At 46.0% G+C, this 115343-nt stretch carries 115 protein-coding genes and 9 tRNA genes (1 of these 124 running past the window's edge); 50 read left to right on the top strand and 74 right to left on the bottom strand.

Translation table 11 applies throughout. The features are described 5' to 3' along the window. Positions 1-551, bottom strand: the 5' portion of a protein-coding gene (hemA, locus tag OW491_RS00620; RefSeq protein ID WP_075173697.1) for a glutamyl-tRNA reductase. Its footprint begins 715 nt before the window's first position; 551 of the gene's 1266 nt are visible here — the first part of the coding sequence; its start codon is at positions 549-551; its stop codon lies beyond the left edge, outside the window. 330 nt (positions 552-881) lie between these two features. Between hemA and OW491_RS00615 the strand changes: the two genes are divergently transcribed. From OW491_RS00615 to ychF, 6 genes are all read left to right on the top strand, one after another. Further along, positions 882-2585: a tetratricopeptide repeat protein gene (locus tag OW491_RS00615; protein WP_215150915.1), complete on the top strand. Its 1704-nt coding sequence runs from the start codon at positions 882-884 to the stop codon at positions 2583-2585. Further along, positions 2582-3178, top strand: a complete 597-nt coding sequence (gene lolB / locus OW491_RS00610; RefSeq protein WP_354669554.1) for a lipoprotein insertase outer membrane protein LolB — start codon at positions 2582-2584, stop codon at positions 3176-3178. The genes OW491_RS00615 and lolB overlap by 4 nt, the downstream gene beginning before the upstream one ends. 225 nt (positions 3179-3403) lie before the next feature. After that, positions 3404-4345 (top strand): ribose-phosphate pyrophosphokinase, encoded by a 942-nt coding sequence (locus tag OW491_RS00605; RefSeq protein ID WP_075173694.1) that lies wholly within the window; start codon positions 3404-3406, stop codon positions 4343-4345. A gap of 130 nt (positions 4346-4475) precedes the next feature. Beyond that, the gene (locus OW491_RS00600) at positions 4476-5072 is read left to right on the top strand and encodes a 50S ribosomal protein L25/general stress protein Ctc (protein WP_075173693.1); all 597 of its coding nucleotides are present in this window, start codon (positions 4476-4478) and stop codon (positions 5070-5072) included. A gap of 25 nt (positions 5073-5097) precedes the next feature. Further along, complete coding sequence (gene pth / locus OW491_RS00595) at positions 5098-5685, top strand: aminoacyl-tRNA hydrolase (RefSeq protein WP_075173692.1); 588 nt, start codon at positions 5098-5100, stop codon at positions 5683-5685. A 13-nt stretch (positions 5686-5698) separates the two neighbouring features. Beyond that, the gene (gene ychF / locus OW491_RS00590; RefSeq protein ID WP_290034359.1) at positions 5699-6790 is read left to right on the top strand and encodes a redox-regulated ATPase YchF; all 1092 of its coding nucleotides are present in this window, start codon (positions 5699-5701) and stop codon (positions 6788-6790) included. 89 nt (positions 6791-6879) lie between these two features. On the opposite strand, the gene OW491_RS00585 is transcribed toward ychF, so the two are convergent. Further along, positions 6880-7449, bottom strand: coding sequence for a manganese efflux pump MntP family protein (locus OW491_RS00585; RefSeq protein ID WP_290034358.1), 570 nt, complete (start codon positions 7447-7449; stop codon positions 6880-6882). 359 nt (positions 7450-7808) lie between these two features. On the opposite strand from OW491_RS00585, the gene OW491_RS00580 reads away from it, so the two are divergent. From OW491_RS00580 to OW491_RS00560, 5 genes are all read left to right on the top strand, one after another. Further along, a tRNA-Met gene (locus tag OW491_RS00580) sits at positions 7809-7885 on the top strand. A 12-nt stretch (positions 7886-7897) separates the two neighbouring features. After that, positions 7898-7972 (top strand) — tRNA-Gln (locus OW491_RS00575). A gap of 28 nt (positions 7973-8000) precedes the next feature. Continuing rightward, positions 8001-8077 (top strand) — tRNA-Met (locus OW491_RS00570). Between the two features lie 29 nt (positions 8078-8106). Next, positions 8107-8181 (top strand) — tRNA-Gln (locus tag OW491_RS00565). A 184-nt stretch (positions 8182-8365) separates the two neighbouring features. Next, positions 8366-10483 carry an EAL domain-containing protein gene (locus OW491_RS00560; protein ID WP_290034357.1) on the top strand — a complete coding sequence of 706 codons (2118 nt, stop codon included), beginning with the start codon at positions 8366-8368 and terminating at the stop codon, positions 10481-10483. Positions 10484-10574: 91 nt separating this feature from the next. On the opposite strand, the gene serB is transcribed toward OW491_RS00560, so the two are convergent. The 7 genes from serB to queA form a co-directional block, all read right to left on the bottom strand. Continuing rightward, the gene (gene serB, locus OW491_RS00555; protein ID WP_290034356.1) at positions 10575-11792 is read right to left on the bottom strand and encodes a phosphoserine phosphatase SerB; all 1218 of its coding nucleotides are present in this window, start codon (positions 11790-11792) and stop codon (positions 10575-10577) included. A gap of 95 nt (positions 11793-11887) precedes the next feature. Next, positions 11888-14470, bottom strand: a complete 2583-nt coding sequence (gene rnr / locus OW491_RS00550; RefSeq protein WP_290034355.1) for a ribonuclease R — start codon at positions 14468-14470, stop codon at positions 11888-11890. An 87-nt stretch (positions 14471-14557) separates the two neighbouring features. Continuing rightward, positions 14558-15484 carry a protein translocase subunit SecF gene (secF, locus tag OW491_RS00545; RefSeq protein ID WP_075173686.1) on the bottom strand — a complete coding sequence of 309 codons (927 nt, stop codon included), beginning with the start codon at positions 15482-15484 and terminating at the stop codon, positions 14558-14560. Between the two features lie 11 nt (positions 15485-15495). Continuing rightward, positions 15496-17349, bottom strand: coding sequence for a protein translocase subunit SecD (secD, locus tag OW491_RS00540; RefSeq protein WP_075173685.1), 1854 nt, complete (start codon positions 17347-17349; stop codon positions 15496-15498). 61 nt (positions 17350-17410) lie between these two features. Then, positions 17411-17743 carry a preprotein translocase subunit YajC gene (yajC, locus tag OW491_RS00535; protein WP_075173684.1) on the bottom strand — a complete coding sequence of 111 codons (333 nt, stop codon included), beginning with the start codon at positions 17741-17743 and terminating at the stop codon, positions 17411-17413. Between the two features lie 28 nt (positions 17744-17771). Continuing rightward, complete coding sequence (gene tgt, locus OW491_RS00530) at positions 17772-18893, bottom strand: tRNA guanosine(34) transglycosylase Tgt (protein ID WP_075179889.1); 1122 nt, start codon at positions 18891-18893, stop codon at positions 17772-17774. Positions 18894-18907: 14 nt separating this feature from the next. Continuing rightward, complete coding sequence (gene queA / locus OW491_RS00525; protein ID WP_290034354.1) at positions 18908-19954, bottom strand: tRNA preQ1(34) S-adenosylmethionine ribosyltransferase-isomerase QueA; 1047 nt, start codon at positions 19952-19954, stop codon at positions 18908-18910. Positions 19955-20079: 125 nt separating this feature from the next. Here queA and OW491_RS00520 point away from each other — a divergent pair. The 3 genes from OW491_RS00520 (at position 20080) to OW491_RS00510 (ending at position 21514) form a co-directional block, all read left to right on the top strand. Further along, positions 20080-20166, top strand: a tRNA-Leu gene (locus tag OW491_RS00520). Positions 20167-20498: 332 nt separating this feature from the next. Beyond that, the gene (locus OW491_RS00515; protein WP_290034353.1) at positions 20499-20936 is read left to right on the top strand and encodes a hypothetical protein; all 438 of its coding nucleotides are present in this window, start codon (positions 20499-20501) and stop codon (positions 20934-20936) included. A gap of 14 nt (positions 20937-20950) precedes the next feature. Continuing rightward, positions 20951-21514: a rhodanese-like domain-containing protein gene (locus OW491_RS00510; RefSeq protein ID WP_290034352.1), complete on the top strand. Its 564-nt coding sequence runs from the start codon at positions 20951-20953 to the stop codon at positions 21512-21514. Between the two features lie 318 nt (positions 21515-21832). On the opposite strand, the gene OW491_RS00505 is transcribed toward OW491_RS00510, so the two are convergent. The 8 genes from OW491_RS00505 to OW491_RS00470 all read right to left on the bottom strand — a co-directional run bounded on the left by OW491_RS00505 (position 21833) and on the right by OW491_RS00470 (position 26971). Further along, a complete protein-coding gene (locus OW491_RS00505) occupies positions 21833-23554 on the bottom strand; it encodes a bifunctional protein-serine/threonine kinase/phosphatase (protein WP_290034351.1) in 1722 nt (573 codons plus the stop codon). Between the two features lie 137 nt (positions 23555-23691). Continuing rightward, positions 23692-24504, bottom strand: a complete 813-nt coding sequence (locus OW491_RS00500) for a formate/nitrite transporter family protein (RefSeq protein WP_075173678.1) — start codon at positions 24502-24504, stop codon at positions 23692-23694. 443 nt (positions 24505-24947) lie between these two features. Continuing rightward, positions 24948-25388 carry a cyanase gene (gene cynS, locus OW491_RS00495; protein ID WP_075179766.1) on the bottom strand — a complete coding sequence of 147 codons (441 nt, stop codon included), beginning with the start codon at positions 25386-25388 and terminating at the stop codon, positions 24948-24950. Between the two features lie 192 nt (positions 25389-25580). Continuing rightward, positions 25581-25655 (bottom strand) — tRNA-Lys (locus OW491_RS00490). Positions 25656-25684: 29 nt separating this feature from the next. Beyond that, a tRNA-Lys gene (locus OW491_RS00485) sits at positions 25685-25759 on the bottom strand. Between the two features lie 19 nt (positions 25760-25778). Further along, positions 25779-25854, bottom strand: a tRNA-Asn gene (locus OW491_RS00480). Between the two features lie 17 nt (positions 25855-25871). Beyond that, positions 25872-25959, bottom strand: a tRNA-Ser gene (locus tag OW491_RS00475). A 118-nt stretch (positions 25960-26077) separates the two neighbouring features. Next, positions 26078-26971 (bottom strand): LysR family transcriptional regulator, encoded by an 894-nt coding sequence (locus tag OW491_RS00470; protein ID WP_075179765.1) that lies wholly within the window; start codon positions 26969-26971, stop codon positions 26078-26080. Positions 26972-27133: 162 nt separating this feature from the next. Here OW491_RS00470 and OW491_RS00465 point away from each other — a divergent pair, with 162 nt between their 5' ends. Further along, positions 27134-27907, top strand: a complete 774-nt coding sequence (locus OW491_RS00465; RefSeq protein WP_075173675.1) for a ferredoxin--NADP reductase — start codon at positions 27134-27136, stop codon at positions 27905-27907. A gap of 62 nt (positions 27908-27969) precedes the next feature. Here the strand turns inward: OW491_RS00465 and OW491_RS00460 are convergent, their stop codons facing one another. From OW491_RS00460 to OW491_RS00430, 7 genes are all read right to left on the bottom strand, one after another. Next, entirely contained in the window at positions 27970-28848 is an 879-nt protein-coding gene (locus tag OW491_RS00460) for a CopD family protein (RefSeq protein WP_290034350.1), read from the bottom strand. 27 nt (positions 28849-28875) lie between these two features. Then, positions 28876-29223 (bottom strand): copper resistance CopC family protein, encoded by a 348-nt coding sequence (locus tag OW491_RS00455; protein WP_290034349.1) that lies wholly within the window; start codon positions 29221-29223, stop codon positions 28876-28878. 122 nt (positions 29224-29345) lie between these two features. Continuing rightward, a complete protein-coding gene (locus tag OW491_RS00450) occupies positions 29346-30746 on the bottom strand; it encodes a heavy metal sensor histidine kinase (protein ID WP_290034348.1) in 1401 nt (466 codons plus the stop codon). 1 nt (position 30747) lies between these two features. Next, the gene (locus tag OW491_RS00445) at positions 30748-31431 is read right to left on the bottom strand and encodes a heavy metal response regulator transcription factor (RefSeq protein WP_075179760.1); all 684 of its coding nucleotides are present in this window, start codon (positions 31429-31431) and stop codon (positions 30748-30750) included. A gap of 43 nt (positions 31432-31474) precedes the next feature. Next, complete coding sequence (locus OW491_RS00440; protein ID WP_178969350.1) at positions 31475-31828, bottom strand: cupredoxin domain-containing protein; 354 nt, start codon at positions 31826-31828, stop codon at positions 31475-31477. Between the two features lie 11 nt (positions 31829-31839). Further along, complete coding sequence (locus OW491_RS00435) at positions 31840-34110, bottom strand: heavy metal translocating P-type ATPase (RefSeq protein ID WP_290034347.1); 2271 nt, start codon at positions 34108-34110, stop codon at positions 31840-31842. Then, positions 34107-34592: a MerR family transcriptional regulator gene (locus OW491_RS00430; RefSeq protein ID WP_246813362.1), complete on the bottom strand. Its 486-nt coding sequence runs from the start codon at positions 34590-34592 to the stop codon at positions 34107-34109. The genes OW491_RS00435 and OW491_RS00430 overlap by 4 nt, the downstream gene beginning before the upstream one ends. 205 nt (positions 34593-34797) lie before the next feature. Between OW491_RS00430 and OW491_RS00425 the strand changes: the two genes are divergently transcribed. Together OW491_RS00425 and OW491_RS00420 are read left to right on the top strand one after the other, a co-directional pair. Further along, positions 34798-36573 carry a copper resistance system multicopper oxidase gene (locus tag OW491_RS00425; protein WP_290034346.1) on the top strand — a complete coding sequence of 592 codons (1776 nt, stop codon included), beginning with the start codon at positions 34798-34800 and terminating at the stop codon, positions 36571-36573. A 13-nt stretch (positions 36574-36586) separates the two neighbouring features. Continuing rightward, positions 36587-37330 carry a copper resistance protein B gene (locus OW491_RS00420; RefSeq protein ID WP_290034345.1) on the top strand — a complete coding sequence of 248 codons (744 nt, stop codon included), beginning with the start codon at positions 36587-36589 and terminating at the stop codon, positions 37328-37330. Between the two features lie 79 nt (positions 37331-37409). Here OW491_RS00420 and OW491_RS00415 read toward each other — a convergent pair whose 3' ends face one another. The 5 genes from OW491_RS00415 to OW491_RS00395 all read right to left on the bottom strand — a co-directional run bounded on the left by OW491_RS00415 (position 37410) and on the right by OW491_RS00395 (position 43609). Next, on the bottom strand, positions 37410-38012 hold the full coding sequence (locus OW491_RS00415) for a MarC family protein (RefSeq protein ID WP_075173667.1): 603 nt from the start codon (positions 38010-38012) through the stop codon (positions 37410-37412). A 195-nt stretch (positions 38013-38207) separates the two neighbouring features. Further along, complete coding sequence (locus OW491_RS00410) at positions 38208-38648, bottom strand: pseudoazurin (protein WP_075173666.1); 441 nt, start codon at positions 38646-38648, stop codon at positions 38208-38210. A gap of 248 nt (positions 38649-38896) precedes the next feature. Next, positions 38897-40582, bottom strand: coding sequence for an electron transfer flavoprotein-ubiquinone oxidoreductase (locus OW491_RS00405; RefSeq protein ID WP_290034344.1), 1686 nt, complete (start codon positions 40580-40582; stop codon positions 38897-38899). A gap of 10 nt (positions 40583-40592) precedes the next feature. Beyond that, a complete protein-coding gene (locus OW491_RS00400; protein ID WP_290034343.1) occupies positions 40593-42356 on the bottom strand; it encodes an acyl-CoA dehydrogenase in 1764 nt (587 codons plus the stop codon). A 152-nt stretch (positions 42357-42508) separates the two neighbouring features. Further along, positions 42509-43609, bottom strand: a complete 1101-nt coding sequence (locus OW491_RS00395; RefSeq protein WP_246283268.1) for an AraC family transcriptional regulator — start codon at positions 43607-43609, stop codon at positions 42509-42511. Between the two features lie 264 nt (positions 43610-43873). On the opposite strand from OW491_RS00395, the gene OW491_RS00390 reads away from it, so the two are divergent. From OW491_RS00390 to OW491_RS00380, 3 genes are all read left to right on the top strand, one after another. Beyond that, positions 43874-45835, top strand: a complete 1962-nt coding sequence (locus tag OW491_RS00390; RefSeq protein ID WP_083610109.1) for a DUF1302 domain-containing protein — start codon at positions 43874-43876, stop codon at positions 45833-45835. 23 nt (positions 45836-45858) lie between these two features. Next, complete coding sequence (locus OW491_RS00385; protein ID WP_215151374.1) at positions 45859-47205, top strand: DUF1329 domain-containing protein; 1347 nt, start codon at positions 45859-45861, stop codon at positions 47203-47205. A gap of 130 nt (positions 47206-47335) precedes the next feature. After that, the gene (locus OW491_RS00380; protein ID WP_075173663.1) at positions 47336-47776 is read left to right on the top strand and encodes a YqaA family protein; all 441 of its coding nucleotides are present in this window, start codon (positions 47336-47338) and stop codon (positions 47774-47776) included. Between the two features lie 3 nt (positions 47777-47779). Here the strand turns inward: OW491_RS00380 and OW491_RS00375 are convergent, their stop codons facing one another. The 9 genes from OW491_RS00375 to OW491_RS00335 all read right to left on the bottom strand — a co-directional run bounded on the left by OW491_RS00375 (position 47780) and on the right by OW491_RS00335 (position 58509). Next, positions 47780-48634: a PA4780 family RIO1-like protein kinase gene (locus OW491_RS00375; protein WP_290034342.1), complete on the bottom strand. Its 855-nt coding sequence runs from the start codon at positions 48632-48634 to the stop codon at positions 47780-47782. Positions 48635-48840: 206 nt separating this feature from the next. Continuing rightward, entirely contained in the window at positions 48841-50415 is a 1575-nt protein-coding gene (locus OW491_RS00370) for an aldehyde dehydrogenase (NADP(+)) (protein WP_290034341.1), read from the bottom strand. A gap of 149 nt (positions 50416-50564) precedes the next feature. Continuing rightward, positions 50565-51323 carry a FadR/GntR family transcriptional regulator gene (locus tag OW491_RS00365; protein ID WP_075173660.1) on the bottom strand — a complete coding sequence of 253 codons (759 nt, stop codon included), beginning with the start codon at positions 51321-51323 and terminating at the stop codon, positions 50565-50567. Positions 51324-51376: 53 nt separating this feature from the next. Continuing rightward, a complete protein-coding gene (locus tag OW491_RS00360) occupies positions 51377-52702 on the bottom strand; it encodes an enolase C-terminal domain-like protein (protein WP_290034340.1) in 1326 nt (441 codons plus the stop codon). A gap of 27 nt (positions 52703-52729) precedes the next feature. Next, positions 52730-53641 carry a 5-dehydro-4-deoxyglucarate dehydratase gene (gene kdgD, locus OW491_RS00355; protein ID WP_215151369.1) on the bottom strand — a complete coding sequence of 304 codons (912 nt, stop codon included), beginning with the start codon at positions 53639-53641 and terminating at the stop codon, positions 52730-52732. Positions 53642-53801: 160 nt separating this feature from the next. Beyond that, positions 53802-55382 (bottom strand): galactarate dehydratase, encoded by a 1581-nt coding sequence (gene garD / locus OW491_RS00350; RefSeq protein WP_290034338.1) that lies wholly within the window; start codon positions 55380-55382, stop codon positions 53802-53804. Between the two features lie 25 nt (positions 55383-55407). Beyond that, complete coding sequence (locus OW491_RS00345; RefSeq protein WP_075173656.1) at positions 55408-56907, bottom strand: tripartite tricarboxylate transporter permease; 1500 nt, start codon at positions 56905-56907, stop codon at positions 55408-55410. A gap of 21 nt (positions 56908-56928) precedes the next feature. Beyond that, the gene (locus tag OW491_RS00340; RefSeq protein WP_175574760.1) at positions 56929-57372 is read right to left on the bottom strand and encodes a tripartite tricarboxylate transporter TctB family protein; all 444 of its coding nucleotides are present in this window, start codon (positions 57370-57372) and stop codon (positions 56929-56931) included. A gap of 90 nt (positions 57373-57462) precedes the next feature. Further along, the gene (locus tag OW491_RS00335) at positions 57463-58509 is read right to left on the bottom strand and encodes an ABC transporter substrate-binding protein (protein ID WP_075173654.1); all 1047 of its coding nucleotides are present in this window, start codon (positions 58507-58509) and stop codon (positions 57463-57465) included. A gap of 277 nt (positions 58510-58786) precedes the next feature. On the opposite strand from OW491_RS00335, the gene OW491_RS00330 reads away from it, so the two are divergent. Both OW491_RS00330 and OW491_RS00325 read left to right on the top strand, forming a co-directional pair. Then, positions 58787-60034: an ATP-binding protein gene (locus OW491_RS00330; RefSeq protein ID WP_075179751.1), complete on the top strand. Its 1248-nt coding sequence runs from the start codon at positions 58787-58789 to the stop codon at positions 60032-60034. Beyond that, a complete protein-coding gene (locus tag OW491_RS00325; RefSeq protein ID WP_075173652.1) occupies positions 60027-60566 on the top strand; it encodes a response regulator transcription factor in 540 nt (179 codons plus the stop codon). Before OW491_RS00330 ends, OW491_RS00325 begins: the two co-directional genes overlap by 8 nt. A 14-nt stretch (positions 60567-60580) precedes the next feature. Here OW491_RS00325 and OW491_RS00320 read toward each other — a convergent pair whose 3' ends face one another. Beyond that, the gene (locus OW491_RS00320; protein WP_290034336.1) at positions 60581-61249 is read right to left on the bottom strand and encodes an energy-coupling factor ABC transporter permease; all 669 of its coding nucleotides are present in this window, start codon (positions 61247-61249) and stop codon (positions 60581-60583) included. A gap of 102 nt (positions 61250-61351) precedes the next feature. Beyond that, a complete protein-coding gene (locus tag OW491_RS00315; RefSeq protein ID WP_075173648.1) occupies positions 61352-61837 on the bottom strand; it encodes an Lrp/AsnC family transcriptional regulator in 486 nt (161 codons plus the stop codon). 336 nt (positions 61838-62173) lie between these two features. On the opposite strand from OW491_RS00315, the gene leuA reads away from it, so the two are divergent. The 4 genes from leuA to OW491_RS00295 all read left to right on the top strand — a co-directional run bounded on the left by leuA (position 62174) and on the right by OW491_RS00295 (position 66740). After that, positions 62174-63838: a 2-isopropylmalate synthase gene (gene leuA / locus OW491_RS00310; protein WP_290034335.1), complete on the top strand. Its 1665-nt coding sequence runs from the start codon at positions 62174-62176 to the stop codon at positions 63836-63838. Between the two features lie 253 nt (positions 63839-64091). After that, positions 64092-64592 carry a MarR family transcriptional regulator gene (locus OW491_RS00305; protein ID WP_290034334.1) on the top strand — a complete coding sequence of 167 codons (501 nt, stop codon included), beginning with the start codon at positions 64092-64094 and terminating at the stop codon, positions 64590-64592. Then, the gene (locus tag OW491_RS00300) at positions 64589-65653 is read left to right on the top strand and encodes an HlyD family secretion protein (protein WP_290034332.1); all 1065 of its coding nucleotides are present in this window, start codon (positions 64589-64591) and stop codon (positions 65651-65653) included. Before OW491_RS00305 ends, OW491_RS00300 begins: the two co-directional genes overlap by 4 nt. Further along, entirely contained in the window at positions 65643-66740 is a 1098-nt protein-coding gene (locus OW491_RS00295; protein ID WP_290034331.1) for a DUF2955 domain-containing protein, read from the top strand. Before OW491_RS00300 ends, OW491_RS00295 begins: the two co-directional genes overlap by 11 nt. Here the strand turns inward: OW491_RS00295 and OW491_RS00290 are convergent. From OW491_RS00290 to OW491_RS00270, 5 genes are read right to left on the bottom strand one after another with little or no spacing between them, the layout of a single operon-like run. Next, the gene (locus OW491_RS00290) at positions 66737-67321 is read right to left on the bottom strand and encodes a rhomboid family intramembrane serine protease (RefSeq protein WP_290034330.1); all 585 of its coding nucleotides are present in this window, start codon (positions 67319-67321) and stop codon (positions 66737-66739) included. The two genes, OW491_RS00295 and OW491_RS00290, sit on opposite strands and share 4 nt — an antisense overlap. Positions 67322-67351: 30 nt before the next feature. Beyond that, entirely contained in the window at positions 67352-68215 is an 864-nt protein-coding gene (locus OW491_RS00285) for a zinc-dependent peptidase (RefSeq protein WP_290034329.1), read from the bottom strand. Positions 68216-68230: 15 nt separating this feature from the next. Next, entirely contained in the window at positions 68231-68683 is a 453-nt protein-coding gene (gene rimI / locus OW491_RS00280; protein ID WP_290034328.1) for a ribosomal protein S18-alanine N-acetyltransferase, read from the bottom strand. Beyond that, positions 68683-69636, bottom strand: a complete 954-nt coding sequence (locus OW491_RS00275) for a hypothetical protein (protein WP_290034327.1) — start codon at positions 69634-69636, stop codon at positions 68683-68685. The genes rimI and OW491_RS00275 overlap by 1 nt, the downstream gene beginning before the upstream one ends. Before the next feature lie 49 nt (positions 69637-69685). After that, positions 69686-71236, bottom strand: a complete 1551-nt coding sequence (locus tag OW491_RS00270; protein WP_075173642.1) for a 2-isopropylmalate synthase — start codon at positions 71234-71236, stop codon at positions 69686-69688. Positions 71237-71442: 206 nt separating this feature from the next. Between OW491_RS00270 and OW491_RS00265 the strand changes: the two genes are divergently transcribed. From OW491_RS00265 to arsH, 6 genes are all read left to right on the top strand, one after another. Continuing rightward, a complete protein-coding gene (locus OW491_RS00265; protein WP_290034326.1) occupies positions 71443-72597 on the top strand; it encodes a PatB family C-S lyase in 1155 nt (384 codons plus the stop codon). A gap of 115 nt (positions 72598-72712) precedes the next feature. After that, positions 72713-73657 (top strand): ZIP family metal transporter, encoded by a 945-nt coding sequence (locus OW491_RS00260; RefSeq protein WP_075173640.1) that lies wholly within the window; start codon positions 72713-72715, stop codon positions 73655-73657. A gap of 139 nt (positions 73658-73796) precedes the next feature. Further along, positions 73797-74171: a metalloregulator ArsR/SmtB family transcription factor gene (locus tag OW491_RS00255; RefSeq protein WP_178969370.1), complete on the top strand. Its 375-nt coding sequence runs from the start codon at positions 73797-73799 to the stop codon at positions 74169-74171. A gap of 60 nt (positions 74172-74231) precedes the next feature. Then, on the top strand, positions 74232-75515 hold the full coding sequence (locus OW491_RS00250; protein WP_075173639.1) for an arsenic transporter: 1284 nt from the start codon (positions 74232-74234) through the stop codon (positions 75513-75515). A gap of 27 nt (positions 75516-75542) precedes the next feature. Beyond that, complete coding sequence (arsC, locus tag OW491_RS00245) at positions 75543-75968, top strand: glutaredoxin-dependent arsenate reductase (RefSeq protein WP_075173638.1); 426 nt, start codon at positions 75543-75545, stop codon at positions 75966-75968. Continuing rightward, positions 75968-76690 carry an arsenical resistance protein ArsH gene (gene arsH / locus OW491_RS00240; RefSeq protein ID WP_178969372.1) on the top strand — a complete coding sequence of 241 codons (723 nt, stop codon included), beginning with the start codon at positions 75968-75970 and terminating at the stop codon, positions 76688-76690. The genes arsC and arsH overlap by 1 nt, the downstream gene beginning before the upstream one ends. Positions 76691-76721: 31 nt before the next feature. Here arsH and OW491_RS00235 read toward each other — a convergent pair whose 3' ends face one another. Further along, the gene (locus OW491_RS00235; RefSeq protein ID WP_290034322.1) at positions 76722-77360 is read right to left on the bottom strand and encodes a pyridoxamine 5'-phosphate oxidase family protein; all 639 of its coding nucleotides are present in this window, start codon (positions 77358-77360) and stop codon (positions 76722-76724) included. Positions 77361-77588: 228 nt separating this feature from the next. On the opposite strand from OW491_RS00235, the gene OW491_RS00230 reads away from it, so the two are divergent. Together OW491_RS00230 and OW491_RS00225 are read left to right on the top strand one after the other, a co-directional pair. Further along, a complete protein-coding gene (locus OW491_RS00230) occupies positions 77589-77783 on the top strand; it encodes a hypothetical protein (RefSeq protein WP_290034321.1) in 195 nt (64 codons plus the stop codon). A 4-nt stretch (positions 77784-77787) separates the two neighbouring features. Further along, complete coding sequence (locus OW491_RS00225) at positions 77788-79314, top strand: PLP-dependent aminotransferase family protein (protein WP_290034319.1); 1527 nt, start codon at positions 77788-77790, stop codon at positions 79312-79314. Between the two features lie 67 nt (positions 79315-79381). Here the strand turns inward: OW491_RS00225 and OW491_RS00220 are convergent, their stop codons facing one another. Both OW491_RS00220 and OW491_RS00215 read right to left on the bottom strand, forming a co-directional pair. After that, the gene (locus OW491_RS00220; RefSeq protein WP_075179739.1) at positions 79382-79792 is read right to left on the bottom strand and encodes an STY0301 family protein; all 411 of its coding nucleotides are present in this window, start codon (positions 79790-79792) and stop codon (positions 79382-79384) included. Then, positions 79785-80183: a BPSL0067 family protein gene (locus OW491_RS00215; RefSeq protein WP_075173633.1), complete on the bottom strand. Its 399-nt coding sequence runs from the start codon at positions 80181-80183 to the stop codon at positions 79785-79787. The genes OW491_RS00220 and OW491_RS00215 overlap by 8 nt, the downstream gene beginning before the upstream one ends. Positions 80184-80590: 407 nt before the next feature. Between OW491_RS00215 and OW491_RS00210 the strand changes: the two genes are divergently transcribed. Continuing rightward, on the top strand, positions 80591-81055 hold the full coding sequence (locus tag OW491_RS00210) for a pyridoxamine 5'-phosphate oxidase family protein (protein ID WP_290034318.1): 465 nt from the start codon (positions 80591-80593) through the stop codon (positions 81053-81055). 67 nt (positions 81056-81122) lie between these two features. Here the strand turns inward: OW491_RS00210 and OW491_RS00205 are convergent, their stop codons facing one another. Continuing rightward, positions 81123-81701: a histidine phosphatase family protein gene (locus OW491_RS00205; protein ID WP_290034317.1), complete on the bottom strand. Its 579-nt coding sequence runs from the start codon at positions 81699-81701 to the stop codon at positions 81123-81125. 135 nt (positions 81702-81836) lie between these two features. Here OW491_RS00205 and OW491_RS00200 point away from each other — a divergent pair, with 135 nt between their 5' ends. Continuing rightward, the gene (locus OW491_RS00200; protein WP_290034316.1) at positions 81837-82499 is read left to right on the top strand and encodes a cupin domain-containing protein; all 663 of its coding nucleotides are present in this window, start codon (positions 81837-81839) and stop codon (positions 82497-82499) included. Positions 82500-82649: 150 nt separating this feature from the next. Here OW491_RS00200 and OW491_RS00195 read toward each other — a convergent pair whose 3' ends face one another. From OW491_RS00195 to OW491_RS00155, 9 genes are all read right to left on the bottom strand, one after another. Continuing rightward, complete coding sequence (locus OW491_RS00195) at positions 82650-83015, bottom strand: VOC family protein (protein ID WP_290034315.1); 366 nt, start codon at positions 83013-83015, stop codon at positions 82650-82652. A 104-nt stretch (positions 83016-83119) separates the two neighbouring features. Further along, entirely contained in the window at positions 83120-83545 is a 426-nt protein-coding gene (locus tag OW491_RS00190) for a hypothetical protein (protein ID WP_290034314.1), read from the bottom strand. 4 nt (positions 83546-83549) lie between these two features. Beyond that, positions 83550-84512, bottom strand: a complete 963-nt coding sequence (locus OW491_RS00185; RefSeq protein WP_290034313.1) for a PIN domain-containing protein — start codon at positions 84510-84512, stop codon at positions 83550-83552. A 113-nt stretch (positions 84513-84625) separates the two neighbouring features. Beyond that, the gene (locus OW491_RS00180; RefSeq protein WP_290034312.1) at positions 84626-84877 is read right to left on the bottom strand and encodes a DUF1272 domain-containing protein; all 252 of its coding nucleotides are present in this window, start codon (positions 84875-84877) and stop codon (positions 84626-84628) included. A 46-nt stretch (positions 84878-84923) separates the two neighbouring features. Then, positions 84924-85580 carry a hypothetical protein gene (locus OW491_RS00175; protein WP_290034311.1) on the bottom strand — a complete coding sequence of 219 codons (657 nt, stop codon included), beginning with the start codon at positions 85578-85580 and terminating at the stop codon, positions 84924-84926. A gap of 206 nt (positions 85581-85786) precedes the next feature. Next, the gene (locus OW491_RS00170) at positions 85787-86146 is read right to left on the bottom strand and encodes a DUF4262 domain-containing protein (RefSeq protein WP_290034309.1); all 360 of its coding nucleotides are present in this window, start codon (positions 86144-86146) and stop codon (positions 85787-85789) included. Between the two features lie 75 nt (positions 86147-86221). Continuing rightward, the gene (locus OW491_RS00165; protein ID WP_290034308.1) at positions 86222-86887 is read right to left on the bottom strand and encodes a hypothetical protein; all 666 of its coding nucleotides are present in this window, start codon (positions 86885-86887) and stop codon (positions 86222-86224) included. A gap of 69 nt (positions 86888-86956) precedes the next feature. Beyond that, on the bottom strand, positions 86957-87481 hold the full coding sequence (locus tag OW491_RS00160) for a hypothetical protein (RefSeq protein WP_290034307.1): 525 nt from the start codon (positions 87479-87481) through the stop codon (positions 86957-86959). 613 nt (positions 87482-88094) lie between these two features. Further along, entirely contained in the window at positions 88095-88586 is a 492-nt protein-coding gene (locus OW491_RS00155; protein WP_290034306.1) for a hypothetical protein, read from the bottom strand. Positions 88587-89121: 535 nt separating this feature from the next. Between OW491_RS00155 and OW491_RS00150 the strand changes: the two genes are divergently transcribed. The 3 genes from OW491_RS00150 to OW491_RS00140 all read left to right on the top strand — a co-directional run bounded on the left by OW491_RS00150 (position 89122) and on the right by OW491_RS00140 (position 90370). Next, positions 89122-89634: a hypothetical protein gene (locus tag OW491_RS00150; RefSeq protein WP_290034305.1), complete on the top strand. Its 513-nt coding sequence runs from the start codon at positions 89122-89124 to the stop codon at positions 89632-89634. A gap of 227 nt (positions 89635-89861) precedes the next feature. Continuing rightward, the gene (locus OW491_RS00145; RefSeq protein ID WP_075173622.1) at positions 89862-90113 is read left to right on the top strand and encodes a type II toxin-antitoxin system prevent-host-death family antitoxin; all 252 of its coding nucleotides are present in this window, start codon (positions 89862-89864) and stop codon (positions 90111-90113) included. After that, positions 90110-90370 (top strand): Txe/YoeB family addiction module toxin, encoded by a 261-nt coding sequence (locus OW491_RS00140; protein WP_075173621.1) that lies wholly within the window; start codon positions 90110-90112, stop codon positions 90368-90370. Before OW491_RS00145 ends, OW491_RS00140 begins: the two co-directional genes overlap by 4 nt. Positions 90371-90560: 190 nt before the next feature. Here the strand turns inward: OW491_RS00140 and OW491_RS00135 are convergent, their stop codons facing one another. Next, entirely contained in the window at positions 90561-90875 is a 315-nt protein-coding gene (locus OW491_RS00135) for a type II toxin-antitoxin system RelE/ParE family toxin (protein ID WP_290034304.1), read from the bottom strand. After that, on the bottom strand, positions 90863-91120 hold the full coding sequence (locus OW491_RS00130; protein ID WP_075179730.1) for a type II toxin-antitoxin system Phd/YefM family antitoxin: 258 nt from the start codon (positions 91118-91120) through the stop codon (positions 90863-90865). Before OW491_RS00130 ends, OW491_RS00135 begins: the two co-directional genes overlap by 13 nt. 139 nt (positions 91121-91259) lie before the next feature. Here OW491_RS00130 and OW491_RS00125 point away from each other — a divergent pair, with 139 nt between their 5' ends. Beyond that, positions 91260-91373 (top strand): hypothetical protein, encoded by a 114-nt coding sequence (locus OW491_RS00125; RefSeq protein ID WP_290034457.1) that lies wholly within the window; start codon positions 91260-91262, stop codon positions 91371-91373. A 42-nt stretch (positions 91374-91415) separates the two neighbouring features. On the opposite strand, the gene OW491_RS00120 is transcribed toward OW491_RS00125, so the two are convergent. From OW491_RS00120 to efp, 4 genes are all read right to left on the bottom strand, one after another. After that, entirely contained in the window at positions 91416-91748 is a 333-nt protein-coding gene (locus OW491_RS00120; RefSeq protein WP_290034456.1) for a YnfA family protein, read from the bottom strand. A gap of 76 nt (positions 91749-91824) precedes the next feature. After that, positions 91825-92379 carry a hypothetical protein gene (locus OW491_RS00115; protein WP_290034303.1) on the bottom strand — a complete coding sequence of 185 codons (555 nt, stop codon included), beginning with the start codon at positions 92377-92379 and terminating at the stop codon, positions 91825-91827. A gap of 287 nt (positions 92380-92666) precedes the next feature. Next, positions 92667-93635 (bottom strand): EF-P lysine aminoacylase EpmA, encoded by a 969-nt coding sequence (gene epmA, locus OW491_RS00110; protein WP_290034302.1) that lies wholly within the window; start codon positions 93633-93635, stop codon positions 92667-92669. 99 nt (positions 93636-93734) lie between these two features. Next, positions 93735-94298, bottom strand: a complete 564-nt coding sequence (efp, locus tag OW491_RS00105) for an elongation factor P (protein ID WP_075173619.1) — start codon at positions 94296-94298, stop codon at positions 93735-93737. A gap of 141 nt (positions 94299-94439) precedes the next feature. Here efp and epmB point away from each other — a divergent pair, with 141 nt between their 5' ends. Together epmB and OW491_RS00095 are read left to right on the top strand one after the other, a co-directional pair. Beyond that, positions 94440-95444 carry an EF-P beta-lysylation protein EpmB gene (epmB, locus tag OW491_RS00100; protein WP_290034301.1) on the top strand — a complete coding sequence of 335 codons (1005 nt, stop codon included), beginning with the start codon at positions 94440-94442 and terminating at the stop codon, positions 95442-95444. 162 nt (positions 95445-95606) lie between these two features. Continuing rightward, a complete protein-coding gene (locus tag OW491_RS00095; protein WP_075173617.1) occupies positions 95607-96122 on the top strand; it encodes a hypothetical protein in 516 nt (171 codons plus the stop codon). 84 nt (positions 96123-96206) lie between these two features. On the opposite strand, the gene OW491_RS00090 is transcribed toward OW491_RS00095, so the two are convergent. Continuing rightward, positions 96207-96536 carry a DUF1820 family protein gene (locus tag OW491_RS00090; protein ID WP_075173616.1) on the bottom strand — a complete coding sequence of 110 codons (330 nt, stop codon included), beginning with the start codon at positions 96534-96536 and terminating at the stop codon, positions 96207-96209. Between the two features lie 207 nt (positions 96537-96743). Here OW491_RS00090 and miaB point away from each other — a divergent pair, with 207 nt between their 5' ends. The 5 genes from miaB to lnt are packed head-to-tail and all read left to right on the top strand — an operon-like array spanning position 96744 to position 101970. Continuing rightward, positions 96744-98093, top strand: coding sequence for a tRNA (N6-isopentenyl adenosine(37)-C2)-methylthiotransferase MiaB (gene miaB, locus OW491_RS00085; protein ID WP_075173615.1), 1350 nt, complete (start codon positions 96744-96746; stop codon positions 98091-98093). 22 nt (positions 98094-98115) lie between these two features. After that, entirely contained in the window at positions 98116-99123 is a 1008-nt protein-coding gene (locus OW491_RS00080; protein ID WP_075173614.1) for a PhoH family protein, read from the top strand. Further along, the gene (gene ybeY / locus OW491_RS00075; RefSeq protein ID WP_075173613.1) at positions 99120-99578 is read left to right on the top strand and encodes an rRNA maturation RNase YbeY; all 459 of its coding nucleotides are present in this window, start codon (positions 99120-99122) and stop codon (positions 99576-99578) included. The genes OW491_RS00080 and ybeY overlap by 4 nt, the downstream gene beginning before the upstream one ends. A gap of 9 nt (positions 99579-99587) precedes the next feature. After that, positions 99588-100421, top strand: a complete 834-nt coding sequence (locus tag OW491_RS00070; protein WP_075173612.1) for a transporter associated domain-containing protein — start codon at positions 99588-99590, stop codon at positions 100419-100421. Between the two features lie 58 nt (positions 100422-100479). After that, positions 100480-101970 (top strand): apolipoprotein N-acyltransferase, encoded by a 1491-nt coding sequence (lnt, locus tag OW491_RS00065; RefSeq protein ID WP_290034300.1) that lies wholly within the window; start codon positions 100480-100482, stop codon positions 101968-101970. A 41-nt stretch (positions 101971-102011) separates the two neighbouring features. Here lnt and OW491_RS00060 read toward each other — a convergent pair whose 3' ends face one another. Both OW491_RS00060 and OW491_RS00055 read right to left on the bottom strand, forming a co-directional pair. Next, positions 102012-102986, bottom strand: coding sequence for a D-2-hydroxyacid dehydrogenase family protein (locus tag OW491_RS00060; RefSeq protein WP_290034299.1), 975 nt, complete (start codon positions 102984-102986; stop codon positions 102012-102014). Between the two features lie 128 nt (positions 102987-103114). Then, complete coding sequence (locus tag OW491_RS00055) at positions 103115-103666, bottom strand: uridine kinase (protein WP_290034298.1); 552 nt, start codon at positions 103664-103666, stop codon at positions 103115-103117. 160 nt (positions 103667-103826) lie between these two features. On the opposite strand from OW491_RS00055, the gene OW491_RS00050 reads away from it, so the two are divergent. Genes OW491_RS00050 through OW491_RS00040 form a run of 3 tightly spaced genes read left to right on the top strand, consistent with a single transcriptional unit; the run spans position 103827 to position 106208 of the window. After that, positions 103827-104657 (top strand): arylamine N-acetyltransferase, encoded by an 831-nt coding sequence (locus tag OW491_RS00050; protein WP_290034297.1) that lies wholly within the window; start codon positions 103827-103829, stop codon positions 104655-104657. After that, positions 104654-105646 (top strand): DMT family transporter, encoded by a 993-nt coding sequence (locus OW491_RS00045; RefSeq protein ID WP_075179721.1) that lies wholly within the window; start codon positions 104654-104656, stop codon positions 105644-105646. Before OW491_RS00050 ends, OW491_RS00045 begins: the two co-directional genes overlap by 4 nt. Continuing rightward, positions 105621-106208: a Crp/Fnr family transcriptional regulator gene (locus OW491_RS00040; protein ID WP_290034296.1), complete on the top strand. Its 588-nt coding sequence runs from the start codon at positions 105621-105623 to the stop codon at positions 106206-106208. The genes OW491_RS00045 and OW491_RS00040 overlap by 26 nt, the downstream gene beginning before the upstream one ends. Before the next feature lie 24 nt (positions 106209-106232). On the opposite strand, the gene OW491_RS00035 is transcribed toward OW491_RS00040, so the two are convergent. From OW491_RS00035 to carA, 7 genes are all read right to left on the bottom strand, one after another. After that, the gene (locus tag OW491_RS00035) at positions 106233-106478 is read right to left on the bottom strand and encodes a TIGR03643 family protein (protein ID WP_290034295.1); all 246 of its coding nucleotides are present in this window, start codon (positions 106476-106478) and stop codon (positions 106233-106235) included. Positions 106479-106572: 94 nt separating this feature from the next. Beyond that, positions 106573-107844: an aminotransferase class I/II-fold pyridoxal phosphate-dependent enzyme gene (locus tag OW491_RS00030; RefSeq protein ID WP_290034294.1), complete on the bottom strand. Its 1272-nt coding sequence runs from the start codon at positions 107842-107844 to the stop codon at positions 106573-106575. 207 nt (positions 107845-108051) lie between these two features. Further along, a complete protein-coding gene (locus OW491_RS00025) occupies positions 108052-108729 on the bottom strand; it encodes a DUF1826 domain-containing protein (RefSeq protein WP_290034293.1) in 678 nt (225 codons plus the stop codon). Beyond that, the gene (gene zigA / locus OW491_RS00020) at positions 108726-109931 is read right to left on the bottom strand and encodes a zinc metallochaperone GTPase ZigA (RefSeq protein WP_290034292.1); all 1206 of its coding nucleotides are present in this window, start codon (positions 109929-109931) and stop codon (positions 108726-108728) included. The genes OW491_RS00025 and zigA overlap by 4 nt, the downstream gene beginning before the upstream one ends. Positions 109932-110201: 270 nt before the next feature. Continuing rightward, positions 110202-110678, bottom strand: a complete 477-nt coding sequence (gene greA / locus OW491_RS00015) for a transcription elongation factor GreA (protein ID WP_075173602.1) — start codon at positions 110676-110678, stop codon at positions 110202-110204. Between the two features lie 11 nt (positions 110679-110689). Further along, the gene (carB, locus tag OW491_RS00010) at positions 110690-113896 is read right to left on the bottom strand and encodes a carbamoyl-phosphate synthase large subunit (protein ID WP_290034291.1); all 3207 of its coding nucleotides are present in this window, start codon (positions 113894-113896) and stop codon (positions 110690-110692) included. Between the two features lie 51 nt (positions 113897-113947). Beyond that, on the bottom strand, positions 113948-115084 hold the full coding sequence (gene carA / locus OW491_RS00005; RefSeq protein ID WP_075179717.1) for a glutamine-hydrolyzing carbamoyl-phosphate synthase small subunit: 1137 nt from the start codon (positions 115082-115084) through the stop codon (positions 113948-113950). Positions 115085-115343: the final 259 nt, after the last annotated feature.

Below are 115343 nucleotides of genomic sequence, written 5' to 3'. Positions count from 1 at the left end.
AGAGCGCGACTATCACCTAAATCCGAAAATATATGCTGCGCCAAACTCACCGCAGCATAAGCGACAGACACCGGGTTTTCGCCAATAGCGGTGTCGGTACGCACTTTTTTGGCCACGGAAAAGGTCTGCTGAAACAGCCGGCCAAGCTCAGAACCTAAAAAGCCACTTTCTTGCGATAGCGTATAAGCGGACTTAAGCTGGCCTAAAATCTGAGGCTCGCCCAATACTAACGAATCTAACCCACTGGCAACGCGCATCATATGTCGAGCGGCTTCGTCATCCCAATGTGCATAAACACACTGTTCCAAATCATTATCCGATACGCCGTGATAATTACCTAACCACTGTAGTATAGCCTGTATGCCTTTTTCATCGGTCGAGCAGTAAAGTTCAGTGCGGTTACACGTGGACAAAATTGCTACTTCTTTTACGCGTGCGCTGGCACGCGCCTGCGACAACGCCTCAGCTAACTGCTCAGGGCTGAACGCTACACGCTCCCTGACATCAACAGAGGCGGTTTTATGATTGATACCAAGCGCAAGAAGAGACATGTAAAATAATTAGGACTACATAGCTTAGGATAACGAGCGCGTCATCATACACCTGTTTGCGGTAAAACTTAAAACTACACCTTGCTATTTTAGTACTGAAAGCGCATTAAATACGCGACAAACGTAATGATATTGGTCTATATCAAGGATCAGGGAACCTTTATTGCGCCGCAGTGACAAATTAACCATGTATCACCCGGTGACAAGGGCTATTCAATTACTCTATAGTCAAAACTGTAGTCAAAACAATTGCCATAGCGTGCCATACTGCATGGCTGCGCTGGTTAGTGGCCTGATTCGAACCTAATTACTCTGGATCAACAATTCACTGTGCTTAAACATGCTTTTATTTTAGTTACTCTTGCTGCCGGCGTTTTATCAGGCTGCAGCATAACACCTAGCCACCCACCGAGTTCTCTTGAGTACGCCCCTGTGCCATCCACATACCAGCGTGGCGAACTGAACGGCGAAACATTGTTTGATTTACTGGTTGCCGAATTGGCGGGCCATGAACAAGCGTATGACTTATCTTTTCAAAAATATCTTAAGCAGGCTGAGTTAACCGGCGATCCGGCTATCATCCGCCGTGCCACGCGCATCGCTCAATTTAATAAAGACACGCAAGGGCTAGAAAAAGCATCAAAGATTTGGGCTAAATACGAGCCAAACTCATCGGAACCCGACGAGCTGTTAGCGGGCCTATTTATGCACCAAGGCCGCTTCGAAGAAGCCGTTCCCTACATCAACAATGCATTGAGTAATAACGGCCGCCAAGTACTGTTGTTGATGAGCGCTCAAGCACGGAATTTATCGCCAGCCCAAGCCAAAGCATTAATTGAGCCGTTACAACAGCAACTGGCCAGTAATGCGCAACAGGCTGATATATGGCTGACGTTGGGTATTTTACAGCGCCAAGCGCTACTCAAAAGCGATGCTTTAACGAGCTTCACTCAGGCACTAAGCATCAATCCTGATGCCTATGAGGCGAGCATTCAAAAAGCGGATCTACTAAGAGAAACGGGTAAAACAACCTCTGCTTTAGCTATTTTGAACGGATTGCTCAAAAAGCAGCCCGATAATAAGCAAATCAAGCTGTTAAAAGTACAAACCTTGTACAAAGCGGAGCGCCCGGCAAACGCCTTAGCACTCAGCGAAACGCTAATGGCTGATCACCCTGACGATGAACAACTCCAGCTTTATTTAGCACTGCTTGCTCTAGACTTTAATCGTCTTGATGATAGCGAAACCATGCTCCGTGAGATCATCAAACAAAGCACTAATACGGCCCCCTACTTTTATCTGGGCTTAATTGCTGAACAGCAAAACCGCAACGAGGCTGCCATCCGTAACTATTTGCGGGTAGATGAAGGCAAAAACGTTATCCAAGCTTACACCCGCGCCGTCGGCTTAATGGAAAATATTGATAACCAAGAGCGCGTGAGTGAAGCGATTGTGCAAGGTATTGAACAACAACCTTCCATTGCTCCTATATTAATCAATCTTCACGCAGACTGGCTGCGCAAGCACGGCCTCAATGCCGAAGCAATTGATAAACTGAACCAAGGGGTTGAGCTATATCCCGATAACCTGGACTTACGCTACATGCGCGCCATGATGCTCCCTGAAGAAGATTTCCCAATCGCCGAACAGGACTTCCGCATTATTTTGGAACAAGACCCTGACAATGCAATGGCGCTGAATGCGTTAGGCTATACGTTGTCGCTTTACACTCAGCGCTACCAGGAAGCGTATGAGCTACTATCTCGAGCTATTCAGCTAAAGCCCAATGACCCAGCGGTTATCGACTCCATGGGGTGGGTTCTTTATAAGCTCAACCGTTTAGATGAAGCCGAAAGCTATCTCAGCAAAGCCTACCAATCCTTTTCTGATGCTGAAGTGGGCAGCCATTTAGTTATTGTCCTTGCCGCTCAACAAAAAACACAACAAGCTCGCGCACTACTGACTGAGCTCGAGAAAAAATTTCCTAATAGCCCGCACCTTAGCGACGCTCAAAATGCACTGAAAGGTATATGATGAAACCTGTTGTATCACTTATTGTTCTCACTCTTTTTCTAACAGGCTGTAGCCTCGCTCCTAATAAACCTAACATGAGTAACGCGGTTAGCTGGGAAGTATACCAAGAACAAGCATTAGCACTGGAAAACTACTTATTAACCGGAAAAGTCGGTATCAGATCAGCTGAAGACTCTAACTCTGCGACGCTAACATGGGCGCAAAATAGCCAGGAATTCGACATCCGCCTCAAAGGTCCATTAGGCCAAGGCGCTGCGGCTATTAGCGGTGATCAGTACTACGCTACCTTAGAAATACCCAACGAGCCGCCTTTACAAGCCGCAACCCCAGAAGAGTTACTCGATTTACGGCTGGGTTGGGCTCTACCAGTACGTGAAGCACAATATTGGATCAAAGGCATTCCTGCTCCAGGAAGCACCTATGACGCGACTTTTGATGACAATAAACTCGCCACATTGCAGCAACAAGGCTGGGATATCACTTACGATCGTTACCTAGAACAAGCCAACCAAACTCTTCCAGGCAAAGTGGTATTTACCCGTGGCGAACTCATAATCACTATTATTGTCCGTTCATGGCAAAAATCTGGTTAAAAAACGACCAGACTGCTAAATTATAGGTTGACCCAAACAGCGCTTTTTAAGAGAATAGCGCCCTCATTTTTCAGGGAGAAAACCTGAGGATATAGGGGTGTTGCTATGCAATACGATAGTGGATTGTAATTTACGCGGTAAATTCGGCCCAAACCCCTGCCAAATGTTAACTAAGAACTCCCAACCATGAACTCCAATACCGAACAGTCCAAGAAGGTAGTCTCCATGTCTAAAATGATGGTATTCACCGGGAATGCAAACCCCGAACTGGGCCTTAAAGTCGTAGAACGACTCGACATCCCAATGGGTAAAGCTCACGTAGCCCGTTTTAGCGATGGTGAAGTTAGCGTAGAGATCCAAGAAAACGTTCGTGGTAAAGACGTTTTTATTATCCAGTCAACGTGCGCACCCACCAATGACAACCTGATGGAAATGATTGTGCTAGCCGATGCGCTTCGCCGCGCTTCAGCCACACGTATCACAGCCGTTGTGCCTTACTTTGGTTACGCTCGTCAAGATCGTCGCCCGCGCTCTGCTCGTGTTGCTATCAGTGCAAAAGTGGTTGCTGACATGATGTCAGCTGTTGGCATCGACCGTGTATTGACTGTTGATTTACATGCCGACCAAATCCAGGGCTTCTTCTCTGTCCCTGTAGATAACGTTTACGGCTCACCTGTATTACTTGACGACATTATTGATCAGCAATACGAAAACCCAATGGTTGTTTCTCCAGACGTGGGTGGTGTTGTACGTGCTCGAGCAGTAGCGAAGCAATTGGACTGCGATCTCGCTATCATCGACAAACGTCGTGAACGTGCTAACGAATCACAAGTCATGAACATCATCGGTGACGTCGAAGGCCGTACTTGCATATTGGTAGACGACATGTGTGACACCGCTGGCACATTGTGCAAAGCGGCTAAAGCACTCAAAGCAAACGGCGCCGCTCGCGTTGTTGCTTATGCTACACACGCCGTACTCTCTGGCCCGGCTATCGAAAACATCACCAACTCACAGTTAGATGAGTTAGTGGTTACTGATACAATCCCATTGTCTAAAGAAGCACAAGCATGCGCTAACATTCGCCAATTAACGCTGGCCCCAATGTTGGCTGAAGCGGTACGCCGTGTATGCAACGAAGAATCTATCAGCGCGATGTTCCGTTAAACGAACATCCGCTTAAAGATGCCCACATGGGCACATGCGGTTAACCACCATACAGTGGAAAACCATTTAAAAATCGCTGTAAATCGCTCTGGTCGCGGAGTCTTACAGTTTGTAATTTATAGGTATTCAAATGTCTAACTTTGTATTAAATGCTATCTCTCGTGAAGATCAGGGGAAAGGTGCGAGCCGCCGCCTGCGTCGCGAAGGTCTGGTTCCTGCCGTTGTTTACGGTGGCACAGCAGATGAAGCACCTGTTGCTATTTCTTTGGTTAACAAAGATCTAATCAAGCAACTTGACGATCAAACTTTCTTCTCTTCTATCCTTACTGTTGCTCTGGATGGCAAAGAGACTCAAGTGATCATCAAAGATCTACAACGTCACCCTGCTAAGCCAGCTATCTTACATGCTGACTTCCAGCGTATTGCTGCAGATCAAAAGATCAAAATCAACGTTCCAATCAGCTTCATCAACTTTGAAAAATCTGCAGCTTCTAAAAATGCGGCTAAATTCGCTGTTGAAGCTAACGTAGTAGAAATCCTTTGCTTGCCAAAAGATCTACCAGAAGTTGTAACTGTTGATCTGTCTAACGTAGCTCCAACTCAAATCCTTCACTTGTCAGACATCTCTCTGCCAGAAGGCGTTGAAATCGCTACTCTGCGTCGTGGTGAAGACTATGACCAAGGTATCGGCTACGTTTACTCTCCACGTGGTGCTAAAGCGAGCTAATTCGCCTTAGGACTATATACCCAGCATGAAAGACTCTATTCAGCTTATTGTCGGACTCGGCAACCCCGGTTCCCAATACGAGCAGACCCGTCATAATGCTGGGGCTGAGTTTGTCGAGCAGCTAGCTGCTCGACAACTCACTTCCCTCCAAACGGACAAGAAGTTTTTTGGCCGCTACGGAAAAGCCCAATTGGGCAATCAAACCGTACACTTATTGATCCCCACTACGTTTATGAACCTCAGTGGACAATCAGTAGCTGCGGTAGCTAACTTTTATAAAATTCCCCCCGAAAGTATTCTTGTTGCACATGACGAGCTTGACCTACCTCCGGGTATCGCTCGCTTCAAGCAAGGCGGTGGTCATGGCGGGCACAACGGTTTACGCGATATTATTAGCCGTTTAGGGAATAACAAGAATTTTTACCGGCTACGCATTGGCATTGGACACCCAGGCCAAGCAAAAGATGTTGCCGGGTTCGTTTTGACAAAAGCTCCCGTCTCAGAACGTTCCAAATCGCAAGCGGCGATCGATGAATCTCTTTTTCATCTCCCCGAAGCGATTAGCGGAAACTGGGCTCAGGCAATGAATAAACTGCACAGCTTTAAAGGCTAATTAAGGTATAACTATGGGTTTTAAATGTGGCATCGTCGGCCTACCAAACGTAGGTAAATCAACGCTTTTTAATGCATTAACAAAAGCAGGCATTGATGCCGAGAACTTCCCGTTCTGTACCATTGAACCAAACTCAGGCATCGTCCCCATGCCTGATAGCCGCTTGGACGCTCTAGCTGAGATTGTCAGTCCTGAACGCGTTGTACCAACGACTATGGAGTTTGTGGATATTGCAGGTCTGGTCGCAGGCGCTTCTAAGGGTGAAGGTCTTGGTAACAAGTTCCTAGCTAATATCCGCGAAACCGATGCCATTGCGCATGTTGTCCGCTGCTTTGAAGACGACAACGTAATCCATGTGGCCAACCGCATTGATCCAATCAACGATATTGAAACGATCAACCTCGAACTTGCCTTAGCTGATTTGGATTCTGTAGAGAAGCAGATCCTGCGCCTGCAAAAACAAGCAAAAGGTGGCGATAAAGATGCCGTGCGTTCCAAAGAACTACTAGAGCGCATTAAGCCGCATTTAGAAGAAGGCAAAGCCGCACGTTCAATGGCACTTACTGATGACGAGCTAAAGGTTGTTAAAACCTTCCACCTACTCACCATCAAGCCAACAATGTACATCGCTAACGTAGATGAAGACGGCTTTGAAGATAACGCTCACCTTGAGACAGTTCGCAAATTAGCAGCTGAAGAAGGCGCCGAAGTTGTTGCGATCTGCAACAAGCTAGAAGCAGAAATAGCCGAGCTAGATGAAGAAGAGAAGCAAGAGTTCTTGCAAGATTTAGGCATGGAAGAACCCGGCTTAGACCGTGTTATCCGCGCTGGTTATGAACTGCTAGGCTTACAAACCTACTTTACGGCTGGCGTCAAAGAAGTTCGCGCTTGGACTGTACAAATCGGTGCGACAGCGCCAAAAGCAGCCGCTGTTATCCACACAGACTTCGAGAAAGGCTTTATCCGTGCAGAAGTCATCGCTTACGACGACTTTATTGCGTTTAAAGGCGAGCAAGGTGCAAAGGATGCCGGTAAATGGCGTCTAGAAGGTAAAGAATACATCGTGAAAGACGGTGATGTGGTCCACTTCCGTTTTAACGTCTAACCACGTATAAATTCTAGAACTATGAAATGGGCGCTACCTATCAATTAGGTAGCGCCCATTTTTTATGTAGTTTCTGTGCCTGTGAAAATTCAGGCAGCGAATACATGTTCGTATACAATAGCAGCGCCAATTAGTATCAACACAACACCGCCTACCACTTCTGCTCGCCGCCCTATCGCCCTACCCAGCAAGCGACCAGCCATAACACCAACCGTCACCATAATACAGGTGGCAGAGCCAATCATAATGGCTGCCAGTACAATATTCACATCAACAAAAGCCAGACCCATCCCCACAGCAAGCGCATCAATGCTTGTAGCTACAGCAGCTAGAGCCAATAACATAAAGCTATGTGATTCTGATGCCTTATCCTGCTCACTAGAATCTATTTTCATACCCTCATAGATCATATGAAGCCCAAGCCCTAGCAGCAGAAAAAAAGCGACCCAATGATCCCAAGCTTCAACATATTGTAGCGCTGCATAGCCAACCAGCCAGCCTATTAGCGGGGTTAGCCCTTCAACACAACCAAAAATTACTCCCGTACGCAAAGCATCACGCAAACGGGGCTTTTGCAGAGTAGCGCCTTTGCCAAGCGCCGCTGCAAAAGCATCTGCCGACATAGCCAAAGAAAGAAAAAAAAGTGAGATGAGGTTCATAACTTTACTACCGGCTAGGCTGAGTCCACGACAAACCTGTACGCCTAACCGTACTTACAGATTCATCGTTGGTCTCACCAACCTAAACAGGCGACCGCACCATGGCCATGCAAGCCAAGAATGTTGATACGGACACTTCTACCACAATGCAGAAGCAGGTTACTCCCCAAAGAGGGCACCTATGCTAACGACTCAACGCCAAAAAGTATAGACATTGACACGACACAAGAGGCTCCAGCACAGCAGATATACCCGTAATTTTTTAAGACAGCTTTTCTAGGAAAATCAGACACTTTTTTACCGCATTACTGTTGACAGACTTCAAAAAAAAGCGAATAATGCGCGCCTCAAATGGACAAGGCAATGTAGCTCAGTTGGTTAGAGCAACGCATTCATAATGCGTGGGTCGCAGGTTCAAATCCCGCCATTGCCACCATTTGAAGATTTTAGGGGTATAGCCAAGCGGTAAGGCAACGGGTTTTGATCCCGTCATGCGCAGGTTCGAATCCTGCTACCCCTGCCATCTTTATCATCAAGATGGTCTAAAATCTGGCAATGTAGCTCAGCTGGTTAGAGCAACGCATTCATAATGCGTGGGTCGCAGGTTCGAGTCCCGCCATTGCCACCATTTGCATCGCAAGTATGCAATTACAATATAGGGGTATAGCCAAGCGGTAAGGCAACGGGTTTTGATCCCGTCATGCGCAGGTTCGAATCCTGCTACCCCTGCCATCTCTTCATTGCTTTAACACCTTCCTCAATATTTATTACTTTTCTGCACAATTTTATTGCTTCTATTCAGTTACATTTTTATATAATTTCCTTCTTTATCCACTATTTATGCGCCTGACACATGAATTTAAACAAGATACACTTGTCTGAGTTCATTAATGGATTTGGGATAGGATATCATCACATGAAAGAGGCAACGACTACGTCTGATGCACTGCTGCAGCGCTTGTCAAATCAGCGTCAACAGCGCTTGCGCAAAAACGTACAGCTGCTCTTTTTAGGTTTACGTCCAGAAGAGATGGACCCCATCATTTCGCTGCTCCGTGGCGCACGCCTTGCCCCACGTGGCCGCCAAATATTGACACAAAATGATTTTTTAGAGGCCTTGTCTGAGCGCTCTTGGGATTTATTGATTTGCACTCCTGACCGCGAAGACTTTACCGCCAAACAGGCTATTCAGAACCTCAAACGGTTAGACAAAGACATTCCCGTCATTCAATTGGTTACGCACCCCGACAGCCGTCTATTACTCCAAGGCTTAAAGTCCAATATGCAGGCGGTGGTACCTCTCGACGAAAAAGAGTTACTGTTAATCACCATCCGTCGAGAACTAGAACACCTAGAGAACCGACGCCGTATGCGACAAGCGGAGGCTCTGTTAAACGAAGCCGAAAAGCGTTGCCGGCTGCTCATGGAGCGCTCTACACTTGCCATCGCTTATTTCGATGCCTCTCAGTTGCTATTAGCCAACAACAGCTTTGCTCAAATTTTTGGCTACGAGGACCCCGAAAAGCTTAAAGGCAAGCCTATCGACTTTTTCGTAGTTCACGAAGACCGTGAAGAACTCTTTGAACAGGTCAAAACCTTTACGGAAGGACGCCTAAAAGAGCTTATTTTCCAACTGACTGCGCGGCGAGCGGACGAATCAAACTTTAACGCTCATATAGAACTTCAAGAGACCCGTTTAAATCACCAAAATTGCGTACAAGTGACAGTACGGGCTGAGTCACTACCAGAAACGAGCAAAAGCTTTGCTGAACACGACCCCATTACAGGGTTATTCAACACCGAATTTATTCTACGCAGACTCGATGAAACGCTACAGGCAGCCTTAGATGGCGGCCATGATTGCAATCTAATGTATATTCAGGTCGATAAGTTCCAAAAAGTACGATCAGAGTTTGGAACTGACGCTTGCAATCATCTTGCACGCGACATCGCCGATACGCTCAAACAAGAGCTAAACCCCGTTCATATCAAAGCTCGCTTGACCGATGACTCCTTCCTCATCATTTTTAGGGACCCCAGTGCCGATAAGGCCGTGGAGCTAGCAAGATCACTTTGCAAAAAGATAGCCGACATTGAGTGTATTTTTTCAAAAAGCCATCTACCTACAGCCTGCTCAATCGGCGTAGCTACCATTACCGATGCCTCACCTGGCACACACAAAATTATTGAACGCGCCCACACCGCTGCCGAAAATGTTAAGGGCGCTAATGGGGTTATGCTCTACGTCCCTGACAAAAGCCCAAGCGAAGCGCCAAGCAGCACTAAATTGGAGAATATGCGCCAGGCGGTCGTCAACCAACAGTTTAAGCTGCTTTTCCAACCTGTCGTGCCTTTGTCTTACTCTAGCTCAATGAGCCATTACGAGGCGCTCTTACGCCTGCTAGACGATGACGACAATGAGCTATCGCCCGCACTATTCTTTGATACGATCGAAAGCCCAGAATTAAGTATCATGATGGACCGCTGGGTAATCTTAGAAGTTATTAAGCGCTTGCGACATGAGCTAAACCAAAATGCCAAACATCGCATTTTTATTAGCTTAACGGACCGCACATGGCGTGACCCTGACCTTTTAAACTGGTTAGCCGCTTTGCTCAGAGAATACCGCATACCTGCCAATCATTTAGTATTTCAATTTAGCGAGAGTGATTGCTCAATCAACATTAGCCAAGCCAAAATTATTACTGCTGGCTTACGAAAACTCAATTGCTTGGTATGCATTAAACATCATGGCTCGTCGCCTAATGCAGAGCAAATTGTTAAACAGATCAATGCTGATTACATTAAGATCGACGGAGCGCTCGTACAAGACCTAACAAACGAAGACGATCCTGAATCTCCGTTTGACGCTATGATAGAAAAACTAAACAGTGCAGGCATGATTACCATTGCCCCGTTAGTCGAAAACCCAAAAGTAATGGGCCGACTATGGAAGTCTGGTGTGGGATTAATCCAAGGCTATTATTTACAGCCCCCCATGGATCAAATGAATTATGACTTTTTTGAGGAGTAACTAGCAGAGCGCTTAAAATACTCCCAAATTAAGGCAATAAAAAAACCGGCTAGAAAGCCGGTTTTTTAATAACCACAGCGTAACAATACCACTATAGAGCAGCATCCCGATCTCTAAAGCCAATCAAATACAAGATCCCATCAAGACCCAGCGTAGAAATAGCCTGCTTAGCACTCTGGCGCACTAACGGCTTCGCTCTAAAGGCGATACCTAAACCTGCAATGGAAAGCATAGGCAAATCGTTGGCACCGTCGCCCACAGCAATGGTTTGCTCAAGACTAATCCCTTCTTTAATCGCGAGCTCACGCAACAAAGCAGCTTTGCGCTCACCGTTTACGATTTCCCCCGTCACTTCACCGGTCACTACACCATCAACAATATCCAACTGGTTCGCATACACATAATCAAACCCAAGTTTGTCCTGCAAGTGTTCTGCAAAATACGTAAAGCCACCCGATAAAATTGCGGTTTTATAACCCAGCGTTTTTAAGTGCGATACCAACGACTCTGCTCCCTCAGTCATAGGTAAGCGCGCTGCTACAGACTCTAAAACGCTTGCATCCAAGCCCTTGAGCAATCCAACGCGGCGCCTGAAGCTTTCGTTAAAGTCAATTTCGCCACGCATAGCCGCTTCTGTTATTTCAGACACTTGCTCACCGACACCGGCTTCTTTTGCAAGCTCATCAATCACTTCGGCTTCAATTAAAGTGGAGTCCATATCAAACACAACAAGGCGACGGTTGCGGCGGTAAATATTATCTTCTTGAAAGGCTATATCCACATCAAGCTCGCTGGCGGCATGCAGAAACTCGCCCCGCAGCTGAGACATATCACCCGACGCCCCCCGTACCGAAAATTCGACACAAGCTTTATTGCGAGTAGAAGCATCATCGTCTAATGATAGACGACCGGACAAGCGTGTAATTTTATCTATATTGAGACCATGGCGTGCGGCTATATCTGTAACCACAGCAATATGATCAGCGGTAACTTTGCGGGCAAGCAAGGTAATAATATGGCGCGATTTTCCTTGAGCAAGTACCCACTCTTCGTAATCTGCTTCATCGATTGGCTGAAAGCGAACTTTCATATCCATTGCATGTGCTTTAAAGAGCAAGTCACGCAAAATTGGAGAGGATTCAGCCGACTTGGGTACTTCGATCAAAATACCTAGGGATAGAGTGTTATGAATAACAGCCTGTCCGATATCGAGTACGTTGACCTGAAAACCCGCTAGAATTTGCGTAATACTAGACGTAACACCCGGCTTATCTTCGCCGGAAATAGTAAGCAGAATAATCTCTTTCATGGACAACCGGTTTTAATTACTCATGTAGTTATAAATTAAAAAACGCGCCGGAGTATAACACCCAACGCGTTACAAATAATAACAAGCACTAACGGCTAACGCTTAGCTGGGCCATTACCCGCAGAAGAGCGGCTTTTTGGCTTTTTAGCCACACGCTTACGTGCTTTATTACTCTTACCTTTCGCTCCTTTAGCGACCGAAGTAACTTCGCGTTCAGCAGCCGACAAATTTGCACCGCTGGGTTTGCTCTTTGTGGCGCTTTTAGCACCACTTTTTGCTCCACCTTTGGCGCTGCTTTTCGGCTTTTTGCTACTATTTCTTGTAGTAGAACGCCCCGAATTCGACCGAGAAGAACGCTTTTCATCAGACGGCCCTATTTTACCTTCTGCAAGCAACTGCCTTTTACTAACAGGGGCCGCTTTAGACTTACGCGTATCAAGCACTTCGACCAACTCGAAGTCTATTTTGCGATCATCAAGGTTAACACCGGCAACTAGCACACGTAGGCGATCACCTAGCTTGAAAACTTTACGCGTGCGCTCACCCACCAAACGCTGTTTGGCCGCATCGAATTGGTAATAATCACTAGGTAAGCCTGTAATATGAATAAGTCCCTCAATAAAAACAGACTCCAGCTCCACAAACAAACCAAAACCGGTGACTGCCGATACCACACCATCAAACTCAGAGCCGACATGGTTTTGCATAAATTCGCACTTTAACCATGAGACAACATCACGTGTCGCATCATCAGCACGACGCTCAGTCATTGAGCAATGCTCACCTAATTGAATCACCTGCTCTGTATTATAACGGTAAGAAAAATCAGGATTTAAAACAAAATTACCAGAACGTTTAATGCTCCGCTTTTGAGCTCCCGAATGTATCAACGCACGAATAGCACGATGCACAAGCAAATCAGGATAACGGCGTATAGGCGATGTGAAATGCGTATAGGCCGAATAAGCCAAACCAAAGTGACCATTATTCTCTGGCGTATAAACCGCTTGAGCCATCGAACGCAGCATCATGGTTTGGATAATATGTCTATCTGGGCGGTCTTTGATCCATTCTGCTAACTGCTGGTAATCTGTCGGCTCAGGATCTTCACCACCGGACAGGTTCAGACCTAACTCCGCCAGATAGGCACGCAAGCTTTCTAAACGGGCAGGCTTTGGTCCATCATGAACGCGATACAAGGTCGGAATTTCAGCGGCACTCAAAAACCGAGCGGTAGCAACATTGGCACACAGCATACATTCTTCAATCAGCTTATGTGCATCATTTCGCACAACCGGTACTATCTTCTCAATTTTGCGCTGATCACTAAAAACTATACGGCTTTCAGTCGTATCAAAATCCATCGCTCCGCGGATTTCTCGCGTGCGTCGCAATGTATCGTACAAGCTATGTAACGTTTCCAAATGAGGAACTTGCTCGGCATATTCTTGACGCAGTTGATGGCCTTCTTCTGTATCAGCTTCGGTTAGTATCTTACCCACCTTGGTGTAAGTGAGGCGAGCTTTGGATTGGATAACCGCCTCGTAAAACTGATAGCCAGACATATTGCCCGCATCACTAATCGTCATCTCACAGACCATCGCCAAACGATCAACATTAGGGTTGAGCGAACACAACCCATTGGATAATAGTTCTGGCAACATAGGCACAACAAATTCAGGAAAGTAAACCGAGTTACCTCGCTTGTGAGCTTCCATATCTAGTTCTGTACCCGGCCTTACATACCAAGACACATCAGCAATAGCGACCCACAAACGCCATCCACCGCTGCGCTTACGCTCAGCGTATACCGCATCGTCAAAGTCGCGCGCATCTTCGCCATCAATGGTCACCAAAGGTAAATCGCGCAGGTCTATGCGGTTTGTTTTTGCGGACTCTTCAACCTCAGGTTTTAAGTCACCTATCTCTTGCTTGACCGTTTCTGGCCACTCTTCAGGTATGCCATAATTGTGTATAGCCACCGTTATTTCCATACCCGGTGCCATATGATCACCCAAGACTTCAACTACCTTACCTTGCGGCATATTACGTTTGCCAGGTTGTTGAGTGATTTCTAGTATCACTAACTGATCATTCTCATACTTCAAGCCACTGTCTGGATCAGCAATAACCATCACTTGCTGAGCGATTCGCTGATTTTCTGGCTGTAAATTACCAAAGCCATTTTCACCTTTAAACCGGCCTACCAGCTTGTGCGTGTTATGCTCAAGCACTTCGATGATTTTACCTTCACGGCGGCCTCGCTGGTCTTTTCCAACCTCTTGAACAACCACGCGATCACCATCAAACACTTGGCGCATTTGGCGAGGGCTAAGAAATAAGTCGTCGCCCCCTTTATCCGGCTGCACAAAGCCAAAGCCATCGCGATGCCCAATAACACGCCCTGGGATTAGATCCATTTTACGCAGCAAACAGAATTCATTCTTGCGGTTGGACATTAACTGACCGTCACGACACATCGCTTTTAAGCGCCGAGAGACACCTTCCACCGAATCTTCATCATGAATATTTAATTCTTGGCATACACGAGGGTGCGTAATTGGTTTACCCCATTGCAGCAGAAAATCTAATAAATACTCTCGACTTGGTACCGGGTTCTCGTAATTTTGTGCTTCTCGTTGTGCTGCTGGGTCTTTATCCATCCACTCTTTATTCATAGCTTTCTTATTCCGTATGACGCGCTTAATGATGACAGTATGGTTATAAACAAACAGGCCAGCAAGATGCCGGCCTGTTTATTCACTTTAAGGAAGCTCATCAATCGCTTCGTTTTCTTCTTTAGGGGGTGGCATTAAATCTTCTTTGCAGATGCCCAGCATAATTAATAAATTGGCAGCTACATAGATCGATGAGTACGTACCCACGGTAATACCCACTAGCAAAGAAACCGCAAAACCACGAATCATTTCACCACCAAATACTGCCAAAGCGATCAACACCAGCAACGTAGTGAACGAGGTCATCAACGTCCGGTCGAGTGTTTGAGTTAGTGAAATGTTGATAATTTCCGTTGGTGAACCTTTACGCACCTTGCGAAAGTTCTCACGAATACGGTCATAAACCACGATCGTATCGTTAAGGGAATAACCAATTACCGCTAAGACACCCGCCAATACCGTTAAATCGAAGTCTAATCGGAACAGTGCAAAAAAGCCCAACACAATAATCACATCATGCGTCAAGGCAAGCACAGCACCCAATGAGAACTTCATCTGGAAGCGGAAAGCCACATATACCATGATCATAAACAAGGCGAGCAACAAGCCAAGTCCACCTTGTTCACGTAACTCTTCACCGACTTGTGAGCCAACAAATTCATTACGACGAAGTTCGATCGTTTGCGTTTCCCCTTCTTGCAGGGCTTGCAGTACTTTGTCGCCTAACTGAGGGTCATGATCAGCACCCAAGCGAATCAACACGTCATTAAGCGCGCCAAACGTTTGAACAACGGCATCATCAAAACCCGCAGCACTTAACTGATCATGGATCTTTGACAGATCAGCCTCGGTTTCATATCCAACTTCTACCAGACTACCACCGGTAAAATCCAAACCGAATTTCAAGCCATTAACCGCTAAAGACCCGATTGCGACAATCAACATCGCAGCCGATAAGAAAATGGCTAACTTTCGTAGCCCCATGAAGTTGTACACTTTTGCGTTCTCAGACATCTTCATGCACCTTAAATTGAAAGTTTCTTAATCTGACGACCACCATACACTAGGTTAACCAGTGCACGTGTCACCACAATTGCCGTAAACATCGATGTGATAATGCCCACCGATAAGGTAATAGCAAAGCCTTTAACAGGCCCAGTACCCATTGCAAACAAGATAACGGCCGCCAAAAGCGTAGTGATGTTCGCATCAAAAATCGTGGTAAAGGCTCGTTCAAAACCAGCATTGATTGCCGATTGCGGCGGAATACCGTTTTTAAGCTCTTCTTTTATCCGCGCAAATATCAGCACGTTAGCATCAACAGCCATACCGACAGTTAATACAATGCCTGCGATACCCGGCAAAGTGAGCGTTGCCGATAAAATCGACATAACAGCAACCAACAACAACAAGTTTGTACACAGTGCGATGTTCGCCAAAAAGCCAAACATTCGATACACCGCTAACATGAAGACCAACACGAGTGCGAAGCCTATCTCAACCGAGATAACACCTTGCTTGATATTCTCTGCACCCAAGCTAGGACCGACCGTCCGCTCTTCTACGAAATAAATAGGGGCAGCTAAAGCACCGGCACGTAAAAGTAGTGCTAATTCCGACGATTCGCCCGCGCCATCCAAGCCCGTAATACGGAATTGGTTACCCAGTACAGACTGAATAGTCGCTAGCGAAATAATTTTCTTTTCAACGTAAGGAATACGTTTTTCGACTTGTTGACCATCCACCGTCTCATTAATGATGCGCGCTTTGTTTTCTACAAAGATAACCGCCATGCGTCGTTGCACGGCATCGCGCGTGGTACGGTTCATTAATTGCCCACCTTTACTGTCTAGGGTAATAGACACTTGAGGCTGACCATTCTCATCAAAGCTGGCTTGCGCGTTTGCCACACTTGCGCCACTGATAATGATATCTTTCTCTAGCGTTGCACGACGTCCCGGCTCGCTGCGGAACTCATACGTATCGGTAAGCGCACGGTTAGTATTTGGCGTTGCCTCCAAGCGGAACTCCAAGTTTGCCGTTTTACCGATAATACGCTTCGCTGCAGCGGCATCTTGAACACCGGGCAACTGGACAACAATGCGGTTACGACCTTGGCGCTGCACTAGCGGCTCAGCCACACCTAATTCGTTAACACGGTTACGCAAAATAGTTAAGTTTTGCTTAATGGCGTAATCTTCGATGTCTTTAACCGTCTGCTCAGTCAACGTAACGTTAACAAAGTAAGCGCCATCGGCTTCTTCTGTTGTTGTCAGAAACTCAACATAATCGCGGCGCAATAAATTTTGAGCCTCATCACGTGATTCAGCATCTGCAAACTTAATCGACAAGCTCCCATCAGCCTTATGTTCAACTGAACGGTAGCGTAGCTTTTCAGATCGCAATTTTGTTTTTATTTCAGAAACATAGACATCAAGACGTTGTGAAACCGCTTGAACCATATCCACTTCTAATAAAAAGTGAACACCACCACGTAAGTCCAAGCCTAGTTTCATCGGGCCAGCACCAATGCTGGTTAACCACTCAGGCGTTGTAGCCGCTAAATTAAGCGCGACCACATAATTCTCGCCGACCACACTCGCCGTGATTGCTTTCGCTTTAAGCTGGTCTTCGCTGTTAGCAACGCGAATCAGTGCACTGCCTTCGGCTACTTCTGCAGATTTAAAGTTTACATTCTCACGTTTCAATGCAGCAGTCACACGGTCTAACGTTGACTGATCTACTTGATAAACATCGCGTGTGCCTGAAACCTGCACGGCATAGTCTTCAGGGAAGAAGTTTGGAGAGGCGTACAATGCGCCAAACAAAACAACCAAAATGATGAGACAATTTTTCCAGAGGGGATAACGGTTGAGCATTGTGCCCGGTCCTTTAAACAAACAAAGCGCCACATTAAGTGGCGCTTAAAAAGAAAACAGCTTAGATACTTTTGATAGTACCCTTCGGAAGAGCTGCCGCTACATGAGCTTTTTGGAACGTTAGCTCAGTACCTTCACTCACTTCCAACACTACGTAGTCGTCATTTGTTTTGACTACTTTGCCTAGAATGCCGCCTGCTGTTAAGACTTCGTCACCTTTAGAGATGCCAGCAATCAATGCTTTATGCTCTTTGGCACGCTTTGCTTGCGGACGCCACATAAAGAAGTAGAAGATCAGACCAAAGCCCAGCAAAAAGATAATGTTAAATAGACCTGAGTCCATTGGCGCTGCAGCAGCGCCTTCAGCGTACGCTGGGGAAATTAAGAAGCTCATCATTACTCCAAAGATGTGTTTATTCATTTTAGTTTTCTGCTAACGGCGGCACTTCCATACCCCGTTTGCGGTAGAACTCGGTTACAAAGGCGTCCAATTTACCTTGTTCAATTGCCTCACGCAAACCTGTCATCACCCGCTGGTAAAAGCGTAAGTTATGAATAGTATTTAGCTGAGACCCCAGAATTTCATGGCACTTATCAAGATGGTGAAGATAAGCCCGACTGAAGTTCTGACAGGTATAACAATCGCAGGTTTCATCCAATGGACGTGTATCTGTTTTATTGGAGGCATTTCTGAGTTTTACAACCCCTGTATCCGTAAACAGGTGACCATTTCGGGCGTTACGTGTTGGCATAACACAATCGAACATATCAACACCACGGCGCACGCCTTCTACTAAATCTTCGGGTTTACCCACACCCATCAAATAGCGCGGTTTATCCTCAGGCATCTTATACGCCAAATGATCCAATACTTTGATCATTTCGCCTTTAGGCTCACCTACCGACAAACCGCCAATGGCATAACCATCAAAGCCAATATCCGTTAAGCCCGCCAACGATTCATCTCGTAAGTGTTCGTACATACCGCCTTGGATAATACCAAACAACGCTGATGGGCTATCGCCATGTGCCTCTTTTGACCGTTTCGCCCAACGTAATGATAAGCGCATTGACGCGGCCGCTTCAGTTTCGGTCGCAGGGTAAGGCGTACACTCATCAAAAATCATAACGATATCTGAACCCAGCTCGCGCTGAACCTGCATCGAACGTTCAGGATCGATAAACACCTTGGAGCCATTAACTGGAGACTGAAACGCGACGCCCGCTTCGGTGATCTTGCGCATTTTACCTAGACTAAAAACTTGGAAGCCGCCGGAATCCGTTAAAATAGGTCCTTTCCATTGCATAAAATCATGCAAATCACCATGTTGCTGAATGATTTCAGTGCCAGGGCGCAGCATCAAATGAAAGGTATTACCTAAAATAATATGCGCACCTGTCGCCTCAATATCACGAGGCAACATGCCTTTAACCGTGCCATAAGTCCCCACCGGCATAAAAGCTGGAGTCTCCACAACACCACGTGGGAAGGTTAAACGCCCACGACGCGCTTTACCGTCTGTCGCTGTCGTTTCAAAATTCATAAAGCAGGTACGGCTCACGATGCCTCCAACTGTTTTGTATTATGTGTAATAAACATCGCATCACCGTAACTAAAAAAACGGTACTGCTCGTCAACGGCGGTTTTATAAGCCGCCATCGTATAATCATAGCCAGCAAAAGCGCTCACCAACATGAGCAATGTTGACTCGGATAAGTGAAAGTTAGTGATTAAACAATCAACACTTTTAAACCTATAACCTGGGAAAATAAAAATAGACGTATCGCCATAAAAAGGGGCGATTTCTCCCGACTGGCTAGCACTCTCTAGCGCTCTGACACTGGTCGTTCCTACGGCAATCACTCGACCACCACGTTCACGTGTTGCCTTCACCGCATCCACAACAGACTGATCAACCTCGATATACTCAGCATGCATTACATGCTCTTCGATTGTATCTACTTTAACCGGCTGAAAAGTCCCCGCCCCCACATGCAAGGTCACAAACGCTTTTTGAACTTCTTTGGCGTCCAAGGACGCGAGCAACTTATCATCAAAATGCAACCCAGCAGTAGGCGCCGCGACAGCACCAGGCTCAGTACCATAGACTGTTTGATAACGTTCGCGATCATCCAACTGATCTTCTCGTTTCATGTAAGGAGGTAACGGAATATGGCCATGCTGTTCTAACAGGTTAAGAACCGTATCGTCGTCTTCAAAACGAAGTTCAAACAGGTTCTCGTGCCGACCGACCATAGTCGCTTTAATGCCGCCTTCTAAAAACAGCTCAGCGCCCTCTTTGGGTGACCGACTCGAACGCACATGAGCCAACACACGATGCTCATCTAAAACACGCTCTACTAACACCTCGATTTTACCACCGCTGGCTTTTTCACCAAATAAGCGAGCAGGAATAACGCGCGTATTATTAAAAACGACTAAATCATTAGGATTAATAAGATCAAGCACATCGGTAAATACTCGATGCGTTAGCTCACCTGTATTCCCTTCTAGGCATAGAAGACGACTAGCGCTTCGTTCTGGTAGGGGATAACTTGCGATAAGCGACTCAGGTAATTCGAATTGAAAATCTTTAACGTGCATATTTTCTATCAGGCAGGCGGTTACAAGGCAGGCAATTGTACCCAACCCATTAAAAATTATCACTCAATATCGACAAAAGGCATTGACGCGCCCAAGAAGATCCCTATAATACGCCCTCACGAAATGCCAGTGTGGTGAAATTGGTAGACACAGGGGATTCAAAATCCCCCGCCCTTAAAAGCGTGCCGGTTCGAGTCCGGCCACTGGTACCATGCATTTCGATTAGTTATTAGGCACTCGCCAATAACCCACCTGCTACATACTTTCCTAGCACAATCGTATATTAAGCCATTCTCAACACTTCACACAGATATAATACAGTCTAAATACCTGTCTGCGCTCCTTCAGCGACTTGCTAGCAGATAATGAGACTGCTCTACGGAATATTCTCCGCAATGGAAGGAGAAAGCCGCACCCCATCCAAACTTATCCTGCTACTTAACCCAAAAAAACACCTAATACTTTACAGAAGCAATGAACCAGTAGTATCTTTTATATTAGATTTTGCTAAATTAGATAGCATTAATTAATACAGGTACACTTAATGAAAGCCAATAAACTCACCGCTCTATTATTCGGATCAATCTTAGCAGCCCCGTTAGCATCACAAGCCAATGATAATCAGATTGATAAAGCACTCATCATAGTGAACAGCGGTTCATTACAAACTCAAGGAATGGCCATGGTCTTAGGTAATGCCATGCAAGACAAAGGAACGCACGTTGACGTTTTACTGTGCGACAAAGCTGGCGACCTTGCGCTTAACGCAACCAATAATAAGCAATTAAAGCCAAAAAATGTAACACCCGAACAAATGATGATGAAGCTACAAAAAGGCGGTGCTAGCGTTAACGTCTGCGCATTATATTTACCCAACAGCTCACACAGTAAAGACGCTCTCCGTGAAGGAGTTGGTGTGGCAGCACCACCAGAAATAGCCCAACAAATGACAGCTAAAAACACACGCGTATTTAGTTTTTAGAAAAGGAATATTTCATGAAAACCTACCTGATCGCTCTACTGTTGAGCATAACTTTACCTCTAAATACGGCCCATGCAGCCGCTATCGAAGGTATAACACCTAAAGCCACTTATGATCTTGTTCAAATGCAGCGAGCCGACGTCTTATTCATTGATGTACGCGACCCAATTGAAATAATGTTTATCGGATTCACCGATGAGGTTGATGTGAACATTCCGTATTTATTGGTCGATCGCAATCACTGGGACTCTGAACGCAAACGCTTTCGTCTCTATCAAAATCCCAAGTTTGCTGCACAAGTCGAGCAAGCTCTTTTTGAAAAGGGCCTAAATAAAAATGCAACGATTATCACCATGTGTCGCTCCGGAAACGAGCGAGGCTTACCAAGCGCTCAACTTCTGCGTCAACACGGTTTTCCGAATGCAACCTATATGATTAACGGCTTCCAAGGAAGCCGTCTAAAAAATGGAGACAAGGCCGGTTTTCGCATTCAAAATGGGTGGCAAAACGCCGAACTTCCTTGGAACCCGAAACCCAACCCCAATAAAATATTCCGTATAGATAGCACATTAAACTGATGATAAATCAGCAACAAGACGATATAAAAACTAATCAGGGGAGTCAGTTACCGATGAAACCGGCCAAATCAAGAAAGGCATAACCAAGAATCACATTGAGGGTTATGGATACGATTAACGCAGTTTTTATCACATTAGGGTTGCTAGACATAATTGTAACCCTTTTGCGCGTGGTTACATTTCTCTTTTTCATTTCGTCCTTGTACCAATCTCTATCTTGATATCCCATGACTAATTCCGTTTAACTAGAGTGTTTAAAGACAATTACTTTAGTACAAAATTAATTTTCTGCAACATCACCAATGAATGCTGAACACATTAACACCGGCTCAATATTGCAATAATAGACAACGCCAAAATCAGCGAAACGCTTTTCCAAAACAGCACCGGATTACGATCCATCAACGGCGGTTTTGTTTTGCTGATAAAGGCCTGATTAGGATGGCGTAAGTCATAGATAAATTCTGACAATACGTCATAGCGTTTTTCAGGAAACGGATGCACTGCTTTTTTGATGACGCCGTCAATCCATGCGGGTATTTCACGCTCTTCATCTAATAACGTCTCATAAACTAATTTCCTCTGCGCCGCTCTAGTTTTACAACGAGCGACTTGTGCTCCATAGGGCAACCGCCCTGTAAGCATCTGATAAGCAATCACACCCAGAGAAAAAATATCTGACTGCACCGTGCCATTTTCACCTAAAAAGTATTCAGGCGCTGCATATTGCGCAGTACCCAACAAGTTATGATGCTCAACTGGCGTGGACATTTCCATAATGCCTGCTACGCGAGTAGAACCAAAATCGATAATTTTCACCGTTCCTGTTGTATCAATCATGATGTTTTCTGGACGCAGGTCTTGATGCAGCATTTCAGCACGGTGAAAGGCTCGAAGCCCTTTAGCGATCTGTTCAACAATCCCTCTAACTAGCTCAATATCCGGCTTAGGGTTGTCAATCATCCACTGAGTTAACGTTTGACCTTCGATAAACTCGTTGGCTGTATAGGTAAAGTGACGCTTACGCGTATGCGATACTGCTTTAAGGACATGTGCATTATTAACGCGCTTGGCTATCCACTCTTCCATCAAAAAACGTTCTAGATATGCAGGATCATCTCTTAGATCAACGGAAGGGGTTTTTAAGACTACCTGCTGCTGCGTTTGAGTATCGACCGCCAACAAAACATGACTACGGCTACTTGCATAAAGCTCTCGGATAATGAGATAGCCATCAAACTCCATACGCGCCTCTAACACTGGCGGGAATGGCAACTCAGTCAATTCATGATAGAGCGATTTAACGTCTTGCTCAGGTAGTGAGTCAACTCTAACCACCTGCACCGTTACATTATCATCACTGCCCTGCTCAAGTGCTTCCTCAAGAATCAGCTTAGCCGCTTTATCTAAATCATTATGACTACCTTCAATCGCCTGGCGAACAAACTTATCCGCTACAAACTCATAGACTCCATCAGTCGCCAGAACAAAAACATCCCCCTCAATTAATGGATACGCGCTGTAGTCAACCTCTAGGTGCGAATCCATACCCATAGCACGGCTCAAATAGCTGGTATCTTGCGACACCCAAAACCGATGATCGTCGGTCAGCTGCTCCCAATCATCACCACGAAGCCGATAAACACGCGCATCCCCCACATGAAATACATGAGCCGTGGTGGACTTTACAATCAAAGCACTTAAGGTACAGACATAGCCTCGGTCTTTATCATACCGATACTGACTCTGCCGAGTTTGGGAATACAGCCATGAGTTCGTAGCACCCAATACAGTTTGAGCAGATTTTTTTACCGACCATGCCTCAGAAGTACAGTAATAATCCGCCAAAAAGCCAGTAACAGAAGACTCACTAGCCTCCTGACTTACATCGCTACTACTGATTCCATCAGCCAACACCACAGCCACACCTTTCGCACTCAATTGCGGCTCTTTAGGCACTAACACTCCGTGAAAGTCCTGATTAACTGCTTTAAGCCCTTTATCAGAGCACTGGCCTATTGATACTCGCAACTGACTCATATGGCGCCTTTTTAACGACGAAAAAGCCTCGGCTGTTTCCAGCCAAGGCTTATTTTTATTTATCGCTGCCACAAACATACTGGCTTTAGTTTTGTACCCACAGCGACAAATCAATTTATCTTGGTGATGGCACTCACTTACATTGCTTTACGTTTAGCACCCGTACGAACATGAGTGCTATACAAGGTCAAGCCTGTAAAAGCCAAACCACCTACAAGGTTACCCAGCGCTGTTGGAATCTCATTCCAAATAAAATAGTCAGCAATCGAGAAATCACCGCCCATGATGATACCTGATGGGAAAAGGAACATATTCACAACCGAGTGTTCAAAACCCATAAAGAAGAAGAGCATGATAGGCATCCACATCGCGATTACCTTACCACTTACCGAGGTTGAAACCATCGCGCCTACAACCCCCATGGATACCATCCAGTTACACAGCATGCCGCGCAAAAAGATAGTAAACCAGCCCGCAGCACCGTGCTCAGCATAACCAACTGTACGCGCATGCCCTATTTCAGCAATCTTTTGACCCACAGCTCCTGGTTCAATCGAAAAGCCATACGTAAACACAAATGCCATCATAAAGGCGACCGTTAACGCTCCAGCAAAGTTACCGAGGAACACCAAGCCCCAGTTGCGCAAAATACCATTGACGGTCACACCAGGTCGCTTATCAAGCAGTGCTAATGGGCACAATACAAACACCCCCGTCAGTAAATCAAATCCCATCAAATACAGCATACAAAAGCCAACAGGAAACAGTATTGCGCCAATTAAAAACACTCCCGTTTGCACGGCAATAGTTACCGCAAATACAGCGGCCAGCGCCAATATAGCTCCCGCCATAAAGGCGCGAATAAGCGTATCTCGTGTCGACATAAAGATTTTGGATTCACCCGCATCCACCATCTTTGTCACAAACTCCGTAGGGACTAAATAGGACATAGTTAATCTCTCTCTAAGTAATGCCTGTATTGGCAATTAGCTAATAACAGGAAGGGCGTAAATCATCTTTACCAATCTCTTCCTCACAAGCTGTTTGAGCAATAACTATTCCAAACAAGGCCGAAACCAACAGAAAAACACAAAAAGCCACACCTAACCTTTACATAATCACCCTATTTTTAAGGCAATCAGAGAATGAGAGATTAAAAAATAATGCTAGCAAAATACATACACCAAGTTGGTATTTACAACAAAACGCTAAATTCTAACGTGCTATTCACGCCTCATAAGCGCGCCAACCGCAAAATTTAACGAAGAAAGTGCACAAAAAACGTACACTTTACTCAGCCGACCACACTACCCGCGAATAAAGCACCAAAACCCGACTTCAAGACAAAGCAGGCCTCAAACACAAGCAAGCCGTCATGCTCATACCGCTATGATTACCAACTCTTGTAAGGCAGGAATTTACCACTCATGGTCAACACCACACGGTCTCCTTTAGGGTCCTCAACTTTATCGACCTCCATGGTGAAGTCGATTGCACTCATAATTCCATCACCAAACTTTTCTTGGATGACCTCCTTCAACGTCCCGCCATACACCCCCATGATTTCGTAAAGCCGATAAACCAGCGGGTCAGTAGGGACCACTTGATCCCACACTTTGGTCGGGAAAGCCGTTAATGCTTCTGCAACCTCGCAAGACAACTCTAGATACTCAGCTATAGCAGCCGCCTTTTCCGCAGAGGCACTATTCATCCCAAGACACGCCGATGTAAGCCACACAGGCGAACAACCAATTTCGTTGGCGATGCCCTCCCATGTCAGACCCTTTTCTGCCTTTTTAGCCATTATTGCTTCAGTCATTGCTAACTTATCCATGTTACCTCCGGTAGGTTCTAGATGATTGCTAATTAGGCCGTAGATGATTAGCTGCGATAAAGCCGCCTATGGCCGCAACAACAAGCACTGCAAATTAGATACCGAAATACCAGAACAGAAACGAACTCGGAAAAAAGCTGAAATATAGAAAGGATGTATTGCTATAGAAGAAACAGGAAGAATAAGAAAGGATGGTGGGGCGTATAGGATTTGAACCTATGACCAATTGGTTAAAAGCCAACTGCTCTACCACTGAGCTAACGCCCCATCCTATAGGTTTACTGCTGAATCAAAAGTGGTGGGGCGTATAGGATTTGAACCTATGACCAATTGGTTAAAAGCCAACTGCTCTACCACTGAGCTAACGCCCCACTTTTTGAAACCCTGAAGTGGCTCCTCGAGCTGGACTCGAACCAGCGACCAATAGATTAACAGTCTACTGCTCTACCAACTGAGCTATCGAGGAACTTCAGTATCCTTTAATGGCGGAGGGGCAGGGATTCGAACCCTGGGAGCCTCTCGACTCGCCGGTTTTCAAGACCGGTGCTTTCGGCCACTCAGCCACCCCTCCGAAGGATGGGCGCAGATTCTATAGAGTTCAGAGAAAGTGTCAATACACTTCTTTAAAAAAGTTACAAAAAAACCTAAAAAAAGCGTTTTTATTCATTAGCCTAGCTAAAAAAGACAATTTACACCTGAAATTGATCAGGATTTGTACACATAGCTAACCATCGCTCTATACCTGCACTGCGGTACTTTTGTTTATGTATCACTAAATAAAACTGACGGTGTAGGTTTCTATGCGCCACATTCAGCTCAACCAAGCTCCCGTTAGCGAAAGATTCTTCTAAAGCAATACGTGATAAACACGATATACCCAAACCCGCTTTTACAGATCGTTTAATCGCTTCCGTGTGTTGAAGCTCCAGCAAAATGGTAAAGCGCGGCAGGAATCCTCGCATAGCCCAATCAAATGCTTGCCGTGTACCTGATCCCTGCTCTCGTAGAATCCAGCTAGCTTCTTGTAAATCTTGATCGGATATCACTGATTTCATCGCCAAAGGGTGAGAAGGCGAACAAAAAACCACCAGCTCATCTTCAAGCCAAGGGATAAACTCTAAGTTAGAATTATTAGCTTCACCTTCTATCAGTCCTATATCCAGCTCGTAGTTAGTCAATTTTTCTATAATCGCTGAGGTATTGGCCACCTCCAGCGTTACACGCTGACTGGGGTGCTCCGCCATGTAGGCAGCCATTAACTCAACTGCCAAGTAATTGCCAATGGTTAGTGTTGCCCCTAATTTGAGCTGCCCTGGCGTTTGATGCTGCATTAACTCGCTCTCTAAGCCACGCGCTTGATCTAACAAGGCTTCCGCCCGGGGTCTCATCAGCCTGCCCAACTCATTTATTTGCAACCGCTTACCTACCCGATCAAAAAGCTGTATATCAAATTGATCTTCCAAATCTTTCAAAGCACTGCTCGCCGCCGATTGCGACATGGATAAACTATTAGCCGCTTTAGTGATGTTATCGTGGTGCGCTATCGCTAAAAAAACTTCCAACTGACGAAGCGAATACTTCATTATCGATTTTTCCTATTAGGCTTATAAAATAATCCCGCTTTACCGATAATTTAAGTCTTTTATACTGGGATCACAAAGGCACAAAACCTATAACAGATTGAGTTTTTATAACGACTAGCGCTATCACTGACATAAAGCACTAGCTACAGCGAGGTAGATACCATGTCTACAATTGGTCAAGAACAAGTGCTCAGTGTGCACCACTGGAATGACACCTTGTTTAGCTTTAAAACCACCCGAGATGCAGGTTTCCGTTTTAAGAACGGACATTTCACCATGATTGGTTTAGAGCATGAGGGACGCCCGTTAATGCGCGCCTACAGCATTGCCAGTGCAAATCACGAAGAAGAGTTAGAATTTTTTAGCATCAAGGTGCCTGACGGCCCACTGACGTCTAAGCTTCAGCAGATTCAAGCAGGTGATCAAATACTGATTAGTCGCAAGCCAACTGGTACGCTGATTAATGACAACCTACTGCCTGGCAAAAACCTATACCTGATTAGTACAGGTACCGGCTTAGCGCCGTTTATGAGCATTATTAAAGATCCTGAAATCTATGATGCTTACGATAAGGTCATCCTAACCCATGGGGTACGCTACACGTCCGAGCTAGCCTACGCCGATACAATCCTGAACGAATTGCCTAATCATGAGTACTTAGGAGACATGGTACGAGAAAAACTGCTCTACTATCCAACCGTCACACGCGAGCAATTCCGTAATAATGGGCGTTTAACCGACCTAATGATAACCGGCAAGCTAACTAACGATTTAGGCTTACCAAATCTCAATGTCGAAACCGACCGCTTCATGCTATGTGGCAGCCCGAGTATGTTAAAAGATACCTGTAAAATTCTAAACAACATGGGCTTCAGTGAGGCACGCCATGGCGATTTAGGTCATTACGTGATTGAGCGGGCATTTGTCGAAAAGTAAAAACAAAGCACAGGCGAGCAGTTACGCATAACGCTCGCTTGCGCTTGCAGATACAATCCAGCTTAATGCGCGGGGCCCACCAAGGTTGTTAACACCGTTGTAACAGCCAATATCGACATGCCAAGCAGCTTTTCGAACAACAAAGAAGTAGCTAAGCGTTGCGCGTTATTATGAGCCAAAATCGCGGGGACTAGAAACAGTTTGTGTACACCAGCTAATACAAGAATTAAACCAACCAACGCTATTTTTAGTAATAGCCAGAAACCATACTCGCTGCTCAGCAAGCCGACCCAACCCGTTAATTGATAACTTAAAACACCCCCGCAAACGACTAGCCCAACAACAACCGCAACCGCAACCTTCCCAAAGACATGCATCACATGAGAAGACTCTTGAGGCGCCAAACGACGCGCCGCTATCCACAGTGGATATAGTGACCCCATCCACCAAAATGTGAGCAAAATATGAGCGGTTAACAACACGCTTGATAGCAACGTCATTTGCGCTATATGGCCCGTCTTTGTAAAAGAGATGGCAATCAGAACACAACCCAAGATTGCTACATAGAACATAAAACTAGCGCCTGAATATACGCTTTTCCTACTAGCAATCATTGAAAGGATTAGCACGCCAAACCCTATCAAACGGTACAGGGTAGCCTCCCCCACGGACGACCCCCACAGCACACTCACCATTAAGGGGTCAAACATGCCACTAAACCCAGTTTCAGCTAAAGCCCCTACCCTTACCAGAAAGTGAAGCCCCGTTGCTACAAACCCCATTACACAAGCGGCTATGCTATAGCGCAACAACAAAGGGAAAAGAGCCGGAAACCTTTTAAACAAGCAAAAACTGGCTAGTCCTCCTACCGCCCCTGAAATACACAAATAAACAAGCCAGCGGGTCATTAACACGACCCATTCCCAGTCCATAAAAGCCATAAACAGCCCCCGGCAGCTCGGTAAAAATTAGTGCTGCATAAAACCAAAGCTACCCGTCATTTTATGTCCATCGCCGCCCACGATCATCCATTTCACTTGATACTGATCAGACCCCAGTGCCGGTAAAGAAATACTAAAGTTTGCTTTGGATTCACTGCCAATGGCAAATTCTGTCTCAACAGGCTCGTTTTTAGAATTAATGACGCTAAACTTTACCAACCGAACAGGATCACCAAAATTAAGCTCTATATGATCGACGGGCTCCATCAACATAGCACCGTCTTTTGGCACCGTATGCATCATATCGCTATGCGCTAACACGGATGCAGATGAAGTAAGTAAGCCTACAACCATTAATCTTTTTAATATTTTCATCGTAAAATCCAACTGTAAGAAAGAGAGCAAGTTAATGTGTTTAGGGAGAAATAAACACACCTTCATTTTATACTTTAGCCCTAACGAGCCGGTGACTCGAATATTACAATCTTGTTATTTAGTTAAGGTTCGCTTTGCGGCGTTATAAATGACAAGGTAAACGTAGAACGATTATTGGCCGACTCTATCTTCATGCTACCCGCATGTGAAACGACAATCGCTTGAGTTATAGCCAGCCCTAACCCAACGCCATTCATATCATTTTTTGTTCTATTTTTATCGGCTCGATAAAAACGATCAAACAGATGCGGTACATCTTTCTCAGGAATAGTATCGCCCGCATTACTGATAGAAAGGTCGATTACACCTAACTTAGGTTGAATCACCACCTGTATCTCACTGCTATCGTAACTATGGCGAATTGCATTGGATAACACATTACTAATGGCACGCCTAACCATCAGGTGATCTCCTTGGATATACCCATTACCTGTAACGTGGATACTCACCTGCTTTTCGGAGGCTAGCAGCTCATAAAACTCAACAATATTATCGACCTCGGCTCTCAAGTTAATAGGCTCATACGTTGGTAAAACCAATCCATGATCGGCTTTTGCAAGAAACAGCATATCGGAAATCATGCGCGATAAACGCTCATACTCCTCCGCATTGGAAATGAGCACGTCCCGGTAACTATCAATATTTCGCGGGCGCGACAGTGCAACATGGGTTTGTGTCATTAAATTGCTCAACGGCGTTCGAAGCTCATGGGCAATATCAGACGAGAACTGCGATAAGCGAGTAACGTTATCTTCCAACCGAGACAACATGTCATTGAGAGCCTGTGCGAGCCCTGCTATTTCAACAGGCACACTATCAACGGACATGCGCTGTTCCAAATGAGCCGCCGTAACATTAAGCGCCTGATCTCTCATAAGAAACAGAGGCCTAAGCCCTCGCTTAGCCGCTAACCAGCCTAGTAAACCACTAACAAGCGTTGCTAAAGCGGAATAGAGCAAGAGCTGTTGTTTAAAACGTGACATGAAGCGCGTGTGATGATCAATATTCAGCGCCGTTAATATAATGAGTGTGCCAAGGTGACTGTACGCTGGCGTAACATCTTGCACAAAACCACGATATGAGTGCTTGTCATCATGCCACATGAACGAATCAACGACTGAGTCGTTTAATGCACGTGTTAACTGCTCAATCGGGATCACAGCCGTATCCGTTTTAAACAGCACAGCTCCCTCTTTAGTCATCACCAATGCTGATATATCAGTGTGATTAGCAAACATAAACGACAAGTCGCTAGCGAGCCGTGCCAAAGACTGATCATCAGAGATGCCCGAGACACGCTCAAAAGTTTGGGCTATTTTAGACGACAATATATCCCTATCCTGAGCAACAAAATGCTGCTCAACTGATGCCGTAATAACCCAGTTCAGCACTAACAGCACGCTAGCTGATAACAGCGCAAAATAACTCGTCAAGCGCCAACTAAGTGATAACTTACGCTGCACTCTATACCGCCACTTCTAAAACATACCCCATTCCACGCAGGGTGTGGATAAGCTTCACGTCGAACGGATCATCTACCTTAGCTCGCAATCGTCTAATAGCAACCTCAATCACATTGGTATCGCTATCAAAATTCATATCCCACACATGAGATGCAATCAACGAACGCGGCAATACTTCGCCCTGTCGTCGTATCAACAGTTCCATCAAGGCAAACTCTTTCGCGGTTAAATCAATACGTTGGCCATCACGTGTTACACGACGGCGGATAAGATCTAATTCCAAGTCGGCTATCGATAACGATGTCGACTCTGCACTTATGCGATTACGCCGTAACAACATGCGTACCCGCGCCAATAATTCAGCAAATGCAAACGGCTTAACTAGATAGTCATCAGCACCCAGCTCGATGCCTTTAACTTTGTCTTCAACTTGGTCGCGAGCCGTTAAAAACAACACCGGCATGTCATGACCACTCACACGCAATGTTTCTAACAACCGCCACCCATCAACTCCCGGCAGCATGATATCCAGTATAATTAAATCGTAAGCACCTTCTTGCGTCAGCGCCAAATGCAGCCCATCACCACCGGTACGTGCCAAGTCAACATTAAAGCCCGACTCGGTCAAACCCTGCTTTAAAAAGTTGCCCGTTTTTACTTCGTCTTCAACAATTAGTAATTTCATAAATTAGCCATAAATGCGCACCGTATTAGCCAGTATTGGACGACTACTCACTCACACGTAGCGTGCCCTTATACATTTTCATTTGGCAATGAAATTCATATTCTCCAGTAGGCATAGCCGGTAAATGAACACGAGTATGCTGGTTCAACACCAAGGATTCACTAATATTAAATTCCGGAATGAGTAACTGCTCCGCACAAGGCGCCGGATCTTTTCGGTTAAATACCAAACTCACCGCTTGATTAGGGGGTACCGTGATGTATGACGGAGAATACACGCCGTTCTCTACGATGATGATTAAATCTTTATTGGCTTTTACTTCATTCGGTTTGTAGAGCCAAAACCACCACACAATGAGCCCAATAAAAACAACACCGACAAGATTTATAATCCACATAGTCATTACCTCTAGTGCTCTTTTACCTTAAAAAAGCGCAACCGGTTAGCGTTGGTTACTACGGTCAATGATGAAAATGCCATCGCAGCGCCGGCCACAACAGGACTGAGCAGAATACCAAATACAGGGTAAAGTAAGCCTGCCGCGATCGGCACTCCGGCGACGTTATAAATAAAAGCTCCAAACAAGTTCTGTTTGATATTACGAATGGTCGCTTTACTAACGGCTACCGCATCCGCTAATCCATGCAACGACCCTCGCATAAGAGTAATGTCCGCACTTTCTATCGCCACATCAGTCCCCGTACCGATAGCAAAGCCAACATTAGCTTGGGCAAGTGCAGGCGCATCGTTGATGCCATCTCCTGTCATACCTACGATTTCGTTTTCGTCTTGGAGGGCTTTTACCTTATCCACTTTATCCTGAGGCTGAACTTCAGCGTAGAATTCGTCAATGCCTACTTTATCGGCTACCGCTTTTGCCGTCGCTTGGTTGTCACCCGTTAACATGACCACTCGGATACCATTATCTTGCAGGCGTTTGATCGCAGCTACTGAGTCATCTTTAATTAGATCGGCCACGGCGACTATACCTGCTAAGGTGTTGTCGATAGCAAAATACATCGGGGACTTAGCCTCACGAGCAAACACTTGTGCCTGCTCAATCACCTGCTCAGATAATTCAATGCCGCGCTCCTTCATCAGCTTTTTATTACCGAGCAATAACGACTGTTCACCCACTCGGGCTTCGACACCCTGCCCTGTAATAGCATTAAAGTCAGACACAGCCGATAACGCTATGTCGCGGCTTTTAGCTGACGCTACAATCGCTTCGGCTAACGGATGTTCTGAATTGGACTCTAGACTGGCCGTCAAGCGAATAACATCTTCTTCGCTATAACCTGAGATTGCCACGATATCAGTGACCTGCGGACGCCCTAAGGTAATTGTGCCCGTTTTATCCAACACCATGGCCGTAATCTGCGATGCTGTTTGCAAGGACTCACCGTTGCGGATTAACACACCCGCTTCTGCCGCTTTCCCCACTCCCACCATGACGGACATTGGTGTCGCCAACCCTAATGCACAAGGACACGCAATAATCAGCACTGTAGTTGCTGAAACAATCGCAAAGGCGACGGTAGGCTCGGGGCCTACATTCAACCAGATGAGTGCACTAATCACGGCGATGATCATAATGGTAGGTACAAAATAGCCGGCTATCACATCGGCTAACCGACCAATAGGCGGCTTAGAATTTTGCGCTTTTTTAACCATGTTGATTATGTTCGCAAGGGCCGTATCTTTACCGACGCGTTTAGCCACAAATACTAACGAGCCTGATTTATTAATAGTGCCTGCAGACACCAAATCACCCTGCGTTTTCTCAACGGGAATAGGCTCACCGGTTAACATGGACTCATCAACAGAGCTGCGACCCTCTAGCACCTCTCCATCAACCGCTATACGCTCTCCAGGGCGAACTCTAACTTGATCATTTATGCGCACCTGTTCGATGGGGATATCAACCTCATTACCGTCACGAATCACTCGTGCGGTTTTGGCTTGCAAATTGATTAAGCGCTTAATAGCTTCAGACGTGCGGCCTCGCGCCTTGAGCTCTAACGCTAAACCGAGATTAATCAGACCAATGATCATTGCGGTAGCCTCAAAGTACACATGACGCGCCATGTCAGGCAACAGTGCCGGCACAATAATCACCACCATAGAATACAGCCATGCGGTTCCTGTACCTAAGGCTATCAGGGTGTCCATATTGGCCGAATGGTTTTTAAATGACTGCCACGCCCCGGTATAAAAATGCTTGCCAGAAAAGTACATAACAGCCAATGTAACGATTCCCACCACTAACCAAGCAAAGCGTTCTGCAGGTGATGATACCGACATATCACCGATAAACAGCCCATATAGCATTAACGGAATACCAACGCCTAAACTGATACTCATATCTCGCATGAGCTTTTTGTAGTAAGCCTGGTCGGAGGCTTCCTTTTCAGTCATGGCCGCTTCATCATTTTCCGCCACGCTTTCTTTGGCGTGATAACCGGCTTGCTCAACGGCATTGATCAACGGCTCAACGCCACTTGAGCCAGACACTAAGACCGTGCGCTGGGCAAAGTTCATCTCTGCATGATCAACACCTTGGACATTGCGTAGCGCCGTTTCAATTTTTTTAACGCAACTACCGCAATTTGCACCATCAATGAGTAACTCATACTCGGCAGAAGAGTCACATCTATGATGAGAAACAGAGGGTTTCATAGCGATACCTCATCATTAGTGGGTTCGGTAAAATTTTCAATTAAATGACAGACTGTCGGTGAGCTCGGCAATTGATCTGGCTGGGTAGACCATTGCTCTAACGCACTTTTCATACGCTGGCGTAATAACAACATTTCCTTTATGCGAGCTTCACTTTCTTCTAAACGCTGCTCAATTAAACGGCGAGCCGTACAGCAGGGAGATTTTTCATCATCGGCTTCACTGAGTATTTGAGTGACATCTTCTACCGTAAACCCAATATGTCGGGCGGCAAGAATGAACGTCAAACGTTTGTATTCTTTAACACTATATTCTTTGTATCCATTATCAGGATTCTTAACAGGGTTCAGCAAACCGATTCGGGTATAAAACCTGACGGTATCGGCCGTAACCGATGCTTTCTTGGCTAACTCGTTCACTAACATACCCACCCCCAATGATGCTTGTGCGGACGCTCTTTGCTTTTCACTTATATAGACCATACACCTATGTCTTACACACAGGTCAAGCATCAACATCTACTTACTCATCCACTATCTCATAGGGAGGCCTTCAATCACCGTAAATAACAAAAATGTAATCTTGATATCAGCTTAGCGACAGCCCGCCTCCGTAGCATGCAAACCTATGACTACAGTTTATGAACATGGCAGAGACCATTTACACGTTAATAAGAGCATTAACTCGATGAACAAAATGAAGGTTACACGACGTACATTTGTCACAGGACTGACCTTAGGAGGGCTAACCGCTGGACTGGGGCTTCGCTCAAGCCAACTACTCGCGACACCTCGCGCCCCAACTCAGCAACCAGACGTGCTAACTGGGCAGAATTTCAGCTTAAGAATCAGCGAACAAGCCGTTAACTTTACCGGTAAAGAGCGTATCGCGACTACGGTAAACAATAGCCTCCCCGCTCCTATTTTACGTTTTAAAGAAGGAGAAAGGGTCACATTACACGTAGCTAACGCATTAACTGAAACCAGCTCGATTCACTGGCATGGGCTTATCCTCCCTACCGACATGGACGGCGTGCCCGGCCTCAGCTTTGATGGAATACCATCAAACGGCAGCTACACCTATGAATTCGATGTTAAACAATCAGGTACTTATTGGTACCACAGCCACTCGGGTTACCAAGAACAAACCGGCATTTATGGTGCGATTATCATTGATCCTATCGAGCCGGAACCTTTTAGCTTTGATCGAGAGTTTGTCATGTTGCTGTCGGATTGGAGTGATGAAGACCCGCACCAAATCTACACTAAACTCAAAAAAATGAGTGACTACTACAATTTTAGTGAACGCACCCTGCTGGATACTACAGCCGATATTAAAGATAAAGGTATCAGCAATACGTGGCGGTCTCGCAAAATGTGGAACGAGATGCGTATGAGCGATGCCGATATTTCCGACGTCACCGCCTATACCTATACCTACCTAATGAACGGGTCCACTCCCGATGACAACTGGACAGGGTTATTCAAGAACGGCGAGCGTATTCGCCTTCGCTTTATTAACGGCTCCGCGATGACTTTTTTTGACGTGCGTATACCCGGCTTAAAAATGACCGTAGTTGCTGCTGATGGCCAATATGTAAAACCCGTAACGGTCGATGAGTTTCGCATAGGTATAGCTGAAACGTATGACGTGATTATCGAACCTGACGACGACTCAGCCTACACAGTATTCGCACAATCTATTGACCGCTCAGGCTACACTCGTGCCACGCTAACATCCGATCCCGATATATCCTCACTGGTACCTGAGCTAGATCCTGCTCCAACACTAACCCATGCAGATATGGGAATGGGTGGCATGACAATGGCTAACATGAATACGAAGCAAAGCATGGATCATACAAAAATGGATATGTCTGCGCCGGTAATGGACCACTCAATGATGGATCATTCCACAATGGACCATTCAGCAATGCCTATGGCTAATACGGTGACTCATTCGACAACAGAGTATGGTCCGCATGTGGATGAAAGAGCCAATAATCCGCAGTACCGTTTAGGAGATCCCGGCGTTGGCCTACGTAACAACGGCAGGCGTGTATTGACCTACGCCGATTTACGTAACCTGTATAACACCGCTAATGACCCCGAACCCACCCGGGAAATAAACCTGCACTTAACGGGCAATATGAGTCGTTACATGTGGTCTATCAACGGGGTCAAATATTCTGAAGCCAAACCGATTGAGCTTAACTATGGTGAGCGCGTTCGTATTAATTTTGTGAATGACACCATGATGAATCATCCTATGCACTTACACGGAATGTGGAGTGATTTGGAAACTGGCGACAATGACTACATGCCCCGTAAGCACACTATTATTGTTCAACCTGGATCCAGAATTAGCTACCGAGTTACCGCTGACGCTAAAGGAAAATGGGCATTTCATTGCCACCTACTCTATCACATGGGCGGTATGTTCCGCGAAGTGCACGTTAGCTAATGAGGAGTCCATCATGCTGAAATACACAACACCATTAACGAACAATCTGCGTCTGATTAGCAGCCTTATGATTGCCAGTCTTATGGCTAGCCCGCTTGCACTTGCAATGGAAACAGACGATCCACTTGTAACCCAATTAACAGTCGAAAAATTCGAAAAAAGACATTCAATAAACGACAAAAGCGCTCAACCTTTTGCTTGGGAAGCTGAAGCTTGGCTTGGTTATGACATCAACAAACTAGTATTTAAAACAGAGGGAGAGCGCGCATCAGGCAAAACAGAAAGCGCTGAGTTGCAAGGGCTGATCCGCTCAGCAATAGCCCCCTATTGGAATATACAAATGGGGATGCGCCACGACTTTAACCCAGAACCCAGCCAAAATTGGGCCGTCATTGGCCTTCAGGGCATGGCTCCCTATTTCATAGAAACAGACCTGAACTTATTCATTACTAACGGCAAACAAACCAACTTACGCCTATCAGCAGAATACGAAGCCATGATCACTCAACAGCTAGTGCTGTCTCCTTCGGCAGAAATAAACCTATATGGGAAAAATGACGAGGTACGCGGCATAGGCTCAGGTATCAGCAGCATGGAATTTGGCGTACGCCTTGCTTATGAAATACGGCGGGAATTTGCACCTTATATAGGTATAAAATGGGAGCAAACTTTCGGAAAAACCGCCGACTATGCTCGCCATGAAGGAGAAAGCACAAACGACATACAGCTTGTTGCAGGGGTACGTTTCTGGTTTTAACGACTATGCCAGAGCGTTGTACACTCATAAAAAGGTAGCTGTAAACGCTACCTTTTTTGATTCAATAACACCTCAAGCATCACATGGTGGCCGACATATTAACAATACCATCATGCACAAACTGAATCGCTAACGCCGCTAATAACACCCCCAAAAAACGACGCAGGATATCATCACCTGTACGGCCAATCACACGCTTCACATAACGCGATAAAATCATCATTGCTAACGTACTTACGCTAATGGTCAAAATAGCTAAGGTAATCGATAACTGAGTGACCGACTCATCCGCTTTGGAGTACAACAGAATTGCCAGTGTTAATGATCCCGGCCCGGCCAACATAGGAATCGACATAGGAAAGACAGCAATATCACGACGCTCGCTGGTATTGGTGTACTCAATATCTTTAGTAATCATGTGGAAGGCAGTGTAGAAAAGCAAAATACCCCCAGATATGCGCAATGCATCAATGCTGATACCTAGCTTGTGCAGTAAGGGTTCACCAAAATTACCAAATAAAATAAGTAGAGTTGCCGAGATAACCGTGGCTTTTGCCGCCATTTTTACACGATGGGCAACATCGTTAGGTGGCACTAGCGAGTGAAAAATTAACGCTGCACCAATTGGATCTATAATAACAAACAAAGCAATAATTGCGTTTAAGTAAACCGCGATATCCATATTAAGCCTCTAAAACGGGAACCAGCTAATTCCTGACTCTGATGTTAAAAACGAGGCATAGTAATATGAAACGTTGCATTAGCCCATAAAAAACGGCTGAGTGTTTAGTTCAGCCGTTTTCTTTGCTTTGTATCATTTAGCTCAAATATCCCTATGCAAGCTAAGCTACTCAGCGAAGCTAGAACATTAAGCGCTTTACTGAACTTCAGCTAAGTACTTTGTTAGACGCTTCTTTTTCATCGCGAAAGTAGCAATGAAAGGCTCAGCATCTGTTTTGATCTGTTCTAAGTTAGTAGGCTCTCCTGCCACGATAACTCCGACCATCGCCATGATTGCGTGCGGTAAGCATTTGTAAACATAAACGCCTTCTTTATCCACAGTCACAGTGATTGCTTGTCCGTTTTCACCCTTCCAAGGTGTTGCACCCTCAGGCATAAGTCCATCTACTGATTCACTGTTATGACCGGCATCGGTTGGCACAAATGTAACTGTATCTCCAACAGCTACATGTAAAACGGCCGGTTCAAATACCATAATGCCGCCTTCACCTTTGTTCTTCATTTCTACGGTATGTTCTGCAGCCACAGCAAAGTTTGCTGCAACTATCATTAACAATGCCAATAAACGTGACTTCATAATAACCTCTTATTTTACGTAACCTAGTACGGATCACATAAGACTACATACAAGGCTATGAAAACATTGTTCTTTTAGGCGGCACTCAAGTATCAAGGACATTCTTTAGTACTAGTTCTAGTGGACATTTACGCCAGAACAGCCCCAAACACGTATAAAAAATCCCCGTAGCCAAAGGCATACGGGGATGAAAGTGCCTGTAAACAGGCATCAGGAAGACTGGTGAGGTAAATCATATCTGTGCAAACTTACATATTCGGGTAATTAGGCCCTCCACCGCCTTCTGGGGTCACCCAAACAATGTTTTGAGACGGGTCTTTTATATCGCACGTTTTACAGTGCACACAGTTTTGCCCATTAATCTGAAACGTTGGCTCACCTTCATCATTTTCTAACACTTCATATACACCCGCTGGGCAATAACGTTGTGCAGGTTCAGCATAAAGAGGCAAGTTAGTCCCCAGAGGAATACTGCTGTCTTTTAACGTTAAGTGGCATAACTGATCTTCTTCATGGTTGGTATTCGATAAAAATACCGAGCTTAGTTTATCAAAACTTAACTGACCATCTGGTTTCGGGTAATCAATTGTCGCACTCGTTTTAGCATGGCGCAGTTGGGCATAGTCCTCTTCCGTATCATGCAAGGTAAAGGGCAACTTACCTTTAAAAATATTCTGATCAATAAAGTTAAACGCCCCGCCTAAATACGCGCCATATTTATGTAAAGCAGGCCCAAAGTTCCGCGCTGCGTGCAACTCTTCATATAACCAGGACGTTTCAAAAGCCGATTCAAAACCTGTCAGTTGCTGGCCTCCTTCATCACCCTGTTTAATCGCATCGAAGACGGCTTCGGCAGCTAACATGCCCGATTTCATAGCCGTATGCGTGCCCTTAATTTTAGCGAAGTTAAGCGTGCCAGCATCACACCCAATCAACAAACCACCCGGGAAAACCATGCGCGGTAGAGAATTAAGCCCACCTTTGGTGATGGCGCGCGCACCGTAGCAAACTCGCTTTCCACCTTCTAAATACTGCTTTAAAACAGGGTGGTGTTTCATGCGCTGAAACTCATCAAACGGACTTACGTATGGATTGCTGTAATTGAGGTCAACTATTAAACCCACCACTACTTGATGGTTAGCCGCGTGATATAAGAAGAAACCGCCACTCGTGCCGTCCGACAGTGGCCAGCCAGAGCCATGAACAACAAGCCCTTCTTGGTGCAGTTCTGGTTTGATATCCCACAACTCTTTAAGACCTAATCCATAGTGTTGCGGGTCGGCATCCTTAGACAAGTCAAAACGCTCATTAAGCTGCTTTCCTAAATGCCCACGACAGCCTTCTGAAAATAATGTGTATTTAGCATGCAGCTCCATACCTGGCATATAACCGTCTTTATGTTCGCCTGCTGCCGAAATCCCCATATCGCCCGTCGCTATGCCTTTAACACTACCATCTTCATGGTAGAGGACTTCGGCAGCGGCAAACCCCGGAAAAATTTCGACTCCCAAACTTTCCGCTTGTTCAGCTAACCAGCGCGTTAGGTTACCCACACTCACAATATAATTGCCTTTGTTATGCATGGTTGCAGGAATCAGCATATCGGGAATTTGAGTGGCCTTTTCATGATCCTTTAGCAGAAAAAGCTGATCTTTTGTAACAGGCGTGTCTAATGGTGCTCCCATCGTTTTCCAGTCAGGAAACAGTTCATCAAGTGCTCGCGACTCAATCACAGCGCCCGACAAAATGTGCGCGCCCACTTCAGAGCCTTTTTCCACCACACACACCGTCAGCTCTTGATCGGACTCCGTTGCTTGCTGCATCAAACGGCATGCAGCAGACAAACCGGCGGGGCCAGCCCCCACGATAACAACATCAAACTCCATCGATTCACGTTCAATAACTTCCGGTTCTGCCCCAGTATGATCTGACATAGTTATCTCCTTAGAACTGCGCTTCATCAATTGCCATAAGGCTCTCGCCTCCAGCGTTGATAATGGCCAAATGCATGGCGATACGCGGTAAATAGTGCTCGCAATAAAAGTGTGCCGTTTGTTGTTTTGTCATTAAAAACGCTGTGTCTGCGCTAGGCTGTTTACTCAATTCTTGTGCTTTTCCCGCCGCGCGCAACATGAGCCAACCACCGAGCAGATAGCCCAACAACATCATTAAATTTACCCCTATAGCTGGGGCTTGCTTTGGATTAGCTAACAAATACGCTAACGCTTCTTTGGCATTATCCACACCCATTTGGCAACGCTCTAGCGCGCCAGATAGCGTGTCCGGCAACACCATATTAGCTAATTCAGTCTCTACTTCTTGCAACAATAACGTCAGCGCTTGCCCTTCGTCACTTAACGTTTTTCGTCCCACCAAATCCAGTGCTTGAATACCGGTTGTGCCTTCATAAATCGGTAAAATCCGTGCATCACGTAAGAACTGTGCCGCTCCAGTTTCTTCAACAAAGCCCATCCCCCCATGAATCTGAACACCCAGCGAGGTTACTTCTTGAGCCAGCTCAGTCATCCATCCTTTAACAATAGGGGTATATAAGTCCACACGTGCTTGCAGTGCGTATGCCTCATTCTCTGAGGCATGTTCTAATTGATCGCCCGTTGCCGACGCTAGGTACATCAATGCACGCATGGCCTCAACGCCCGACTTCATTAGCATCAGCATGCGGCGTACGTCAGGGTGCTTCATCAAATTAACCCGGCTACCATCGCGAAGCGTGCCTTGAATTCGTTCCTGTGCATAAGTCCGCGCATGCTGATAGGCACGCTCGGAGATAGCTAAACCTTGTAGCCCCACACCCTGACGAGCATCATTCATCATCGTAAACATACAGGCTAAACCTGTATGAGGCTCACCGACTAAGTACCCAATGGCCCCACCTTCATCGCCAAAGCTCATGACGCAAGTTGGACTCCCATGAATGCCCAACTTATGCTCTAGCGATACCGCTTTAGCGTCATTACGCTCACCTAGAGAACCATCAGCATTGACTAAAAATTTAGGCACTACAAATAAAGAGATACCTTTCACACCTGCCGGGGCGTCCGGCAAACGAGCCAACACCAAATGGATGATATTATCGGCCATCTGGTGATCACCCCAGGTGATAAATATTTTTTGTCCGGTAATACGGTAATGGTCGCCTTCAGGGACAGCACGCGATTTAATGGCAGCCAAATCAGAGCCAGCATCAGGCTCGGTAAGGTTCATCGTTGCCGTCCACTCACCACTTACCAATGGCGTTACATAGGTCTCTTTTAACTCATCACTGGCGTGTGTAAGTAATGCTTCAATCGCTCCTTGAGTGAGTAATGGACACAGGGCAAATGCCATATTCGACGACTGCCAGACTTCATTCACGGCTGTGGATATCACTTTAGGCAACGCTTGCCCCCCAAAAGCTTCGGGGGCGACTAAAGAAGGCCAACCGCTTTGCACAAACTGTTTGTATGCCTGAGCAAAGCCTGCCGTTTCTTCTACGCCTTTTTCGCCCAGTACCGCACCTTGTTGATCACCCACCTTATTTAAGGGAGCGAGGACCTGCTCACCCAAACGTGCTGCTTCATCTAAGATAGCGTCGCTTAACCCTGAGGCTAAATCATCATGGCCTATCTCAGCACAAAGACCAGAAAAGTTAACAATGTGATCAAGTACAAACTGCGCATCTTGACGTGGAAAACGGTATTCGCTCATAACGCGGGCTCCTGATGCTCGTTGTACGGAATATTAAGTCCGGAGCATTATTCTTGTTATTTCAGTAGCGTAATCATTGCCTGCGGCGGTCTTCATCACAATAACAAAACATGCCTGAAACTATGACAAAAATAGTCAGACACCTATCTAGCCTAGTCAAACTGGCGATTATAGTCCTCACTTTTTCGGTATTCGCCAGGTGTCATACCTGTCCATTTTTTAAAAGAGCGAAAGAAGGCAGAAGGCTCATCAAACCCCATCAAACCTGCCACATCATTAATCGACAACTGGGGAGAATTCATATAATTGATCGCCGCACCTTTTCGGCAATCATCTTTTATTTTTTGATAGGAGGTGCCTTCGTCTAATAGTCGACGACGAAGTGTAGATACCGACATGTGCAGCACATTCGCCACTTCATCTGCACTGGGCATTTCGCGACTAAAATCTTTGCCAATCATCGCGATGACCTGTGACTTCAAGCTTTTGTCATCATCAACCATCACCAAAAGCTGATAAGGCGCTGTTTTTAGAAAGCCGTGCAGGCTCTCTTCATTTTGTATGATGGGGTAATCCAAGTAGCGGGCAGGGAAAACAATCGCGTTATCATGCTGATCAAAGCGTATTTCTGAGCGAAACAAGGTTTCGTAATACTCAGCATTATCCGGTTTAGCAAAAGAGAAATAAGCCGCCTTGAGTTCCAAACGCGTTCCTATTAGCCAACTGGTAAAATGCTGCCAAACCGACAGTGATGTCCGAATTTGGTCCGGTGTTTCATTACCTAACAGCTGTGAAAACTCATCGTGCGTGAGCTCTTGAGTCGGCGCAAAAGATATTTTTGCATAACGCCCTTTGCGTATGACCACAGGCTTCACTTTAGAACCGCGGCAAATTTCGTAAAAATCGCTACAACGCCTGAGCGCCTTCTCCAACGTTTTACAATGAATGATCGAATGGCACATCATACGGAATGTACCATTTGGCACGCGGCCTCCACTGAGCATCCCAAACGATTCATCTTGGGTAATCCAGATAATACGCTGATAAAGTTGCCCGAATTTGTCAGCCGGGAACTCTGTCTGCTTTTCGATATCTTCAGGATTAATCCCAACATGGGATAGCAAATTATTAAGATCGTAACCTTGCAGCCGTGCGTGACTAAGAAGGTGCTTCACATAACCATTGGGTACAGTAATCATCCGCTCCATAGAGCCTCCCGAAGGTGTGACGTTTTTTGTTATTGTTAACTCCATTCTAAAGCCTGTTTCCTATAGATCAATTGAACTTGCGCACTCTTTTGTCATAAAAAATGGCGAGTTTTGCCATTGTTGTGCATTTGTTCAGTGTAGATGATTATTTACACGCTATACTTACCCGCAACACTCAACAAATCAAAGGGATTATTGATTTAGCAGCGTGTGCGGGTCATTTAAAAGTTGAGCGCTAAACACCCAAAGCGCTCAACTGTGCAGTATTTGAGCCGTTGCTAAAAACAATAAAAATTTTAGGTGAACGAAATGGCAATAAAAAATCTCCCTGCGAGCTCATCGGCTCCTCATGCAGCATTTAACATGCGGCGCAAGCTCTTCCCAGCACTACTAGCCACAACCATTGCAGGCCAAGCATATGGGCTAGAATTCCAACTAGGCGAAGTGGAAGGACGTTTTGACTCACAGCTATCGGTAGGCGCTAGCTGGCGTTTAAATGACGCCGACAATGACCTTATTTCTCAACCGAATGGTGGTTCAGGATCAGGTTCGGGTAGCTTTGACGATGGTACCCAGAACTTCAAACAGGGTGACACTTTCTCTCGTACCCTTAAAGGTTTTCACGAGCTATCTCTCGACTATCGCAACTTTGGCGCACGTATCAGCGGTAAATACTGGGCTGATTTTGAGCTAATGAACGGCAAACGTGGACATGGAAATACAGTCAACGGATACAGTTCTAACGATCAACTCGACGATAGTGGGTTCAACGATTATGCCAAATTTAGTGGCGCTGAGATCCTCGACGCATACGTATACGGCTACTTCGATGTGGGTAACATGCCTTTGGACGTTCGCGTGGGCCGCCAAGTCATCAACTGGGGTGAAAGCACCTTTATCCAAGGCGGCTTGAACTCCATCAACCCTCTGGACGTAAGTGCATTCCGCCGCCCTGGAGCAGAAGTAAAAGAAGCCTTATTACCTTCCACCATGGCATTCGCCTCTTTGGGCGTAACTGACAACCTCAGTATCGAAGGTTTTTATCAGTTTGGTTGGGATCAAACAGTCGAAGAAGGGTGTGGCACTTATTTTTCGGCAAACGATTTTGCATCTGAAGGGTGTAACGGCATTCGTATTAACTCCGGCGCTCTCAATGCAGTAAACGACAGCACTTATTACAATCAGCTAGGCCTCACATCCCCTTGGAGCCTTACTGGCATTAGTCCTGTGGTAGAGCGTAATAGTGACGGAGTGCGTGAAGGCAGCGATAATGATCAGTTTGGTCTAGCCGCCCGCTACTTTTCCGAATCAATGAACAATACCGAATTTGGCTTTTACTTTTCCAAATACAACAGCCGCTTACCTATCGTAAGTGGTGTAAAGACTAATCTTGTGCCCACGGACCTAGCTGCTTCGGTAACACCAGCGATTACCAGCTTAGTTACTCAACAGTTTGCAAATAGCGGTGCAGATGTAACCAATCCAACCGTCCAAGCACAGATCCAAGCAACAGTGGCGGCTAATGTTTCTGCTGTCGCCAACACAGCCCCATTAAATAGTGAATATTTCACTGAATACCCTGACGATATCAAAATGATTGGCGTGAGCTGGAACACTAACTTGGGCGATGTAGCGTGGTCTGGTGAAGTTAGCCACAAACGCGATGTCCCTATTCAAATGAATGGTCCAATGCTGGTTTCTGCCATGCTAACACTGGGTACTGACCCATCTAACCCAGCAAGCGGTATTGTTGCAGCCACACCTTATGGTGGAGTAATCCATGGCTATGAGGAATTTAATGTTACTCAGGCACAAACCACTTTCATTAAAACCATTAACAACGTCATGGGCGCTAGCCGCATGGCATTAGTCGGTGAACTAGGTTGGACTCACATCCATAACTTCGATGAAGGCCGCAATGCTATCAAATATGGCCGCAGTGGCGTATTTGGTTACACTTCATCCGATGATGATGGCTTTGTGACTCAGGATTCATTTGGCTATGTAGTTCGCTCTTCCCTTTCTTACCCGAATGCATTCTCCGGTGTGAACTTAACACCGCAAGTAAGCTTCAAGCACGGTGTTAAAGGTTATGGCCCTCAGCCGGGCGCAACCTTCAGTGAAGGTCAAAAATCACTAAACTTAAGCCTAACTGCCGACTATTTGGAACGTTACTCTGCGCAGCTGTCTTACACTAACTTCTTTGGTGGTAAGTACAACGAACTAGAAGATCGTGATTTCATCTCATTAAGTGCATCTGTTGCGTTTTGATTGTGAGAAGCAGGAGTTTATTTATGTTACTACGTACCCGTAAAATGCTGATCGCATCAGCTATCTCTTTAGCCATGAGCGGCGCTGCTTTGGCTGGTGTTTCAGCCGATCAAGCTGCCAAACTTGGTCAATCACTCACGCCATTAGGCGGAGAAAAATCAGCCAATAGTGATGGAACCATCCCAGCATGGAGCGGTACCCTTAGTGGTACTGACCGTTACTCAGATCCATTCGCTAACGAGCAGCCTTTGTTTACCATTACCGCCGCTAATGTTGATCAATACAAAGCTCACCTTTCAGACGGTCAAATTGCCATGCTGAAAAAGTACCCTGATACTTTCAGAATGCCAGTTTACCCAACGCATCGAACAGCATCTGTGCCTGCAAAAATTAATGAAGGCACCCTTAAAAATGCGACTCAAGCGAACCTAACTAGCGACGGAAATGGCATTACCGGCTTTGCCGAAGGCATTCCATTCCCAATACCGCAAAACGGCTTAGAAGCCATTTGGAACCACATCACGCGCTATCGAGGCGGGTCTGTTGAGCGTACTTTCGTGCAAGTACCCGTTCAAGCAAACGGTGCTTATACGGCAGTAAAAATTAATGAAAAAATGGCATGGCCCGGCTATTTAGCCGAAGGCTACGATGAAAAAAGCGATAACAACATCCTCTTCTACTTTGTGCAAGAAGTTCAGGCACCGGCACGCTTAACCGGTAATATCTTGCTCGTTCATGAAACCATGAACCAAGTTGAACAGCCACGGCAAGCATGGAGCTATAACGCAGGACAACGCCGCGTTCGTTTAGCGCCGCAAATTGCTTATGACGCCCCCGGCACGGCTACCGATGGTCAGCGCACAACTGACAACTTGGATATGTTTAACGGGGCTCCTGACCGCTACAATTGGAAATTAGTTGGTAAGAAAGAACTGTACATCCCGTATAACAGCTTCAAGCTGGCGGACCGTAACTTAAAATACAGTGACATCCTACAAGCGGGCCACCCAAACCCTGATCACTTGCGATACGAACTACATAGAGTGTGGCAAGTTGAAGCCACACTAAAAGAAGGCGCACGCCACGTTTACGCAAAACGTACTTTCTTTATTGATGAAGACACTTGGCAAGCCGCCATTGTCGATCATTACGATGGCCGTGGAGAATTATGGCGAGTAGGCGAAGCTCACGAAATGCAATTCCGTGATGCTCAAACGCCTTGGATTGCCGGCGAAATGCTCTACGATCTGCAATCAGGCCGTTACCTAGCCAGTGGTTTAACCAACGAAGAAGGCCAAGGCTTAGACTTTAAAGAAGTATTCAAACACAGCGACTTTACGCCGCAAGCGATTCGTCGCATGGGACGCTAACCCCTTTCCTGCAACATCCCTTTCAGCCCTGCCTCTGCAGGGCTTTTTTATATCTAGCGCTGGCCTTCCCTTTTACCTAGTAAGTGTGTTGAATAGGCGCACTTTTCTTAGCTATTACAATCCAACCGCCATGGAATACTTTACCGAGCTGGGATACACCGGCTTATTCATTGCTGCTTTTTTATCCGCGACAATCCTACCCTTAGGGTCTGTGGTCGTGCTCGCACCACTATTACTCAGCGGTTTATCGCCTAGTATGCTGGTTGTCGTTGCAACTATAGGCAACGTATTAGGATCAATGACCAATTATGCGTTGGGGTATTGGGCAAGCTTAAGCCTGATAAAAAAATGGCTAAGAATGAGCGAGGAGGAGTTTGTAAGAGCCGAGCAACACTTTAAGAAATACGGAATTATTGCCCTACTCTTTACATGGCTCCCTTTTATAGGAGACCCGCTCACTGTGTTAGCGGGTATATTACGTATTCGTTTACACTGGTTTGTTGTGCTGGTCACTGTGGGTAAAGCAGCGCGTTATATTATTGCCAGTTATTTAATCTTAAAGGTGGGCTAACCGTTATTCGTCAGCCGCTTCTCGCATGCGCTCTTGGCGAGCTTGCTCTTCGTCAAACGCATCTTTAATAGCCAGCATCACACTATCAATATCAGCACTGACATTATCATCGGTAAACTCACCGGTTAACTCTGACTGCGGCGTCAAATCCCCAGCTTCAAAAAGAGCCCACATTTCTTGCGCATAACGTGTAGCGAGTAACTCTGGAGCAAACTGCCCATAATAGTTCGTGATATTTTCTATATCACGCGTCAACATCGCTTCGGCGTTATTATTGGCAGCCGCATCAACCGCTTGAGGCAGGTCGATGATAACAGGACCTCCTTCATTGACTAACACATTAAATTCAGACAAATCACCATGTACCAAGCCAGCACACAGCATGAGCTTTACGTAGTGCATCATGACAGCATGGTCTTCAATCGCTTGCTCTGCACTCATACTCACATCGTTTAAGCGCGGCGCAACGTCACCGTCTTCATCAGTAACCATTTCCATAAGCAGCACACCGTTAAAACAACCAAACGGTTTAGGCACACGCACACCGGCTCTATCAAGTGCATATAAGGCATTCACTTCAGCGTTTTGCCACGCCTCTTCTTGCTGGTCTCGGCCAAACTTGGAATGTTTTTCCATCGCGCGTGCACGTCGACTATTGCGGACTTTGCGGCCTTCTTGGTACTGAGCCGCTTTTTTAAAGCTGCGTTTGTAGGCTTCTTTATATACCTTAGCGCAACGCACTTCGTCGCCACAGCGTACCGCGTAGACACTTGCTTCCTTACCGCTAAGTACAGCATGGAGCACTTCATCGACGATACCATCGTCTACTAATGGTTGTATTTCTTTAGGGATTTTCATGCTGCACTTTATACCCTAGTTAAGCGTGAGGTGATAGCGTGCTTACTAAATAAGCACATTCAAGTCCTTATATTTACGCATAAAAAAACCCGATTCAAGATCGGATAAAGAAAGCGACATGATCGCCAGCAATAAAGCGCCTAACAGCTTATCGAAAGGCGCACATCACGTGATGATCCCGACAGAAAAAGATCAGCACACAATACTTACTCAGATTTTCCATCCATCAAACGACGTAATTTAAGAGGATTTCCATCTTTAAGCGCTTCGGGCAACAGAGCCTGCGGCAAATCCTGATAACTCACTGGGCGAATAAAGCGATTAATCGCAGCACTACCCACCGATGTACTGCGGCTATCAGACGTTGCTGGAAATGGCCCACCGTGAACCATCGCGTGACACACTTCTACGCCAGTAGGGAAACCGTTACACAGGATACGACCCGCTTTACGCTCTAATGTAGGCAGCAGTTGAGCAGCATCGCCATAGTCTGCTTCGTCTAACTGAATCGTCGCCGTAAGCTGACCTTCTAAATGCTCTGCTACTTTTATAAACTCCGCAACATCATTACATTTTATAACCAACGAGCTAGCGCCGAAGACCTCTTCGGTTAGGCTATCATCGGCTAAGAATTGCGCTGCCGTTGTAGAGAACAAACCGGCTTGGCATTGGTTAGGGTTAGCACTGCCTTGGCCTTCACCTACCAACTCAACATTGGCGTTGTTTTTTAACGCATCAACCCCGCCTGAATACGCTTGGAAAATACCCGGTGTAAGCATAGTCTGAGTCGTTACGTCTTTTAACGCGGCTTGAGCCGCCACCAAGAAGCCATCAAGCTCAGGGCTATCAACGGCAATGACTAAGCCCGGATTAGTACAGAATTGACCAGCACCCATGGTTAATGAGCCTACAAAGCTTTTACCCAGCGCCTCACCACGAGCTTTTAATGCGGCTGGCATCAAAAACACCGGATTTATACTGCTCATTTCGGCGTAGACAGGAATAGGCTCCGGACGATTTGCAGCAATATTCATCAACGCCGTGCCGCCACTGCGAGACCCGGTAAAACCAACGGCTTTAATCAGCGGATGTTTCACCAACTCGGCGCCTACTTCACGGCCCGAGCCAAACAATAACGAAAACACACCTTCAGGCATGCCGGATTTCTTAACGGCAGTCTGAATCGCTTTACCCACCAGTTCTGACGTACCGGGATGTGCCGAATGTGCTTTCACAACAACTGGGCAGCCTGCTGCTAGGGCTGACGCCGTATCACCTCCGGCTACTGAAAAAGCGAGAGGAAAGTTACTTGCGCCAAAAACAGCCACAGGTCCTAACGCAATAGTGCGCAAGCGCAAGTCATTACGTGGCAGTGGGGCACGATCAGGCATCGCTGGGTCAATGCGTACATCTAAATAGTTACCGGTACGCACAACATTGGCGAATAATTTTAACTGCCCCATTGTACGGCCACGCTCACCTTCGATACGAGCTTGCGGCAAACCACTTTCAGCCATTGCTCGCTGCACAAGAGTATCACCCAGCGCTAAAATTTCATCAGCAATGCATTCTAAAAACTGGGCACGCTGTTCTGGGGCGGTTTCGCGATAAGCATCAAATGCAGCCCATGCAAGTTCGGCAGCTGCGTTGACATCGGCTTGCGTTCCACCATGGAAGGCTGGCGATAACTGCTCGTTGGTTGCAGGGTTGATTGCATAAATTGTTTTGCTAGTACCAGTCACGCTTTGTGAACCGATCAGCATAGAGCCTGTAATATCCATCAGCTTCTCCAGTCAGATTAGGGGTGTGCTGGAAAACCAGCAGTTCAATAACCGGAAAGCGATAGGTATCACCTAACTGAAAAACCTAACTGACACGACAAGAGCCAAAATTACCTAACTCGTTATCTACTCAGAACCCCATTCGCTGCTTATTCGAAGCGATTATGGGTTTGGTATTTTTCATAGAGGTGATAAGCACGGTAAAGGTGCTTATGCATCGCCTTCCGGGCGAGTTCAGCATCTCTAGAGCGGATAGCCGATAAGATCTCTTCGTGTTCTTCTTTAACACGCTGTAGATACGCATCGGTTGCTACCTGATCCAGATTGGTATTCACCAACTTTGCTCGTGGGATAACGTTTTTATTGAACTGCTCATAAAACTGACGGAAGAACGGGTTCTTAGTCGCTAGGCTTATCGCAAGATGAAAATCGTAATCTTCTTTGCGGGCCTGCTCGCCTCGTTCTAGCGCGTTATTGAAGGCAGCTAAGCTCTGCTCCATCCGCTGCATATCTGCACTATCGTGTCGAATGGCCGCAAATTCGGCGGCGGCGGTCTCAACACTCAAACGCATTTCAAGGATATTTAAAATATCCTCTACAGCCGTTGGGTTAATGGTATAAGCGTACATGGTTTCAGTTGGCTGACTGCGCATAACAGTCGTACCGACACCGCGTCGTGTCTCGACTAAGCCCAATGACTTAAGCTGGGTGATCGCTTCACGTATCACGGTTCGGCTCACGCCAAACAATTCACAGAGTTGATTCTCTGTAGGTAATTTTTCACCAATACCAATTGCGCCAGTCGTAATCTGACTTTCCAGTTGCTTCGCTACATGAGACGCAAGACTACCCGTTTGGCCTACGCGCTCAAATTGAAACGTCGATCCTGACTTTTCCAGATTACTCATGACACACTTATCCACAGATTACATTAGCAGTGCGTACATTACCCCAGCGTTACTTAGCGAGCAAGCGCCGGTTTTTTAGGGTCAAACGTCCAGCCTGGTATTAAGTACTGCATCGCCATGGCATCATCACGCTGACCTAAAGTTAATGTTTTATAAAGCGCATGCGCCTCTTCTAGCTTTTCACGATCGAGTTCAATGCCTAAGCCCGGCTTATTAGGGACCGTCAGTTTGCCACCCCGTATTTTTAAGGGATCTTTCGTGATTCGTTGCCCATCTTGCCAAATCCAATGGGTATCAATCGCGGTGATTTCGCCAGGGCAAGCAGCGGCCACGTGCGTCATCATCGCCAACGAAATATCAAAATGGTTATTACTGTGCGACCCCCATGTCATGCCCCATTCGTTGCATAACTCGCCAACCGCAACAGCACCTTGCATTGTCCAGAAATGACAATCGGCCAACGGAATATCCACCGCATCCAAGCGCACCGTATTACGGAACTGTTGCCAGTCTGTGGCGATCATATTAGTGGCTGTTTTAAGACCCGTTAAACGCTTAAACTCGGCCATCGTTTCACGGCCTGACCAAGCCCCTTCTTGACCACACGGGTCTTCGGCGTAACTAAGCATGTGTTTAATTGGCGTGAGATACTCGACGGCTTGTTTAAGTGTCCAAGCGCCATTAGGGTCTAGCGTCAAACGAGCTTCGGGGAAGACATCATATAAAGCAGCTATACACTCAGCTTCCTGATGGCCATCTAGTACACCACCTTTGAGTTTAAAATCTTTAAAGCCATATCGATCAAACGCAGCCTTAGCCAAGTTCGCAATGGCCTCTGGTGTTAAGGCTTCTTGCGTTCTAACAAGGTCCCATTCATCGGCGGGATTAGTACAAACAGGGTAAGGCAAATCAGTTTTCTTGGGATCGCCGAGCAGAAACAGGTAACCCAGCACTTCAACTTCATCGCGTTGCTTGCCAAATTGCCCTAACAAGTCAGCAACCGGTAAACCCATGTTTTGACCTGCTAGGTCCAACAACGCCGACTCAATACCCGTAATTACGTGCACAGATGTGCGTAAATCGAATGTTTGATTACCGCGCACATCATCCGCTTGACCAGAGGTTGCAGCTCGGACTTGACTGATGATCGATTTCCACTGCATTACGCTTTGGCCTTCGACCAACTCGCGACATTTTTCCAGTGTATTGATAATCGACGTCGTTGCTGGAATTTCACCCAAGCCTATGTTGCCTGCATCATCTTCTAAAACAACCACGGTTCGAATGAACCAAGGAGCATGACCACCACTTAAATTAAGCAAAAAACCATCATATCCGGCAACCGGAACTACCTGCATTTTTGTTATCGTAGTAAACATGGTGAACTCTCTTACCGATAATTATGTTTATAAATTTGCGTCGATAATTTTTTTCAACGCTGCGTAATGTGCATCGCTAGGATCAGTTAAGGGTGCGCGAACTGAACCCGCAGAGCGGCCGATAATAGCGGCGCCCGCCTTTATTAAGCTCACGGCATAACCTTTCTTCTCGTCGCGTAATCGACAAAATGGAATAAAGAAATCTTGAATAATCGAAGTAACCGTCGCTTTATCGCCTGCACGTAACGCTGTGTAAAACTTCATAGCCATCTCTGGCATAAAATTAAAAACAGCCGATGAGTAAGTATTTACGCCAATCGATAAGTAGCCCTCAGCAAAAATCTCAGCTGTTGGCACGCCACCTATGTAAACCAAGCGGTCGCCAACCGTTTTAATGGTGTCGTTTAGCATCGCAATATTGCCCACGCCATCTTTGAGTGCGACCAAATTAGGATTTTCGTCAGCTAGTTTTTGGACAGAGTCCGTCCCCAGAATACCGTTTCCACGGTTATAGTAGATAAACTGAATTGAGCTGCTTTGCATAATTTCAGTAGCGTATTGCACGATACCGTCTTCTGGACATTCAGTTAAAAATGGAGGCATTAACAAGATACCATCACAACCAGCTTCTTCTGCCACTTTTACGTAACGTTTAGCATCCGCCACACTGCGTCCTGCTGATGCGATCACCGGTACCCTTCCAGCGACCGTTTCTACTGCCACCTTCACGATTTGCTCATAGTCAGACATATCTAACGAAAAGAACTCACCCGTACCACCAGCAACAAAAATTGAGGATACACCCTGTTCTACAAACCATTCCAAACGCTGACGATAGGTGTCGGCGTTAAATTGGCCATTGCTATCAAAGTCAGTGATTGGGAACGATAAAAGACCATCACCTAACGCTTGACGAATGTTCTCTAAAGAAAAGCTCATATTTTCTATCCTCAATTTTTATTCAGATTTTTCAGCCGCTCACATTAGCGACTGTGAGTCAGTCGGAATCATTGGTGCTAGACCAATATATTATGTTATTTGTAATACATCATACAACATACAATTCAAGTTACAAGATGAAACATCGATATTTCGTGCTTTAAGTCACCGGAGCAGGGTTAAAAAGAACCAAGTCGTTATGTAAACCCAGTTTATCGGCGGCGACTTGCTGGCGACCGCTAGCGACCTCAATAATCATATGAAAGAGTTCCCAACCGGCCTCTTCCAGCGTGATCTCTTTGGTAGCGATTCGTCCCGCATCCAGATCGATCAAATCATGCCAACGCTTACCTAATGTCGAGTTGGTTGATACTTTAATGACTGGCGCTACTTCAAGGCCGTACGGTGTGCCACGCCCCGTAGTAAAAACTTGAATATTCATACCTGAAGCAAACTGCAAAGTACCGCAAATAAAGTCACTGGCCGGTGTGGCCGCAAAGTTCAAACCCCGTTTGCGTATCCGCTCACCAGGACTTAATACATCAACGATTGAGCTATTACCGGATTTAGTGATCGACCCTAACGACTTTTCAACGATGTTATTCAAGCCACCCTTTTTATTTCCGGGGGTTGTATTAGCGCTACGATCGGCCTGACCTTGGCTTAAATAGTCATCAAACCACTGCATTTCACGCAACAGAGCTTTTCCAACCTCCACCGTTTCTGCCCGTGGCGTTAATAAATGGATGGCATCACGTACTTCGGAGACTTCTGAAAACATGACAGAACCGCCGGCACGCACGATTAAATCCGATGCAATACCAACGGCAGGATTGGCGGTAACCCCCGAAAAGGCATCACTGCCACCACATTGCATGCCGACCACCAGCTCGGATATCGGACATGTTTCTCGACGCCGTTGATTTAAACGCTCAAGGTGAGATTCAGCCATTTCCATAATGTGGTCGACCATGTCTTGAAAGCCATGGTGGTTTTCATCTTGCAAACTTACAACATGGTCTTGCAGCATTTTTGCTGCATCCGAGTTAGGTAATAGGTTAATCGTTTGGGCCTCGTCGATTTCTAATAACCGCGAAGGTGATAACTTCTCACAACCTAAGCCAACGACCATTACCTCTCCACCAAAATTAGGGTTCTTGGCGATATTCTGTAGCGTTCTAATCGGCACGATAGCCGCCGGAGCCGTTATGGCAACCCCACAACCATAGGTATGATTCAAGGCGACGACACCATCCACATTGGGGAACTTGGGCAAGAGTGTTTGCTTAATGAGCTTCACCACATACTCAGTGATACCCGCCACACATTGCACACTGGTACTGATACCGAGTAGGTTTTTTGTTCCCACACTACCATCCGCATTGCGATAGCCTTCAAAGGTATAACCCTCAAGCGGCTCTACGTTTGGCTTGGCACGGGTGGCTAAAGGCAAATCGGCCAACTTAGGCGGCGTTGGCATATCCACAACGGCCTCTGAAACCCAAGACCCTTGTTGAATATCATGCTTGGCGTACCCTACCACCTCGTTATAGCGTCGCACTTCCCCCCCTTTTATGATGTGGCTAAGGGCTAATTTATGGCCTTGCGGAATCGCTTCTACCAATGTGACCCCATCATCCAAAACGGCACCGGCAGGCGCACCACCTTGGTTAATTACAATAACGACGTTGTCGTTTGGGTGAACCTTGATTGTTGAATAAGGGCTCGTTACTTCACTCATGGTCATTATTCCTATGTCATCAAGGTTAAACAGACGCTTTTGCTGCTTTGGATTTACGATGAACCAAAATAGAAAAGACAACAGATGCTAAAATTAGCAGCCATAGAGCAACTGCAATGGGGCTTTTGGTGAAAAAGATCGTTAACGTGCCGTAAGACTCTAAACTCTTAACAAAGTACACCTCAGCTGATCCACCTAAGATAAAGCCAATCACTAAAGGCGCTATTTCTAAGCCGATCTTCGTCGCGACCCACCCAAATACACCAAAAATCAACAAGGTCCACACATCAAACATAATGCCGTAATTAATGGCATAGGCACCCACAACACACATCATGATAATGATTGGATAAAGAATGAACTTAGGCACTAAAACGACTTTAGCGATATAGCGAATGGCGTAAAACATCACTGCAAACATAACTAGGTTTGCAAACAGTAAAGCCGTGATCATGGCGTACCATGTATCGATATTTTCACCGATAAACAATGGCCCTACTTGTAACCCTTGCAGGGTAAACGCACCGATCAATACCGCCGTTGTGCTATCGCCAGGGATGCCCAGTGACAATAAAGGAATCAGTGCACCACCAGTTAACCCGTTGTTAGCCGACTCAGATGCAACCAAACCTTCTGGCGCACCTTTACCCATTTTCTCAGGGTTTTTAGATAAGTTCTTTTGCTGTGTATATGCCAATACAGAAGCGGCACTGCCTCCAATGCCTGGCAACATGCCAATGAAGGTACCAATGGTGGATGAACGTACTAAATTAACGAACTGATTACGGAACACACGAAACTGGAACGGCGCGCCATTGGATAGCTGCACTTTACGTTCAGCACTTTCTTCTTTCACGCCTTTCTCGGCTTGCTCGATAATGGTCGCAATACCAAATAAACCGATTAATACAGGCAGCAAAGAAAAGCCGGATTCTAAATAAGGTTCCATGAATTCGAACATTAAACGGTATTCACCATTGCCTCCGTTAGACACGTCGTAAGTACCAATCAAGCTCAAGAACACCCCAATAAGACCACTGAATATACCGACCAGCATATTTCTTGATAATGATGCTATGACAGTAAGTGCGAACAAAATCATCAAAAACTTCTCAACATACGAGAACTTGATCGCAAAGTCTGATAACAGTGGTGCAAAGAAAAACAGCACAACCGCACTGAACAAGCCGCCAAACAAAGAGGCCACTATACAAATCTTAAGCGCTCGCTCAGCTTCACCTTTTTGCGCCATTGGATAGCCATCAAACGTGGTGGTAATAGAAGACGGTGTACCAGGGATATTCAATAGTATGGCCGGAACTAGGCCGCCAGATATCCCGCCCACGTACAAACCAAGCAGCAGAGCCAACCCTTCTTGTAAGCCTAACGAATAAGTTAACGGCAAACACACAGCCACAGCCATGGTTGCTGTCATACCGGGTATCGCACCGAAGATAATACCAACCACAGCACCCGCTGCCGCTAGTAAAAAAAACACCGGCGATAATAGATCAAAAAATTCCATATGAGTCTCCTGTGCCCTACTTTACGGTAACGATATGTTGAACATTTGCCCCAAGAGGAACCATACAAATAGCGGTGCGATAATCGCATTGGCGCCAATAAGCATGATGAGCTTGGGTGTTCGTTGATGCAGGTATACAAAAGAGAGTAAGAACATAAACGGTATAGAGGCCAGCAAGAACCCCATCCCCATATTAGGTATTAGTTGGCCAATGTAATCCATGGCCACAAAATATAAGGGGATTAATGCCAGCGTCGCGACTAAACGTAACTTGTCAGCATGAGGTTCGAAAAATTGAAAGCGCGTTCCTTCACCTGATAATGCAGCGCGTATACGGCCCACATTACTTACTACAATCCAGAGCAACAACACCGCCAACAGCACCATTACAATCCGAGGAAAGTAGAGATGAGACTGGTCAAAATCGATCGTTATCTCTAATAAGGAAGAGAGTGACTGAGCCATACCCACTCCAAATACAGTTAAAGTCATTCGAAAAGAAGTAGAGCAGCCCAAAAGCTAACTCTACTTCCTACAACTAGCGCTGTGCGCTACTTATTTTTGCAACGCTTTGATAATCGAAGAATACTGATCACGCTTACCTTTCAGGTATGCTTGGCTATCAGCCGCGGTGCGAAAATTGGGGATGAAGAACGACTTTTTCAGCTCTTCTTGCACTTCGCCGTCAGCAAACACTTCAGTTAACGCTTTATCGATAAAAGCAATCACCTTAGGGTCTGTTTTCTTGTTGTAGATAAAGAAGAACTCTTTATCGAATGTGAAGTTTTGATCGGCGCTCATAGGCACTTCAACAGCCGGGTTTGCAAACGATAATAGTTGCTCACGGCTTGTTTCACCTAAGCCTTCTTCATGTGCCTGTTCAAGCGTTGAACCTTTTGCAGTCAACCATAAAAAGCTCATCGCCTTTTGATCATCAGCAGGTAAGCGAGTGTATTGCTCATTGGCTTGCACGCTACCGTTGATCACATCCGCAAGGCCATCAAACAGTGCTTGGTTTTTATCAGATTGAGAACCGGTATTTAGCGCTACCACATTATCCTCTTGGCCTGGGTGCGCCAAACGCACGGCATTTTTCATGGCCGTAAAACCAATTTCAGAAACCCCACCCGGCTGAATAGCCACACGGACTTCTTTACCATTACCAGCGGCTTCTAAGACCTCTGCCATATTCTTATAAGGCGAGCTTTTAGGCACTAGATAACCATTGCCTGGGTTGGTAGCAAACGTTTGGCCTACGATGAAGTTATCAAACGGATTCTCGTAGCCTTTTTTGCCATACAGCTCACCTAAGTAAGCTTGATCATGAAAGATCATAATCGTGCTGCCATTGGGCACTCGCTTTAGCGCCTTGTAAGCCGCCGAAAAACCAACCGCATCGACTTTAATGTTTGTGTCTATTTTTTTAGCCAAGGCCTGCGTAATAATTGAAGACGCTTGGTAAGTATCACCACCTGTCGATTTAGAACCAATAACCACGCGAATGTTGCCGCGGATAGGGTTGTCATCAGCAAATGAGTAAAGTGGTGCAGTCAGCGTTGCAGCAAGCAAAGCTGCTTGTGCACTAATGAGCAATCGTTTCATAACCGTTTTCCTGTTAATTGTTCTTGTAAGAAAAAAGTATCTTCAGTGACTTTTATTGGCAGAACTACATGAATAAATCTTTGTTTATCTATTGAAGCTCTCCACCGAATTCGTAATAAATCATACATCATACAAACCAAGTTACAACCGTTTTTTATTCGCATGAAACACAGCGCTGTGCGACAAGATGTCGCTTAGCTCCATCATTTAGCTTAGCTATAATGAAAAATACGCTAACATACAGGCAACCTTCATCTCGCAGGCGCAGGAGCCAGCATTGACAGCCAATCAGCAACCCTTGCTACAACTAACATATATACGGTTTGTCGTTATTTGCGCGCAAACATGCGCACTAACCTTCGCGATTTTATACCTGCACCTTCCTATATCACCTTGGTTCTCAGGAAGTGCATTATTACTGCTCGCCTTCCTTAACTTAGTCACTTACGCGCGTCTACACTCCGCTTTCCCCGTGACCTCACTCGAACTGTTTAGCCAACTGCTAGCAGATTGCATCATTTATGGTTTTTTGTTGTACCACACCGGTGGTGGTACTAATCCCTTTGTATCCATGCTGCTTATTCCTCTCATCATTGCGGTAATGACACTTGAGAACCGCTATATATGGATCATCGGTATTCTAGTCTCACTCATGTACGGCATTCTGCTACGTGACTATGTACCCATTACCCCCATGTTTGGCCACCAGCACGGTGTCACGGATTATTTAGATATCCACATGGTGGGTATGTGGATCAACTTTTTAATGACCGCAATTGTCATTACTTACTTCATCACACACCTTAACCGTTCTCTGCAAGCGCAACAAAAAGCCCTCATTGAAAGTCGCGAAACAGCCATCCACAACCAGCAGTTACTGTCTTTAGCCACCATTGCTGCCGGCACCGCTCACGAACTCGGCACACCTTTAGGCACCATGCGAGTGCTACTACACGAAATGAGCAAAGACCCCCGGCTCGATACCGAACAGCAAGAAGACCTCGACTTACTTCAACAGCAAGTTCAAGTATGCGCGGGTAAACTAAAAGAAATGGCTCGATCAGTAGAAGAAGAACAAAGCAGCGAGCACACGACCTTGGCTACTGAGTTTATGCAAGACATCATAGAACAGTGGAAGATAACGCGCCCCGAAGTCACCTTCACTCTAAATGTTAAGGCCGATTTGCCCCCTGATTTGCGCAGTACTACAGCGCTGCGCCAAGCCATACTCAACTTACTCAATAATGCAGCCGACGCAAACCCCCAAGGCATACGCATCAGCCTCACGTGGGATAAAGACGATGTTTTCATACGCATTCGCGACTTCGGCCCCGGTCTACCTATCGAGCAGGCAGACCAGCTAGGAAAGCCCTTTATCACCACCAAAGGAGGTGGGCTTGGTATAGGTCTATTTTTAACGTCATCGACTATCGCAAGTTACGATGGCGACGTACAACTCTATAATGCAGAAGACTCGGGTACTATTACCGAAGTGCGTTTATCTCGGAGAGCTGTTCATGGTTGATACTGAAAAGTTTTTAATCGTAGATGATGACCCCACTTTTACGCATATATTGGCTCGTACTATGTCAAGGCGGGGGTTTGAAACGCAGGTTTGCCAGAATGCAGAAGCTGTACCCGACTTATTAACGACGTGGACCCCCGACAAAGCCACCTTAGACCTAAAAATGGATGGCGCCTCGGGGCTTACTATTATTGAACATTTAAAAGCCGCTAACCCCGCGATTAAAATCGTTATTTTGACCGGCTACGCCAGCATTAATACCGCTGTCGAAGCCATCAAACTCGGTGCTACCCAATACTTACCTAAGCCCGCCAATGCCGATGAAATTTTAGCCGCCTTAGACAGCCAGCCAACAGGAGATGCCAGCACCCCCGTGGCAAACTCGCCTATGTCGGTTAACCGCTTAGAATGGGAACATATCAACAAAGTGCTAGCCGAGAATAACGGCAATATATCTGCTACAGCGCGCGCCTTGGGTATGCACCGGCGAACCCTACAACGAAAGCTCGACAAGCGACCGGTCAGACGTTAGTACAACAAAATACGTTACTGCTCATCAATGTAAACGCGCGCATCAAACGTGCGTATCCAATCCGGATAAAACACCATAATACCGGTCATCAAAATGCCGTTCATCAGTGCTTCGGGGAACATGATAAGAGGAAGGTAGTTAATGTATTCGTGCTGAATTTTTGCCCACGGATACACATCGCTTACCCATAATAATAAAGACATTGCCGTACCCGATACAGCAACGACCACAGCCGCTCCCAAGAACCCGCAACCGAACAGGTAAACAAAAAAGTTCTTAGGTAAGAGACGACCAATCCAACTTTGAATAAAGTGCGTTAACAATGCTGGCAGCACCACTAAACAGACCCCATTTGCCGTAAAACCTTGCCAGCTCTCTTTACCGAGTACCGTCATGGCTAGCAACACTAACGTAGCCGACAAGATGGCGAGGTCCCAGCCGAGTATCAGGGTTAACGCCGTCACCCCTAAAAAGTGGATGCTCAACCCAGGTGAAATACCGGCACGCATAACCCACATCACCATTAATACGACAGTCACTGCGAAAAAAAGATGCTGCAAGCGGCGTTCATTGACCAGCAAATCCCATGGCGCTTTTATGCTAGCCGCCATCAACCCCACAACAAAAAGTACGTGGATAACCCAAAGCCAAGAACCCGTTAACAAACCGTCGGTAATGTTCATAAAAAGTTACTGATCCGTCCCAAACATGTATACATAATCGTTAGGCTACGCGTAAATGGCAGTGAGACCTTGATACACATCAACGAACTCAGCACCAAACTCTTACCGGCCCAAATAGTGCAAAGGCACGGCAGTCGTATCAATGACTTTACGCATAATAAATGCCGACTTAACCCCTGTAACCCCGCTGATGCGAGTGATCTTACCCAGCAAAATATCGTGATAGCTATCCATATCAGCAACAGCAACTTTCAATTGGTAATCAGCATCATGACCGGTAATAAGGTAACACTCCATCACCTCTGGTATGTCGCCAATAGCTTGCTCAAATGCCTCGAAACGTTCAGGGATATGCTTGTCCATACTAATATGTAACAAGGCTATTAAGTTAAGCCCCACCTTTCTTTCATTTACGCGCACGACCTGCCGCTCGATGACACCGCTCTCTTCTAACTGCTTAACTCGGCGCGAACAGGGTGCCGCCGTTAGCCCTATTCGATCCGCCAAATCTTGGTTTGATATGGATGCGTCTCGCTGAAGCTCGTGCAATATTTTTATATCAAACCGGTCTAGATCCACATTCAACATCACCACACCTCAAATACTCGCAATAAAAACAAAACAAAAACTATAAAAACATACAAATTATTGCGCTTCAATTGTATTAAGAGACATTTTAGCAAACCTATTGCGCATCGTTAGGCGTAGACTACTCATCAATAGGAAGTACACAGGAATCTGCCAGCACACATTTATCCATAAGTGCAGAGTATTCGATTAACCGGATTGAATATGGCAAGCATCTAAACAGCACCCCGTTTAGAAAGCATCCTTAGCTTACCCAGCGTTAACTGTGCTGCTTCCTTGTATATCTTTGATCAAGAATCACCCTTAACTACCGTAGCTCACAAGGCAGGGAACACCATGTTCGACCATCGTAAATACCGTCCATTCACACCTATTCGCTTGACTGACCGCACTTGGCCAGACAAGCAAATTACAAGCGCACCTGATTGGTGTAGCGTTGATTTGCGTGATGGCAACCAAGCACTTATCAACCCGATGAATATCGAACAAAAAACACGTATGTTCCTGCTGCTAGTAAAGTTAGGGTTTAAAGAAATCGAAGTGGGCTTTCCATCAGCATCCCAGCCAGACTTTGATTTTGTACGCAAGTTGATCAATGAAGACATGATCCCTGACGACGTGACTATTCAAATTTTAACGCAAGCACGTGAGGATCTTATCTCCCGCTCGTACGAAGCACTCAAAGGCGCTAAGCAAGCCATTGTTCATGTGTACAACTCAACATCGACCGTTCAACGCGAGCAGGTCTTTGGGATGGATCGCGATGGCATCAAAGCCATTGCTGTTCAAGGCGCTAAATGGGTACGCGAGTACGCATCACAAAACCCAGAAACCCATTGGTCATTTCAATACTCTCCCGAAAGCTTTACGGGCACAGAAATGGACTACGCAGTGGAAGTATGTGATGCCGTTATTGCCGAATGGAAACCTGAAACCGGCCGTAAAGTCATTATCAACTTACCCGCGACAGTCGAAGTGTCTACACCGAATGTATACGCCGATCAGATCGAGTATTTTTGCCGCCACATCAGCCAACGCCAACATATTACTATCAGTCTTCACACACATAACGACCGCGGCTGTGGTGTCGCTGCCGCTGAATTGGCCGTTATGGCCGGAGCCGACCGTGTAGAAGGCACCTTAATTGGCAACGGCGAACGCACGGGTAATATGGATATCGTCACCATGGGTATGAACTTATATTCCCAAGGCGTCGATCCTGAGTTGGATTTTTCCAACATCAAAGAAATTATAGAAGTCGTTGAGTTTTGTACCGAATTACCCGTCTCTGCACGTCACCCATGGGCTGGCGAACTCGTCTATACGGCATTCTCAGGTAGCCACCAGGATGCGATTCGTAAATCGATCAGCTACCACGAGCAACATAACCTTGAACACTGGGACGTGGCTTACTTACCCATCGACCCGCGTGACATTGGCCGCGAATATGAAGCCGTTGTTCGTATAAATAGCCAAAGTGGCAAAGGCGGCGTGGCGCTTGTTTTAGAGCGAGACTACGGTATACAACTGCCTAAGTGGATGCATGGAGCTATCAGTAAAGTCGTGCAAAAGGCTTCAGAAAATACCGGGGCTGAAATCACCTCATTACAAATCAAATCTCTTTATGATGAGCACTTTGCAGCGATTGACCCCCAATGGGCATTATCAGGCTACGACCTGCATACTGATGCCGGGATAGTAAAAGGCACATTTAAAGTCCCAGCTGTTCAACCACCGCTGCAAGGTAAAGGCACTGGAGCAATCGAAGCCTTAGTTCAAGCGCTAGAAACCGCTTATGGTGTAACTATTCGCGTCACTCATTTTGATGAAAACGCGCTCACCGAGGGGACTAACGCCCAAGCTCAAGCCTGTATTGCACTGGATATAAACGGTAGCACCTATTGCAGTGTTATCATCGCAGAAGATACATCTGCCGCTAGCTTACAAGCCGTGCTCAGTGCCTTTAGCCGCCGCCAAATTGAGCAAGTACACGCGGCGTAAGTTTACTCCCTAAAAGCCCTTTGCCTCCCGGTCAAGGGGCTTAACACCATGGTGCTCACTGCCGTGTGCACCGCTATACCCCGCTTTACATACGCTCTCTGCCAAACCCCTCAATCAAGCCTTCACACGAAATATGCAACGCTCTTATTCAAACATTGGGCTGCCAACTAGTTAGCCAGCTAACTATAATGCAATCTAATTAGCCTGCTAACTTTATTAAGCACTTTTATATTCACCCACTACTGAGTTTCCCGTGTCTAAACATTCACCTACATCCCCGCCACTAAACGAGTCCGCCCGTAATCGATCGTTTGGGTTGCAAATAGGCCACCTGCACCGCTTATGGCGAGCTTCGATAACAAGCGTGGTCCAGCCACTCGATATGACCGAATCACGATGGACCGCCATGGTGCATCTGAGCAAGCTGGGTGAAGGCTGCTCTCCGCGAGCACTCGCGAATGAACTAGCCATAGAAATGCCCTCACTAACCCGTACATTAAACCAACTGCAAGAGCACGGTTTAATCGAGCGGCGACAGCACCCAAGTGACAAACGCTCCCAGTGCTTGTGGTTCACACCTAAGGGACGTGATCGGCTTACTGAGCTTAACCACTATATCCACGAGGTTAGAGAGGCTTTTTATCAAGGGGTGACTGATGAAGAGCTGGAAGCGGTGAGCGACACACTAACGCGCATGGAAAACAATGCAAAACGCTGGTTAACCCATGTCGATAACGAGGAAGATCAACTATGACCCCCGATCAACTGTTCAAACGCTGGGTGCATAGAGCGCTCGTCCTGTTTGCCGTTCTCTTTATCTATTTTTTGGGCGCCGATTTATGGATGCCAGTGTCGACTCACTCGCGCGTTATGCATCCAGTCGTGCGTGTAGCACCCGAAGTCGGAGGACAAATTACAGCCGTCCATGTTATTAACAACCAACCGGTGCAACAGGGTGATGTTTTATTTACGCTGGACAAGCAAGCGTATCAATTGGCCGTCACTAAAGCCGAACTAGCGGTTAAAGCCGCGGTTAAAACCAATCAACAATTAGACGCCTCTATAATTGCCGCCAAAGCCAGTGTCGCTGCCGCGACAGCCGATGTGAATGAGTTATCCAAAGAACAAAAGCGTCTATCGCGCCTGTTAGCTAATCGCAATATAGGGCAACAGCAATACGATCAAATACACGCGAGCTACTTGGCTGCTTTGGCGGTACTCGAAGAAGCAAAGTCAAAAGAAAACCAAGCCACCGTCGAACGGGGTCTTAAAAGTGACCAAAACCTCTTACTCAAGCAAGCCGAAAATAATCTAGCTGATGCAAAGCTCGCACTCTACTACACCGATGTTCGCGCCAAAGTAGACGGTATCATTACCAACTTACAGCTTGTCCCTGGTAACTATGCCAGTGCAGGGGCACCCGTCGCGGCCGTGGTCTCAAATGAAGCCGATATCATCGCTGACTTTCGCGAGAAATCACTCAGTAAGGCAGCCGTAGGCAATGAGGCAAGTGTCATTTTCGACAGCCTTCCAGGACAAGTATACGACGCACACGTGGTCTCTGTAGACGCCGGTGTTAAAGCGGGCCAACTAACCGCTGACGGCAACTTAGCCGACCCAGCCGAATCCGACCGCTGGATTCGAGACGCGCAATACATGCGTATACACCTGACGCTAGACGAACACCCCGAGCTGCTGGCTTCACTCCCCACCGGCGCACGCAGTACCGTACAGCTTTACCCTGTTTCCGGGCTAGCCGCTTGGTTAGGGCATATCCAAGCCCACCTAATTAGTTGGCTGCATTATGTCTACTAAGCGCTTATTCAAAGTTAGCTTATTACCTAGGAGGTATCGGCCTTCAGTCACGGGGCCTTATGCGCAAACACTGTCTGCCAATGATGTGCAAATGTGCTTGCGCGCTGCCTTCGGCGGCACCTTAGGTTTTATCATCTGCAAACTGATGAATTGGAACTATGGCGCTTTTTTTGTCGTTTACCCCATGCTGTTACTCGCGTTGGTGCCTGTGTTAAATGGGCATGTGATCCGTCAATTTTTAGCCAGCATGGTGCTCATCAGCTTTTCTACACTTTTTGTACAAGGTGCTCTTGGTGACCGACCTATCCCAATGACAATGACAGCTATGGTGATGTTTGCAATTCTCTTTCGCTGCATGAGCCAAGGCCCCTATTTCTTATTTGGTGCCTTAGGTATTACCGGGTTATCTATTCAGCTGCATTTTGCTAGTTATCCGTACCCATCGACTCATGTAAGCGACATGGTCATGTCTAACATAGCAGCCACCTTTGTGACGATTCTTATCGCTATGTTGATGCATACGTTTTTTCCTGATGCCGAGCCGCGAACACCACGAAAACCACCACCCAAACCGGCTAGTAATTTACGCCATGAAATAATCTTAACCACAACGGTAGCGACCTTGTCTTTCATTGTCTTTCAAATACTGGATTTAAAAGGCTCGCTCTCCGCACAAATGGCTTCGATTCTTATCTTGTTTCCCCTTAACTGGCACGGCGCTGGCAAAGCGGCATGGAACCGAGCCGTCGGAACGCTGATTGGTTGTAATGTAGGGTTATTAATTCAGTTCGTGCTGCTAACACACTCTAATATGCTGCTATTTGTTAGCTTTGGACTGTGGTTTAGCATCATGCTATTTGCACGACACCACGCACATGAAGGCGGCGGGTCTGGAGCGGGTTTTGGTGCAATGACGACCATGGCTATCTTATTTGGGCAATACTTAACCCCCACTCAAGATTTGGTCTACAACGCCTTATACCGGTTTACATCGGTCTCGGTCTCAGTCGTATTCACCTTACTGGTCATCTACCTAATGCACCTGCTCCTCAACCGCTTTGAAGCAACACGCCTATACATTAATTAAGTTGGACGCGCGCTTTTGTTTGCTCGGCTATAAAGGTACGCAAAAAGCGCACCGGCTAATGCTCCAAATAGGTGGGATTCAAAGGAAATGCGCGGGTCCGTGGGTAATACGCCATAAGCCATTCCGCCATAAAATATCACCACGACCAGCGCTATTAATATGTTAATTAATCGACGGTCAAAAAACGCCATCGCAATCAAAATGCTCCACAAACCAAAAATCCAGCCACTAGCCCCAATATGCAATGCGCTGCGTCCAAACAGCCAAACCAACAAACCTCCCACGGTAATAACAAACACGCTAGCGGCTAGCCAAAAGCGAAGCGAGCGCACCATACAAATAGCACTGAAGACCGTAAGACCAATCAGATTATTGACTAAGTGGCCGAGACTACCGTGAATAAAAGGCGCGGTAAAAATATGCACTAAGCTGCCAGTGTCGCGTGGAATAATCCCCCAATACGCCAATGAGACTGGGAGCACATTGTCTATCACATAAAGGCCCGCCATGCTGCCAATCAAAATAAGCAGCACCGTGATATTGGTGGATAAATGATCAGAAAAAGAACGCCGATTAGTCACCTGAAAAATACTCGCTAATGGTTATGGTTATTAATCACTAGGCATACAGCAGTGCTTATAGCGCTTTTTGCTGCCGCATGGGCATCGCTGCTTACGCTTAACTCGCACATCCTTTTCGATGGCCATCACATCTTGTTGATAGAACTCCGATAATGCATCAAATAATTTAGGATGCTTATCTTTCATCATCTGGGGGCGCTCAAAAAAATACTCAGACGCTACCGCAAAAAACTCAACACGGTTGGTGCTGGCATAATCACCAATGTTGCTTTTACGTTTCACTATCTCGTTCGTTTTGTGACGAACCAATTCAAACCAAGGGATGGAATAGGCATATTCTTTAAAACGCTCTGGGTAGCCATCACACTCGCCATCCAACATATCTATAAGATGTACAAACTCATGAATACCCACATTATGTTTATCTTTACTATTAGCAAAGCCTTGATAGAGCGCTGAGCGACACAACGCCATTTTGCCCGCCATAGGCCCAGTGCCCGCCATAGGCCCAGTGCCCACCATACCGGTGATACGAGAATCCGCCTTACCGCATTCAAATTGCTGGTTAAAAGCAGCAGGTAATAGGTAGACGGCTTTTAAATTAAAATAGTGCCACTTGGGGAAGCCCCATACAGGGATGATGGCACTTGCGGCGACTAACATCCTATCCTTGTCAGTCACCTCAAACTGCCCCGCCTCAACCGCTGTGGTAGCTAAGAATAGCGCAACTCGGTGCTCAAAAAGGGCCTTATCTTCTTCGCTGAGTACTCGATAAAAAGCGACATTAGCCGTCAAAATATGACTCCACTCAGGCTGCCACTCAACCGGCACAGGCGCTTTAGAACGAAACAACCAAGTTGAGATTGCACTTAACCAACGTAAAATTTGAGTCACTCACTTTCCTTAAAGTTAGATGCTCAGCTGCATCAAGACAGCGTCTTGCTTTCCGGCCTCTGTCTGGTAATAACCCCGACGACGGCCATTTTCAACAAACCCTATTTTGGCATATAAACGTAACGCAGCCACATTGCTAGCGTTTACTTCTAGCAGTGCTACGGTGCAGTGCTGACTGCGCCAACGCGTTACCAATGATGACAGGAGCTGGGATGCCACACCTTGGCCTGCATACGCAGGGTGTGTTGCTATTTGATAGAGCTCTACTTCGTCCAACACCACTCGGCTAATTGCAAAAGCGATCAAACGGTCTTGGTCATACACCCCCATATTTAATGTGTCAGGATGCTGTAGATGCGCCAATAACTGAGATTCAGACCACGCCTCATGTGGCAAACAACAGGTCTCTAGTACTCGAATGGCTGGTATATCAGATGCTGCGAGTGCCGCTACTCGATAACGATTCATTAGGATAACGAGCTAGCCGTATCATCGGCGGGCGTAACATAGGCCGCCAAGGGGAGTAAGGCTTGTAAATCTTGCCAGACTTCTTTTTTACACTCGGGGATTTGCAGCATTTGCGTGAGGCTATGGCTGATAACGACCTTAGCGTCGCTACGATAATTAAACACCATACCCCGCATATCATCGATGCTTTCTTCTCGCTGCATCACCATTTGCGCCGCACTTTCGCCCAGTAAAATAATAGGCCGCGGCGGGTGATCTGCTAAGACTTTTTCCAGCTTATATCTGACCGCTTCAGACGCGACCGTACGACCTTGATTTAACGCATCACCGACTAAAATAGGCCACGGCAGCACATAAGGCGATGCGACCAATTCGGCGTTAGCCCCCATGGCGCGTATCATATTCACACACAGGCGCTGGTGCCGATCAAGATTCTGACCTACACGCCCTTGTGGCGGCATGCTATCGATAACAATGGCTTGCTCAAATAGCCAAAACGCCAAACGGAAAGTAGGGATCTCTTCTTTATGTTGTCGTGGCTTAATTTCGATATTCGCCGCCAGTTCTGCGGCTGGGGAAGGCGCGCCCTGGGGCGCCGTTGCGTTATCGGCGTTCTCTTGCTTAACCCCTGTTGGCTTATTGGTAGTTAACGCATTCAAACCCGCCTGTAACTGATCTCGCGCATGACCAGATGACAATGGAGGTGATTTTTGTAAAGCATCAGCAAGCTGGTGCGTTGTCTGATGAGCCACCTCAACTTCGTGAGCACTGTGGTGGTTTTCATGGCCACCGGCATCGTCCAAGTCATCAAACCCTTCACTGCCATAATCACCATACAAAAACGTATTAACCCAGTCAGGAGAGGCTTTAGCTGCCGGTAACGCCGTACGAGGCAACCAACTACTGATGCCCATCGCCTGTAAATAATCGTGCCGACGTTGTTCCGAATCCATTGTTAAAGCCTTACCTGATTGAGTGTCGTTGGCGAATACCCGCGAGGAGCTAAACGCCGCTGCCTTGAGGGTGCGCCTTTTGAACCGTCGAAGCCATTAAGTTTAGCGCGTGTATATAAGCTTTAGCCGATGCAATAATAATATCGGTATCAGCACCTAATCCATTGACTATGCGCCCTGCTTTTTCTAAACGCACGGTCACTTCGCCTTGTGAATCAGTGCCACTGGTAATCGCATTAACCGAGTAAAGCTCCAAACTCGCATCCGATTGCACAATCGATTCAATGGCTTTTAGCGCCGCATCAACTGGCCCACCACCCGTTGCTTCGGCTTTATGCTCTTCACCATCGACCATCACCGTAATCTGCGCCAAGGGAGTTTCCCCTGTCTGTGATGTGACATTTAAAGACGACAACTTATATTTCTCGTACGCATCTTCAGCACGCGTATCCGACACTAACGCCATTAAATCTTCATCATAGATTTCATGCTTTTTATCCGCTAATTCTTTAAAGCGAGCAAAAGCATGGTTGAGTTCTACATCAGTATTGAAGCTGGTACCCAGCTCTTCTAAACGCGAGCGAAACGCATTGCGGCCTGAGTGCTTACCCATAACCATACGGTTAGTGTTCCAACCAACATCTTGCGCCGTCATGATCTCGTAGGTTTCACGGTGCTTTAGCACGCCGTCCTGATGGATACCGGACTCATGAGCAAAGGCATTAGCGCCGACAATCGCTTTGTTTGGTTGAACAGGAAAGCCCGTGACACTCGATACTAGACGCGATGCAGGAACGATCTGTGTCGTATCAATACTGGTTTCCAACCCCAAACGGTCTTTACGGGTGCGCAAAGCCATCACCACTTCTTCTAATGACGCATTACCCGCACGCTCACCTAAGCCATTAATGGTACATTCTACCTGACGCGCACCGGCACTCACCGCTGCAAGCGAATTAGCAACCGCCAAGCCTAAATCGTTATGGCAATGCACAGAGAAAATCGCTTTGTCTGCATTTGGAATACGTTGCAATAATTGCGCGATAGTATGGCCAAACTCTTCGGGTACCGCATAACCCACGGTATCGGGAATGTTAATAGTACGAGCACCAGCGTCGATAACCGCTTCGATGATACGGCACATAAAGTCCATCTCAGAGCGGCTAGCATCTTCTAACGAAAACTCAACATCATCAATTAAGTTGCGCGCACGTTTAACGGCGTGCACAGCGTTTTCGACTACGCGATCAGGTTCCATTTGAAGTTTATACTTCATATGAATAGGCGACGTTGCAATAAAGGTATGAATACGGCCCGATGCAGCATTACGCAGCGCCTCTCCTGCACGGTCGATGTCGGCATCAAGCGCGCGAGATAACGAGCACACCGTGCTTTCAGTAATGGCATTAGCAATGGCCTGCACTGATGCAAAATCACCTGGCGAAGCAATAGCAAAACCCGCCTCAATGACATCAACACGCATTTTCTCTAACTGTTTGGCAATACGCAGCTTTTCATCACGAGTCATTGACGCGCCCGGACTTTGTTCTCCGTCACGTAAGGTAGTGTCAAAAATAATAACGCGATTATCTTGTGTCATAGCTGGCAGCTCCGCTCGGTTGTCTCTTGTAGGACGCTATTTGATGAGCGATAGTTTAACGCAAATGGCCGTTTTACGTCATATTTAGATCACACTTACAGCGCTAGTTACATGATATACAAAAGCTATCAGCCTCATTGATAAAGAGTTATTGATAATCATTATCAATAACGTAATATAGCGACTACATTAAAAGGGATTAGGTAATGACTCCGTTCGATTTTGATACGCAAATAGATCGCCGTGGCACGGCCAGTGAAAAATGGGAACGCTACCGCGATACCGACATTTTGCCCATGTGGGTGGCTGATACCGATTTTATGTCGCCACCGGGTGTTATCAAGGCGCTGCATGAACGGATTGACCACGGCATATTCGGTTACACCGAAGCGCCAGAATCGCTCGTGCAAACCGTCATTAAGCGAATGGCCAGCGAATACAACTGGTCTATCGAAAGCGATTGGATAGTTTGGCTACCAGGCTTAGTGTGCGGCCTCAACTTAGCCTGCCGCGCTGTTGGCACGTCTCAAGATACCGTTATAGCGCCGCAACCTATTTATCCTCCGTTTGTCACAGCACCCCGCTTGTCCGACCGTTATGTTACTCAAATCCCAATGGTCGATCACGGCCAGCGCCGAGTACTGGATTTTGATGCGTTAGAAGCCAACATAACGGAGCAAACGCAGCTGCTATTGTTTTGTAACCCGCACAACCCAGGCGGCACCGTCTATAAACGAGAGGAATTAACTCGTTTAGCCAGTATTGCAGAACAACACAATATAACGATTTGCTCGGACGAAATTCATTGCGATCTCATTCTGGAACCAGGGTTAGTCCATATTCCTCTTGCCTCCATTTCAGAGACAATAGCACAGCGTACCATCACCCTGATGGCTCCGAGCAAGACCTACAATATTGCAGGCCTTGGCTGTTCGTTTGCCATTATTCCTAACCCTCAGTTACGTCGGCAGTTTAACCAAGTACGTAAAGGCATCGTGCCTAGTGTCAATTTACTTGGTTACACCGCCGCCGAGGCCGCTTACGCGACCGGTGACGAGTGGAATACAAAACAACTGGACTACTTACGTGCGAATCGCGATTACCTCGTCAAAGAAATCAATCAAATACCTGGGTTGTCGTTATTGCCGATAGAAGCAACCTACCTGGCTTGGATCGACATTTCGGGGGCAAAACTTGAAAACCCAGTTCGTTTCTTTGAAGAAGCCGGTGTCGGTATGTCACCCGGACGCGACTTTGGTGATGATCGCTACATGCGCCTTAACTTTGGTTGCCCACGAGCACTACTTGAAGAAGCGATACGCCGCTTGCGCATAGCCCTTATTAACCATCTACCCGTATAAGTGGAACGTATTAAAAGGCAAACAGTCGGAAAAACGGATTAACGTTCTACTTAAACAATGATCAAAACGTACATAGCCACTTAACACAGGTACTTTTACAGGAACTTAGCTCCCCATGGAAACACAAGCCTCGATATCAACCGCGCAACCCAATCAGTCGATTGCATTTTTTAGTCAACTCATTGATGAGATGAAACGCCATCCGCTGATCACAGCCGGTTTCATGCTCACTGTTATTGCGGTGATTGTATTAGTGCTGATTGAGTACAACGCGCTGGGGGGACAAAATATCCGTTTCAACCATGCCATGCTGGGAAGCCTAGTCAGTTTTAGTACCACGGCCCTTGGCGCGTGCGGCGTTTTACTATTGCGTGGCCTTTCAACAAAAATAGAAGACAGCATGCTGGGGTTTGCCGCCGGTATGATGATGGCCGCCAGTGTGTTTTCTCTTATTATCCCTGCCTTAGATGCCTCAACCGAAATCCTTGGCAAACCCGCTTTATCACCCTTTATTGTGGTTATTGGTTTAGCGATGGGCGTGATGTTAATGCTGGGGCTAGACCGCTTTACTCCACACGCCCATGCACACAGCGGTACGTTTGGCCCCGGACGCGACCGCCTCAGTGGCGTTTGGTTATTTACGATGGCCATTACCTTGCACAACTTACCCGAGGGAATGGCTATTGGTGTCGGGTATGCCGGTGGTGATGATACCGTTGGCTTAGCGATCACATCCGCTATTTCTATTCAAAATATACCTGAAGGCTTAGCCGTAGCGATGGCCTTGCGCGCGGCCGGTATTCGCCCCTTACTCGCTCTCATTGTCGCGGCGGGGAGCGGATTAATGGAACCCATTGGTGCCTTTATTGGCGTAGGTGTCGCCAGCGGCTTACCGCTAGCTTACCCGCTAGGTTTAAGTCTTGCAGCCGGCGCCATGTTGTTTGTCGTATCGCATGAAGTCATCCCAGAAACACATCGCAATGGCCACCAAACCCCAGCAACTATTGGCTTGATGGGTGGGTTTGCCGTCATGATGGTATTGGATACAGCCTTAGGGTAATAGCCGCCTACCGCTGTTAAGCCCTTATTCTGATTAGGCCGTGCGCCATATAAACCACCAACAACATATACGTTTAAATAAATATGTTGTCGGTGGTTTTTTTCTGTTCTATCATGTGCGCTGCACAGATGGAGCCGGTATGACACACTCTCAAGCCACAACAACAGACGTCTTAACCCCATTAAAGCTATTTAAGCTCTTGTCGGATGAAACACGCCTAACCACCCTTCTTTTACTACGTGAGAAAGGAGAACTGTGCGTGTGCGATATTACGTCGGCGCTACAGCAGTCGCAGCCTAAGGTCTCTCGGCACTTAGCCATGCTAAGGGAAAGCGAGTTACTATTAGATCGTCGAGAAGGTAAGTGGATTCACTATCGTTTGTCGCCCAACATACCTGCATGGGCTGCTCAGATCATCGAGCAGGCATGGCAGTGCAACTATGATGATATTAAACAACTCACCCAACACGCGCAGAGTACATCACCTACTTTAGGTAAATCTGTTTGCGTATAACTTACTAAAAAATTTTACCTTAACATATATGAAATATCATATCTGTATAAAGAGAACCCTATGATACTCGCAAGCATAATATTCATCACAACATTAATACTCGTGATTTGGCAGCCCAAAGGACTAGGTATAGGCTACAGCGCGATATTAGGGGCTATAGCGGCATTGGCTACGGGCGTGGTTAGCTTTGACGACATCCCAACCGTGTGGGCAATCGTCTGGAACGCTACCGCCACTTTCATAGCCGTTATCATCATCAGCCTTTTGCTGGATGAGTCAGGCTTCTTTGAATGGGCAGCGTTGCACATCGCTCGCTGGGCCAAAGGGCGGGGAAAATGGCTATTTACGTGGGTTATTTTACTCGGCGCAACCGTTGCCGCTATTTTTGCTAATGACGGTGCTGCGCTCATCCTTACGCCTATCGTTATTGCCATGCTATTGGCACTTGGATTTAGCCGAGGGGCAACGCTGGCCTTTGTGATGGCGGCAGGTTTTATTGCCGATGCCGCAAGCTTGCCGCTAATCGTCTCTAATTTAGTGAATATAGTCACCGCTGACTTCTTCTCGCTTGGTTTTAACGAATACGCTTCTGTTATGGTCCCCGTCAATGTGGCTGCTATTCTCGCCTCTTTAGTGACACTTCACTTATTTTTTCGCAAAGAAATCCCGATTGATTATGACGACAGCAAATTAAAAGCCCCTCGCCAAGCTATTCGCGATCACAAAACCTTTGTTATGGGCTGGGTTGTGCTCGCCATGCTACTAATCGGCTTTTTTGCTTTAGAACCTTTGGGAGTTCCCGTTAGCTTAGTCGCAGCTGTTGCCGCATTAGTGTTGTGGATAACCGCTAAGCGCGAACGCTTAATTGATACTCATAAAGTCATCAAGGGTGCCCCATGGCAAATCGTAGCGTTCTCTCTGGGTATGTATTTGGTGGTGTACGGCTTACGCAATGCGGGGCTAACAGACTTTATTTCAAATATCCTCAACTCATTTACCGAACATGGTATTTGGGTCACCACATTAGGCACTGGGTTCTTAACCGCATTTATGTCCTCAGTAATGAACAATATGCCTACGGTCTTAATTGGTGCGCTATCTATAGAAGGTAGCACCGCAACAGGCGTCCTCAAAGAAGCCATGGTTTATGCCAATATTATTGGCTGTGACTTGGGCCCTAAGATAACACCGATCGGTAGCTTAGCGACTCTTCTATGGCTGCACGTTCTTTCCCAAAAGAACATCCAAATTTCATGGGGGTATTACTTCAAAGTAGGTATTTTGATGACCACTCCTGTACTGCTCGTCACGCTAGCCGCCTTAGCGTTGCGCTTATCCATGTAATGCCCTTCAATTAACTGGGAGCTTGCTATGAGTCACATTACCATTTACCACAATCCAGCCTGCGGCACGTCACGTAACACACTGGCTTTGATCCGTAACAGCGGAGTAGAGCCAGAGATCATTCTCTACTTAGAAACGCCTCCCTCACGGGAGAAGCTCGTTTCACTCATTGCTGACATGGGTATACCTGTTCGCGCATTGCTAAGAACGAATGTTGAACCCTACCACGATTTGAACTTAGCCGAAGGGAGCTTCACAGAAGAACAAATTATCGATGCAATGATGGATCACCCTATCCTAATTAACCGCCCAATTGTTGTAACCCCTTTAGGTACGCAGCTGTGCCGACCGTCAGAAATCGTTTTGGATATTCTGCCCGATGCCCAGCAAGGCGCGTTTAGCAAAGAAGATGGCGAGCTCATCGTTAACGACCAAGGACAACGAGTTAAATAATGAATATTGATGATTTAAGCATGCCAGCGCTCCAATCAGAGCTGCTCGAACAGAATATGACCAAGACGGCCTGCAGCCCCACTCCTGTTGAACACCCACCGAGAATTCTCATGCTTTATGGATCACTACGTGAGCGCTCTTACAGCCGCTTAGTGACAGAAGAAGCCGCACGTTTATTAACAAGCATGGGGGCTGATGTGCGTATATTTAACCCGTCAGGCTTACCCTTGCCTGATGACGCGCCCGACACTCACCCCAAAGTACAAGAGTTACGAGAAATGGTACGCTGGAGTGAAGGTATGGTCTGGTGCTCACCTGAGCGTCATGGTGCCATGACAGGCATTATGAAAACACAGATCGATTGGATACCACTGTCTGAAGGAGCGGTTCGGCCATCCCAAGGAAAAACACTTGCCATCATGCAGGTCAGTGGCGGTTCTCAATCATTCAATGCCTTAAACCAAATGCGTATTTTAGGCCGTTGGATGCGTATGTTTACCATACCCAACCAATCATCCGTGGCCAAAGCATGGCAAGAGTTCGACGAAGCGGGCCGCATGCGCCCTTCCTCCTATTACGACCGTGTCGTCGATGTCATGGAAGAGTTAATGAAGTTTACGCTGCTACTTCGCGGTAACGTAGATCAGTTAACAGACCGCTACAGCGAGCGTAAAGAAACCGCTGCGCAGCTTATGGCCCGTGTCAACCAAGAGAAAATATAATCGCTTGGTAACACCGATGAGCTGGTGGCTCCTACACCAGCTCACCCACTTCGATACCCGCCTCTTGCTGCAACGCATCCTGAATAGGCTCGCCCCGGACTCTGGATACCGGAATCACCCCAGCCCAGACAGGCAACGCATGATCCTCTGCATCATCGATCGGTGCGCCCGCCCTCACTTTAGCGGAGACCTCTTCAATTCGAACACCAATCACTGTTGTGGCACGCAGCTCATTCGCATTAGGCGGCCGAGCGGTTAACGACCGGCCTTTATGCGTCTTCTCAAGCAACGCATCCAACACTCTCTTTTTTTCGGCTTCGTCTTCCACCAGCTCGGGCGTGCCAAAAAGCATCACAGATCGGTAATTAACAGAGTGATGAAATGCCGACCGTGCCATAACCAACCCATCTAAAATCGATACGGTTATGCACACTTTGCCTTGCTCAAGGATACTGCGAATCAGGCCATTTTTAACAGAACCATGAATATAGAGCACATCGTCAACACGCCAGTGCAAATTAGGTTGAACTACCGGCAAGCCATCTACCACGCCGCCCACATGACACATCGTCGCTTCATCTAAAATAGCATCGATCACCGCTTTATCGTACGTAGCCCGATTACCACCGCGCTTTACGCGTGTATGGGGTTTTACTGAATAAGATTCCATGAGCACCTCGCACTGTTTAACCATCATTCATCCAGATATAAACAGGGTAAAGACATTATCGGGCTAAATTAATACCCACTTTTTTACTTTTTAACTAGCCCACTTTAACCACATGGCAAGAGCCGTTAACATAGGAGAGAGCATTTACATTTCTTTACATGAGTACTTTGCGCCAATCCGTTGTCTATAAATGGGAACTCAAGAGACATACACGCAAAAGGACATACAATGAAAAACATCAAAGCAGCAATCCTTTTAGTACTCAGCCTGATTATCGGTGCGTTTTTAACCGTAGTAGGATTAGTTGTTGGCTGCGCCCTGTTTGTAGTGATTGCTATTAAAATGCGCTTATCTCCGGCTCGCAAACAGTCCGAAGAAGATGGCCACACCTATGATGCCGAATACCGGGTAATCAACGACTAACACTATGGCACTACGCTTATTTGAAACGGAAATATCGTTAACCCCACACAATAAGCAGCAAAGCCTTTATCAACTTATTCTATCGGCTATTAGACTGGGAAAACTGGAAGCCAATGACAAACTGCCTTCTACCCGTCTACTAGCCGAACAACTCCACATAGCCCGCTCTACCGTTAAAACGGTTTACGAAATATTACAAGCCGAAGGGTATGTAGAAACGCGCAGAGGCTCAGGCACGTTTGTGGCTAACTTACCCGAACTGCCAAGCTATGAATTGCCAAGCTATGAACTGCCAACCAATGAACCGCCAGCGACAAGCGAGCCGCACGCCACTTCACCGTCTTCCAGCTTAAACGCACCTGCTGTTTCGGCTAGCGCTAACACATTAAACGATTCACTACGCCAACGGCTGCACAACGAGCAAACACATCATTTTTTACCGGCTCAACCGGCGATGGATCACTTTCCGCATAATGTTTGGCATAAAGTCAGTAAACAAGCCCTACGGGAAAGCTACCACTACGGCAACCCAGACCTCGCAGGTGATCCGTTACTACGGCATGAAACCGCGCTATTTCTCCGCCAACAGCGCGGTGTAAACTGCACTGCTGACAACCTCATTATTACCAGCGGATCACAGCAAGCCTTGTACTTGATGCTACGTATCCTGCTCAATGCGGGAGATACCGTGTTACTCGAAGGGGTAGGCTACCAAGGTGTAGATCTTATTCTGAATAGTCTTGGTGTAAATAATGAACTGATCAGCGAAAATTCAGCAGCATCCTACTTTACCTCCACCGAGGCCAATAGCAGCGTTGCAACGGCAGCCATCGTCACCCCTTCGCGTAGCTTCCCGCTGGGTGAAACCATGCCCTTATCAACTCGCAAAGCCCTACTCGATTGGGCTACACGCCATGAACGCTGGATCATTGAAGACGATTACGACAGCGAATTTACCTTTAGCGGCCACAGCATAGCGGCGTTGCAAGGCCTAGACAGCCAGCAACGCGTTATCTACACCGGCACCTTTAGCCGTACTATGTTTCCCGGTATCCGCTTAGGCTATCTAGTTGTTCCACCCAGCTTAACCGCACATGCACTTAGACTGCGATCCATTACCGACGGCGGCTTATCCACATCACTGCAGCGTTCGCTGGCCTACTTTATGAACCAAGGCCACTACAATCGCCATCTACGCCGCATGCGCAAGCTGTACCAAAGCCGCAAGGTGTTACTGAATGCACTCGTCGACAAGCACCTGCCCGAACTCACCTTGCAACCCAATAAAGGTGGAATGCATGATTGCTACTTTTTACCTGACGCACTGACTGACAAAAATGACGAAAACAACCCACTTGACCAATCGATAGAAGCGTACGCCAACCAAGCCAAACTAGGCATACGAGCACTCTCTCGATATTCGCGCTCACACCCAAAACGACAAGGCATCGTCATAGGCTTTGGCTCTACTGACGAAGCCGACATGGAAGCAGGGGTTATTAAACTCGCGGGGATTATTCGATCGTATTAAAGACGCGACCGAAGGATCTAAAGGGCCATCATAAAGATCACTTATTAGGCCCTTTAGTTGGTAATTACTATTTCAAACGGCAATTAGCAGTATTTCCGCCATGTTGCGGAGTAGGTATTTCGCAAGCGGAAGCTCTTTCAAGCTCTTTTGCTAAAGTAACCGAGGTGTTTGCGTACTGGCATACCACCCAAACCGACTCTTGAGCATACGAGAGATCATATAAGTCGATATCTTTCTCTTTCAGATATTCAGGCCTCAACCACTGTTCCTTATCAGGGCTACCTTCAGTAACACCTATCCCAAGGAAGTAATTCGCACCTTTTTTTGTAAAAGCACTGAATGACTCATCAGCAGACTCTACCACCTGAGCAGTAGAGATACTTTCGGGACACTCAATATGAGCAACACCATCATGTGCAAGGCTGTAACTACTAAAAAGTGGAACTGACAATAGGGCCAACATGACAAATTTATTCATGAATAATCACCGACAACGCATCGCCATTGTTACTAGGGTCAACAAATGATCCATCGGAATTTTTCCCTCTAAACAGCATTTTTCGCTTAGAAATAGATGGCTTTGAAGTCCATTGATCCATAACCCAAATGCCTTGTGAATCTTGGGAGATATAAAGAGCTGCATGATTCCCGTGACTACGATTAGGATAAACTCCATTTTCGAATGTCGCCACAGCCGTACCCGATACTATTTCCGAAGCATTACCTCTAACTTGAATACCCTCTCGCCACGTATCAGCCTTTCCAACTTTTGTGTACCACTGGACTAAACCAGCGCACTGCCCACCAAATACTTTTGGTTTGCCTTCCAAACTTTTTACTTTTGTATAAACAAAATGACCGTCGCTCATTACATACATTCCTTGTAGACTAGCGTTGATAGCAAATCAGCATTCTATTATTGGCCGCAGTAGCAAATCAAACTTATATCAAAAGTAAAAAACCAACAGCCCCCCAGCACTCCATATTTGAACTTTACTACCCTAGTAGACATAACATTTTTATTCATACACCCGCGCACTATCCTGTAAAAAAGTAAACCTACCTGCATAAATTACAGGAACCTTACCCCTGTTTTCCCACTGCGCAAACTCCGTACTACGCTAAAGCCCTGACATAGCGCCAATCATGTATTCTGGCATGCCTTATGCTCATTACTCACTAAGTAGTTAACGCGAACGCGCCATTGGTTTAACAAAACAACGTTAATCATAAAGCCTAGCGTTAACTCAATTTACGTTTATACAAGGAGCACACTATGTCGACTGATATGAGTAAAGCTATGTGGGAAGCGCTTGCCGATAGCCCTAATGTAATGCTGGGGCTAACGGGTACTAACGATCACTCAGAGCCCATGCGCGTACAGTTAGATAAAGATGCCAACAGCGAGTTCTGGTTTTACACCACCGCAACGAACCGAGTTGCCAAAGGCGGACCGGCAATGGTGCAATTTAGCAGTAAAGGTCATGATTTATTCGCCTGCATTAGCGGTACACTCGTCCCTGAAACGCGTCCAGAAATTATCGACAAATACTGGTCCAAGCCTGTCAGTGCTTGGTATGAGAAAGGTAAAGATGACCCATCGCTATTAATGATGCGCATGGAACTGAAAGATGCCGAAATCTGGACAGCCGACCCCAGCATCAAAGGGATGTTCAAGCTCTTTACCGGCAAACAAATTGATCCCGATGAGATGGGAGATCACGCACGCGTCAACGTTTAGATACAAGCGTGTTTTAAAAAGGGAGCTAGCTCCCTTTTTAACGGCTCCCTTCAAACACACCTATTTACTACTGCGTTTTAATCGTGCCCAGCACCGTGAGATCGGAGCCTTCACCAACACGCAACACCACAATTTCACCTGACAACGGATAAACACCTGTGAGCGCCGTGATATTAACCTGATGAGTTACCAACACTCTGGGTTTGTCAGTATTTTGCTGGATAATCCATTGCCTAAGCTCTTGGGTTTGCTTACCCTTTTGTGAAGCGTCTTGAAAGAAGGAATTTAACAAAGGTTGCGGCGTTACACCGCCTAAGGCCAACAAATTAGCCGTATCTAAGCACCGAAACCACTCACTCGAATAGACATCTGCCTCAGTAATACCCTGCTCACGAAACCTATCGCCAATACGCTTTGCTTGGTTAACCCCAGCATTCGACAAATTCCGCTGTGTATCGCGCTCACCAAGCGTGAAGTTTGATGGATCGCCAATGCCCGGCGCTATCGCATGGCGCATAATAGCCACATGATGAGTAGACGCTAACGCCTGCCATAATTGAGCCTCTGTTAACTCTGACGCAGAACCTACCGCGCTAATCCACGCCGTACACAACAAAATACACAACTGAGTTATTCGCTTTCTCATACAATAACCCTACCTAGCCCTACAGGCTTTGTTGCTAAAATGAATGACGAACACAGGGTCTGCACGTACAGCGTTTAAACGCTGCTTAAGTGGGCAGTATCCGTATCCAACCCAAAACATCGATGAGAACGTAACATGAGTACATTACTCAATGCCGATTTTGAACAACGTGTCGTCATTCGACCTAAGGATTATCAATGGGTTCCATCCCCCATGCCCGGCGTTGAACGCATGATGCTCGATCGAATAGGCGATGAAGTCGCGCGCGCCACGTCTATTGTGCGCTATGCGCCATACAGCCAGTTCTCATCTCATACGCACGACGGAGGCGAAGAGATTTTTGTACTTGAAGGTGTATTTGCCGATGAGCATCAACCCTACCCACAAGGCAGCTACCTTCGTAACCCAATAGGCACGTCCCACACGCCCAACATCGGAAAAGAAGGCGCAACAATTTTTGTTAAGTTACATCAGTTTAACGAACGCGATACTGAGCAAAAAGTGATTAATACCACCCAACAAATGTGGCACCCTGGGTTGGTTGACGGCCTAACCGTTATGCCATTGCACGAATATGAAGGCGAGCACGTAGCACTCGTGAAATGGGCCCCAAACACGCAATTCAAAGCCCACCAGCACTGGGGCGGCGAAGAAATACTCGTTATCGCTGGCACCTTCTACGACGAACACGGAAGCTACCCCGCAGGCACATGGCTACGAAGCCCCCACATGAGCCAACACACTCCATTCACAAAAGAAGACGGCGCATTGATCTATGTGAAAACGGGGCATTTGTAGTGAGCTTTTGGCAGTAAGTGGAGGGAAGCAGGACTTAATAAGGCCTATGCACGGCGCTATTTTTTGTGGAGAGCTTTTATAAAAAGTGTAGCAAAGCGAAATTCACAAATGGCGCAGCCAAAAAACTGCCCTGTAGACATGTTTGTTAGGCTATACATTTTGGCCAAACCGCCACAATACACCGCTAGGATCGTGAATAACAAAATCTAGCATACCCCACGGCTGCTTCGTAATATCTGAGACACTAATATGATATTTATCGGCCACACCCGACTCTTTGATTTGCTTATGCCAAGAATAAACATCTTCGACCAGCAAATGCATCATCAGGTTTTCAGCTAATGATTTGTCATAGAAATCTTGAAGTAGAAAGCTGCAGCCACCAGAGTGAAAGTAGGCAACTCCACCTTCATCAGAAGCTTTTGTGAAACCAATTTCCGAATAGAAATTCTTTGATGTTTCAAAATCCTTTGAAGGAATAAAAGTCTTCAGCTCTACAGTTTTCAGATTGCTCAAATTTTCCTCCTTGAGAGCCTAACGCCCAGCTCTGCGGCTGGAAAAAGTGGAGGCGAAGCCGGAGCTTTTGCAAGTCCGACAGCAGCTGCTTGTTATGTTCTTGGTCACACCTTGAGCTCCGCCAACCCGGGAGGAATAGACCCTCCCATAAAAAAGCCGTTTTCAGAAACTCCAATACCAACTCCAAATCCCGCAATCATTCCGCCACTAATTTTATTGGTGCCGACTCGAGTATATTCAGCTGATATTTCGCATTCTGGTAGAGATCCCGCCATGTCTCTAAAGAGTTTCCTGGCTGGCGAGTAAAAATAAGTTTGCTTGTCACCCCTATAAATGACAAAACCGTCTTCTTTTTCAGTGTACTCTACTTGATTCCAAGGCATATCTGAGACAATCTCTGGAAAAGCCGACTCTCCACCGATGTCAATAACGGATAATGCTCCTGACGAATGCGATAATATTGCTCTTGTCCCCCAGAGAAGGGGAATTTTGACACCGATAAAATTCTGTGAACCTAATCTGAAATCCATGATATCAATTACCTATAAGTTGCTGTAACTCAGCCTCTTGAAACTGAGCTTTTGAAGCTTTTAGCTGTTGTTCTAACATGGAAGCATGAGCCTCTTGCGGGTTCAACTTCCGATTATGAGTGATATCCTTTCCGTCGAGCTTAAGGTCAACAGTAACCGGCACCCCACCTCGGTATAAAATTCTGCAGAACATATTGCTCTCGTCTGTGAAAACCAAATTGAACTTCTTGATCATTACACCGTTTGACTCGTTCACAGAGCGGTAATCGACGATTCTATCAATTTCCTTTTCAACTATGTTTATCCCCGAGGTCGCAACTTCGTCTTTGAACAAAAGCAGTTCATCAATAAGTCTTTGTATATGATCGGGTCTTTGATCGAGCCACTGGCTGAGCTCCTCTTCCGTTTTTAAAACTATCAATCTTATGTCTTTACCTTCTTCGGTCAGCGCGCCGTTTTCAAAAATTCCATCGTCAGAGGCGACAACAAATGGTGGATCAGAGTCGTTCGACAGACCAACTATCTGGCACCACATCAGCCTGTCTCGAAACTCTTCTGCTTTCGGGTTGTTCTTTGGGAAGGGAGGCTCTCTAAAAGAAGTTCTTCTTTCCGCCTCAAAATAATCTTCATGAGACGGCTCCAGAAGATAAACATCGGGAAACCTCTGTTTTATTATTCCGAATGCGTCTATATCGGTTTTTTCTTCAGCTTTCGGACTGTTAATCGTGTAGCCGCTATTCAAAAGCAGGTCCTTCGCTCGCTGGATCTCAGACAGTTCTTTTTCGGCCTGTTCTCTTATACAAGCATTAAGTTCCATCTGCACAGTTCTCGGGATTAGAACTGAATCTCCGCGATCTAAAGCCATCTTGATTTGGCTCGCTAATCTCGGAGGCACTTCACCATTCCGGTACTCCTTTGTACCCAATCTGATAATGAAGTTTGTATCAAACATTAAGCGTGTAGCCATTAGGTGGTTCTCTATATCATCTCTGGACAAACATAACGCGGTGGTTTGGGGCCGGAACGAAGCACAACGCAGTGTAGGTCCTAGCCGCGATAGCGGCGAACAACACCACTTTGTTATGCATCTGCCCCGACACAGCCATGCTCTTTTAAAACCCGCTTCGTTGATGCAGGATTGTTTTTCAATGCTTCAGGCGGGCGTATAGGCCTTTGAACCAAATTACCCCTGCAATTGGGACATGTGTGACTTAAAATATTTTCAGCGCACGATTCGCAAAATGTGCACTCAAAAGTACAAATAACCGCTTCAGTAGAATCTGGAGGCAAGTCTTTGTCACAGCACTCACAATTCGGACGAAGTTCTAGCATTTTTTACTCTCCATTCGATGCATAACGCTTCAAGAAGGGGCGCCGGTTACGGCGTGCCTCTTGCTTGACTTGTTACATTCGACTCTCGGTGAAGGTATGAGTAACCCTGCGAACTGGCATAGTAAAATATTAAATTTGTTTTCTCTTCTAAACCTGCACAATTTCTAGTTCCGCACCCCAAAAACCTTAGAGTTTTATCTTCTTTGCTAATTTTTACTCTTACCATTTGAGTTGGCTTACTTTCTCCATGTAAATGTGCCTCAACAACTTGCGTTGCTTTTTCTTTACCCTCATGTTCGAAATATATGAGACTTGCTACATAAAGAACACCAAAATTGGCAAGTATTGCAACTGTGGTAAAGAGTGCTTTAGCTCTCAACTCGACAGGCGGTGAATTTCTCTTTCCGAACCAAAAGCGGCGAAATTTTACGATCTTCCTTTTTGTCCTTATTGATTTTCTTACCCAATCTATGTAGCTAGGTAATAATGCATGAGAGTAGAAATACAAAAGAAATGCCAACAAAATTAGAATCAACAAGGCAGGAGCAAAAGATATTAACAAGCCGCTATAGATAACTTGATGAAAGCTTCGTTCCATCATATCCGCATCTAAGTGAAGAACCCCAAGAAAGCCATTGTAGTACGCTGTGCTCCATGTATATAAAACTGCCGTAAATCCTGCAAGAAAGACAGCACTGTCCAAACTTAATCTATTAATGGCTCCTACTCCTTAGAATATAACGCCGCAATAATTTGCCGAAATGGAGGTGATTGTTTTGTGCTAACCAGCACAAAACAATCGCCGCAGTGGAGGTCAAATTGATTGCCTTGTTATACGATTTCAAGCGCTTCATTTTGAATGGTTAGCTCACACCCTTCTTCGGTGGGTAAAATATTAGCCTTGTCTGGTCAAAACATAACTAGTGCTCTAAAAGGCTTACAGTAGTAGTTAACAGCTGTACCTAAATACTCTTTGTACGCGTTGGGAATAATAGGCTTAAACATAACCTCAAAATCACCACCAATGACATTACCTAGCTTTTTGTTTGGCTCCATTGTGACACCGGACTTAATGTCTTCGACAATATCAGCAATAATCGCGTGCGCGGAATCCTTCTTGAGGCCAAATATTATAATTTCTGGATGCCCAAAGCTTTCCTCTAACCCTATTGTGTATGAAAAGTCTTGATGTTCTCCATTTGGATCAAAGACAAATAGGAAATGCCAACCATATTTTTTTATATTCCCCTGCATTTCTTCCTTGCTCATACTTTACTCGTATAACGCCGCGCTCTGCGGCAAATTTGGAGCGCAGCGGAAAATTTGTCCGACAGCAGCGCCTTGTTATGCCCTGACTGCATTCCAGTACTCTTCCTCTAGCCACTCACATAATTTTTCGACTTCAGAGATAACTGTGCTTAGTTTGGACTCATCAACGTACACGTTAGGTGATAACCACCAAGACAGCTCCCCATTGTCTTGTTCGATAACCCTTTGATCTGTTTCAGACACAAAGTATGGATTGGGGTATTTTTCTAAATCACTTTTTGAGTGGGTTGTCTGGAGCATAGTTAACACATCTGGATGCTGTCCTCTATTCCTCGCAAGTACTGCTTGCTCGATTAGTTCAAGGTTGGCAGGACACGCTGTTAGATCCAATCCCACTTCCTCTAGAATTTTACGATATGCGTGAAACCAGCCCTTCCTGTGCTTTCTTTTGTACTGGGAATCACCACGGCTCTCTAACCTATAACGTACCCAATCATTCAAAAATAGCTGTAAGGAAGATGCCACCATCGATAACGCAGTTAAACCAACAGACTCGAGGCCTGTTCTCGCATCTTGCCATTCTTGCAAATATTGAGGCTCTCCGGACTCATCATAAACTGGAACAAAAGGAGGTTCTTCCTTTTCAATAGCCGAAATTAATTCGACAAATGGCTTGGAGGCATTCTCGAAAAAGTAAGTCGCGAACTTTAAGCGTTCTTTAATAAAAAATGCGAGATCCAATAACCTCTCCTAATGGCATAACGCCTCAAACACCGGCGCAGCTTTGCAGCGTCCGAGTGCTTTGACTTGTTATAAAACGACTGCACCCTTAGTCTGGAAACAGTCCGAAAATTTACCAAATGATTTGTAAACCTCTTTGGTTAGGTGAGGTTGACCAGTAAGAATTGATCCAAAAATAGCAACTAATCCATTTACACCGTTTGATGCTTTAAGAGCCTGTTCTAGTATTTGAATGGGATAACCTTTGCTATGACGATCAATCGCGTGGAGGCCACCATGCACATAAGAACTCAATGGTTTCCAAGAATACTCTTTAAACTCTAGGATTGGATCAATAGCATTTTTTGGAGCTTTCTTTTCAAGCTGAGCAATCATTTCACTCAGCATAGGGAGGTTGTTAGCTCTTTTTTGGCTATCTTCGTTTAGTTCTGCTGTCAGCTTGCTCAATGCAGTTTCTGAAGCTGCATAGAGAACCCACATACCGCGTACCAAGCACTCAAACTGAAGGCGAAGCAAACCTATAGCTGAAGTAAAATTCCTTGAAGCCAGTAGAATCTTAAAACTCTCTGCATGTTCCAGAGAAACACTACACATTATTTTACTTACTCTGATTCTGTCAGAACTATCGTAAAGGGGGTGCCTTAGGATACTCATGACATAGTCTTCAAACTCTGAAGATCTTACAAGCAACTTGTCTATGATGATTTTCCTTAAGTTTTATAACGCCTTGCTTAGAGGCAGCCGAAACGCAGTGTAGGCTGTCCTGTGGAGGCGCGTATTTTGCGCCGTAACGTACTACAGCAACTTGTTAAGTGTGTGGTACTTACGCTGTTTGTATTGCCCATAAATATGCCAGTCCTAGCGAAATAATACTAACCAAAGAAACCTTTATTAGTTGCTTCCTATGCTTGGCCGCAACGTAAGCAATTAACCCCAGGTTGCCAACTACGAGATACGGTATGACCAAGCCAAAATAATAGGGCATTGGGAAAAGGCCCATTAACACTGCTGTAAATGAAAGAATTACAGCTAGTGCTAGTACCAAGGTAAAAAGCCATATTTTTTCGATAGTTTTGCTCATTCTCGATTAGACACTTAACGCCCACATTAAGCGGACTAAAATTGTTGGCTATAATTTTGTGAGGAACGAACAATAGCCAACTGTTTTAGTTCCGTTTAAATTGCTTGTTATGTGTTTGAGCACGCTTTACTCAAATTGTTTTAATCTAGTATCCCACCAATCTAGGGCAGAATTCAAAATTGATATGGGTGATTCCCCTTCGCAATATCCGTTAGCTTTAACAAAACTTTCAATAGTATTTGTAGCTTGCAAAGTATAACCATCACTTGATACGAGCATAAAACCGTCAGAGGTTATTAAGGTAACAGACTCTTGTGTTTCAGTAACCCCAACGCAAATATCGTATTCTTTAAGTATGTTATTTCTTTCTTTTTCAATGAATTCCTTAAAGATTGACTCACTGGATTTCCAAACTTTAAATTGAATTGATAATTTTTCCTGCAAAGTGAAATCGAAATTCTGAGCGTCTACTTTATGTAATACATGGCCTATTGTGCGAAGTAATGTAATGCATGAAAACCATAATACTTTAGCTTGCTGATAGTCTTTAGCCTCTACGGCTTTTACAAAATAACCTTTTGCTAAAACACAATCATTAAATACTTCTCTAGATTTCATGGTCACTCCAGATATAGACACATAACAGTTTTATTCATGCGCATGCGCGTTTACACCCCAAAGCCCAAGCTCCGGAATAACTATTAACCTTTTGATATTCATTAGTTTATTGAAGATATTCAAAGAATACGGCTCCCTGTAAACACGCATGCGCATTATCATTCTTGATTGTGCGCGTTATCTTCCCTGTTGTTAACTGTAGCGCATTGATTATGGATGCTTTTCTCGTTTTGTCCAGTTACAAAATGAGCACACTTATGTGTGTAAACGCGCACGTTTTCGCAGAAACACAAAATACACTGTATAAACTGTCATGTTTTAACGAGGGTTATCCACAGGGCGATCGAGGCCCATTAGTTACGCCTTCTCCTACGGAAATAATTTCGCCTAGCCAATCCAGTCTATGCCCAGCGCTAGGATCACTAGCCGACCCAACACCTTCGCATCTCCAAAGCGTTACAAGTCTGCCCTAAGCATTCCCTTAGTGATACTCTAAGTCATTGAATATAGACAAATCATTCATTTTATAAAAACTATGAAAATTTTAGTTATTATTCTGCTTTCTTTTTTATTTAGCTCTTCATTTGCTAATGGCCTCAACAACTGGAAGCCTGAAAGAGAGAACATTTCCCAGCTCATCGATGCGGGTAATAAAGGTGAGGCTTGGTGCACTGCTTGGCCTTATCTACAAACCAATGACCCTGATGCTCTTTTAGATACATCGCTAGCGGTTATGTATGGATTTATTTATCCGCCAAATTTTTCTCAAGATACACTCAATCACCTAAGATTAACGCTTACCTTATCAATGCAAAGCCTATCAAAAGGTGAAGGGTTAGCAGCCAATCCTGATGACAAAGTAACACTACTAGAATTTGTCGTTAGTCTATTGGGAAGCAATATATTTCGGGCTGACGCTGCGCAAACATTAGCCTGCTTAGATAATGAGAAAGCCGTTTACAAGCATTGTATAGCTGAGGCAGAAAAAGCTCAGTTAATCCCGACATGGGAATCTTTTAAGGGCGAGTTCAATGAATACTGCCCTTAAATTACTAGAGAATGTTATAGCTTAGGCTAGTCAACCTCTCGCCTTTCAAATCACGAGATTGCCGTATTAGATACAATAAAGTCTCATCCTACGGTGTCTCGACTTCAATTTTCATGTGCTCTCCAGCCTAACTCCGTTGTAACCGGAGCGTGGCAAACTGCATCCGGTTGACAGCCTTTTTATGTGATCGTATAGTTATGTACAATTTTACGTACAGGAAAACCATTATGGACGCCATAAGCTACACTGCAGCACGAGCGAACCTTGCCAAAACCATGGAAAGGGTCTGTAACGACCACTCTCCTGTGATTATTACCAGAAAGAGCGAAACACCGGTGGTAATGGTCTCCCTCGAAGACTACCAGGCTATGCAAGAGACCGCCTACCTTCTCCGCTCCCCAGCAAATGCTAGACATCTGCTTGAATCCATTGCTGAGCTCGAAGCCGGAAAAGGTACCGAGAGAGACTTAATGGAATGAAACTAACATTCTCCTCTAGGGCATGGGAAGAGTACTTATATTGGCAGAAAACAGACAAGGCTATGGTGAAACGGATCAATACCTTAATCAAAGATTCCTCTCGTGACCCCTTTGAAGGCATAGGTAAGCCCGAGCCGCTAAAGCATGGTCTTTCTGGTTATTGGTCTCGTCGTATAAATGATGAGCACCGATTCGTATATAAAGTTTCCGATGGCGGCCTTTTAATCGCTCAGTTGCGCTACCACTACGAATACTGATCTACATAACAGTTTTATTTATACTCATGCGCATTATCATTCTCTGTCATGCGCGTTATCTTCCCTGTTGATAACTTTAGTATCTTGATTATGGATGCTTTTATCAAAGCACAAAATAAACTGTCATGTTTTAACGAAGGTTATCCACAGGCGATCGAGGCTTTTTAGTTACGATAAACCAATTGGCCGCTTATTGGCCTTTAGTGCCTGATGATAATAAAAACTTACGTAAATCCCTTTCTTGTCTAAGTACATGCAATATATACACAGAGCTTTGATCTACTTTGTAGAAAACACGGCAAGGATTAACAATAACCTGCCGGTAAGGTAAGGTCGGAATCTCTTCAGGCACACTGCCTGAATTAGGAAACTGTTCGAGTCTTTGAACTGCACTAAACAGGTTTGCGACAAGCTGCTTTGCCGCCTGCGGGTTACTAACAGCAATATATTCAGCAATGTCATTTACGTTGTCTAAAGCGGGCTCAGTCCAGATTATTTGAGCCATTTACTCATCTTCTCTTTAGCCTGTTCCATATCCACAGTACGACCATCGCGAACAGCCTGCTCCCCTTTCGCAATCCCTTCTAGAATTTTCATACGCTCAACCATTAACTCATAGTCAGCAACATCCAAAAGGTAAGCCGATGGCTGCCCGTGCTCTGTAATCAGAATGGGCTCTTTAGTCTCATGTAAGTCAGCCAGTAACTTGGTTGCTTGCCTCTTTAGTGTTGTAACGACTTCCGTTCTCATGGTGACACCTTCTCACGTTAAAAGTATCACTATAGTATCACTTCATGTTTTTAAAGACGAATGGTCTGCCGGTGCCTCACTGGAGTGAAACTAACATTCTCCCCTAAGGCATGGCCCTTCAGGTTATTGGTCTCGTCTTATAAATGATGAGCACCGATTCGTATGTAAAGTTTCTGATGAAGGCTTTTTATCGCTCAGTTGTACTATGAATACTGATGAATCTTTGGGGCAGCCAAAACGCAGTGCAGGCTAGCCGGTGGAGTTTTGCGCCCAGAGCGGATTTGAGAGCAACTTGTTAGGCGCTGCGTGGTGCGAACATGATAATTGCCATGCCTATAAGCGCTATCCCAGACCCCACAATATCCCAAGTAGTTGGACGAATGCCATCGACGGCCCATAACCACAAAATAGCCATGAAAATATAAACGCCACCATAGGCGGCATAAACTCTGCCTGCAGCTGTTGGATGTAACGACAGCAACCAAGCAAATGCAGCAAGGCTAATAGCGGCAGGAATCAGTAACCAAAATGATTTCCCTTCACGTAACCAAAGGTATGGCAGGTAACAGCCAATAATCTCCGCCAAGGCAGTAAGAATAAAAAGGCCTAAAGTTTTTATTTCGGGCAAAAGACGATTTCTCTTGTTGGTTTCATATAATGCCGCAATAACTGGCGTGCGTAGCACGTCCACGTTGATTGCTTTGTTAAGTGTATTTTCCTATGTTTTTTATACTAATAGTATTTTCTTCATCAATACCTAGGTTTAAACTGATGGATTTACCGTGACATACTGACAAAAATGTTTCTATTACTCTAATCAATTGTATGTAGTAAACCTTTTTTTTGTAGTCTCTATCAGAGACAAAATAGATACCTACACACCAAGTACCATCAGGCACAAATGGTGAATATATCTTACTATGGACAAATTGATTGCAAATTTTCTCAAGGGATAATTGCCACTCATCTCCCTTCATCAGATTATATGCCTTAGACCATCTTTCCAAAAAATTTATTTCAAATTCTTCTTTTTCTATAGGGGAGTATTTAGTGATTTTTGTATTCCTAGATGCAATATTTGGATCAATTAAGTTACTTTCTATTAATTTTCTTATCGCATAGAATCCGAAGAATATACTCTTTTCAAATTGAAATTCGAGGTTATTATTCCACTCTTGTTTACGATATAAATTTTCCAGGAAGACACACGAGTTTTGTATCTCTTCTAGCCAGTATATTTTTGTGTAACTTTCAATCATTACTATGAGCCTCCCTTTTACACTTAACAGTTTTATTCATGCGCATGCGCGTTTACACCCCAAAGCCCAAGCTCCGGAATAACTATTAACCTTTTAATATTCATTAATTTATTGAGGCTATTCAAAGAATACGGCTCCCTGTAAACACGCATGCGCATTATCTTCCCTGTTAATAACGGTAGTATCTTGATTATGGATGCTTTTATCGTTATGTCCAGATACAAAATTCACTGTATAAACTGTCTTGTTTTAAAGAAGGTTATCCGCAGGGGGGCGAGGCTTGTTAATTACGCCCTTTCAAACGGAAACGGGATAACTTGATCAATCCTATCCGTGCCCAGCGCCAGCATGACTAACCGGTCCACGCCTAATGCAACACCTGCACAATCCGGTAAGCCTTGTATTAATGCGTCTACCAGCCGTGTTTCTAGCGGGCGTTGCGGGAGGTTTAAGCTAGCACGTGTCGCTTGGTCTGCTGCTAAACGGCGTTGCTGTTCGGCTGGGTCGGTCAGTTCGTGGTAGCCGTTGGCAAGTTCCATGCCGCCAATGAACAGCTCAAAGCGAGCCGCAACGGGGATGCCGTTGGCGTCTGGACGTACGCGGGCGAGTGCCGATTGTGAGGCGGGGTACTCGGTCACGAAGATGGGTTCATTGATTAAGGTTGGTTCGATAAAATGCGACATAATGAGGTTGAGCCAGCCATCACGGTCGTCGGTGGCGATATCAACATCGATATGCGCGCGGGCGTAGTCTGCAAGGGTTTGGTTGTCGTCGTTATGGATATCTAGGCCGGTTTTTTCAGCAAAGATGCGTGTGTAAGTGCATCGACGAATAGGCAGGATGCCCAGTATAGAGGTGACTAAGGCTTCCACATCATCCATCAACTGTGTGTCGTCCATGCCTAAACGATACCATTCCAGCATGGTGAATTCGGGGTTATGGATGCGCCCTACTTCGCCGTTACGAAAGACTTTACCCATTTGATAGATATCACCACTGCCCGCGGCGAGCAGCCGTTTCATGGCATATTCTGGTGACGTTTGTAAATAACACTGGGTTGCCTCAGCTTCGGGAAAAGGACGGTATGCGACTTCTAACGAGTCAATAAAAGGGTCACTCACAGCGGCCTGCGACATCACAGCGGCATCCACTTCCCAGACCTGCTGATTAGCAAAGTAACGGCGGATTTGCGCGAGAATGTCGGCGCGTTTTTGTAGATGTGCGATAGGAGCCGTTGGTTGCCAGTGTGAATTCATAACTTGCTCGTCAGTTAACGTGTAAAGCCTTGGGAGAGGATGTTGTTTTTGCCACAAAAAACGGCAGCCGTAGCTGCCGTATCCTTTACGGTTAGCGGCTTATGCGCGGCTAACGTATTCACCAGAGCGTGTATCGATTTTAAGCACTTGGCCTATTTCGATAAACAATGGTACACGTACCACAGCGCCAGTGCTTAACGTTGCAGGCTTAGTTCCGCCTTGCGCCGTATCACCTTTTAGGCCTGGGTCTGTTTCGGTTACTTCTAACTCAACAAAGTTAGGCGGTGTTACGGCAATCGGGTTGTCGTTCCACAGGGTAACTTGGCAGGTGTCGTTCTCTTTTAGCCATTTAATAGCATCGCCCACAGCGGCGGTGTCTGCGGCGTGCTGCTCAAACGATACTGGGTCCATGAAGTAATACATGTCACCGTCGAAGTACGAGTAATCCATATCGCGGTCCATGATATCCGCGCCTTCTAAGGATTCGTTCGCTTTGAATGTACGCTCCCACACGCGCCCTGTTAATAGGTTACGCAATTTAGCGCGGGTGAACGCTTGCCCTTTACCAGGCTTTACGAAGTCCAGATCTTGAATAGCGCATGGATCGCCATCTAGCATAACTTTAAGGCCATTCTTGAGCTGGTTTGGTGAGTAAGTTGCCATATTCGTCTCAGTGTTGTTTTAGCTATGTTTACGCAAAAATGTTTAGTGTGAGTAGTGTGCAGTATAAACAAGTTAATGCAAATTGACTGTTATTCTACTTAAAAGGAGAATGCGAGCAAAATTGATTTGCATCGGACTTCCATGATTTCACTCCACAACCTCGCCGAATTTGATTGGCAAACACATTTAAAGCAGGCGGTCACCCGTTTAGACACCCTACTAGAGGCCGTTGAATTAACGGCCAACGATGTGGATATCAGCGAAGAGGCCGCCCGTAGCTTTGCACTTAAAGTACCGCTTACGTATCTAGCGCGTATAAAAAAAGGCGACCCAAACGATCCTTTACTGCTGCAAGTACTACCCCAAAAAGCGGAGATGGAATCCTTTCCTGGGTATTCGCACGACCCGTTAGCCGAGATGGTCAGCAACCCTGCTCCGGGGCTTATCCACAAATACCAAGGCCGCGTTCTCTTTATTGTGAGCGGCGCGTGTGCCATTAACTGCCGTTATTGTTTTAGACGGCATTTCCCTTATGAGGATCAACAACTTAGCGGTGATCAGTGGCAGCAAGTACTTACTTATTTACGCAATGATCCTTCTATTAGCGAGGTTATCTTCTCGGGCGGTGACCCGCTGGCTACCAGCGATAATCGCTTAGACCGGATGATCAGCGATCTAGAAGCGATCCCTCATTTGGAGCGTTTACGGATACATACACGCTTACCTGTGGTGATCCCGCAACGTGTGACCGATCAGTTAGCACAACGGCTGGCACAGTCGCGTTTTAAAACGGTTTGTGTTTTACACATCAACCATCCTAACGAAATTGATGATGCCGTAGGTCAAGCTACTTTAAAATTACGTGATGCTCGTGTTACCGTGCTCAACCAAGCCGTCTTGCTGAAAAATATTAACGATAACGCAGCGATTCTTCATCAATTAAGCTTACGCTTATTTGACTACGCTATACTGCCTTACTATCTATTCTTGTTAGATAAGGTAGAGGGCGCTGCGCACTTCGATATTGATAATGAGGCGGCGGCCAGTTTGGTTCGGCAATTACAAGCGACACTCCCCGGCTATTTGGTTCCACGTTTAGCCAGAGAGGTGCCTGGAAAACCGTCTAAAACATGGATTGCTTTTTAGTTAAAATGGTTGCCGTACTTTTTCGGCAATAGCGCTATCTTGGTGCAACAAAAACACGACACTAGCTGTATGATCAGCTCAGTGAATTTACAGAAAAAGGAACCAGACTCAGCACCTTAGGTCTACGGGTGGGTTTCTAACAATCAAACAACAGGGCATGTTATGCGCGCACTTTTTAATTGGACAGGTTTAGTCATCGCTATTGGTTTACTTTCGGCATGTAGCCAGGAGAAAGTTGTTATCACTCCTCCACCCGAGCCTGTTCCTCCACCGATTGTCATTACTCCGTTAATTACTCTAGAAAATGCCCTACCCGTTGCCAAAGGCGGCCGTGGTCCTGTAGGCACTAACATTGACTTTGTTAACTCTTCCGACGGGATTTACCAGTTTATTCTCTTCCGTACCACGGCTTATGATTCGGCGGGCAATATTATTCGTGCGCGTAAAAGCCGTGATCACAGCGCTTACTTGCGCGTTGCTGGCCCAATCATGCCAGGCCAGCGCAGCTTAGGTAACGCATGGAAAAACACGTGGGCAAAGCATAATGTGCAATGTGTTGATATCGATTCGGTAGAGATCGTGTTTTCTGATGGCAGCGTTGAAGTAGCATCGGGCCAAACACTTGCCAAGCTGAACAGCACCTGCGGATTTGATACAGCTTCGGCTAGCACGCAGTAACGGCCGGTATTACCAAAAAATGGGCCTAAGGTCGCACCTTACGCCCATTTTTTACTGGTTGTTTGCCGGGTAAGTGGGGCAGCGCTATGGTTTGGAAGGTGGCGGCATAATAGGAAACGCACTTACATTGCCTTTTATGTCAGTTATTTTGGCCACGCCTTCTTTTTTGACTTCATCGATGCGTACAATCGCTTGCATAGGGATATAGCTACGGTTAACCCCCTCAAATTGCTGCTTGAGCTTATCCTCACTCGGATCAACAAGCACGTCTGAACGGCTTCCAAAAATAAAGTCTTCTATTTCAATAAACCCCCACATATCACTCTGATACACATTTTTAACAAAGATTTCGTATACCTTGTCTTGATTTAAGAAGACGACACGATAGATATGATCTTGTTTAGCAACCGCCATAATGACCCCACACAGTTAAAATTCGCCAACAGCACGTAATAACAAGGGCGCTGTGGAATGAGTGGCTCGTAATAAGTGAACACCGCACACTTTATGGGGTCAAATGCCGATATTACAAGCGCATTAAGCGCTACTCATAGAGGCCTATTTCACGTATAATATCTGGTCTTTTTTTAATCGATTCACACAATCCAACCTAGGTGCGAAATGGCGAAGAAGCTATTTATTAAAACTCATGGCTGTCAAATGAACGAGTATGATTCCTCCCGTATGGCGGACTTACTAGGTGAAAGCCATGCATTGGAATTAACCGACAACCCGGATGATGCCGATGTTCTGCTGCTAAACACCTGTTCAATAAGGGAAAAAGCACAGGAGAAAGTTTTCCACCAGCTAGGCCGCTGGAAAAAGCTTAAAGCGAAACGTCCCGATTTATTAATTGGTGTTGGTGGGTGTGTCGCCAGCCAAGAAGGCGATAAAATTTTAGGACGTGCACCGTATGTGGATATGATCTTTGGTCCGCAAACCTTGCACCGTTTGCCAGAGATGATCGACCTCACACATGAGGGCAAAAGCGGCATTGTTGACGTAACCTTCCCTGAAATCGAGAAATTTGACGCCCTACCGGCTCCAAAGGTAGAAGGTGCGGAAGCATTTGTTTCGGTTATGGAAGGCTGCAGCAAGTACTGCACGTTCTGCGTTGTACCTTATACTCGTGGTGAAGAAGTTAGCCGCCCCATGAACGATGTAATCGCCGAGTGCATCGAACTTGCAGAGCAAGGTGTGCGTGAAGTTAACCTTTTGGGCCAAAACGTTAACGCCTACCGTGGCGAACTAGATGACGGCGATTATGCTGATCTAGCCGAGCTTATCCGTAACGTTGCGGCAATTGAGGGTATTGACCGTATCCGCTTTACGACATCGCACCCCGTTGAATTTACGGATAGCTTAATCGAAGCCTATGCGGATGTCCCTGAACTAGTGAGTCATTTACACTTACCGGTGCAATCGGGCTCAGACCGTATTCTGATGGCCATGAAGCGCGGCCATACGGTATTAGAGTACAAATCTAAAATCCGTCGTCTGTTAAAAGTGCGCCCTGATCTGAGTATGTCCTCTGACTTTATCATTGGCTTCCCGGGTGAGACAGACGCCGACTTTGAAGCGACGATGAACCTGATCCAAGAGATCAACTTTGATACCTCTTTCAGCTTCATTTACAGCCGCCGTCCGGGGACACCGGCTTCTGACTTACCGGACACGGTCACAGAAGAAACCAAAAAACAGCGCCTAGAAATTCTGCAAAGCCGTATTATCCAGCAAGCCATGCAAATCAGCCGTCGTATGGTCGATTCTACCCAACGCATTTTGGTGAATGGATACTCGAAGAAGGACCCAGGCATGCTTTCAGGTCGTACTGAAAACAACCGTGTGGTTAACTTCCGCTGCAGCAATCCTGATCTTATCGGCCACTTTGCCGACGTGAAGATTGTCGAAGCCTATGCCAATTCCTTGATCGGAGAGCTCATTAGCTCCGAACTTGATACGATTCAGTAAACCGGAGCTAGACAAGCCCTATATGACCAACACATCCAATCAGGACGTTAAATTTCTATTAACGCCTTATGACGCTGACGCACTGGCTAGCCTGTGCGGTCAGCTCAACGCGCACCTTAAGTTGATTGAATCTCGACTTAAGGTCAGCATTCATAACCGCAGCAACGAATTTCAAGTAACCGGTCCAACCGAGTTAGTCGAACCCGTTGCCACACTGTTAAAACAACTGTATTCCGACGCGTTAAATGGCCATGCGCTAACACCCGAGTCTGTGCATTTGCATTTACAGCAATCTGGTATCGAGCAACGCGTGGCAGCGCAAACTGATAACACGAGCGGTGTGGAAGTCGATGTTGTAATACGCACCCGCAAAGTACAGATCAAACCGCGCGGGCCCAATCAACAAGGTTATATCCGCTCGGTGTGGGCACATGATATCAATTTTGGTATTGGCCCTGCCGGTACAGGTAAAACTTACCTTGCTGTAGCCTGCGCCGTTGAGGCATTAGAGCGAGAAGAGATTGATCGTATACTGCTTGTGCGGCCTGCCGTAGAAGCGGGCGAAAAGCTGGGTTTTTTACCTGGTGATTTATCACAGAAGGTCGATCCTTATTTACGTCCGCTTTACGATGCTTTGTATGAAATGCTGGGTGTCGAAAAGGTTGCCAAGTTAATCGAACGAAACATTATTGAGATTGCGCCATTAGCCTACATGCGCGGCCGTACTCTTAATAACTCGTTTGTTATCCTAGATGAGAGCCAAAACACCACGCGTGAACAGATGAAAATGTTCCTCACGCGTATCGGCTTTGGCTCAACCGCCGTTATCACTGGCGATGTGACTCAAGTCGATTTGCCTAAGGGTACCTATTCTGGCCTCAAGCACGCTATTGAGGTACTCGACGGCGTTAAAGGTATTGGTTTTACGCATTTCTCATCTAAAGACGTAGTGCGTCATCCGTTGGTTCAGCATATTGTTGAAGCCTACGACCGATTTGATAAAAAGCACAATAACGAGAACCATCTATGAGCCTCTACGTTGATATTCAACGCGAAGCCGACGCCAGCGACATCCCTAATGATGCTGAGTTTAGCCAATGGGTAACCTTGGCACTGAAAGGCCGCCGCGGTCGTGGTGAAATTTGCATACGCATTGTTGAGCCCGATGAGAGCCAAACACTTAACAATAGCTACCGCGGCAAAGACGCTCCGACTAACGTTTTGTCTTTCCCGTTTGAAGCACCACCGGGTGTTCCTAACGATATTATTGGCGATTTGGCCATTTGTGCTGATATTGTTCGCCAAGAAGCTCAAGAGCAAAAAAAGCCACTATTGCACCATTGGGCGCACATGGTTATCCATGGCTGCTTGCATCTTATCGGATTCGACCATATAAATGACTCCGAAGCACAAGAAATGGAAGCGTTAGAAACAGAGCTACTCGCTACCTTAAATATTCCTGACCCTTATCTTCAAGGAGAATGAGGATCCGCTATGAGTGAAGATCGATCGGCACAACCCCGAAGTTGGTTCGGGCGCCTTACCCAAGCTTTTTCTGATGAACCTAAAACACGTCAAGACGTGTTGGAATTGCTGCGCGAAGCAACCGAGGAAAACGTCCTTGATTACGAAGCGTTAAACATCATAGAAGGCGCCATGCAGGTGTCCGAAATGCAAGTTCGGGATATCATGATCCCGCGCTCACAGATGGCTGTAGTTAATGCAGAGCAAACGCCCAAAGAGTTTCTTCCACTGATCATTTCTAGCGCCCACTCGCGCTTCCCCGTGATTGGCGAATCTCCTGACGAAGTTATAGGGGTGTTACTGGCAAAAGATCTGCTCCCGCTTATTATCGAAGACAACCAAGAAGAATTCGATATTTATAGCAAGCTTCGCAAAGCAACGTTTATCCCTGAAAGCAAACGCTTAAATACATTGCTCAAGGAGTTTCGTGCTACTCGTAATCACATGGCTATTGTCATTGATGAATACGGTAGTATTGCTGGTCTGGTTACCATTGAAGATGTTCTTGAACAAATCGTCGGTGAGATAGAAGATGAGCACGACGTCAACGACAGCGAAGGTAATATTCGCCCCTTTGATGAAAACGCTTACATCGTAAAAGCTCTAACCGAAATTGAAGACTTTAACGAGTATTTTGATGCTTCCATTCCCGATGACGAGTTCGATACCATTGGCGGCATAGTCACTCGACGCTTTGGGCACTTACCGCGCAAAGACGAAGAAGTCACGATTGATGGATTTGTGTTCAAAGTTTTATCATCGGACACGCGCCGGATTCGTTTATTACAGGTTAAACGTAAATAACCAGACACTAACTGTTGGGATTTACTTTATTTAGCAACCTAAACTGTAGGATATCGTCATGCCTTTTTACGGGCGCGCCTTATTGGCATTGTTTGCTGGCGGGTTAACACCGCTGGCCTTTGCTCCTTTTCACTGGTGGCCGCTCATTCTCGTCACACCAGCTCTCTTTTTTTTACTACTAAAAGACCAAACCATTAAACAATCTACATGGCTTGGCTGGCTATTTGGCTTGGGCTTGTTTGGTACGGGTGTGTCTTGGGTGTATGTCAGCATTCATACCTTTGGCGGCACCCCAATGGTGTTTGCCGTGCTCATGACCGCCGCATTTGCGGCTGGGCTGGCGCTATTTTTTGCATTACAAACTTACTTGTATGCGCGCTGGTTTTCCCGCCCGGGCTTTACCGTCGCCGGGTTTATAGGTACTTGGATACTATTCGAATGGCTACGCAGCTGGGTGTTCACGGGCTTCCCATGGCTGTATCTAGGTTATGCCCTATTAGACACTCCCTTTGACGCTACAGCGCCTATCGGTGGTGTTTGGCTAGTGAGCCTAATATCCGTCACGCTCAGCACCTGCTTTTGTGCATTATTAACCACTCGCGAGATCGCACAGCGCATTTTATGTGCAATAACAATTTCGGTACTGTGCCTGACACCATTGCTAGAACGAGATTGGACCTCTCCCGTCGGCAAGCCTTTTGATGTCGATGTGGTGCAGGCAAACATACCGCAAAATCAAAAATGGGATCCGAGCTACCTTCCGGATTTTTTAATGCGCTATGTTAATCTCACTCATGAACAAACCCGAGCGCCGGTAGTTGTTTGGCCTGAAACGGCTATACCAGCCCTGTTTAGTGAAGCATCACCTTATGTCTACATGCTGATATCCGAGATGGAAAAAGACGGGCGCACGCTAATCAGCGGTATTCCGTCACTTGTACTGGATGCCGAAAGCCCGGATGGGTACCGCATGTATAATAGTTTGGCCGTGTTAACCGGCGATGGTGATCTCTACCATAAACAGCGCTTAGTGCCCTTTGGTGAATATGTGCCGTTTCAAGATGTCATGCGAAAAATTGGCGGGTTCTTTGATTTGCCGATGTCGAGCTTCAGCTTACCTGCTCCCGAACAAGCCCCACTAAACACCGATTCCATGGCTATCGCCGCTGCTATCTGTTACGAGATTGCCTACCCCGAACTGGTGCGCGTCATGGCAATGAAAAGCGATTGGCTCGTAACGGTCTCGAATGACACCTGGTTTAGCCACACCATCGCGCCTGCTCAGCATTTACAAATAGCTCAGATGCGAGCACTGGAAAACGGCCGCTGGCTGGTGCGTAGCACTAATAATGGTTTAACGGCCATTATTGATGATAAAGGGAAAGTCAGCATGCAAATCCCTCCGTATCAAGAAGCCGTATTACATGGATCTATCCAAAAACGAACAGGTATTACCCCTTATCAACGCTGGGGCGTAGCTCCTGTACTTGTCATCAGCTTTGTTTTGCTGATGATTGCTTATGGGTGGCGCAAAAACAGGGCACAGTAAGGGCGCCCTGTTTGCGTGGAAATTTGGCACTAATGCCTTCGTTAGTGCGCTATGTTCTGTGGTTGTGCATTAGCAAAGGCCACCACATTTTCAAAAGCAATATTGAAGTAAAGCTCGTAACTGTTTTTCTCGACATAGCCAAGGTGTGGCGAACATAGTGCATTAGGCAGAGATAACAGAGGTTCATTCTGTAGCGTTGCGGGCTCTATATCATATACATCGATGGCTGCTCGCTTAGTCGGCTTGCGGATTAACTCCTGCAATAATGCGCCTGGCTCAACCAATTCTGCACGGCTGGTATTAACGAACAAAGAGTCTGCTTTCATTCGTGCTAAATCCGCCGCGGTCACACACCCTTTGGTGGCCTCATTAAGGCGTAAGTGTAGACTCAACACATCAGCATCGGCAAAAAACGCTGCCTTACTGTTAGCCACTTGCCAGCCATCAGCTTCGGCCTTTATACGCGACGGCTCTCGCCCCCACACCAATACATTCATATCAAATGCCTGTGCAAAACGAGCTATACGCTGGCCTATTTTACCGTATCCCCAAATACCCAAAGTTAAGCCGCTCAAGGTTCGTCCTAAGCCCAGAGCAGAACCTTCCCCACCCGATTGCTGCCAATGCCCTTGTGACAACTGATCACAATAAGCCGGGATATGTCGTGATGCAGCCATTATTAGCCCCCAGCATAACTCAGCAGGCGCCACTGGTGAGCCAACGCCTTCGGCAACGGCTACGCCATATCGTTGGCATAAGGCTACATCGATATGGTTGCTGACTTTGCCTGTTTGGCTAATCAATTTTAGGGCGGGAAGCTTGGATAAAAGCGCTTCACTAATGACAGTTCGCTCGCGAATCAAAACCAAGGCTTCGACACCGGCTAACTTCTGCGCCAACGCATCAATATCCGTATAGGTTTCATTTAGCACCATTACTTCGTGACCTTGCAGCACAGAAAAACAATCGAGGTTGACTACCGCATTTTGGTAATCATCTAGCACAGCTATTTTCATAAAGGTTCTGCTCCTGTTATGTGCGTCCGCTTAATCGACATTAAATACAAATCAAACGATCAGCATTAGCGGGAGAAACTTTTGTTATTATTTCAGCGTTGATTCCATCATTAGCAGCGACTCGCTGGCTAGCCTGTTCCGGAGTCAAGCCAAGACTCACATGACGACCTATATATAACACGACGGTTTGACTCATCCAGCGAAATATTAATAAACCAGCTTTCATCAAACACGTGCGTTTTAAGATTGCACCACGGTGACTCATCCAACAATAAAAAACTGCCTTCAACAATGATGACACGGTGCTGGCGAGAGAGGTGAATATCATTCTCGACAGGATCACCAACGCCATGGTCAAAACTCGGGAAACAACCTTCCCCTTTCTGGCGTGCCGTTACTAAGTCAGCCACTAGCTTGTCGGCATTGAACGTAAAAGACGCTCCCCGCCTTACATGCATATGAGTGGGATTATCCATAGTATCGAGTTCATGGCGATAATAGTGATAGCCGTCTTGGGGAATCACCAACAGTTGCTCACCGATTTGTGCTTTTAACTCCTGTGCGATCGTACTTTTACCGCTGCCGGGCGCTCCGGCTAAACCAATCCACAGTTGTTGGTTATGCGCCAAGCTCGCCATACGATGACGAAGAATGTTGGCTAATTCAGTATATGTATCCATTTTTTATGCTCTATTGTGCTGCTCATGATATATAAGCATGCAAAGCATACGCTCTCCAGCCAAAAACAAAGATATTTCACCTGAGTAAACCTAGGTTAATTCCTTGTCGCCGCGCCGACATTACTATGGCGTCATCAATCACACAGACTAGGACGCCATCATGTCTCTTCCACTGAGTTTACTGTCATATCTTACCGACCTTGGACTGGAGATCCCAGATAGGCTAACGCTTGCGTTTACAACACGATTACAACAACGACATGTGGAACGCTATACCTTCAATAGTTTAGCGGCATTACTGCGGGAAGATATTTCTCTTGATATAGATGATATTAGCCAAAAGCTGGTGACTCGCGGTTACGGAGGCTATTGCTTTGAGCATAACAAACTCACATTTGAGTTATTGAAAGCGTTGGGCGGCGATGTAAAGCTGATGCTAGCTAGGGTGCTCAACAACCAAGATATCAATGCCCCACGCACACACCGAGTGAGTCTCTTAACGCTGGATAATCATAGCTATCTCATCGATACAGGTTTTGGCTCTAACGGCCCTATTGCGCCTCTCTTACTTAAAACAGATATAGAGCAAAAGGCTGGCATTGATACCTATCGATTGATTCAAAAAGCCCCTCAAGAATACGATTTACAAATTCGGCAAGCCGATGGCTATTTTACATTGTACCGCTTCGATTTAGCCGAGTACTCCGATGCTGACTGTACGTTAGGGCACTTTTATTCGCACAAACATCCGCAAGCCGCTTTTGTAAACAATCTAGTAGTCAGCATTAAAACCGCTGAACAGACTACCCTACTTAAAAATCAGAATTTTACGATTAAAAATGCCAGTGGGGAGCACACTCAAGCCGTTACAACCGCTGCACACTTGGCCGACCTATTCGCCAGTGTATTTTCTATCAGTCTAGCTCCCGAAATCAGTGCGCATCTGTTTGAACGCGTTATCGCACCCCGTTTAAGTGAGCACTCGCTATGAATCAGCTGATGTACTTACTACTGTGGGCGTGGCTAATGGCGTCTTCTTTTATCATCTCAGGGAATATGTCAGCCTATGCAAGTCCTTTGGCGACGTCGTGCTTTCGCTTTTTGTTAGCTCTATTGTGCATCGTCCCCTGTCTTATTATCAGCTGGCGTCGCACTGGGCTTCACTCGCCAACCGAGTTCAAACGCCTATTCAGTAAACGGTCGCGCCTACTCCACTATGTGTTCATCAGCGGTACGTTGGTTGGTTTTTTTATTGGACTTTTCCTGGCGTTAGAATCAACCACACCGTTAAACACTTCAGTGTTATATACACTGGTTCCACTGATGGGCGTAGTCATCGCGCGCGTTTGGCTTGGAGAGCTTGCCTCTGGAGTCCGAATTTTTGGGTTTATAGTAGGCTCGTTAGGAGCCGTGATTGTACTGCTCTCTAATCACAGCACGCAAACAACAGGCTCAAACAGCTTTGTTTGGCACTCAGGAGATTCGATTTACATCGGCGCTTGTTTCTTACTCGCGATGCATGTGGTTTCAGTGCAAAAATGGGGACGAACACTGCCTGCATTATCTGGCGCGTTTATGATTATGCTATTTGGCACATTATGGCTGCTGCCAATTACGCTAATATGGGGGAACATAGACGAGGTTTCATGGCACCTAAGCGGTTTTTGGAGCAACATACTTTATCTAACCATCTTTACGACGCTACTCACGTTTGTGCTACAGCAACGCTTAGTAGTTTTAGCAGGCGCCACTCGATTACTGGCTATGTCTTATACCATACCTGTCTGGGTTGCTTGCTACACTAGCCTGAGCCAGTCATCATTCTCATCGCTTCTGAGCACGCATTTTATCAGCGGCCTTCTATGTATTGTTATTGCTTTATTATTGATTGACGGAACATATTTTACATTGGCAAACCGAAAACGGCGCCTGATTAACACCAAGGAAATCCCCCATGGATCGCACTCAACTACAAGATAGCTTTAGGGCCTACTTTTTGGACATGGGTTACCAAATAGAGTGGGAACGTTTTTCGCTAACCCTCGATATCCATGTTATCCACAAGGGAGATTATCTTTTTCAACAAGGTGATCATGCCAATAAACTTTACTTTTTACACAAGGGGTTGATGAGGTATGTGAGCGTTTCAGATACCGGCAAAGAGTTCACTCAGACCTTTGCTAAAAGCCCTCGCATCATCGGTTCTACACGATCTATGGTCACTCAAGCACCGGTGCTGTTTGGTATTCAAGCCCTAGAAGACAGTGTTGTAATCTCCTATCCATGGCCAACATTCTTCGAACAGCTGCAGCACGATAAAAGCTTTTTATCTTTTTACATCCACTTTTTGGAAAATATTTTTATTACCAAAGAAGAGCGAGAAAGCGCTTTTGTGAAAGAAACGGCAGAGCAGCGTTACCTTAACTTTTGTGCTGATTATCCCGAACTAAAAGAGCGCATCCCGCTGCAACAGATTGCATCCTATATAGGAATAACACCCGTTGCTCTGAGCCGGATTCGCGCTAAACTTTCATTGAGTTGAAAAGAGTAATCGTTTGGCTTTACATTATTTTGGTTTGTACTGTCGGGAACAATACGCTCGGCTTACCTTGGCAGAGCGTAACGCCAGGTGTTTTGTTTTGCGGCCAGCGACTCGGCTACGCCACAACTTAAAACTACTGGGCATGAGCTGACGACGCATCATCTTAATTACTTCAGACTCGCAAAGCCCATATAAGGTATCGATAGCTTCGAAAGGCGTTCGATCTTCCCAAGCCATTTCTATAATCCGCGATTCATCTACGTTATCCACGCTAACCCCTGCTCAAAACATTCACTATTGATATAGTGAGCTTACGTTTCGAGCTGGGGTTTAGATGATCTCTCAACTAACTAATATCGTACCCTTAGGCCTTATCCAGTGCTTGGCTGACATCCGCGATGATATCGTCAATGTGCTCGATACCAACCGATATTCTTACTAAATCAGGACTCACCCCTGCTGCCGCTAACTCTTCGTCGTTCAACTGTCGATGAGTGGTTGACGCAGGATGACAAGCCAACGATTTAGCATCTCCAATATTAACCAAACGTAAGATCATCTCTAACGCGTCAATAAAGCGTGTTCCTGCTTCTATCCCGCCAGTAATACCAAAACTTAAAATCCCTGACGCTTTACCGCCCGTGATTTTTTGACAATTAGCTTGATAGGGGCTGTCGGGTAAAGCGGCATAATTTACCCACTCTACTTTTTCATGGTTTTGAAGGAATTGCGCCAACTTCTCGGCGTTTTCACAATGGCGTTCCATCCGCAAGCCAAGTGTTTCTAAACCTTGCAAAATAAGAAAAGCATTCATCGGTGAAATAGCGGCGCCCGTATTTCTAAGCGGCACTACACGACAACGACCGATATAAGCGGCAGGACCAAGGGCTTCGACGTAAACCACATCATGGTAAGACGGATCCGGCTCATTTAGCATTGGGAAACGCTCTTTATTAGCGGCCCAATCAAACTTTCCAGAATCAACGATCGCACCACCGATAGAAGTACCATGCCCACCAATATACTTAGTGAGTGAGTGCACCACGATGTCGGCCCCTAACTCAAACGGACGGCACAGGTACGGTGTCGCTACCGTATTATCGACAATGACAGGAATGCCATGTCGATGAGCTATCTCAGACAACTTAGCAATATCCACCACATTACCAGCAGGGTTACCTATCGATTCACAAAATATCGCTTTGGTGTTCTTATCGATCGCTTTCTCAAAGGCGTCAAAGTCCTCAGCAGACACCATACGAACGGTAATGCCCTGTTTAGGAAAGGTGTGTGCAAATAGATTATAAGTACCGCCGTACAATTGGCTTGTACTCACAATATTATCACCCGCCTCACAGATACACTGAATAGCGTAAGTAATAGCAGACATGCCAGAGGCAACAGCCAACGCGCCTATCCCTCCCTCCATTTCGGCAACACGTTGCTCTAGCACCGAAGAGGTTGGATTCATTATGCGTGTATAGATATTACCCGCCACCTTAAGATCAAACAGATCAGCACCGTGTTGGGTGTTATCAAAGGTATACGAAGTGGTCTGATAAATAGGAACCGCAGCTGCTTTGGTTGTGTCTTCCGATTTATAAGCATGATGGAGAGCGATTGATTCTAGCTTCATGGTATGACTCTTCAAATTTTATATTTTTATCATTGAATACTCTCTTTTTTGAAAGAGAGTAGCGAGTATCTTGCAGTAATGCGGCTCAGCTTATCACGATTATCCAAACGACATCATTTAGAACAACAGGTTTACACGACTACCAAGATAACAGGTAATCAATAAACCTACATTTAGCCACTCGCTAAAATATGACAACGATAAATACTATGATATGAAGTCCAATGTAAGCATTAAGCGAGGCTGTTTGTCAGCTACTGCAGGGGAGCGATGGACTAACCCGGCATTCTCATTACCGACCCACAACTCCCCTTTCAATAAAGCCACATCTCCCTGATTAAGCTGCTGAATATCTCGACTACTTCGATAAAGGCCAGATTCGGCATCCACTTTACCCAAATTACCCGCCCCTAGTTTTGAGCGATCAACATCTTTGTCGGCGAGCCATTCAGTCGCAACTCCCTGATAAGTCGTAATAAGACGGCACGGGACTTTATCAACATGAAACCGGGGACACATGGCCTGGTTAAGCACACTAAAGCGGAGCCCCGCACGCTTTAACTCAAATAGGCAACAAAACATATCCACTAAGAGCGCAACATCTTCACTGATGATATCCGCCCCGTCAAAACGCCCAAGCGCCTCTATGACAGCTTCATAGGTGCTATCAGGCGTCACGGTCATGACAGATTTAAAATAAGTATTTGTTGTCAAAAAACGAGCTACGCTTTCTTGCAGTGCATCATTAAGCTTACGCTGCCATATAACAATATTGGTATCTTCTTGATAGAAATCTATAAACGAAGCCGGATGCTCGCCTATAACTGACCGACGAGCGTTGGGAGGTTTAGGTACATTTAAATGAGTTGGAACAGCGGCATTCATGCTTGCTCTCCCCACGCAGGAAACGGATCATTCAGAGCCTTCCAGTAGCGCTTTCCTTTTAACACCTCCTCTTCTGATAAAAGGCAGTCATTCAACGCGCGTGTCATTGCCTCTTTATCCAGCTGCTGACCTATAAACACTAGCTCTTGTCTCATATCGCCAAACGGCTCAACCCATTTATTCTCTATAGACTCAATAAACTCATGATCTTCAGGCCAACGATCTTTTGGAATGGCTTTCCAGAACATGCCTGCAAAACCATATCGAGCGATACCACCCGCTTGACTCCACTGTCCAGCAAATTCAGGGCGAGTTGCTAACCAAAAATACCCCTTTGAACGGATTAACTTACCGAAACGCTCCGTGTTATGGAGCAACTGATAAAACTTTTCTGGATGAAACGGCAAGCGCGCCTGATAACTAAAACTACTAATCCCATACTCTTGCGTTTCAGGGACATGTTCTCCGCGCATTTCCTTAAGCCAACCCGGAGCTTGTTGTGCACGTTCAAAATCAAAAAGACGCGTATCAAGAATCTGGGCAATATCCACTTGCCCTTGCTCAATCGGTAAAATCCGGGCGCTCGTATTGAGTGTTTTAAGGATGGCAGTTAGCCGCTCAAGCTCTGAGGCATCTATCAGATCGGTTTTACTAATTAGAATTACATCAGCAAACTCGACTTGATCGACTAGCAAGTCAGCAACGCTTCGCTCATCCTCTTCGCCCAATGACTCGCCTGAGTCTTGCAGGTATTGAGCTGCTTCATAGTCTTTTAAGAAGTTAACCGCATCAACAACAGTGACCATGGTATCAAGCACCGCCACATCCGATAATGACTTACCATCCTCATCGGCAAACGTGAATGTTTCAGCCACAGGTAGAGGCTCTGATATCCCCGTCGATTCAATAACCAGATAGTCAAACCGGCCGTCCCTAGCCAACTTAGTAACCTCTAAGAGCAGATCTTCACGTAATGTGCAGCAAATACACCCATTACTCATTTCTACTAATTTTTCTTCACTGCGGTTCAGAGAAACCTCATTCTGAACGATCGAAGCGTCGATATTAACTTCACTCATATCATTTACGATAACAGCCACTTTTTTTCCACTGCGGTTATTTAAAATGTGGCTTAAAACCGTTGTTTTACCAGCGCCGAGAAAGCCCGACAGCACAGTAACCGGCAGTCGCTGTTCAAACATACATTGCATCCTTAGAAAATAGATATCTAATACATGTTATAACATAACATTATTACTTTAAACCAGACTCAAACAAGAAGAGTGTTATCAACACAACTTCGATTACGCCAATGCGTATATGAAATACGAATAAAAAACGATTCCTGCAGCTAAGCACCACCACAGCAACAGCAGAAACATTATCGATAATATGAGTATTGGGTAAGAATATGTTTACCTTCTCAGTAAAGGCGTGCCTTACTGAGAAGGTAGGCTGTCTAACACGAGTGGTTAAACGTGAAGTACTTCTTCGATTTCGTATTCAACGATCCCGCCAGGTGTTTGAATTCCCGCTATATCGCCTTCAGATTTACCAATAAGACCGCGCGCAATTGGTGAGTTTACCGACAGCTTGCCAATCTTAATATTTGCTTCATCATCTCCAACAATCTGGTATTTAACCGTTTCATCAGTATCACAGTTAACAATAACAACTGTAGTACCAAAAATAACTTTACCCGTATGTGGAATAGCAAGCACATCAATAACTTGAGCGTTTGATAACTTGCTTTCTAGCTCCTGAATACGGCCTTCGACAAAGCCCTGCTCTTCACGAGCAGCATGGTACTCAGCGTTCTCTTTCAGGTCACCGTGCTCACGCGCATCCGCAATAGCTTGGATAATACGTGGGCGATCAGATGTTTTTAACTGATCAAGTTCTTTTCGCAGCGCTAATTCGCCACTCACCGTCATGGGTACACGACTCATGAACTACTCCTTTAATGCAGATCCTGTAGTCGACGAACTTCTTTCTCTTCGCCGTACTCTAATGCCTTCACAATCGCTTCAGCGCCTGCCAATGTCGTTGTATAAGGAACCTTATGCTGTAAAGCACTGCGACGGATTTCAGATGAATCAGCTATCGCTTTACGGCCTTCCGTTGTATTGACTACGTAAACAACCTCGTGGTTCTTTATCATATCAATAATATTAGGACGACCTTCGGCGACTTTGTTCACAACACTGACATCAATGCCATGTTCTTTGAAGAAAGCAGCAGTACCACCGGTTGCAACCAGCGAAAAGCCCAATTCAATAAGCGACTTAGCAATAGGCACTGCACCGTCTTTATCGACATTACGTACTGAGATGAACGCCTTACCAGGCTTAGGCATTTTTTCACCCGCACCTATTGTCGCTTTCATAAAGGCTTCACCGAAACTTTCACCCGTGCCCATTACTTCACCAGTAGATTTCATTTCTGGAGAAAGAATAGGGTCAACGCCTTGGAACTTGTTAAACGGGAAAACAGCTTCTTTTACATGGAAATACGAAGGAATAATCTCTTCTGTAAAACCTATCTCAGCTAGCTTTTTACCTGTCATAACTAAAGCGGCAACTTTCGCTAACGAAACACCAATACATTTAGATACAAAAGGAACCGTACGTGACGCACGCGGGTTTACTTCGATAACGTAGATTTCGCCGTCTTGGTAAGCCAACTGGCAGTTCATTAAGCCAACAACGCCTAACTCAATCGCCATTTTTTTGACTTGCTCACGCATCTGGTCTTGCACGTCTTTTGACAGACTGTACGGCGGGAATGAGCAAGCCGAATCACCTGAGTGCACACCTGCCTGTTCAATGTGCTGCATGATCGCGCCAATAACAACCGTTTCACCGTCAGATACTGCATCAATATCAATTTCAACAGCTGCATTCAAGAAGCGATCTAATAAGACTGGCGCTTCATTCGACACCTGAACGGCTTCGTTCATGTAGCGGCGAAGCTCTTCTTCCTTGTACACGATTTCCATCGCACGCCCACCCAATACATAAGAAGGGCGAACAACCAAAGGATAGCCAATTTTCTTGGCTTCGATGATAGCCTGCTCCAAAGAACGAACAGTAGAGTTCTCTGGCTGCTTAAGCCCCAAACGCATGAGCATCTGCTGGAACTGTTCACGGTCCTCTGCACGATCAATCGCTTCTGGAGATGTACCAATGATCGGCACACCAGCCTGTTCAAGCGCAACAGCAAGCTTGAGCGGTGTTTGACCACCAAACTGAACGATTACACCGACAGGTTTTTCTAAATGAACAATTTCTAACACATCTTCTAACGTGATCGATTCAAAATACAAACGATCAGACGTATCGTAATCAGTAGAGACGGTCTCTGGGTTACAGTTAACCATAATGGTTTCGTAACCGGCTTCACGAGCGGCTAATGCAGCATGCACACAGCAGTAGTCAAACTCGATTCCTTGACCGATGCGGTTTGGCCCGCCACCAATAACCATGATTTTTTCACGGTCCGAAGGGTTAGCTTCACACTCTTCTTCATAGCTAGAGTACATATAAGCTGTATCTGTAGCGAATTCAGCTGCACAGGTATCGACACGCTTATAGACAGGGCGAATGTTCAACGCATGACGATGCTTGCGGAACTGTTTCTCACTAACACCCAATAGAGTAGACAAGCGAGCATCAGAGAAGCCTTTACGCTTTAAGCGATAAACAGCATCAGCATCAAGCTCATGTAGCCCCATCTTACTGACGCGTTCTTCGTCCTTGATCAAATCTTCTATTTGCACCAAGAACCACGGATCAATGCCAGAGTATTCATATAACTCTTCAACCGTCATTCCCATACGGAAACCGTCAGCAAGATACCAAATACGCTCTGCGCCTGGTTGCTTCATTTCACGAATAATATCGGAGCGTGCATCTTCACTTTCTAGATCAACAATTGGATCTAATCCAGTCGCGCCAACTTCTAAGCCACGTAGTGCTTTTTGCAAAGACTCTTGTTGCGTACGACCAATAGCCATGACTTCACCTACAGACTTCATCTGCGTTGTGAGGCGATCATTAGCTTGCGGGAATTTCTCGAAAGTAAAGCGAGGAATCTTGGTTACTACGTAATCGATAGACGGCTCAAACGAAGCGGGTGTAGCTCCACCTGTAATATCGTTTTGTAACTCATCTAATGTGTAACCAATCGCTAACTTAGCAGCTACTTTAGCGATAGGGAAACCTGTCGCTTTAGAAGCCAAGGCTGATGAGCGTGAAACACGAGGGTTCATCTCAATTACAACCATACGGCCGTCTTCAGGGTTTACACCAAACTGAACGTTCGAACCACCAGTTTCTACGCCTATTTCACGCAAAACAGCAAGCGATGCATCTCGCATGATCTGGTATTCTTTATCTGTAAGCGTTTGAGCCGGAGCAACTGTAATTGAGTCCCCAGTGTGCACGCCCATAGCGTCAAAGTTTTCAATCGCGCAGATAATGATACAGTTATCGTTCTTGTCTCGAACGACTTCCATTTCGTACTCTTTCCATCCAATTAACGATTCATCTATTAACAACTCGTTAGTTGGCGACAGATCAAGTCCACGCTCACAAATTTCTTTAAACTCTTCAACGTTATAAGCAATACCACCACCTGATCCACCCATTGTGAATGAAGGGCGAATGATGCATGGGAAGCCCAATTGCGCTTGTACTTGAAGCGCCTCTTCCATGCTATGTGCGATGGCAGAACGAGGACACTCAAGACCGATATTTTTCATCGCCTTATCAAAACGATCTCGGTCTTCTGCTTTATCGATGGTATCCGCATTCGCACCAACCATCTCAACACCAAACTTTTCTAAAACACCTTCGCGTTCAAGATCTAACGCACAGTTAAGCGCTGTCTGACCACCCATTGTAGGTAGTAAAACATCTGGACGCTCTTTTTCAATAATTTTGGCAACTGTCTTCCAGTTAATCGGCTCAATGTATGTTGAGTCCGCCATCGATGGATCTGTCATGATGGTTGCAGGATTAGAGTTTACCAAAATAACTCGGTAACCTTCTTCACGCAGCGCTTTACACGCTTGTGCACCTGAATAATCAAACTCGCAGGCTTGTCCAATAATAATTGGGCCTGCACCAAGGATCAAAATACTGTTAATGTCCGTGCGTTTTGGCATTGTATAAACCGGTCAAATCAAATTACTTGGCTAAGCCGCAAAAGTTGCTACTTAGGCGTATTTACGTTTTCTCATTTCTGCAATAAAGCGATCAAACAGAGGAGCCACATCGCGTGGTCCTGGGCTCGCTTCTGGGTGCCCCTGGAAACTAAATGCAGAGCAGTCCGTACGCTCAATACCTTGCAAAGAGCTATCAAAAAGAGACTTATGAGTTGTACGCAATGTTTCAGGCATTGTGGACTCATCAACAGCAAAGCCGTGGTTTTGGCTGGTGATCATCACCTTTTTAGTAGACACGTCTTGTACGGGGTGGTTGGCACCATGATGACCAAACTTCATCTTAACGGTTTTTGCTCCTGAAGCTAACGCGAGGAGTTGATGCCCTAAACAAATACCAAAAACAGGGATCTCAGCGGCACAAACTTCTCGAATCGCTTTGATAGCGTAATCACAAGGCTCTGGATCACCGGGGCCGTTTGATAAGAAAACGCCATCGGGAGACATAGCGAGGACATCACTAGCAGGTGTTTGCGCCGGAACGACCGTCAATTTACAGCCACGCTCTACAAGCATGCGCAGGATATTGCTTTTTACACCGTAATCATAAGCAACAACATGGAATGGTAGGTCCTGATCAGACTTATCCACATGACCTACACCTAACTGCCATGTAGATGAACGCCATTCATAAGATTCTTTAGTGGATACTTCTTTTGCTAAGTCCATTCCCTTAAGACCAGGGAATGCTTTAGCTGCCGCTAGCGCTGATTCTTCATCAACGTTGCCAGCCATGATACAGCCATTCAAAGAACCTTTTTCACGTAAAATGCGGGTTAATCGACGTGTATCAATATCTGCGATTCCAACAATATTGTTGTCTTTTAGATATTGATCTAGGGTCTTCTCTTTCCTAAAGTTGCTAGCAACTAAAGGTAGATCACGAATAACTAGGCCGGAAACCCACGTCTGAGAGGACTCAGTATCTTCATCATTGGTTCCCACATTACCAATATGAGGGTATGTCAACGTAACAATTTGGCGACAGTATGATGGATCCGTGAGAATTTCCTGATAACCGGTCATGGAAGTATTAAAGACAACTTCCCCGCTAGACTGACCGTCTGCGCCAATAGCAATACCCTTGAATACACTACCATCTTCAAGAGCCAGAATGGCTGGTCTCGTCAATTGAACCTCCCCCGCGTGCGCTGCGACTATACAGAAAACTATGTGACACCTGTAAAAAAGCGAGGTCATCCCTCGCCTATTACGGAATTAAATGTGGTTAGCATTTGAGCAGCTAAACCGGCGGTATTTTAGACTAAGCAGCCGTAGCTGTCCATGAAACGCTTACATCGCCGCCTCATGAGATAAACTTTGTTCAGAAAATACAGGCTTAGCAGCAAACGCTGCCCTTACCCATAACGAAAAAACCCCTGACTGCAGC

Source organism: Neptunomonas sp. CHC150 (assembly GCF_030397555.1).
In the GTDB taxonomy this organism is placed as follows: domain Bacteria; phylum Pseudomonadota; class Gammaproteobacteria; order Pseudomonadales; family Balneatricaceae; genus Neptunomonas; species Neptunomonas phycophila.
The sequence above is the reverse complement of the archived record's forward strand: the minus strand, read 5'-3'. Positions and strand labels throughout refer to the sequence as shown.

Bases quoted from the DNA above. Each gene is read 5' to 3' on its own strand.
- tgt (WP_075179889.1), bottom strand. From the start codon at position 18,893: ATGAATTTTGAAACGACAGCGACAGACGGTAAAGCGCGTCGTGGGCGT.
- OW491_RS00090 (WP_075173616.1), bottom strand. From the start codon at position 96,536: ATGGCGGTTGCTAAACAAGATCATATCTATCGTGTCGTCTTCTTAAAT.
- OW491_RS00155 (WP_290034306.1), bottom strand. From the start codon at position 88,586: ATGAAATCTAGAGAAGTATTTAATGATTGTGTTTTAGCAAAAGGTTAT.
- OW491_RS00225 (WP_290034319.1), top strand. From the start codon at position 77,788: ATGGCACTACGCTTATTTGAAACGGAAATATCGTTAACCCCACACAAT.
- leuA (WP_290034335.1), top strand. From the start codon at position 62,174: ATGTTCGACCATCGTAAATACCGTCCATTCACACCTATTCGCTTGACT.
- OW491_RS00325 (WP_075173652.1), top strand. From the start codon at position 60,027: ATGGTTGATACTGAAAAGTTTTTAATCGTAGATGATGACCCCACTTTT.
- OW491_RS00415 (WP_075173667.1), bottom strand. From the start codon at position 38,012: ATGGATATCGCGGTTTACTTAAACGCAATTATTGCTTTGTTTGTTATT.
- OW491_RS00230 (WP_290034321.1), top strand. From the start codon at position 77,589: ATGAAAAACATCAAAGCAGCAATCCTTTTAGTACTCAGCCTGATTATC.
- lolB (WP_354669554.1), top strand. From the start codon at position 2,582: ATGATGAAACCTGTTGTATCACTTATTGTTCTCACTCTTTTTCTAACA.
- OW491_RS00360 (WP_290034340.1), bottom strand. From the start codon at position 52,702: ATGTTTACTACGATAACAAAAATGCAGGTAGTTCCGGTTGCCGGATAT.
- OW491_RS00210 (WP_290034318.1), top strand. From the start codon at position 80,591: ATGTCGACTGATATGAGTAAAGCTATGTGGGAAGCGCTTGCCGATAGC.
- OW491_RS00080 (WP_075173614.1), top strand. From the start codon at position 98,116: ATGACCAACACATCCAATCAGGACGTTAAATTTCTATTAACGCCTTAT.
- rimI (WP_290034328.1), bottom strand. From the start codon at position 68,683: ATGAATCGTTATCGAGTAGCGGCACTCGCAGCATCTGATATACCAGCC.
- OW491_RS00395 (WP_246283268.1), bottom strand. From the start codon at position 43,609: ATGGAGTTAACAATAACAAAAAACGTCACACCTTCGGGAGGCTCTATG.
- OW491_RS00220 (WP_075179739.1), bottom strand. From the start codon at position 79,792: ATGAATAAATTTGTCATGTTGGCCCTATTGTCAGTTCCACTTTTTAGT.
- OW491_RS00440 (WP_178969350.1), bottom strand. From the start codon at position 31,828: ATGTGGATTATAAATCTTGTCGGTGTTGTTTTTATTGGGCTCATTGTG.
- OW491_RS00050 (WP_290034297.1), top strand. From the start codon at position 103,827: ATGTCTCTTCCACTGAGTTTACTGTCATATCTTACCGACCTTGGACTG.
- OW491_RS00190 (WP_290034314.1), bottom strand. From the start codon at position 83,545: ATGGATTTCAGATTAGGTTCACAGAATTTTATCGGTGTCAAAATTCCC.
- zigA (WP_290034292.1), bottom strand. From the start codon at position 109,931: ATGTTTGAACAGCGACTGCCGGTTACTGTGCTGTCGGGCTTTCTCGGC.
- greA (WP_075173602.1), bottom strand. From the start codon at position 110,678: ATGAGTCGTGTACCCATGACGGTGAGTGGCGAATTAGCGCTGCGAAAA.
- OW491_RS00505 (WP_290034351.1), bottom strand. From the start codon at position 23,554: ATGAGTCAGTTGCGAGTATCAATAGGCCAGTGCTCTGATAAAGGGCTT.
- OW491_RS00140 (WP_075173621.1), top strand. From the start codon at position 90,110: ATGAAACTAACATTCTCCTCTAGGGCATGGGAAGAGTACTTATATTGG.
- OW491_RS00435 (WP_290034347.1), bottom strand. From the start codon at position 34,110: ATGAAACCCTCTGTTTCTCATCATAGATGTGACTCTTCTGCCGAGTAT.
- OW491_RS00185 (WP_290034313.1), bottom strand. From the start codon at position 84,512: ATGGCTACACGCTTAATGTTTGATACAAACTTCATTATCAGATTGGGT.
- OW491_RS00425 (WP_290034346.1), top strand. From the start codon at position 34,798: ATGAACAAAATGAAGGTTACACGACGTACATTTGTCACAGGACTGACC.
- OW491_RS00135 (WP_290034304.1), bottom strand. From the start codon at position 90,875: ATGGCTCAAATAATCTGGACTGAGCCCGCTTTAGACAACGTAAATGAC.
- lnt (WP_290034300.1), top strand. From the start codon at position 100,480: ATGCCTTTTTACGGGCGCGCCTTATTGGCATTGTTTGCTGGCGGGTTA.
- ychF (WP_290034359.1), top strand. From the start codon at position 5,699: ATGGGTTTTAAATGTGGCATCGTCGGCCTACCAAACGTAGGTAAATCA.
- ybeY (WP_075173613.1), top strand. From the start codon at position 99,120: ATGAGCCTCTACGTTGATATTCAACGCGAAGCCGACGCCAGCGACATC.
- OW491_RS00405 (WP_290034344.1), bottom strand. From the start codon at position 40,582: ATGTCAGATCATACTGGGGCAGAACCGGAAGTTATTGAACGTGAATCG.
- OW491_RS00410 (WP_075173666.1), bottom strand. From the start codon at position 38,648: ATGAAGTCACGTTTATTGGCATTGTTAATGATAGTTGCAGCAAACTTT.
- efp (WP_075173619.1), bottom strand. From the start codon at position 94,298: ATGGCAACTTACTCACCAAACCAGCTCAAGAATGGCCTTAAAGTTATG.
- OW491_RS00605 (WP_075173694.1), top strand. From the start codon at position 3,404: ATGTCTAAAATGATGGTATTCACCGGGAATGCAAACCCCGAACTGGGC.
- OW491_RS00455 (WP_290034349.1), bottom strand. From the start codon at position 29,223: ATGAAAATATTAAAAAGATTAATGGTTGTAGGCTTACTTACTTCATCT.
- OW491_RS00070 (WP_075173612.1), top strand. From the start codon at position 99,588: ATGAGTGAAGATCGATCGGCACAACCCCGAAGTTGGTTCGGGCGCCTT.
- arsH (WP_178969372.1), top strand. From the start codon at position 75,968: ATGAATATTGATGATTTAAGCATGCCAGCGCTCCAATCAGAGCTGCTC.
- OW491_RS00460 (WP_290034350.1), bottom strand. From the start codon at position 28,848: ATGGCTTTTATGGACTGGGAATGGGTCGTGTTAATGACCCGCTGGCTT.
- OW491_RS00265 (WP_290034326.1), top strand. From the start codon at position 71,443: ATGACTCCGTTCGATTTTGATACGCAAATAGATCGCCGTGGCACGGCC.
- serB (WP_290034356.1), bottom strand. From the start codon at position 11,792: ATGAAAGAGATTATTCTGCTTACTATTTCCGGCGAAGATAAGCCGGGT.
- OW491_RS00060 (WP_290034299.1), bottom strand. From the start codon at position 102,986: ATGAAAATAGCTGTGCTAGATGATTACCAAAATGCGGTAGTCAACCTC.
- OW491_RS00215 (WP_075173633.1), bottom strand. From the start codon at position 80,183: ATGAGCGACGGTCATTTTGTTTATACAAAAGTAAAAAGTTTGGAAGGC.
- OW491_RS00370 (WP_290034341.1), bottom strand. From the start codon at position 50,415: ATGGATATTACAGGCTCTATGCTGATCGGTTCACAAAGCGTGACTGGT.
- OW491_RS00045 (WP_075179721.1), top strand. From the start codon at position 104,654: ATGAATCAGCTGATGTACTTACTACTGTGGGCGTGGCTAATGGCGTCT.
- OW491_RS00235 (WP_290034322.1), bottom strand. From the start codon at position 77,360: ATGGAATCTTATTCAGTAAAACCCCATACACGCGTAAAGCGCGGTGGT.
- OW491_RS00145 (WP_075173622.1), top strand. From the start codon at position 89,862: ATGGACGCCATAAGCTACACTGCAGCACGAGCGAACCTTGCCAAAACC.
- OW491_RS00200 (WP_290034316.1), top strand. From the start codon at position 81,837: ATGAGTACATTACTCAATGCCGATTTTGAACAACGTGTCGTCATTCGA.
- OW491_RS00275 (WP_290034327.1), bottom strand. From the start codon at position 69,636: ATGGATTCGGAACAACGTCGGCACGATTATTTACAGGCGATGGGCATC.
- rnr (WP_290034355.1), bottom strand. From the start codon at position 14,470: ATGAATAAAGAGTGGATGGATAAAGACCCAGCAGCACAACGAGAAGCA.
- OW491_RS00320 (WP_290034336.1), bottom strand. From the start codon at position 61,249: ATGAACATTACCGACGGTTTGTTAACGGGTTCTTGGCTTTGGGTTATC.
- yajC (WP_075173684.1), bottom strand. From the start codon at position 17,743: ATGAGCTTCTTAATTTCCCCAGCGTACGCTGAAGGCGCTGCTGCAGCG.
- OW491_RS00345 (WP_075173656.1), bottom strand. From the start codon at position 56,907: ATGGAATTTTTTGATCTATTATCGCCGGTGTTTTTTTTACTAGCGGCA.
- OW491_RS00470 (WP_075179765.1), bottom strand. From the start codon at position 26,971: ATGAAGTATTCGCTTCGTCAGTTGGAAGTTTTTTTAGCGATAGCGCAC.
- secD (WP_075173685.1), bottom strand. From the start codon at position 17,349: ATGCTCAACCGTTATCCCCTCTGGAAAAATTGTCTCATCATTTTGGTT.
- OW491_RS00025 (WP_290034293.1), bottom strand. From the start codon at position 108,729: ATGAATGCCGCTGTTCCAACTCATTTAAATGTACCTAAACCTCCCAAC.
- OW491_RS00510 (WP_290034352.1), top strand. From the start codon at position 20,951: ATGAAAACCTACCTGATCGCTCTACTGTTGAGCATAACTTTACCTCTA.
- OW491_RS00260 (WP_075173640.1), top strand. From the start codon at position 72,713: ATGGAAACACAAGCCTCGATATCAACCGCGCAACCCAATCAGTCGATT.
- miaB (WP_075173615.1), top strand. From the start codon at position 96,744: ATGGCGAAGAAGCTATTTATTAAAACTCATGGCTGTCAAATGAACGAG.
- OW491_RS00055 (WP_290034298.1), bottom strand. From the start codon at position 103,666: ATGGATACATATACTGAATTAGCCAACATTCTTCGTCATCGTATGGCG.
- OW491_RS00420 (WP_290034345.1), top strand. From the start codon at position 36,587: ATGCTGAAATACACAACACCATTAACGAACAATCTGCGTCTGATTAGC.
- OW491_RS00600 (WP_075173693.1), top strand. From the start codon at position 4,476: ATGTCTAACTTTGTATTAAATGCTATCTCTCGTGAAGATCAGGGGAAA.
- OW491_RS00295 (WP_290034331.1), top strand. From the start codon at position 65,643: ATGTCTACTAAGCGCTTATTCAAAGTTAGCTTATTACCTAGGAGGTAT.
- OW491_RS00380 (WP_075173663.1), top strand. From the start codon at position 47,336: ATGGAATACTTTACCGAGCTGGGATACACCGGCTTATTCATTGCTGCT.
- OW491_RS00040 (WP_290034296.1), top strand. From the start codon at position 105,621: ATGGATCGCACTCAACTACAAGATAGCTTTAGGGCCTACTTTTTGGAC.
- OW491_RS00465 (WP_075173675.1), top strand. From the start codon at position 27,134: ATGTCTACAATTGGTCAAGAACAAGTGCTCAGTGTGCACCACTGGAAT.
- queA (WP_290034354.1), bottom strand. From the start codon at position 19,954: ATGCACGTTAAAGATTTTCAATTCGAATTACCTGAGTCGCTTATCGCA.
- OW491_RS00430 (WP_246813362.1), bottom strand. From the start codon at position 34,592: ATGGTCTATATAAGTGAAAAGCAAAGAGCGTCCGCACAAGCATCATTG.
- OW491_RS00130 (WP_075179730.1), bottom strand. From the start codon at position 91,120: ATGAGAACGGAAGTCGTTACAACACTAAAGAGGCAAGCAACCAAGTTA.
- OW491_RS00340 (WP_175574760.1), bottom strand. From the start codon at position 57,372: ATGGCTCAGTCACTCTCTTCCTTATTAGAGATAACGATCGATTTTGAC.
- cynS (WP_075179766.1), bottom strand. From the start codon at position 25,388: ATGGATAAGTTAGCAATGACTGAAGCAATAATGGCTAAAAAGGCAGAA.
- OW491_RS00095 (WP_075173617.1), top strand. From the start codon at position 95,607: ATGCGCGCACTTTTTAATTGGACAGGTTTAGTCATCGCTATTGGTTTA.
- OW491_RS00585 (WP_290034358.1), bottom strand. From the start codon at position 7,449: ATGAACCTCATCTCACTTTTTTTTCTTTCTTTGGCTATGTCGGCAGAT.
- OW491_RS00115 (WP_290034303.1), bottom strand. From the start codon at position 92,379: ATGATTGAAAGTTACACAAAAATATACTGGCTAGAAGAGATACAAAAC.
- epmB (WP_290034301.1), top strand. From the start codon at position 94,440: ATGATTTCACTCCACAACCTCGCCGAATTTGATTGGCAAACACATTTA.
- garD (WP_290034338.1), bottom strand. From the start codon at position 55,382: ATGAGTGAAGTAACGAGCCCTTATTCAACAATCAAGGTTCACCCAAAC.
- OW491_RS00160 (WP_290034307.1), bottom strand. From the start codon at position 87,481: ATGTGTAGTGTTTCTCTGGAACATGCAGAGAGTTTTAAGATTCTACTG.
- epmA (WP_290034302.1), bottom strand. From the start codon at position 93,635: ATGAATTCACACTGGCAACCAACGGCTCCTATCGCACATCTACAAAAA.
- pth (WP_075173692.1), top strand. From the start codon at position 5,098: ATGAAAGACTCTATTCAGCTTATTGTCGGACTCGGCAACCCCGGTTCC.
- OW491_RS00335 (WP_075173654.1), bottom strand. From the start codon at position 58,509: ATGAAACGATTGCTCATTAGTGCACAAGCAGCTTTGCTTGCTGCAACG.
- carB (WP_290034291.1), bottom strand. From the start codon at position 113,896: ATGCCAAAACGCACGGACATTAACAGTATTTTGATCCTTGGTGCAGGC.
- OW491_RS00445 (WP_075179760.1), bottom strand. From the start codon at position 31,431: ATGAAATTACTAATTGTTGAAGACGAAGTAAAAACGGGCAACTTTTTA.
- OW491_RS00385 (WP_215151374.1), top strand. From the start codon at position 45,859: ATGTTACTACGTACCCGTAAAATGCTGATCGCATCAGCTATCTCTTTA.
- OW491_RS00170 (WP_290034309.1), bottom strand. From the start codon at position 86,146: ATGAGCAAGGAAGAAATGCAGGGGAATATAAAAAAATATGGTTGGCAT.
- OW491_RS00270 (WP_075173642.1), bottom strand. From the start codon at position 71,236: ATGACACAAGATAATCGCGTTATTATTTTTGACACTACCTTACGTGAC.
- OW491_RS00315 (WP_075173648.1), bottom strand. From the start codon at position 61,837: ATGTTGAATGTGGATCTAGACCGGTTTGATATAAAAATATTGCACGAG.
- OW491_RS00500 (WP_075173678.1), bottom strand. From the start codon at position 24,504: ATGTCCTATTTAGTCCCTACGGAGTTTGTGACAAAGATGGTGGATGCG.
- OW491_RS00560 (WP_290034357.1), top strand. From the start codon at position 8,366: ATGAAAGAGGCAACGACTACGTCTGATGCACTGCTGCAGCGCTTGTCA.
- arsC (WP_075173638.1), top strand. From the start codon at position 75,543: ATGAGTCACATTACCATTTACCACAATCCAGCCTGCGGCACGTCACGT.
- OW491_RS00250 (WP_075173639.1), top strand. From the start codon at position 74,232: ATGATACTCGCAAGCATAATATTCATCACAACATTAATACTCGTGATT.
- OW491_RS00300 (WP_290034332.1), top strand. From the start codon at position 64,589: ATGACCCCCGATCAACTGTTCAAACGCTGGGTGCATAGAGCGCTCGTC.
- OW491_RS00400 (WP_290034343.1), bottom strand. From the start codon at position 42,356: ATGAGCGAATACCGTTTTCCACGTCAAGATGCGCAGTTTGTACTTGAT.
- OW491_RS00150 (WP_290034305.1), top strand. From the start codon at position 89,122: ATGAAAATTTTAGTTATTATTCTGCTTTCTTTTTTATTTAGCTCTTCA.
- OW491_RS00255 (WP_178969370.1), top strand. From the start codon at position 73,797: ATGACACACTCTCAAGCCACAACAACAGACGTCTTAACCCCATTAAAG.
- kdgD (WP_215151369.1), bottom strand. From the start codon at position 53,641: ATGAGCTTTTCTTTAGAGAACATTCGTCAAGCGTTAGGTGATGGTCTT.
- OW491_RS00515 (WP_290034353.1), top strand. From the start codon at position 20,499: ATGAAAGCCAATAAACTCACCGCTCTATTATTCGGATCAATCTTAGCA.
- OW491_RS00205 (WP_290034317.1), bottom strand. From the start codon at position 81,701: ATGAGAAAGCGAATAACTCAGTTGTGTATTTTGTTGTGTACGGCGTGG.
- secF (WP_075173686.1), bottom strand. From the start codon at position 15,484: ATGTCTGAGAACGCAAAAGTGTACAACTTCATGGGGCTACGAAAGTTA.
- OW491_RS00375 (WP_290034342.1), bottom strand. From the start codon at position 48,634: ATGAAAATCCCTAAAGAAATACAACCATTAGTAGACGATGGTATCGTC.
- OW491_RS00030 (WP_290034294.1), bottom strand. From the start codon at position 107,844: ATGAAGCTAGAATCAATCGCTCTCCATCATGCTTATAAATCGGAAGAC.
- OW491_RS00365 (WP_075173660.1), bottom strand. From the start codon at position 51,323: ATGAGTAATCTGGAAAAGTCAGGATCGACGTTTCAATTTGAGCGCGTA.
- OW491_RS00390 (WP_083610109.1), top strand. From the start codon at position 43,874: ATGGCAATAAAAAATCTCCCTGCGAGCTCATCGGCTCCTCATGCAGCA.
- OW491_RS00180 (WP_290034312.1), bottom strand. From the start codon at position 84,877: ATGCTAGAACTTCGTCCGAATTGTGAGTGCTGTGACAAAGACTTGCCT.